The following is a 115,343-nucleotide window of genomic DNA, read 5'->3' as shown; positions in this document are numbered from 1 at the left end:
GCCACTGTCAAAGACGACAACTAGATCGCCTTCTTCAGCTATATCACCTTCTGGTAGTAACCATTGCACTTGAACATTCCAACTATCTGTTTTAGGTGAGTAAAACGTTTGATTGTCGCTGGCTTTAATTTGACCGGATAAAATCAAGGGAGTTTGACCTTCGGCTAAGGAGAAGCCGCTAACAGCAAGTATAGCGATTGATAATATTAGTTTTTGATACATAATCGGTCCTCAATGATATTACCGTCTTTCATGCGGATCATTCTGTCAGCATACGCAGCAATATCTTCTTCGTGAGTCACCATAACAATAGTTTGTCCTTGATTATGTAACTCACAGAGTAAATCCATAATTTCATAAGAGGTTTTAGAATCTAGGTTACCGGTCGGTTCATCTGCAAAAATCACTTCTGGACGATTTACTAGCGCCCGAGCAATAGCAACACGTTGACGTTGCCCACCAGACATTTCAAAGGGTTTATGGTGCCAACGCGAAGATAAACCTACTTTATCAAGCATTTCCATACCACGTTTTTTGGCGTCTTCTTGATCGGCATTACTGTAACGTAGTGGTAAAATAACATTATCAAGGGCAGTTAAACGAGGTAGTAAATGAAAGGTTTGAAAGATAAAACCTATTTTACGATTGCGGATCTTAGAAAGGCTTTCGTCATCAATATTTTTTATTGACTCACCAGATAATAAGTATTCACCAGAAGTCGGTGTATCGAGACAACCTAAGATACTCATTAAGGTTGATTTTCCTGAACCCGAAGTGCCCATTATCGCAACGAATTCATTGTTTTCAATGGTTAAAGAAACATTATTTAAGGCTATGACTTGAGTTTCACCTTCACCATAAATTCGACTGATGTTATCGATTTTGATCACTTATTACGCTCCATAAAAATTAATCCCTGTTGATGCCATTACTTTTATCTAACAAATAAAGGTAAAATAGCCCGCGTAACAATATATAGCTTTAAATTTTAATCACATACTGCTGAACTGTAATAATTTGTTTCAATTAAGACTGCATTTACAGCCTCAAATATTGGAAAATAATGTCAATTAAAGAACACTTCAACAAACCAGAGAATTTATTGCTCGCCATGGCATTTATTATGCCGCTAATATTTAGCGTTTGGATGGTTTTACTCAATAATTTTGTTATCGAAAAAGCCAGTTTTACCGGTAAAGAAATTGGCATTTTACAAAGTCTCCGTGAAATACCTGGATTTCTAGCCTTTACCGTTATTTATGTACTACTGTTTATTAAAGAACAAAAATTAGCCATTATTTCATTAGCCGTTACCGCTATTGGGGTAATAATGACCGGATTTTTTCCTTCTGTTTTAGGTTTGTATCTGACCACTGTTATCATGTCTATTGGCTTTCATTATTTTGAAACCGTGAACCAATCGTTAACCATGCAATGGATTGATAAAGATAAAACAGCCCATTTTTTAGGGCGTCTATTATCGGTAAAATCAGCGGCATCACTACTCGCTTTTAGCAGTATTTGGTTGATGATGGAAAAGTTCTCGTGGTCTTATCAAAGTACTTATGCCTTATTTGGTGCACTCGGCCTAGTACTCACTATTTGTTTGGCACTTTCTTTTAAAGAGTTTCCCGTTAAGGTCGAACAAGAAAAAAGCCTGATACTACGTAAACGTTATTGGTTGTTCTACGCTTTGACTTTCTTTAGTGGTGCGCGCCGCCAAATATTTACCGTATTCGCGGGTTTTTTAATGGTAGAAAAATTTGGTTATAGCGTTGCTGATATCAGTGCATTATTCTTAATAAACTATGTTTTTAATTGGTTATTCGCAGCAAAAATAGGCAAATTGATTGGCATTATTGGTGAACGTCGGGTGCTTAAATTTGAATATATCGGTTTAATTACTATCTTTATTGCCTATGGCTTTGTCGAAAACTCGACGATCGCAGCAAGCTTATATGTGATAGATCATTTATTTTTTGCTTTAGCTATTGCGATTAAAACCTACTTTCAAAAAATAGCCAAGCCTGAAGATTTAGCATCAAGTGCTGGCGTTAGTTTTTCAATTAATCATATTGCCGCTGTGGTTATTCCGGCGTTGCTTGGTTTAGTGTGGATTTATAACCCGTCATGGGTCTTTTATATTGGTGCTGGCTTTGCTTGTTGTTCTTTGATTTTATCGCACTTTATTCCATGCCAACCAAGGGAAGGCGTCGAGTTTAGATACCAAGAAACATCTTAACTATATTAGCCGATAAAAAAGCCGAGACATTATATCTCGGCTTTAATTTATTCAAGCTAGCAACAATCAGTATTTATTACTTATTGTTACGTAAGAAGGTTAAAAACTCATCAGCAGGCATAGGTTTAGCATAAAAGAAACCTTGTACTTCGTCACACCCTTGAGCGATTAAATGCGCTTGTTGTTCTTCCTCTTCGATACCTTCAGCAATAACTTTTAAGTTCATTTGCTTACCGAGGTTAATAATCGTATCTGCAATCAATGACTGCCCTGGCTCTGCAATACCCGTAATAAATGAACGGTCGACCTTTAAACGGTCAAGCGGTAGTTGTTGTAAATAGCTCATTGATGAATAGCCCGTACCAAAGTCATCAAGCGCAATGCTGATACCTTCAGCTTTCAACTTAACTAATGCATCAATAACAACTTGTGGTTCATCCATTAAAATATTTTCAGTGATCTCTAATTCGAGCTTACTTGGTTTAACATCATGATTAATCGTCGCTTGAATGATACTGTCAACGAAGTTATCACGTTTAAATTGTGGGATAGAAACATTAACAGAGATACCAACATGATCGAATTTCTGTTGCTCTAATACCTTTATTTGTTTACAGGCTTGGTTAATAACCCAATCACCAATTTCTACAATCAACCCTGAATATTCTGCTAGAGGAATAAACACAGCCGGTGAAATAAATTTTCCTTCGGCGGTTCGCCAGCGTAATAATGCTTCAGCGCCAATAACCTTGCCGGTAATTAAGCTAAGCTGAGGCTGATACCAAAGCTCTAAACGATTATCTGCAAAATCAGTACGTAATTGCCTGATCATACCTAAACGCCAAAGTGTTTCATCTTCCATTTCTTTTTTGTAATAAACAAAATTTTCGTGATTACTTTTCTTGGCTAAATTCAAGGCGATATTTATTTGATTAAGAACCTTTACCCCTTGCGAACCGGCACTACTTTTTGAGCACAGCCCAAAACATGCAGTGACAGGTAATAGTTGTTCTCCCGCGGTAAACGAACGATGAAATAATGACATTAATTTATCAGGGTTTACACTTTCAGCCGGACCAATAACACCAAAAACATCGGCACCCATTCGAGCAAACTGACAATGTTTTCCTAATTCTTTCATGCGCTCTGTAACAGCGAGCAACAGCTTATTACCTAAATCTTGTCCTAAGCCATCATTAATATCACTAAAGTGATTTATATCTATTAAAGCGGCAACAAGATTGGGTTCTTCTGATTGACTAAACTTGTCGAGTAAATTAACAAACTCTAAACGATTTGGCAGCTCAGTCAGCCAATCACGATAGGCAGCATTACGTAGTTTTTGAAAAAGGTGGACATTTTCATAACCGATGGCGACATTGGCTAAAAACACTTCGATTAACTGTATTTGAATATCAGTTAACTCTTGCTCAACTTCAAGATAAATAACCGCGCGATAACCACCGCTTGCTAAATACAATACCGCAAAGTCACTACCATAATTATTTTGTTTTTGAGTGAAACAGCTACTCATGCGATCTTGTGCTGAATCTCTGTCGAAGCAGGAAATTTTTTGATTAATCAGTTCGGCGTCATGACCGATTTGACCTAAGATATGTAAGCTTAAATCGTCAGAACCCTCAATAATACCTTGCCCACGCGCACAAAAAACACTGCAATGACTCTTACTCAACTTAATTAATTGCGACAACACACCTTCTGCATATTCATGAATACTGTGCAGTTCAAGTAAGTCAGCAGTAGCACTAATTATTTTTTCGAGGCCCAAGCGGTTTTGATTAACCGAATGAATTTGTTGATATGAACGAATAGCGGCGTAAACGGTAGTCACTAACTTGCGACGAGTTAACTCTGTTTTGGTTTTATAGTCATTGATATCATAATCTTTGATAACACTTTCTTCAGGAGCATAGCCTGGTTGACCGGTTCTCAAAACAATACGTATATCTTGACGAGATAAAGTTTCTCGAATATGTTTTACAACATTTAAGCCCGCATCATCCGTTTCCATAACAACATCGAGTAATACCAAAACGATGTCCTCGTGCTCTTCAATAAGCAGACATGCGTCACGCCCAGAGTAAGCATGTATATACTCTAGATTTTTACCTAAGACGACGAGATCTGAGAGTGCTAACTGAGTAACAGAGTGAATTTCGGGATCGTCATCAACAATCAGAACCTTCCACGTTTCAGCACTGCCATCATTTAGAATTTCATCTTCATCACTATCATCAATAAATAAAAAGTCGTCATTATTATTTTCAGAAGCCTGCATATCGTCCTCATTTAACCAGAAAAATACTACTGATTAAGGTTTTTTTTTCACATCAAATTTTATTATGAATCATATTTCCAATAAACTACATAATAAGAGTCAGTTAAATAATATTCAACCTAGAATTACAATTATATTCATAATTTCAATTGCTTCCTTAATTTATGTTAAGTTTAGATGAATAAAGAGAATATTGCTGATTTTAATTTTCCAGCGTATGCTTAGAAAAAATAGTAATGAAAATAATATATTAGTTACGGTAATTTTTATGAAAGACATCAACGAACCCTCAACTGCACCGCTGGTTATTGCTGAGGAACCGGTTAACACTGAAGTAATAAAAACAACAGAATCTACGGCTAAAAATAGCGGCAATAAAAAAAATGCCGGTGTTTCTTCCCAAATGCAACTGCTTGCCTTGGCTAAAAACTTTGTACTTGATGGTGGCTTAATTTCTTCAGAAAAACAGATGCCATTAGAAGAAAGAACCCAAAAAAGAGCACGGATTGCCGCATTACGAAAACAAGAGAATCTTGAAGCTATTATAAAAAAGTCAGTAAATTACTGCTCTGCTACCGAGTTTACCCATAAAGCAGATGCTGATTGGTTTAGTACCTTTACCGAACTCGCCGAAGATGTCAGTAATACCACCATGCAAAATCTGTGGGCAAAAATACTAGCAGGGGAAATATCACAACCCGGTTCATTTTCCACTAAAACCCTCAAGGTTTTTCGTGCCATGAGTATCACGGAAGCGAAATTGTTAGCAAAGGCCTGTAGTTTAGCGGTGACAGAACAAACAAAAAGAAATATACGTATTATTTCAGGAGCCTATCAGACACCTGGCTTACTAAACTTTTTTAATAAAAATAGAGAACAGAATATACCCTTCAACCAATTTTCATTGAGCTATGCTGATTTATTAATTCTAGCCGATAATCATCTGGTCTTTATTCAAGAGACAGAATCTAGCCCTATGAACAAGTCAGAGTCGTTCCATTTTAACTTTAACGGTAAGCCATTAACGCTTACCGCAAAAAAATCATCTTGTGTACTGAAGTTTTATAAATTTACGCCAATAGGCAGCGAGCTAGCACGTCTGATCAGCGATAATATTGATGATGTTTATTTACAGCATTTAAAAAGTGCATTAAGCGAAAATTTTTCAATTATAGAGGGATAAGGATAAGAATTGGTGGTTTGAGAGCCACCAATGTAGATACTGATACAAGCCCCTCTGACTGCTACAGCCCCGTCATCCTGCTATAAGCAACGTCATATAACTGCCAACCCCGTCATCCTGCTGCCTACCCCGTCATCCTGCTACCACCCCCGTCATCCTGAACTTGTTTCAGGATCTGTACTTCCTCCCCAAATACAGATACTGAAACAAGTTCAGCATGACGACAAGAGTTCACATCAAGCCCTGTCACTATCGACCAGATCGTGTCACTAAACTTCAAGATCCCAATACAGATACTGAAACAAGTTCAGCATGATGACAAGAGTTCACATCAAGCCCTGTCACTATCGACCAGATCGTGCCACTAAACTTCAAGATCTCAATAAAGATACAAGCCTATTCATACTGCTACCAGCAACGTTATCCTGCTATAACCCATCATTCTGCTGTAACCCTTCATTCTGCTATAAGCCCGTCATCCTCAACTTGTTTCAGGTTCTGTACTTACCCCAAAAAAATACAGATACTGAAACAAGTTCAGCATGACGACAAGAGTGGGCATCAAGCCCTATCACTATCGACCTGATCGTGTCACTAAACTTCAAGATCTCAATAAAGATACAAGCCTATTCATACTGCTACCAGCAACGCCATCCTGCTATAAGCACCGTCATCCTGCTATAACCCCCGTCATCCTGAACTTGTTTCAGGATCTGTACTTACCCCCAAAAAAATACAGATACTGAAACAAGTTCAGCATGACGACAAGAGTGGGCATCAAGCCTTACCACTATCGACCTGATCGCGTTACTAAACTTCAAGATCCCAATACAGATACTGAAACAAGTTCAGCATGACGACAAGAGTTCACATCAAGCCCTGTCACTATCGACCTGATCGCATTACTAAACTTCAAGATCCCAATACAGATACTGAAATGCAGTTTTTTTCCCGACAAAAAGTACCCAACATAAAAAAGGACAAGCATCTAAGATGTTTGTCCTTAATAGTAAACGTTAAGTTGGGCGTTATTTAAATACCGTCACCGTCAGTATGTAGACCACATTCTCTGGCCATGCCAGAAAAGCGGGTATCACTTTCATTCATACCTAACGTTAATGGCCGTGTACTGTGTGTGTCGCCAACCGATACATAGCCTTGGTCCCATAGAGGATGATAGGGCAAGTTATGCTTAGTTAAGTATTCATGTACATCCTTATTACTCCAATCAATAATAGGATGTACTTTAAAACGACCGCGTAAAATACTGACTACAGACAAGCCTTCACGATGCTCTGATTGCTGACGACGCACGCCAGAAAACCATGTTGCTGCATTGAGCTCATGTAAACCACGTTCTAGCGGCTCAACTTTATTACGGCGATTATAAGCTTTGAGTGATGTTTCATCTTTTGCCCATTCTTCGCCATATTTTGCTTGTTGCCATGCCGCACTTTCTGTCGCGCTATAAACGTGTAAATTCAATTTCAAACGTTCGTTGAGCTGTTCAATAAACTGATAAGTTTCAGGAAACAAGTGCCCAGTGTCGGTAACAATCACCGGGATATTCGCATCGACTTGCGTCAACATATGCAACATAACCGCAGATTGAATGCCAAAGCTAGAAGACAAAACGAACTGTGATGGTAAATTTTCCATCGACCATTCAACTCGTTCAGTCGCGGTTTGCTGCTCTAATAGCTCGTTCCACTGGTTAAGCCAAGGCTTAGGTAAAGACGCAGGAAAACGGTTATTAATCGGTGCTTTTGCCGCAGCGATGTCAGCACTATTAATAATAGGTTTAGTCATGAAAATCTCGCTTACTATTTTTCACTTCTGCGATAATGCCGGTACGAATAGTAAAATCACCAAACGCTTCATTGCTGTTTCTTTCCGATGACCAGCGAGCCACTAGCATATCCATTTCATCAAGAATATCTTGTTCGCTTAAGTTTTCTTTATACATTTTAGGTACTCGCGTTCCTGCCAAGTTGCCGCCTAAATGCATATTGTATTTACCTGGACCTTTACCAACTAAACCAATTTCTGCCAACATCGCACGACCACAGCCATTTGGACAACCAGTCACACGTAAAATAATACTTTCATCACTCATATCATGTTTGGCTAAAATGCCTTCTACGTCGGTAACAAAACCCGGTAAATAGCGTTCTGCTTCAGCCATAGCTAATGGACAGGTAGGAAATGCTACACAAGCCATAGAATCTTTACGTTGCTTTGAAACCGTGTCGTTCATTAAGCCATATTCACGGGCAATTTTTTCAATTTGTGCTTTATCTTCAGTTACTACACCCGCGACAATTAAGTTTTGGTTCGCGGTCATACGAAAATCACCTTTGTGTATTTTCGCTAATTCAGCAACACCTGACTTAAGGGGTTTACCTGGGCTATCTAATAAACGGCCATTTTCAATAAATAAGGCTAAATGGTGCTTACCGTCAAAACCTTCAACCCAACCAATACGATCGCCACGTTCAGTGAACTCGTATGGACGAGAGGTTTCAAAAGTAATACCGGCACGTTTCTCAACTTCCGATTTAAAGGTTTCTACACCCACTCGGTCAAGTGTGTACTTAGTTTTAGCATTTTTACGATTAACTCGGTTTCCCCAGTCGCGTTGTGTTGTTACAACAGCGGTCGCAACATCTAAGGTATGTGCTAAAGACACATAGCCAAAATCGTCAGCCTTGCGAGGATACGTTGACTTATCGCCATGAGTCATCGCTAAACCACCACCAACAAGTACGTTAAAACCAACTAATTTTCCATCTTTAGCAATAGCGATAAAGTTGAGATCATTAGCGTGAACGTCAATATCATTTTGTGGCGGAATAACAACAGTCGTTTTAAATTTTCGTGGTAAGTAGTTGCTGCCTAAAATAGGCTCTTGTGTCTCTTTACCTTCAGGGCCTTCAAGCTTTTCGCCATCTAGCCAGATCTCTGCATAAGCACGTGTTTTAGGCAGTAAATGTTCACTAATTTTAATAGCCCATTCATAAGCTTCTTGATGAAGTTCTGACTCAATAGGGTTAGAAGTACACAGAACATTACGGTTAACATCGCCAGCAGTCGCAATTGAGTCGATACCAATACTATTTAATGTTTGGTGCATTAATTTAATATTGGGCTTTAACACACCATGAAATTGAAATGTTTGACGTGTTGTTAAGCGAATACTGCCATATGAAGTGCTCTCTTGAGCAAATTTGTCAATAGCCAACCACTGCTCTGGTTTAATGATACCGCCAGGCATACGAGCTCGTAACATAACATTATGCAAAGGTTCTAATTTTTGTTTACTACGCTCAGTTCTAATATCACGGTCATCTTGCTGATACATACCATGAGTTCTGATAATATGATAATTATCTGCAGTGAAACCACCGGTGACTTGGTCTTTTAAGTCATCAACAATTGTCCCTCGTAAAAAATTACTATCTGCTTTTAAGCGTTCGTTATCAGCCTGTTTACCTTCTACAATTAACGGTCCTGGACCTGTTAATACGATTTCTTTATTTGTTGTAGTCATTAGTAAACATCCTTTTGGAAACGCTTGGCGTTACGCAATTCTTTTAAATAATCTTGTGCTTGTTCTGTACTCAACTTGCCATGCTCAGCAATAATATCCACCAAGGCAAGCTCAACATCTTTTGCCATACGGCTCATGTCACCACAAATATATAAATGTGCGCCACGTTCTAACCAAGCAAAAATCTCACTGGCTTTTTCACGTAAACGGTCTTGCACATATATTTTTGCCGCTTGATCACGAGAAAAGGCTAAATCAAGGTGCGTTAACAAGCCTGATTTTAAATAGCCTTGCCATTCCACTTGGTATAAAAAATCTTGAGTGAAGGTTTGATCACCAAAAAACAGCCAGTTATCACCACTTGCTTCGCTTGCTTCACGTTCTTGCATAAAGGCTCTAAAAGGAGCAATACCAGTACCTGGGCCAATCATGATCACAGGCGTATCGCCATTTTCAGGTAAGCGAAAGTTATCGTTGTGTTCAATGAAAACCTTAACTGTGCCGCCTTCTGCTAAGCGTTTACCTAAAAAGCTTGAGGCACCGCCACTTCTTAACTGATCATTTTCGCTGTATTCAACTAAGCCCACCGTTAAGTGTACTTCTTCTTCAACCTCAGCTTGGCTCGAGGCTATAGAATATAAACGTGGAGTAATCTTTCTAAGCGCATCAACAAAGTCTTGTGCTGTTACTTTCGCCGGAGCTGCTTTAACTACATCAATAATTTGATGGTTACCCGCATATTCACGCGCAGCATTTTTATCTTCACTCAAGGTAAGCAAAGCTTTATCTTGTGATTTATCCGCCCAAAAGCTAATGAAATTAGGCACTGTTTGAGTAATTTCTAATGTTGAAATTAATGCTTGTTCCAGTGATAAACGTTCACCGCCAACATCAATATTTTCATTACCTGACAAACCAAGTATTGCAATAAGTTCGGCGACTAACTCAGTGTCATTTTCAAACCACACACCTAAAGCGTCACCGGCTTGATAGGTGATACCTGAATCGGCTAAATCGATTTCAATATGACGAACATCTTTTGCTGAATCACGACCGGTGATCTTTTGGCTTAAACTTAACTCAGCAGCATAAGGCGCCTGTTTTGTATATTCGCTAGACGCGCCAAGTGTTGGCATTACCACAACATTATGGCTATCAATCTCATTACCCAACAAGGCTTTTACATCTTTAACAATAGTCTCTGACCATGCTTTTACTTCAGCTTCGTAATCAACGTCACAGTCAACGCGTGCGGTAATCTGTTTTGCACCAAGCTTACTTAAGTAATCATCAAAGTCTTTGCCCGTTTGACAAAAGAACTCATAGCTAGTGTCGCCCAAGGCTAAAACGCTATAGCGTAAATCATCGAGCTTTGGCGCTTTTTTCGAGCCTAAGTATTCATGTAAAGCAATCGCATCATCGGGTGCTTCACCTTCGCCATTAGTACTGGCGACAATTAATAGGTGAGTCAGATTTTTAATGCTTTTTGGCTTAAAGTCACTCATGCTTTTTAAGTCGACGGTAAGACCTTCTGCTTGTGCTTGTGCGGCTAACGCTTTAGCAACACCTTTAGCATTTCCGGTTTGAGAACCAAATAAAATGGTTAATACAGGCGCAGGAGCTGCAACAGCTGAAGCTGTAGGGCTAACGCTTAACGATGCTCCTTCAGATTTAGCCGCTAAGTAACCACTTGCCCATGCAAGCTGCAACTGAGAGTAACTGCCAATAGCGTTTTGTAATGATGAAAGTTGGTCAGCATCTAGCATAGTTTTTTGTAAGTTCTGTTGGTTTGGCAACATAATGTCAATTCGCCCATTTAAATTTAGTAAAATAATAATAGACTGACTTTGCATATAATAAAAAGAATAGAAAAGGCTTTTTTATTCCAAAATAGAATAAGTCAGTTCTTTGAACCTTTACCCACACTCTTATCTAAATTTTAAGACATTCTTTTTCTTGAAATTTAGATAAGGGGCGACCACACTTAATTCAAGCTAAAAGAATAGATAAAATGATGGAAAAAGTAGACGCAATAATTATTGGCGCTGGTGTCGTGGGTTTAGCCATTGCGGCAAGACTTAGCAATAAGCTCAATAACGTGCTCATTATTGATAAAAATGCTGGCTTTGGTGAAGAAACCAGTAGTCGTAATAGTGAAGTTATTCATGCCGGCATTTATTATCCTCAGCACAGTTTAAAAGCTAAGCTATGCGTGCAAGGAAAAGAGAAGCTTTATCAATATTGTAAAGATCGAGGCATTCCTCATCAACGCCTAGGAAAATTACTGGTTGCCCACGGCGAGGAAGAAGAGCAATGTTTAGCCAAAACCATAAAACAAGCAGCACTTAATGATGTTAATGATCTCGTCTGGTTAACGGCAGACGAGCTTAAGAAGTCAAATCCAGCATTACATGCCACCGCTGCCTTACTTTCCCCTTCAACAGGTATTATTGATAGTCATCGTTATATGCAGGCTTTACTGGCAGAAATTGAGCATAATAATGGTCAGTTTGTTGGAAAAACCACCTTTATAAAGGCAGATAAAAATAATGATGGCTTTGTTGTTACTTTAAATAGTCAAGATGAAATAATGCAGCTGCATTGTGATTATTTAATTAATTCAGGGGGATTACAAAGTACTAAAGTTGCCGAAAATATTAGTGATTTAAAAAAGTCACATATTCCAACGCTTTATTATTGTCGAGGCCATTATTTTTCATACCAAGGGAGAAGTCCTTTTACACAACTCATTTATCCCTTACCCGAAGCGCATGGTTTAGGTATTCACGCCTCATTAGATATTGGCGGACAATTAAAATTTGGTCCCGACACACAGTACATAGATGATATTGATTATGAAGTCTCTCCGCTTCTAAAAGCTAAATTTGTTGCCGCGATTCAACGCTATTACCCTTCATTAGATAGCGAAAGATTACAGCCTGCTTATTCGGGTATTCGTCCGAAATTAGAAGGTCCGAATGATGGTTTTAAAGATTTTGTCATTCAAAGTGAAAAAGTGCATGGCTTGAAAGGATTAGTGAATCTGTTTGGTATTGACTCACCCGGCTTAACTTCTAGTTTAGCTATAGCTGAATATGTCGACGAAAGACTAGCCATATAATGCTTATATATTTGAAAGTGAGTAAGGTATTTATGGCGAGTGAAAAATGAGTGTTTATATTTTGAGTTTCTAAAATGAATTAAAAAGCCAATTGCTTACACAATTGGCTCCTTTAACACTAAAGTAATAATATTACTGAGTGATTTCTTCTGGTTCAGCTGATTTTTGAATGTCTAATAATTCAATTTCAAACTGTAATACTGAGTTACCAGGAATACGTGGCGGGTTGCCATTTTTTCCGTAAGCTAAATCAGATGGAATAGTAAAAGTGTACTTTGAGCCCACTGACATTAACTGTACGCCTTCTGTCCAACCGCTAATAACACGATTTAAAGGGAATACTGCTGGTTCATTGCGTTCATATGAACTATCAAAAGTTTCACCGTTTAAGAAAGTACCTTTATAGTGAACCGTTACTGTATCAGTAGCGCTAGGTTTATCACCTTCACCTTCAGTTACAACAAGGTATTGAATACCTGATTCAGTAACTTGTACACCTTCTTTCTTAGCATTTTCTTCTAAAAATTTCATGCCTTCAGCAATTGCCGCTTCAGATTCAGCGTCTGCTGCTGCTAGTTGCTTTGCTTTCATTTGTTCATCAAGGCTCATTAATAGTGCTTGGATCTCTTCTTTCTCAATGATTGATTTGCCAGCAAGACTGTCCATGAAACCACGAGTAATTAATGCTTGGTCAAGTGGAACACCCAACTTCTCATGTTGATCAAGATTCTTCTGCATGTACATGCCAATTGAAGCACCTAAACTGTAAGCTTGTTTTTGCATTTCAGTTTCTAAAACAGGCGCTGTTTCGGTTGGTTTTACACTTTCTTGACAGCCAAACACTGACACAAGTGCAATAGCTAACATAGTTGGCTTAAATAATTTCATTTTTTCTCCGTTAACGTAACCTAGTACTCAGTTGGAGGAAGTCCCCCTAAGCCATTGATTAAATATTATGTATTGTTAGACAATGCGGCTTATACTAACGATAAATTAACTAAGAAAAAAGTATTAATATTGTGATTAAGTGTAATAACAAGCTAACACTGCTTTTCATCTGTCTATTTTCCTTATTGAACAGTGCTTGCCAGCCTGCAGAGGACAAGCCTGTACAGCGTTGGCAGCATGCTACAGATGGTGCTTATGCAGCTAATATTTCTAATGATGGCAAATACAGTGTTGTCTCTTCTATTTATCATGGCTTAAGTTTATGGGACATAGAAGAGAATGCATTAAAATACAGCTGGTCACAACAGCAAGATAGTAGCGATAATTTAGTGCTGTTAGCCGATATATCCAATAATAATAGCCATGCATTGACCGCAAATCGAGAAGCGTTTTCGTTGTGGAATATAGCAACAGGGCAATCAGAAGGTTATTGGAAAGTACGCGAGTCAACGATTCGTGATATTGCCTTGTCCAATAATGGTGACTTTATTTTACTCGGTAAAAGTAATGGCACCGTTGTTCACATTACTATGAGCAATGGCCGTCGCTTAGAGTTCTTAGGTCATACAGAAAAAATTAATGCTGTTGATATGCTCCCCAATGGCCGTATCGCTATTTCAGGAGGCAATGATTACGTCGCTTATGTATGGGATACAGAAAGTGGGCAGGTTATTTACCGATTTAATCATCCCAGTCGCGTTACTATGGTGGCTCTAGACCCTAAAGGTCGGTTTGCTTTTACTGCAGACAGTAAAAAATCTTCAAACATATGGGATTTAAAAACAGGTAAACGCATTAGCCAACTTCAATACTATAACCGTCACGAAATATTTAGCTCAGTAAGGTTTTCTGATGATGGTACTCAACTATTAACAGGAGCCCCAACTCGAAAAGTTAGCCTATGGAGCATACTAACCGGAGAGCGGCTTGACAGCTGGCGAGTTACGCCAAAAGAAAGTATACGTGCTGCAGGCGCGGTAGTGTATAGTGTCGCCTTTCGAGGAAAGAACCAAATAATCACCGAAAGTTCATCAGGATACGCTGAGCTTTGGCAAAGAAAGTCGCGTTAGGTACCCCAAATTATGACAACAGAAATACAAAAAAAAATAATCGAATTACAAGAAAATGTTGAAGCGCTGCAATCTCGTAATGCCTTTCAAGACGATGTTATTGAACAGTTGAATAATGAACTTGCTGTTCATCAATTAGAAATTTCAGACATTAGGGCACAGCTAAAGTTAATCGCAAGTCGTGTTCAAGATAATAATCCGGGTCAAAATCAGTCGCAAGATATCGAACCGCCACCACCACATTATTAACTCTTAACCTGAGCTTTCATTCAAATAAATACCAAGCTGAAATATTTCAGCTTGGTAAAGTAACGATTTATTCTTGCTTAAAAATACCAATCACTTGCTCTTGCGGGCGGATTTCTTTAACGACATGCTCTTCTGGCTGTGACATTTGATGCCCACAGCTAACACAAGTAACTTTTTCAACATTATTTTCTTTTGTTAATCCCATGGTGTCCATAGCATTACATTTCGGGCAAATAGCGCCAGCAATAAATCTTTTTTTCATGTGTTTCAATCCAAATAAAATCGAGTTGTATTATTTTACCTTGAATCTTGTCGATAGGAAAAGGACAATAGCGGCCTGAATTAAAATGAGTAATAATACACAATGATCATAGCCACCGATTTAAGCTTAGATAGAGGCGCTAAAAACCTCATAAAATCATCAAGCTTTACTATTCATCCTAATCACAAAGTCGGCTTAGTTGGCGCTAATGGCTGTGGAAAATCTTCTTTATTTGCGGCCTTATTAGGTGAGTTACAGCCCGACAGGGGCGATGTAAATATGCCTTCAGGCTGGGATGTCGCGACAGTAAAACAAGAAACTCCCGCCCTCGAACAATCAGCCTTAGATTATGTGATGGACGGAGATAAAGAGTTTCGTCAACTTGAGCAACAACTTGAGAAAGCTCGATTAAATGATGATGGCAACCAAGAAGCGTTAATTCTCAACCATATTGACGCCATAAATGGCTACAGTTTACCCGCCCGTGCCAGCGAGTTATTGCATGGTTTAGGTTTTTTACAAGAACAACTAGGTGATGCCGTAAAGGATTTTTCTGGTGGTTGGCGCATGCGTCTTAACTTGGCTCAAGCGTTAATTAGCCGCGCAGATTTACTTTTACTCGATGAACCCACTAACCATCTAGATTTAGATGCGGTAATTTGGTTACAGCGTTGGTTAAAACGCTTTACCGGTACTTTAGTGCTTATTTCACATGATCGTGATTTTCTCGATGACGTTATTGAACAAATTCTTCATATTGAACATCAACAAGCAAAATTATATTCGGGTAATTATAGCGCCTTTGAGCGTCAGCGCGCGGAACATTTAGCACAACAAGATGCTCAATTTCAAAAACAGCAAAAAGAAGTTGCTCACTTAACCTCATTCGTCGATCGCTTTAGAGCAAAAGCCAGTAAAGCAAAACAAGCACAGAGTCGTTTAAAGCGTTTACAAAAATTACCTGACTTAGCACCCGCACATGTTGATAGCCAATTTACCTTCAGTTTCAAAACACCGGAAACATTGCCTTATCCATTATTAGCGTTAAAAGAGACAACCTGTGGCTATAATCCAGAAACCATTATTTTACGTGATGTCGGTCTCACGCTGGTACCCGGTAGTAGAATCGGTCTTTTAGGACGAAATGGTGCGGGTAAGTCGACATTAATAAAGTCATTAGCCGGCGATATTGCCTTAATTAAAGGCGAGCGTTATTGCGCCCAAGACTTAACTGTTGGTTACTTCTCTCAACATCAGCTTGAACAATTACATATGCCAAGTAGTGCGATTGATCATATTGTTCGTGCTAAACCTGAGACTACAGAGCTACAAGCGCGCAATTTTTTAGGTAGCTTTGGTTTTACTGGCGACCAAGCACTTTCTCCGGTAAGTACCATGTCAGGTGGAGAAAAAGCACGTCTGGTATTGGCGTTAATTGTTAATGAAAAGCCACAATTACTTCTCCTCGATGAGCCCACTAACCATCTTGATTTAGAAATGCGTCAAGCACTTGTCTTTGCTTTACAAGACTTTGAAGGGGCTATTATTTTGATTGCCCATGATCGCTTTTTATTAGAGTCGTGTGTTGATGAGTTTTTCTTAGTTGCCAATGGTCAAGTTAGCGAGTTCTCTGGTGATATTGATGACTATCAACAATGGCTTAACGAAGACAAAAAACAAACACTGAAAAATACTAAACCCGCAAAGTCTCTTGAGGTTGTTGATAAAAAACAATTACGCAAAGACCAAGCTGAATTACGTAAAAAAGCATCTCCACTGCGTAAACAAGCCGATAAATACGAGAAGAAAGTGCAACTGCTGCAAACTGAATTAGCTGAAGTTGAAGGAGTATTAGCCGAAAGTGAGATATATCAAAGCGAACATAAAGCACGCTTAGCCGTACTCATTAAGCAACAAGCTAAGCTCAAAGCAGATGTTGAAGAAAATGAAATGTATTGGCTCGAATTAGAAGAACAAATTGAAGAAATTATGTTGCAAGCTTCACTGTAAAAATTAATCATTAAATTATATTACTTGCTACACTTAATAATCATACGATTAAAATAATGAGAACGTTATGAAAAAAACAATATTCGCCCTTTTTTGTCTATCTATAGTAAGCAGTGTTTCGAGCTTTGCTTATCAAGGTGATCTTGACCAAGGCATTTATGAATTAAACCGTGGCGCTTTTAAAGCGGCTATAAATGAATTTGAACCCTTAGTTGCTCAGGAGTATTCTCCTGCGCAGTATCAAATGGCGCTTATTTATTTAAATGGTTACGGCGTTACAAAAGATCCCAAAAAAGCGTTGGAATTAATGTCCTTAGCCGCTTCACAAAATCACCCCGACGCACTATTTAGTTTGTCACTGATGTATTCTGACGGAGTCATCGTTAAAAAAGATTTAAAAACCGCTTTTGCACTGATGGAAAGAGCAGCGATAAGAGACTCCGTTGCCGCACAATTTAATCTTGGTGTTATGTATTTCAATGGCACGGGTACATATAAAGACTATCCAAAAGCCGCACGTTGGTATGAAACTGCGGCAAAGCAAAACTACGCCCTAGCCCAGTTTAATTTAGCACTGATGTATTTTGAAGGATTGGGTGTTGAGAAAAGTGTAGAGATGTCTTTTATATGGAATATTATTTCCGCAAGTAATGGTTATCAAAATGCAGGAAAAAGTCGCGATATGGACTCCTTAAAACTCAGCAATGTAGAAATAGCTCAAGCAAGGGAAAAGGCTGACCGACTTTATCAACAAATTATCGAACAAGAAGCATTAAAAGCTAAACAATAAAACCTTAGCTCTAAAAAATAAAACAATAATCTAAGGGATAAATTTAAGGTTCATTGATCTATATCACAACCATAAAGTAACCCACGATTTAAAATGGCTATAACATTACGTTATAGCCATTTTTGTTATAACTCAATTATTTTTATGGAGTCTATTATGAACTTTTTCGATATGATTATTAATGATCCCGTTGTACTTTATTCTTTTGGCGGATTAGCAATTCTTTTAGGTATTGGTGCTTTCTATGTTTATTATTTTCTTAAAAACATCAATGAAAATAATTAGGTAAAAACCTGTAGAAGTTGATTAAAGTTGCAACCTTCTTAATTAAGGTGGAAACCGTAAAATAAAGTCAGCAACTGCAATTATTACGTTTAAGCACCGAAAATATCTTTCAAAAAATTTAATTAAACGTTGAAGTAGTTAATTTCTACAATATAACCCTAAGGGTAATAGCTGCCAAAGAGGGGTCTTTAGCAACCTAAAATTTTGCAGGCGTATATTTTTACTGTTTGATACGAATATAGACATTAAAGATTTAACCTCAGGTATCGCTCATCTAAAAAAGCAGTCATTAAGATTGTTGTACTCCTCCTTAAAATACGGTGTTCACCGTTAAATTATAAATTGTTACTTATAACACTTTTTATACTAAAACAGTTGACCCTACTACCGTGGTAAGCTTTAACCTCAACTTAGTTCTACAATTCAATTAAGATGAGAAGCTTATGAATACAACTACACAATTCAAAATTGACGGTATGACCTGTGCTTCATGTGTCGGTCGTGTTGAAAAGGCCTTACACAAAGTGGTTGGCGTGACAGATGTTACCGTTAACCTAGCTACAGATACGGCTACTATTCAAGGCACTGCCAGTCATAGTGAATTAATTACCGCTGTTATTGAGGCTGGTTATCAAGTACCCGTGAAGGTAAAGCAATTTGGTATTGGAAAGATGAGTTGCTCCTCTTGTGTGACGCGGGTCGAACAGGCATTGTTAAAAGTAACCGGTGTGGCCGATGCATCGGTCAATTTAGCCACCGAGCACGTACAAGTAAAAACTTTATCCTTTGTAACAGATGAACAACTAGCCCAAGCCGTGACACAAGCCGGTTACCTTTTTATCCCGTTGAACAATGACAGCGTGATAGAAAAGCCCAGCCAACATCAGCCTTTTTATACTAAAGCATGGTGGCCCGTATTGGGAGCAGGCCTACTTACCTTGCCACTGGTGTTACCCATGTTAGGCATGTTGTTTTCCCAACAGTGGATGTTACCGCCAGTTTTGCAATGGCTATTAGCTACGCCAGTACAGTTCTATTTTGGCGCTCGCTTTTATCGTGCAGGCTGGGGAGCATTAAAAGCTGGCATGGGCAACATGGATCTTCTTGTCTCCATAGGTACCAGTGCAGCCTACGGACTATCTTTGTATTTGTGGTGGAGCTTTAATAGCGCTCATGGCATGCCGCACTTGTATTTTGAAAGTAGTAGCGCAGTAATCACCTTGGTTCTGCTGGGTAAATATTTAGAACACAAAGCAAAACGCCGAACAACTGATGCACTTAGAGCATTGGAAAATTTGAAACCTGTTGAGGCAACAGTGCAGCGCTTAGGTAAATGGCAAAAAGTGGCCGCTTCATCAGTAAAATCCGGTGAAAAAGTTAAAGTAATACCGGGCGAAAGCATCCCTGTTGACGGTGAAATTTTGCAGGGCCAGAGTCATCTGGATGAGGCGTTAATTAGTGGTGAATCAATTCCGTTAAGTAAAAAAGAAGGTGACGTTGTCACGGGTGGCTCACTTAATTTGGACGGTATTTTGGAGATCCGTGCCACGAATGTTGGTAGCGAATCTACTTTATCTAAAATCATTGAATTAGTAGAGCAAGCCCAAGGTGCAAAAGCTCCCGTACAAGCAATAGTAGATAAAGTCAGTAGTATCTTCATTCCTGTGGTGTTATTGGTCGCACTTACCACCTTATTGGTGTTGGGTTTAGTATTTGATGACTGGACCAATGGCATTCTCAATGCGGTAGCCGTTTTAGTGATTGCCTGTCCATGTGCACTTGGTTTAGCAACTCCAGCAGCCATAATGGCAGGTACAGGAACCGCTGCCAGATTAGGCGTATTGGTTAAAGATGCAGTGGCGTTAGAGCAAGCAAAAGAAATAAATTTAGTGGTATTTGATAAAACAGGCACCTTGACCCAAGGCAAACCTGTTGTAAATGAGATGAGGGTCATCAGTGGTAGTGAAGAAACCGTATTGCAGCTGGCCTATTCCTTACAAATAAATAGTGAGCACCCACTAGGCAAAGCTGTGGTTGAAAAAGCATTAGCCAGCGAAACACAACCAATACCTGTCGCGGAATTTCAAGTTGTCGCGGGTTATGGTGTCAAAGGCAACATTGGTGACAATTTAGTCTTGATGGGCAGTAGTCATTGGATGCAAGAGTTAGGGGTAACACTGCCAACCGAACAAATAAAAATACCAGGTGCCTCTGTTTCTTGGTTGGCTAGTCAGCAGCAAGATAAGATCACATTACTTGGGCTGTTTTGTTTTAGTGATAAATTGAAGTCTGATGCGCTGCAGGCTGTGAAGTTATTGCAACAACAAGGTATAAAGGTAGCTATGCTTACTGGTGACAATCAAGCGAGTGCAACATCGGTAGCGACAGAATTACAGTTAGACGATTTTAAAGCTGAGGTGTTGCCTGCAGATAAAGCAAAATATATTCTGCAATATCAAGAGCAAGGTTATCAGGTTGCTATGGTTGGTGATGGCATTAATGATGCGCCAGCGCTAGCCCAAGCAGATTTAGGTATGGCAATGGCGTCTGGTACTGATGTTGCCGTTAGCGCAGCTTCTTTCACGTTAATGCGCAGTAAACCAAGCCTAGTACCCACGGCATTGATCATTGCAAGGCTAACTTATCGTAAAATACAGCAAAACCTGTTTTGGGCATTTATCTTTAATGCTGTGGGAATTCCACTAGCAGCCTTTGGTTATCTTGACCCTATTATTGCCGGAGCTGCGATGGCATTTAGTAGCTTATTTGTCGTCAGTAACGCATTGTTATTGCAACGTTGGACTCTTAAGGAGAAATAACATGGCGAAACTTGTCACCATAGGTAAAGCCTCTAACTTAACAGGGGTGTCGGCCAAAATGATCCGATACTATGAAGAAATTGGCGTATTAAAAAAAACGAGTCGCACAGATGCAGGTTATCGACTTTATAACCAAGCACACATACAACAATTGGGATTCATCCGTCGTTCGAGAAACTTAGGTTTTTCCATGATTGAGATTCAGTCACTGCTCAAGTTCTGGCTCGATACTGATAGAGAAAGTCGACACGTGAAGCAACTAGCGCTGAGTCATTTGCAGGAGATAAATGAAAAAATATTGGAGCTAGAGCAAATGAGAACAATATTACAAAAACTAGCTGATCAATGTGATGGTGACGATAACCCTGACTGCCCTATTTTAGAAGGTTTAGCTCAACTTTCATCTGAATAACGAAGGATAATTGTTTTTTGTTATACTAACAGCACTTGTCTATGTTGATTGTCATGCATTATCTGCACAATTAATCTTAAATACTGAGGTGTGCTTATTAACTTATCTATTAATCAATCTTCCTCTACGCTCAATGTAATTGAGCGTCAAAACAAATCACGTGAAGAAAATGATGAAAAGGTATACTCATTAATCAACGAATATAAGACAACAAGTTTATGATGGCGTTTAGCCTTGTAAGCTTTTTTTTAGCCTAAAAATATCTATTTATTTTCAATTCACATACAATAATAAAACTGATAAACCACAACAGACCACTATAACTTTAAATGTTTACTCAAAGTCAATTCACTCCAGCTTGGTGGCTACACAATCCTCATTGCCAAACTATTATTGCAAAATTTTTAAGATCTAGAAAACAGCTAGAAACTTGCAATGAAACAGTGGAGTTACCTGATGGCGACTTTATTGATTTAGCATGGACCGATAAACCTAAACCTAATGAAACTCGTCCTTTAGTGGTTGTTCTTCATGGTTTAGAAGGTTCAGTTAACAGTCATTATGCTAAAGGAATGTTATCGGCTATTAAAGATAAACAGTGGATCGGAGTGCTAATGCATTTTAGGGGCTGTAGTGGACGAGTCAATAGAAAAGCACGTTCGTATCATAGTGGCGATACTGATGATATTAGTTATTTAACGCAATTTTTAAAGAAAAAATATCCACAGCTTCCAATGACAATTATTGGCTTTTCTTTAGGGGGTAATGTACTAGCGCGTTATTTAGCAAAAGAACCTAATAATCCTTATCAAGCCGCTGCAATCATTTGTGCCCCTTTACATTTGGCCAGTTGTAGCAAGCGGATTAACAAAGGCTTTTCGCGTATATATCAGAAATATCTAGTGGGCATGCTCAAAGACAGTATTAAGGATAAAATGGACAGTAATCTACTCTCTGCTCCGCTATCGCAAAGACTGGCCCATAAGCTCGATGAAATTAAGACCATTTGGCAATTCGATCAACTGGTGACAGCCCCTATTAACGGTTTTGAGAGCGCTGAAGATTATTATCATCAGGCGAGTGGACGTTTTATTTTGGATAAAATTAAACAACCCTGCTTAATTATTCATTCAAATGACGACCCTTTCTTATGTGATGAAAATACCCGTGATATTAGCAGTATTCCCAGTAACATATGTTTTGAGGTCAGTAAAAAAGGGGGGCATGTTGGCTTTATCAATGGTAATAATCCCTTAAGACCAAAGTTTTGGCTAGAACATCGTGTTCCAAATTTTTTAGAGAGCTACCTATGATAATCCCCTACAAAGATCTACAACCCGATACGTTAACAGGTATTATTCGAGAGTTTGTTTTACGTGAAGGTACCGAATATGGTGCGGACGATGTGTCTTTGTCCGAAAAAGTGGCGCAAGTAAAAATACAACTTGCTGATGGTAGTGCGTTTTTAGTTTATTCAGAGCTTCATGATACGGTAAATATTTTACCCATTGATCAGTTTGAACAACAACAAAACGAACAAGAACAAACGCAATAGTTATTTTATAACAACGAACACCCTATGGATGTTCGTTTCTCATTTGCTATTGAGTGAAAGCTAATACAAAACTTACCGGCACGGCATAAGCAATGCTTGGTAGATTTGCTAATGATTTTAATTTATTAATGCCTGCCACTAAAGCAAAGTCTTCGGCCTTAATGATAGCCGGCTTTAAGGTGCTCACTAACATATGATTTGCTGATAGCTTAGCCACCATAACATTCAATGTAAGTTCTTGCTGGTGACCATGTAAATTCAGGCTACCCGTAAGTGACATTTTCTGACTTGAACCGATAGTTATCGCATCAATATCTACACGATTAAGTTGCGCACTAAAGCTCGCTTGTGCAAAAGTTGCTGTTTCAAAGAGAAACTCCGCCATTCTTTGATCACGTATCGCAATATTGGTGTCAACACTGCTTAGGTCAATGGTCACATTTGCCAGGCCGCTATTGTTGATAACACCCGTAAATTCTTTAAAGCTATGACTTTCAGCCACAGTGCCTTTTTTAATCGACACAAAAGTTAACGATGAATTTTTAGAGTCCAACTGCCAAGCACTATAGGCTGGTGCCGTAAGCAGGAGTGAAAGGCTTAAAATAAAAGTAGATATAATACGCATAATAGGTCCTTTGAAAATAAAATAAAAATTAAGAGCGTCGCGCTCGATGAGGGGTCACAATACTTTGCCACGGAATATTACTCGCACCTAAAGTCATAAAGTCAGGATTCATTAATCCTTCCCGTTGATTATAAGTTAACGGTAAAAACTCACTATCAATTATTGAGCCTCCCGCTTGTTCGATAATACAATGACTCGCTCCTGTATCCCACTCACCTGTAGGACCAATACGTAAGTAACAATCTGCACCACCTTCAGCAATTAGACAGTTTTTCAGTGAGCAACTGCCTAATGCCACATATTCAAAAGCAAAGTTTTCGTTGTTAAGGTATTGCCCCATTAGGCTGAGCTCTTGTCGGCGGCTTACCGCCACTTTGATTTTTCGTTTGCCATCATATTTAGCGACATGAATTTGCTGGCTACCGGTATGGCTTTCTTTAAAAGCGCCAAGCTTATTTTGTCCATAGTAGGTAAGTTGGTGATCTGGTGCGTGAATAACACCAATACTTGGCCAGCCATTTTCCACCAAAGCGACATTAACAGCAAAATCGCCACTGCCTTTAATAAACTCACCTGTCCCATCAATAGGGTCGAGTAGCCAATATCGTGACCAATTTTTTCTTTGATTAAGCGCTAATGCACCAACTTCTTCAGAAATAATAGGAATGCCAGGTGCCAAGCGTGACAGCTCTTGCATCAATACATCGTTAGCCGCATAGTCAGCACTAGTAACGGGGCTATTATCTTCTTTAATTTCTGACGTGTAATTGCCCGACTTGTAATGCTTAGTAACTTCTAGGCCTGCTTTTTTTGCACTTTCTATCGCGATGGCGAGTAACGTTTCATTGTTCATTAATCTTCACTTACTTTTTCTTTTGAGTGTTATTTTAAAATATTCTTAACTAAATCTTTTACCAGCATTAGAGCAGCTATGCTTCTTGCTTCATTAAAGTCAGGTTGGGCAAGTAATGATTGATAGTCGGCAAGTTTCCATGAGACAACTTCTAGCTCTTCAGGTTCATCACCGGGGAGTTTTTCTGCATATAAACTTTCAGCAAGAAATATTTCCATTGAGGCAGAGAAAAAAGCCGGTGCTGTTGCGACTCGATGCACATGGGTGAATTTATTCGCCCCATAGCCGACTTCTTCTTTTAACTCACGATTAGCAGCATGCTCTGCACTTTCGCCTTCATCAATAAGTCCTTTCGGGAAGCCAAGCTCATATGTATGGGTGCCAGCACAATACTCGCGTACTAATAAAAACGTTTCATCGTCTAACATAGGTACAATTAATACAGCGCCTCGACCGTAGCCTTGCATGCGTTCATATTCTCGCTCTACGCCGTTACTGAAGGTGAGATCTACTTGTTCTATAGCAAACAAGCGACTCTTGGCAACTTGCTTACGTTGAGTGACTTTGGGAAGTGTTAAACTATTGCTCATGGTAGCTAAACCTAAGAGTAAAATATTAATAATATAGTTTTAGAATAGCACGTTAACTTTAGATATAATTAATAATTAATCGCTCTTAGGAAAAATAATATGCTTAATTGGTCAAAAATTTCTACCGTACTTTTAGATATGGATGGAACGATTTTAGATTTACATTTTGACAACCATTTCTGGCTCCATCATTTACCACTACGTTACAGTGAGCATGCAAAGATTTCACTTGAGCAAGCAAAAGAAAACTTAGCAAGCCACTATGAAAGAGTTGCTGGGACCATTGACTGGTACTGTTTAGACTACTGGGCTGAACAAACCCAATTACCGATTCAAGCATTAAAACGTGAAGTACAACACTTAATTAACTTACGCGATGATGCTCATGATTTTATGGTGGCACTACGAGAGAGTGGACGAGAAATAATACTGGTTACTAATGCTCACCCAGATAGCTTGTTGCTTAAGATTGAACGCACGCAACTCGATAAATATTTTGATGTTTTATATTCTACGCATGAATTTGGTGTTACCAAAGAATCACAATTATTATGGCAACGTCTTCAAGAGAAACAAGGTTTTAGCCTAGAGAATACTTTGTTTGTTGATGATAGTATCAATATTTTAGCATCGGCTCAACGCTATGGTTTTGAACATTTATTAGCGGTTGAAAACCCAGATAGTCAGAAAACGCCACATATTGTTAACGATTACCCATCTACATCAGACTTTAGAACATTAATTGATGAAATAAAGAAATATCCCATTAAGTAATGGCTATTATTCATCCTGACGTAAAGCCAGGATGAAATAGGTTTAGCCTAAGTAACGATTAATCACCGTATTAAATGGCTTAAAAATTCAATCGATAGCGCCCTTGGTTATCAGCTTTGCCAATAAAGGACAGCAGTGGCTTTAATTTTTCAGGGAAGTTCGCACCTGGCTTTAAATAACCATTTCCAGAAGCTCTATTGGTATTATGCAGATAAGCGGTAAACGTGAGTCCAAGATCGTTTTCAGGGGCAATGATAAACGCAAGCGCCCCTTTTTCACAAGCCAACTCAGCAGATAACGTACCTAAATTTGCTTTTTCTGATAATGCGGTGATAGCTGCCTTGTTCCATTTTATTAAGCCCTTCATTTGCTGACATACAGGCTTGCCGAGTATAAATTCATCAACACTGAGTTCAATAAGGTTGTGGGCTTGCATCGGGATAGCTAGATTAAGCTTTTCCGTAATTTGTTGTGCAGCTACTGTGATATCAAGATTAGTAATTTTTATCTGCTTAAGCAATTGGCTTGCTGTCAACCTACCTTCTGGTCCACTGACTAAGGCACCGCCAAAAGTTAACTTAATTGTCGGGTCAAGCATCAATAATGAGAGGAAACTTAACTCACTACTGACATTGTTAATGTCGACATTATCAATGCGGACTTGTTTTGCATAACTTTGCCACACTGTGCCAGAAAGTTGAGATACTTGGCTGTTTTTTGGTAAATTAATAAAGCTAACCACCCAAGCTGCAGGCATAGTTGCAATTAAAAAAATCAAATATAAACTAAAGAACATTGCTCCGTAAGCAAACCACTTTTTCATTAACCTTTTCCTAATTGTAAGCGACGAACTCTAACAACACCGTTGCGATCGGCTTTACTTAAATCAATACTTTTCACTAATAAACCTTCATTATTGGCTAAAAATTCAAGCCAACTAAGTAACTGTGTAAAGGGGACTTCATCAATCCATACTTGTAAGTCTTCACCTTGAGGTTGCAAGCGAGCTATCGAAATATTATTACGACCGGCACTGCTGTTAACAATACTAGAAAGGCTGGCATTGCTGGCTGATGATGCCACTCTTTTTTGTGACTGTTGATAGCGCAGGGTATTTTCTTGCACCCAGGTATAAAGCGCTTGTTGGCGCATGATTTTTTGTTGAGTTTTATCAGTATTAGTAACCAATGGTTGCCACACTGCGCTGTAAAATAAAAACAGCACTACAACAAAGCTCATCATAGCAACGAGTCGTTGCTCAGAGCTTTTTAATTGTTGCCACCACGTTTTCATTATCGCCCCTTACTTGTGTTTGTTGATTGCTGATTATCATCATTACTGGTTATGCTGAATGAGCCAGAAATTTGATCACCTTGATTATTTTGCGCGCCCATAGATACCGTCAGATTACTCTCTTCAAGAGCGATTTTTAACTTATCAAAATACTGATAATCACTGGCAATTGCCTGCATACGAATCTCGTTGCGCTTACCATCAAACTTCAACGTTTGGGGTTTTATTTCAGGCACTAAAGCTAACGCTGGTTGCACTTGAGTTAAGATAGCTAAAAAGCCACTTTCTCCACTAGCCCCTCCTACTTCTTTGAGTTTCTGCTTAAGTTGGGAGCGAATAGTTGAGACTCGGACTCGCTTAGTTTTTGGAAAAACCTTTTTATAGGTACTAATGATTTGCTGTTCAATTTCAGCCTGTTGACTATGAAGCTGTATTAATTCGGCACCTTTAATACCGACATTAAGCAATAAAGCGAACATGGCAATACCTGCGGCCAAAAACCAACTTTTTAGCACGGGTGAGCGCTGTTCTTTAACTTTGAAGTCACCCTGTAGTAAATTGAACTTACCCGCTTTTTCATGATTATATGTAGCGGCTAATAACGCCAAAGGCAGCTCTTCTGGCATCGCATTGATGGTCAGTTTAGCGATGGTTTCAGGTAATATTGAATAAGCATTTAATGAGAAACTGTTGGGTACGTCATTATTGCTATCATTGTCCGCTACTGATTTTTGCTCACTGCTAATTTTCTCTACTGTTTGAGTACCACTAAGTGACTGACTAATTAACGGCCAAGTGTTGCTGTCTATGGTGATCCCTTGCCATTGTCCTTGGCGTATCAGTATTTGCTCACCTAAGACAATTGCACTACCAACATTGACTTCATTAGTCAGTGGCATTGCAAGTACATCTGGGATGATTTTTTTACAGGTAATATCTGCACTTTTTAACCACCCTTGCCATAATGCCAACTGAGCAGATTCGATAATTGCAACAAAGCAATTGTGCGCACTACCGACAATTTTGATATCACTATAAGCGAAAAATAACTCTTCAACATCTTGTGCTAATTCATCTTCAAGCATATACGGCACAGCTAAGCGCATCGCTTTTGAAGATTTACTGGGTACCGTTAAACTTTTCAAACTGATATCACTGGCTGGCACAAACGTAATGACTTCACGTTGTTTGGCTTTCTCAGCTAATTGCTCTAACGCATTGGCATTGGGGAGTTCACCACTGGCAATGATGCCTTCTTGATCGTCACTAAATATTACCCAGTGCACTACGTCTTTTGCGTTAGTACCTAATCGGATATATAACTTTTCGGTCATTACTCTCGTCCTATGGTACGACTCACTACGGAGATATTATTATTGCTTTCAACTTTCATTAAAGTGCTCAACGCGAAGTAGCTGTCATTAAAACTAGCGATACTTTTTAGTTTAAAATAATGGCTAACAACATCGAACTGCTCTTTTTGATCATTGGTTATTTTTGTATGTTTTGATATATCGGCTAAATTAAAAAACTCATCTCGTGTTTTAAAACCAGCACCCTCTCGGCTAGCCAAGGCATTTTCTGCATCCGCTAAAGGAATACCTAAAAAAGCCTCCAACAATTCAGGTTGGTCGCTTCTTATGGTGTTTATATTCATTTTATGAAGATTATTATTAGGTATTACGCAAGCATACTCTTTTAATTTATTAATAACCGGCACAGTAAAGTGTTCAATTAAGCGTAGTTCGGTAATACTGGCCAAATAATAATTAGCGGGTAAATAAGGAAACTCTTTTGCAGAGTAATCATTATCTTCAGCACCACCAGCACTGGCTATAGCGCTGTTTTGATCAAGCCAGTCAACCAATGCATCGGTCATGTATTCAGCATCAAACTGACTAACACCTTCAACATTAAGCGACATAATTAATTTTTGGAAAGCGTCTTCTATTGGGCGCCTTTGAGTGCCCGTAGGAGTAGCATTATCATCAGGCCTTAAAGCATTTAAATTAAAACAGGCTTGCATATCAAAAATTTCGCCGGTAATTTGTCCAAAGTCAACAGGATAACTTGTTTCGCCTTGAGCCCAAATTTGTTCTAAATGCGTTACGTCTTTTTCATCTTTAAAAACATTGATTAATATTCTTTTTGCAAACGCTTCTGCGCCCATCGCATACCAATAAGCCTGCTGATTTAGCGTAACATTATTAGTACGTTGCATCTGCAACTGCAAGCGCGCAGTCATCTGTGTGGCTAATACGGCGGCTAACGCGACGATAAGCAAAACAGTAATTAACGCCACACCGGTCACTTTTTTAGCGGTCGACTTACTCATATCAGTACGGCACTGAGAGTTCTTCATTAGACCTCCCATAACGAACAGCACAATACGTAGGCTTTAAATTTAGACATCATCACCCGCCACTAAAAATTCTCGTCTTATAAGCCCATAATCTTTAGTTATTAGCTCAACAGCAATCGCTCGAGGTAAACTTTTATTTATAATTTGTTTTTGCCATTTTTTGTCATAAAAAAACTCAAAATTTAGCGCTTCAATCTCGGTGATTAACTTTCTTCTTTTAGGCTCTTGCCCTTGGATAGCGTCAACAAAATTAAAATGAAGTCGCTCAAAGGTTCCCTCATTTAATTGATAAGCGACTGATTGCATATTGCTACGCGGTAATAGTAGACCTGGATTTGTCCATCCGTTGCGAACAAAAGCTAAGGTACTTTCGCCATTTGAAAAACTATTGCTGTCAGTATATAAAAAATCTTGCTGGGGAGCTTCGCCATTTAATCGAATACTGCGTTTAGCAATTTGCAGTAAATCACGCTCGATAAGTAAAAAGCCTCGCTGTAATTCATTAACGCGTTCGGTACGAATTTTAGATGACTCATTACCTTTTAATACCGTATTAAAAATAGTGAAACTACTCATGCTGATCATTGAAAAAATAGCGATAGCTATTAAAACTTCTAACAAGGTAAAGCCATTATTCGTTGGCTTATTCAAGCAAATCTTCACTACGGCTGGCTCTTTGAGATATAGGTAACCATACTAGTGATCGCTAACTTTTCATCTTCTTTATTACGAATTTCAATCGTTATAGCACGCATATTCTTATTTTCTGTTTTAAGCACTTTTTGTAGCCAAAACCATTCTTGGCCAGCCATTTCTACGGTGCCTTTTTTATTGTTTTTTGGTGGCCATGTTGGGTCTAATGTCATCGCAACTAATTGATTTGAGGCCACCCAATTGGCTAATACTTTATTTTCTAAATGACTTAAATTCTTAAAGTTATTGTCTGCTGCACTTAACAACGCAATACCCGCGATTGAAAAAATAGCCATCGCTAACATGACTTCAATTAAAGTGAAGCCTAATGAAGCCGTTTTAATGACCCGTTTCACCTTATTCATCATCAAAGAGTGGCCCTTCAACGGTTATCGGTGTGGTGTATAAGCCGGTCGCCTTAAAATAAAGCTTTGCTTCAGTGTAATTATTTTTAACGAATTGAAAACGCAGACTAAACGGTGTTATTTCACCGCCTGAGAGTATGTAAATTTGGGGAATAAGTATTTTTTTTTCTATATTATTACCGTCATCATCTTTAGCTACGTCTTCATCTAAGTCGTTCTCTTTATTAGCCGCTTGCAACTCATTAAATACTTCAGTATCAAATAATTGTGGTTCTTCAATTGGCAAGTCATCAAGTTGTAAAATCAACTCAACACCTTCAGGTAATTTATAGCGACTGAATAATTCATTATCAGAGATATCCGACCACGTTATACCGTCGTACCCTAAAAACTGATAACCTTTTTTGCCAATAACTAAGCCTAATTCAATATTATTTAGCATGCCATATTCAGCAGCAATATTAAAAACGCCAGCAAAACGTTTACTCGAGAGTTCAAGTGTTTCTTCGGCTTTATCACCTGAAGCACTAAACTGAACGACCGAAACCATTAAACCCACCAGCACAATAACCAACATCACTTCAATTAAAGTGAAACCGTTAACTACTGTGCTGTTTTTGGAATAATGCTTCATATTAAGAGTTCACCAAAACTACTGGTAGTCGCCAAGGTTCCAGTTGCCAATATCGTCTTCTGTACCAGGTTCACCGTCGGGTCCCATGGTAAAAATATCAATATCACCATTTTCGCCTGGATTTAATAGTTGATAGGCGTTGCCCCAAGGATCGTCAGGTAAACGTTTAACATACCCCCCGTTTGGAAAACGACGCGGTAAAGGTTCAACGTCAGTTTCTTCAACTAAAGCTTCTAAGCCTTGTTCAGTCGTTGGGTAGTTATAGTTATCCATTTTGTACATACTTAACGACGTTTCTAATGCATTAATATCTTGTACTGATTTTTGAAGTTTTGCGGTATCCATATTGCCCATCAAGTTTTGAACAACAACACTGCCTAACAAACCTAAAATAACAATAACAACCATCACTTCCAATAAAGTAAAGCCACGTTGTTTATTTTTCACTTTCATTGGTTGAATTTTTTTGTGCACATTAACCTCCTACTAAGGTATTTAACTGAAGAATTGGCTGTAAAATAGCCATAACTATAAAAAGAACGATACCTGCCATAGCGATCATCAAGGCGGGCTCAAAAGCTTTTAGCGATATATTCATCAACGCTTCAAACTCCCTGTCTTGGTTGTCTGCTGATCGACCAAGCATATGTTCTAACTTGCCACTTTTTTCACCACTAGCAATCATATGAAGCATCATCGGTGGAAATAATTTCGTTTGCTCTAAAGAAACTCGTAAACTCGCGCCTTCGCGCACTTTATCGGCCGACTCTTTAACGCATTGCTTAATGTATAAATTTTCTAAAACTTCACCTGATATTTTCATGCTTTCCAGCAAAGGAACAGCACTGGCGGTTAAGATACTTAAGGTACGAGCAAACCGAGCGGTATTAATACCACGAATAATTTTGCCCAGCCCTGGAAAACTAATCACCTTGCGATGAAAAGCAAACTTGAAGCTGGCCTTTTTCATTAAATGATTAAAGCCACCAATCAGTAATGCAATCAAAATAAGGATATACAAACCATTATCTCTTAAAAAATCACTGGTACTAATTAAAAACTGAGTCGTTGCAGGTAAGTTTGCGCCCATGTGATCAAACTGGCCAACAATTTTAGGGACTACCGCCGTTAACAGTATTGCGATAACGCCTATGGCTACGACCGTCATAATAACGGGATAAATAAGCGCTTGAATGATTTGTGAACGTAAGTGTTCCCGTTGCTCGGTGTAATCGGCTAAGCGGTTTAAAACCGTATCTAAGAAACCGGATTTTTCACCTGCTGCAACCATTGCTCGGTATAAGTGACTAAATACATGCGGAAACTCGGCCATACTCTCCGCTAAACCATAACCTTCGGTTACTTTTGTTCGCACCGCCATGATCATACTTTTCATGCTGTTTTTTTCACATTGTTCGCCAACGGCAAGCAAAGATTCTTCAATCGGTAAACCCGACTCGACTAATGTTGCCAACTGACGTGTGATTAAAGCAAGTTCAGCAACAGATACTTTTGTTCGTCCACCAAACCGTGATTTATTCGCGGCTTGCTTAGTTTTTTGTAAGCTTGGCGTTACTTCAGTAGGCATTAAGCCTTTGTCACGTAATAAGCCACGCGCTTGTCTGGGTGTATCACCTTCGATAACACCCTTTACCGTTTTACCACGGCTATTTACTGCTTGATAATCAAAAGCTGCCATAATAAAACTCTAGTTAATCTTCTTTGGTAACACGCAAAACTTCTTCGAGTGTCGTTTGTCCGGTCAACACTTTATCAAAGCCGTCACGGCGTATGCTTGGCGTATTTTGGCGAATAAACTTTTCAATAGCCTGCTCACCTTTACCATTATGAATAAGCTCGCGTACTTTATCGTCGACAACAATAAGTTCATGAATACCCATACGGCCTTTGTAGCCCTTTTGGCTACATTCACTACAACCAACTGCGCGATAAATATGCTGGGTGTTGTCTTGAGGTAACTCAAGTAATTTTAGCTCTGGGCCATCAGGTAAATGGCTTTCTTTACAATGCGGGCACAATGTTCTCACAAGTCGTTGTGCTAAGACCCCCAAGAGACTTGATGAGAGTAGAAACGACTCTACGCCCATATCTTCCATACGAGTAATGGCACCAGCGGCACTGTTAGTATGCAATGTCGACATCACTAAGTGACCGGTTAAACTCGCTTGCACGCCAATTTGAGCGGTTTCTAAATCGCGTATTTCACCAACCATAACAACATCGGGGTCTTGGCGAAGTATCGCCCGTAACCCGCGAGCAAAGGTCATATCAACTTTGGTATTAACTTGTGTTTGTCCAATACCTTCAATGGCGTACTCGATGGGATCTTCAACCGTTAAAACGTTACGCTCTTTCGAATCAATTTGGCTCAGTCCCGCATAAAGCGTGGTACTTTTACCCGATCCCGTAGGACCCGTAACTAAAATAATGCCATGGGGTTTTTCGATGAGTTTTGAAAACTTTATTCGGTTGGCAAGTGTCATGCCTAAATCTTCTAAATCGAGACGAACCGAGTTCTTATCAAGTAAACGTAGTACCACACGCTCACCATGGCCCGTTGGCATTGTTGAAACACGTACATCAACAGCACGACCGGCAATGCGCAAAGAAATACGACCATCTTGTGGTATGCGTTTTTCAGCAATGTCGAGTTTTGCCATAACCTTGATACGAGAAACTAATAATGAAGCAAGTTTACGATTTGGCTTTAATACTTCACGTAAAACGCCATCAACACGAAAACGAATTTGTAGCGCTAATTCAAAAGTTTCAATATGAATATCAGAAGCATTTTCTTTTATTGCTTCACTCAACATCGCATTGATCAATTTGATGATTGGCGCATCATCTTCATTTTCTAGCAGATCTTCTGTTTCTGTCATCTCGTCAGCGAGAGAATACAAGTCAACTTCGTTGCCAATATCTTCCATCATCTGTTGAGCTTCTGAAGAGTCTCGTTGGTATGAAATAGTTAATAACTGTTCAAATTCATCTAACGAATGAAATTCAATAGCAAAGGGGCTTTTTAAGACCCGACGCACTTCTAATACTGCCGCACTTTTAACATTGGCTAAGCAATGTAAGGTGTATTGGTCGTTACTTTTACTAATGAGTACATGATGACGTTTGGCAAAATTAAAAGGCAAACGGCTGATCTGCACTTTTACTTCTTCTACCTCTTGACCATTACCTGCAACATTTAAAGTCACTACGCTGTCGATGTCTTCTCTCTTTTCAATATCAGCCATATTATTGGTCTTTTTGGTCTGAAGTTGATGAGTCATCACCCTCGCTTTTAACGACAGGCGGTAATAAGCTAGAGTCTTTAGACTGACTTTCTTTCATGTATTCATCGAATGAAGGAGGTAAGGTCAGTTGGTCATTCCATTCAGGTAACAATGGCATTTTTTCATCGCTCATTAATGACAAACCTTCTTCTTGCTTACGTATTTCAGTCGCACGAATATAGTTATACTTTTCTTTACTAATTTCATTCATCAACTTGCCATCACGAATAATCGTTGGGCGAATAAATACCATTAAATTACGTTTACGCGTTGAGGTTGTTGTTGATTTAAATAAGTGCCCAATAAAAGGTATGTCACCTAATAAAGGTACTTTTTGTTCACTTTCTTGAACGTCTTCATCAATCAAGCCACCCAGTACCACGGTTGCGCCAGAATCGGCCATCACTACCGTTTTAATTTCGCGTTTGTTGATAGAAATATCTACCCCTGTAGCACCACTCACCGAAGAGACTTCTTGCTCTATGGTTAACTGCACACCACTGCCTTCATTCACTTGTGGGGTAACGGTTAGTTTTATACCAACTTCTTGGCGTTCAACGGTTTGAAATGGATTACCGTTATTGCTACCGGCAGTAGAGCCAGTAAGAATAGGAATTTCTTGTCCAACTAAAAAGTGCGCTTCTTCATTATCGAGTGTAGTGATACTTGGCGTAGCAAGGATATTAGAATTAGTGTCATTACTCACCGCTTGTATGATTGCGCCCCAGCCATTTTTCATAATACCAAACATACCACCGCTTACAGAGCCAAGTAAGGTTGCGGCTAATGAATAGTCACCTTTAATATCATCTTGATCAGGGTTAACCGTTGTGGCACCACTTTCAGAAGTAACCGTAGAACCTTTAGTTCCTGGTGTTGATTGAGCTGCCTCAGCAGCCGCTGCTACAGCACTTATAGGCGCAGGACCGTTATTGAACTGGGTAAAACCACCATCTTCGCTGAACCATTGCACGCCTAAACTAATACCGTCACTTTCAAAAACTTCGACGATTATCGCTTCAACAAGCACTTGCGCACGACGAACATCTAATTTGCGGATGACTTCCTCAAGTGAACGTAGCATGTCTTGCTGAGCGGTAATAACCAAGGTATTGGTGTCTTCATGAGCGTCAATGCTGACATTACGTTTTTTACTGCTTTGTTTACTCGTTTGTGCGCCAGCGTTTTCGGCTTCAATTGATTTACTGACCCCTTCAAGTACTTTGACTAAGTCTTCAGCTTTTGAATATTTCAAATAATAAACACGGGTATTACCGTTGGTTTCTAATTCACTGTCTAAACGGGAAATTAACTTAGCGACACGCGAACGGGCTTGAGATTCGCCGCTAACAATTACACTATTGGTGCGCTCATCAGCAACTATTTTAGGGATAAGGAAGGTTGGCGTACCAGATTTTCCTTGATCAGATTTATGCATGGCTTCAACAATACGCACCATTTCTGCCGCCGATGCATATTGCAGTTTAATAATTTGTACATCTTGATCGCCAGCTTTGTCGACACGCTCAATAATATTGACTAAACGATTAACAACCGCAGCAGTGCCCGTTAGCATGATGACATTAGCGGGATCATAATTGACCACATTACCGCCACCGGCTTGATCTGAAAGTTGACGAAGTAAAGGGGTTAATTCACGTACTGTGACATTTTTAACTTCAACAACTCGAGTCACCATTTCATCACCCACACCAGGGTTTTCGTTACCAACAACCGGTATTGATGAAGTTTTAGCGTCTTTATTACGAATAACTTTTACAACATTATTATCCATTTCAACAGCAGAGAAACCATACACTTCAAGCACATTTAAGAACACTTGATAATATTGTTTTTCGGTAAGTTGATCTTGGGTACGTAATGTCACTTTACCTCGAACGTTAGGGTCAACGATCATGGTTTTTTTCAGGTTTTTACCGACTATATTGATGAATTCGTCAATTTCAGTACCTTTAAAGTTTGGCGAGTACTTAGCCGCATGTATATCAGCACTAAATAATAAAGTATTCATCATCACAACAGTTAAACCTGTTGCTAACAATCCTTTATACCAAGGGGCGCGAAGAGTCTTGCGCAAGGAAAAATTTTTCATAACTTAATTCTCAATTTTGGTCAGTAAAGGTATTAACCACCGATACTAAATAATATTTCGTTCAATTCACCATTACGATCGATTAATAGTGATACTTCTTTATCTTGTTTTAATGCAGCAAGTGCTTGTGCGGCTTCGCTTGGCACCGTTAAATCATAACCATTCATTTGAATCGCGATATCACCAGATTTCAGCCCTGAATTTTGAAAAAAATCTGCGTTTTTACCCGGCAACAATCTGTAACCTACTATTTTGCCACTTTTACGTTTTGGCGATATTTTTAAATAATCGGTAATTTTACTTGGGTCGGTATTAATTTCGTCTTTAAATGACTCTGCACTTTTACTCAACATCTTATTTGTTCTTTGATCAATGACATTAGGTGATGTTAGTCGACTATTTAATTCTCGAGTTTTAGCCGGAGATATTGCCGATTTATTTACCACGTTTTGTTGTATTTTTTCATTGTAATCAAATCCATCAAGCATCAATGTTTCAAGTTTTCCGGCATGCTTTAAAAGCACTCGATCACGAAAGACACTATCGAGCACGGCACGTGTTCCGGTAATGGTTTCACCAGGACTATAGGTGTCTTGCTTACCAGCGTTTTCAATGACCGCCGCAGACGTAGTTTTGTCATCACTTGCTACTGCCCCTGATAGCGTTAAACGTAACTGTGTTTGAGGTGCACTTTCCACTTCAACCGTTTCAATTGTATCTATACTGTCTGTATATAAGCCAAATAAGTTCAATGTTTTTAAATTTGTTAAACTGATATCAGCTTTTTCAGTGTTCTGTATTGCTACTTTTACGCTAACATTTGAAGATGCATGATATTGGCCACTTGGCGCAACAAGCCAAGTGATTTGTGCAAAAACATACGCGATGTAAGCTAACAAAAATACACTGATCACCTTAGCTATTTTTTGCTGAGGTAATTGTGAAGAGAAGTCGACTACACTAGAAAAATTTGAAGGTAATTGCATGGTTATCTTTATAGAAATTTAAATTAATTTTCATTATTATACCGTGATAGTACTTGAGCTAGACATTATCAACAAGGGTAAGATGATGATTAAAATATTTATTAACAATTTAGTGCTGTTATGTGCAAACTAATATTGCCAGTTCAGCGATACACTTAGTTAAAAGACTAGACATTATAAGCAATTATGATATTTTCGCCGCGACATATATTTATAGGAAGATGGTAAGTAGATGAAACATAATTCACCTCTCACTGAAAACACTTCAACCCGTCTCGATAAGTGGTTATGGGCTGCTCGTTTTTACAAAACACGTGCCATTGCCAAACAAATGATTGATGGTGGTAAAGTGTTCTATAATGGTCAACGAACAAAGTCGGGTAAAGTCGTTGCTTTAGGAGACAAAGTTGTCTTACGCCAGAGTTATGAAGAACGAGAAATTATTGTTGTGGCGCTGGCAGATAAACGTCGAGATGCGAGTTTTGCGCAAACTCTTTACCAAGAAACACCCAACAGTATTACCACTCGTGAAAAAAATGCCTTAGCACGTAAACAAGGCATTTTACTTAGCCCCGCTAGTGATACTAAACCCGATAAGAAACAACGTCGACAATTAATACAATTTAAAGAAAGGATCTAACTGTGACTGTTAAAACTGATGTTTTAAATCGCTACTTATTTGATGGTAAGCATGCTCGCGGAGAGCTTGTACAACTGACTAAAGCTTATCAAGAAATTATCGCTTTGCATGAATACCCTCCCGGCGTGCAAGCCTTGTTAGGTGAATTAGTTGCCGCCACTTGCTTGCTTACAGCTACTTTAAAGTTTGAGGGCGAAATTACCGTTCAATTACAGGGCGATGGCCCCATTAGCTATATGTCAGTTAATGGTGACGATAAACAAAATATGCGTGGCATAGCTCGTTTAGCTGAGCCAACTGCTGGTATAGGCTTAAAAGAACTAATAGGTAAAGGTACGATGGTTATTACTATACGTCCTGAAAAAGGCGAACCTTACCAAGGAGTTGTTGCACTAGATAAAGATAATTTAGCTGATTGTTTAGCACATTACTTTGAAGTTTCTGAACAAATACCCACAAAAATTTGGTTATTTAATAATGCTGATAATACTCAAGTTGCTGGTAGCTTAATACAACTGCTCCCTGATAGTGATAGCAAGGAAACTCAGCTTAGTGATTTCGAACACTTGTGCCAACTAACCAATACAATAAAAGCAGATGAGATTTTTTCACTAGACGCTGAAGACTTATTGTATCGTTTGTATCATCAAGAAGAGGTTCGTTTATTTGAACCTCAATCGGTTAATTATCAATGCAGTTGTTCTGAGGAAAAATGTTTAACGGCTATTTCTCAGGTTTCACCAAGCGAATTGATAAGCATTATAGAAGAGCAAGGTTGCGTATCGATGACTTGTGAATATTGTTTAACAACATATAAGTTTGATGAACCAAAACTTGCACACTTTATTCATGAGCCCAAGCACTAGTTTACCCTCAGACTTAACGTCTTAATTCTACCTGTTCGCCTTTTAGCGCTCTTCTGCTAATGGGCGACCCACTTTACCACTGTAATCTATTTCTATTTCTACCCGCTCAAACTGTTTTGCTGCTACAAGTGATTTATAATAACTTAAGAGATCGACACCCTCTTCTGGCGTTAATCGATAGGTACTTTTAGCTATTTTATTAATATTTGCGGTATTGTCATAGCTTGTTAGGCTGGCTAAGTTGTTAACGATAACCACAAAAGTGCCCTTTACCGTGCCCGTTTCTGACATTAATAAATTAACAACTTTAGCGCCATTAGTCAGCTTATCTGCTTGTAATTCAAATTTCTGTTCGTTGAGCATTAAGTATTTATTTTCTGAATTTGTCAGTTTTTTAAAAACGTTGTTATTTTTTAAACTTCCATTACGTTCACTTAAACCGCTACTAGTGGCCCGTGCAAGTGTTTCATTAGTTGTAGCAACTGATGTGTTTGGCTTTAAAGAAGCAGCTTCTTTATCGCTGGTTTTTTTTTCTAGTGGCTGTACGACTTCTCTTTTATCTGAACAAGCCATTAAAAAAGTTACACTAAGGGCGATGACACTAAGGTTACGCATATTTACTTCCTTTTTTATTTCCAGTCATAATTAAGTGATAAACGTTTAGTTATAAAAAAAGCTGATTGAATGACCAATCAGCTTTATTTTTACTTGTTGTTACTACTTACTTTTTACGGCGACGTAATAACGCTAAAGGTAATAGCAAGAAGGCTAATAAGCCAGTTGAACCACCGCTAGAATCTTTCCTAGCTGGAACCATACTAGGCATATCATTAACCACTACAGAGAAACTCTGTGTAGCATCGACAGTACCATCATTAACACTTGCTACAAATGTTAGTGTTTCACTACCAGATTCAATACTAGGAGAAGTGAAAGATATAGCTGCTGTGTTTGAGCCCGCTAATGTCACTGTTGGACCAGAGGTTTGTTCCCAGCTGTATGTTAATGCATCACCATTAGGATCTGTAGCTTCAACACTCATGCTAACAGAGATACCTTCTCTAACAATGCGCTCTACATCAGTAACGGCTGTTACAATCGGTGCACGGTTATCACAAGCAACACTATCACCTGCAACTACATCACTGAAAATCGAGCTATTTACATTGTCAAATTGAACACCATCAATCAACCAACCTAAGTTATTTGCTGTAAAGTCACTTACTGCGCGGAAACGGAATTTAACTTCATTACCATTAAGTGCTTCACCAAAAGATACGCCTTCATAACCAGCTGCGAAGTCAGTAAAGCTCAGACGTTCAGATAATGCTGTGCCAGCTTCAGTGAAAATCGGATTCTCGTTGTAACCACCACCTAAGAAAGTACCACCCATCTCAGTAACATCAGCCCAGTCACCACCGTTAACACTTACTTCAACAACACCGCCATCCCAATTAGCTTCGAAGTCATAGTAATGGAACCAGTTAATAACAAAATCACCATCGAAACCAACGCTAAATGCTCTTGTTTCATAAGCGACATCTGATTCAAAACCATTATTATTGATAAATAAATACTGTTGTCCTAGAACGCCACCAAGAGCACCGGCAAATCTTGTATCTAAATATCCAGTACCGGCAGCAGCTTCACCACCACCTATAACATTTTCCATAAAGTCGTGCTGTGATGATAATGTTTCCATATCATCAAAAGTAGAAGAACCTACTGGTGCGCGATCTTTAAAGTCATAATTAACCTTTGTAGTAAACGAATAATCGTTAACAACATCGGCAGTAAGTCCAGGGAAAGTAACTTTGAATTCAACGTCTTCTGCCATACTTGCATCATTCAACGTAAATTCAATAGGTGAACTTGTTGCTGAACCAGTTACACCAAGACTATCAAAAGTTACCACACCTTCATTTGCAAATGTTACATCTTGATCACCTACGACTTCAATTTGTGCGGTAATATTTTCATAAGTCTCACTACCACGGTTTTGAATAGTAAAGCTAACTGTTGCAGTTTCACCTTTATCAAGCACGCTATCTTTAGAACAGTAACCTGAAGTAAGTCCTTCATAGTTAGTATTTAACATATGAGAATTTGCAGAGAATGAACTTAATGTTGTTGCATAAGACTCTACTGCGCCTGCATGGTCAGTAGCGAATCGGCTTGGCGACTTAGCTCCTAATCCCATACCACGTTTTGCAAATGCTGCAAGCATAAGGTTGTAATCTTCTACGTCGTTTGCATATGCTGCTGACAATATAGCATCTCGACCTTCAGTGAATGTAGGCGCCATTGGCATCATCTTATAACCAGCTACTACATAATCTTTAATTAGGTTCTTAGCTTCATCAAAAGTATGACGCTCGTCATTAACCATGCTAATAAAAGATTCCCAAATCATATTAGAAAATATAGAACCTGGAGAATGCACTAGATCAGGGTAAAGGGCTATATCGCCAAATGTAGATGGATTAATTGTTGTGTCTGTTGAGTAAGGGTACGGGCGGATACCATCCACAAAGCTAGAAACATACGTTATAGCAGCGTAACCGCCATCGTATTCTTCATTGCCTAAAACTAGGTTATCACTTGCGTCTGTTGTAAGCATCAATGCATGAAAATCACCAAAACCTTCACCCATAGAGCGTGCTTGTTGGCTACTTAATCCTGAACTATTACCCACTAAACGGTTACTGATATAGTGACCCCATTCGTGAGCAACAATTGCGTTATCCCATGTACTATCTTTGAATACGCGCGACAGGTCATTTCTGAACATATCAACAGATACTTTTTCATCAGCATCTAGTAATGCGTAGATTGCAGTACCATCATTTTGTGAAATCATAAAGCTTGGGATGGTAATACTTGGATCATTGCCACCCATACCGCCTACATCATCACCATCTTTGTTATTTGCTATAAGCACAGCAATTGCGCCTGCATCTTGAGCATTTAAAACTTTGTCTACAAAGGCACAAGCACCACGATCTATTACAGCAATTTTACCGGTAAGGTCAGCACCATTAACAGCCGCTTCACAACCGTCATTAATTGGAGCAGTTGCATCTTCTAGACGAACCAAATCACCTGATAAATCAAAAGTTTCTGGACCAAATCCAGCAAAACCGAGATTAGCTAAAAGGCCTATATCACTATGCGTAGTTGCAGTAACACCATAGTCAGTGCCATTTACCGCTTGTGTTGTTTCCCAAAGATACATCTGCATGCGTGGTGAACCACCATCTGCAGGTGTAGACATGTTTGCATTGTTAAAACCAGAGTGATCTTGAACCTCTACGTTTAATGCATCTCCTTCTTCACCACCTCGACCGTAGTTTAAAGTCTGAGCATTACCAGCAAGCTCATCAAAGCCATGGTCATAATAGTCATCATGTAAATAGTTATTTACATAGAATAAGTTAACAATCGCCGCTTTACGGTTTCCAACTGAATATTCTGCTTTAGAAACATCATATTTATAATCAAAGGTATTATTACTGGTCACTTCTGCCATGTAATCACCGTTGCTAAAACCTTGAGGTGCAATAGCATCGACATATGCGGTAACATTGTTACCCATGGTCATAGTTGCATCATCAGCTAACCAAGCATCACCAGTACTGATAGGTCCGTGACTCTTACTTATCAACGTTGCATCTAAGTATTCTTGTGTAAGAAACGCGCTACGATCGCTTCCTTCAGGAGCTGGCATAACTTCACCATGAGGGCTATCCCATGGCTTACCGTCAGCGTCGGCAAAAACGCGATAATTAAAATCAGCTGCATGGCTAGTTAAGTTATTCTTAAATAAAACCTCACCTGTTTTAGCTGCAACAACATAGCCATAATACTCTGATTCGCGACTGTCTATTTCGCCTGTTTCTACTTCAACGTAGTGAGCAGCAACAATTTTATTTTTATGTTCAAAAAATACTTTTTTAGCGCGTGGCTCACCAATTATTATTTTTTGAGAAGAAGTATTAGCGACAGAAAATCTTTCATACTTATCAGTTGATTTTTTGTTTGTTAATTTAATCGTAGCACTGTCGCCACCCATCGCCAAAAACACTGTTTTAACAGAACTAGCGGCATCAGCAAAAGCAGAGTCGACACTTTTTAACAATAGATTTGATGATTTAACAGCCTTGTCACTTGCTAAGTAACCCGATGAAGCGACTAAATTGAATTCGCGATCCATCATGATATTATATTCACGATTAAAAACTTCAATACCTGCAATTTCTTGCTTATATTTAGCGATTTTTGCGCCACGACCAATATCATGGATATTCGCTAATATAGGCATAGCTAGGCTTGGCTTTGACTCAGATAAACCAGTAAGTTGCTTCAAATAAAAATCTGCAGCAAAAGCATTCTGATGCTCTGCAGAAACTGCCATCATATTTGGAATAGAATTTTTTGCACTTGCCCACTGAAAAGTATTTGTACCTAATTGAGCATCAAACTGATTACTCATACCACTGATAGTAGCTACTTGGTTTGACACAACTGGAGCCGGTGCATTTAAAAAAGCACCTGTATCTGAAGCTATAGCTCCCATAGAAGCAGAAGCGATTGCAGCACCTACGAATGTTGCTATGATTGATTTATTAAAGTTCATACGATTCCCTAAGTATATTTTTATTATTAACCCATAAATTGGGTACTGAAGCATTTTATTATTAACCCACAACGTGGGCTCTACGTTAATTTATTACATTTATGTAACAATAAAGCAATCATTTAGCTTAAAAAACACAAACAAAAAGTAAAGCATACGTTACGTTAAAGTAATAAACGCTTATAAGGCAATCACTTGTTACAAAAACGTTAACCTAGTGCTTGATAATGAATAATAACGGATAAATACATATATTTATAATATCTCTAGCAAGTAACTGATTGGATAGTAGAAACTTATTTATACTAAATTTACCATAACGTCACTAAGCGGATTTAACAGATGAGTGGCATAAACTCTTTTTTTCGTAACAAAAAAGGCGCTAATTTTATAATTAGCGCCTTTACCTGTTAAAAAATTCAGCTTTGTGAAACAGATCCAATTAAAACCTTAAAAGTGGACAACAACACCTGCAAAAGCACCTTTAAATTCAATGTTTGTATACAAATCATCTAAATCTTCAAGTTCAAATTTAACCGCTTTATAGCCAAGTGTTAAATTTACATCAACCGCTAAGTTATCAATAAGCTCGTAGCTCAAACCGACTTGGTAGTCGTATATAGTATGATCGTCAATCGATAATAAATTACCATTGGCAAAAAGATTAAAACTCGTGCCGGGTAAGCCGACAATCGTTGAAACATAAAGCATAGGTACGATTTCTGTAACAGCTAATGTTCCTTCAACTGATGTACCACCAATTGCTGATGCAACCGTTATATCGCCATCAAAATCACGACCGGTTAAACCAATATCAAAAGAGAAAAGACCGTTATCAAAAATTTCATAATATAACGTATAGTCAATATAACTAACATCGAAGGTGCTACCGACAGCGGTGCCAGCGTCGAATGTTTTACCAGAAAAGTCAAAATCCTGCGACAAAACTGTTGCGCCATCAGTATCTAACGTTGTTGAGGCTATCATTAGATTGGGGATTAAAGGGATCGGATGTTCTAGAGCGATATAAAATGAACCTTGCTCTTTATCTTCTAAATTAAAATCAACTAAGCCAGTTTGTTCACCAAAAGTACCTGTTGCTTCATTACTCCATATTGAGCCACCAATATAAAGTCCGGCAATAGTATCAGCCATTGCTGATGTTGAAAGTAACCCGGTAACAAGTACTGCTAATGCTGTTTTTTTCATGTTGAACCCTTTATTATCCTTGACTTAATAAGTCATTTAAATCGATTAGTGCTGCGTTAGCACGAGAAATATAATTTGCCATTACTAAAGAATGATTAGCTAATAAACCAAAGCCATCACCATTAAGGATCATTGGACTCCATATAGATTCTTGGCTTGCTTCTAATTCTCGAATAATTTGCTGTACGCTTACTTTAGCATTTTTCTTCTCTAATACATCATTAAAATCAATTTCTACGGCGCGTAAAAAGTGAAGTAACGCCCAGCACGCACCACGTGCTTCATAAAATTCATTATCAATTTTCCACCAGCTGGTTTTTAAGACAACGCTTGACTGTGCAGACGTTGATTGCTGCGCAACGCTATCGCCAGCTAAGTCGGTATTTAACTGTTCACGGCCAACACTTGCACTTAATCGTTGAGAGTAGCTGCCTAAACGTTTATTCACTTCTTGGATCCAGTCACGTAAATTATCTGAGCGAGCATAAAATTGCGCTGTTTGACTGTTAACATCACCTAACGCTTTGCGATAGGCATACAATTCGTTAATTGCTTTATTGTATTCACTTTCTGCACTTGGCATCGCCCAACTTTTGTGATCGATATTGTATTGAGGCTGAGCAACTTTTAAGTGCTTATTTTCTACCGATTGTGACTGAGAGCGGCTAAATTCCTGACGCATAACAAGCGCCATATCACGCGACATTTCAAGCGCACCAAGCTCCCAAGCTGGGATATTGTCTAAAAATACTGAGGGTGGCAAAGCATCATTTGACAGATAACCGCCAGGTTTATTTAATAATGTCTCGGTTACTCTAATAAGTGCCGTTGTTGTGGTGTAACCGACAACAGGTTTTATACCAGCTGCCGTTGCATCTTTCGTTGCTTCAGCTCTAATATCAAGCTGTTCAGGTTCAAAGCTCCAATAAACGCCGAGAAAATAGCCTGAGAGGATGATAGCAAAAAAAATGGTGACAAAAGTTTTGCCTGAAAAATTAGTCGTCATGTTGAGCTCCTAATGGTGTTGTTTTTTAGCTGGGTTTTCTTGTTTAATACTTCGCACCGGAATGGTTACGACAAGATCCTTTTGCTGCTTAAAGTGCAATGTTAATGAAAGTTCCTCTTCAGGTAACAAGGCTTTTTTAACGTTAAATATCATTAAGTGATAGCCCATAGGCTGCAATACCACTTTATTATTCCCTTCGATTGTCAATTGTTCAACTTGACGCATCTTCATCATACCATCACTCATGGTGTGTTGATGAATTTCAATTCTATCGGAAAACAAGCCACTGACTCCTGTTAAAATTAGCGCCTCATCATTTTTATTTTCAATCGACATATAAGCTGAAGTTATACTGGTTCCAGGTATGCTAGCTCTCACATAAGGCCCGTCAATAATAATATTACTATCGTGTTCAACAGCAAAAACATCGCTATTGATACTGAGTAACGTAAAAGATAATACAATGGCTATAAAACATATTTTATTCATTTCTCGCTATACTTCCTTTTTTAGACAGATTATTTTTATTGCCTTAACATTGTAACTAAGCTGGAGCAAAATGGATAACTTAATTATTAGCCAAGAAAACAATCATGTTTTCACCGTGACTCTTAACCGTAAACATAAAAAAAATGCACTTAATCAAAGTATGTATATCGACTTATGTGCTGCTCTAAAATATGCGAGCGAAAATTCAACTATCCACTGTGTGCTTATTCAAGGCGATGAAAACTGTTTTTGTGCAGGTAATGATTTGGATGACTTTTTACAATGCTCACAAGATGATGAATTAGTAGCATTAGATTTTGTACAAGCACTGACAATATTTGATAAACCTCTTATTGCCGCAGTTGCTGGCCCGGCAATAGGTATTGGCACTACCTTGTTGTTACATTGCGACATGGTCATAGCGGCAAACAATAGTAAATTTAAATTACCCTTTACTCAGTTAGGTCTATCACCTGAAGCTGGCTCTAGCCTGTTGTTACCCCTGCGTATTGGTCATAACAAAGCGTTTGAACTTTTAGTACTTGGCAAGCAATTTACTGCCGAACAAGCACTAGATTACGGTCTTATTAATCAAATATGCATACCGGAAGATTTACTAAAAATAGCTAGCGATATTGCTAATACTATTGCTAAATTACCTCATGATTCTGTAATGACCAGTAGAAAATTGATGAAACAACATGCTCAATTGACTATACAACAGGTCATTGATAACGAAGCTAAAGAATTTAAACGTTTAGTAAAAACGCAGCAATGTAAAAATATTTTAGCGCAATTTTTTTAAAAAAATAAATCTTAAAGATGAAATAGTCAGCCAAAATTTGCGGGGGTTTCATCTTTAGGCGATTTGTTTTTTGTCCCCTGCCATTAACCAAATAACAACAGCAATAAAAATAACGGGCCAAAATATACCAATCATCACAAAGGCCGCCGCACCAAAAATCATCATACCGATAAAAATTAATGAACCAAACACACTCATAACAATTGCAAATGCCACCATGACAAGAATAACCATAATAATTGCTGAAACACTAATCGCTTTTAAAGGATCAATGAGTTCATCACCAACATGAAGGTCGACATTAAACATTTCTATAAAACTTATTCCTAATGCATAGGTTAAAAATAAGGTTGCAAAAATTGCTAATGTTAATGATTTAAAAAATGACATAATTACTCCTGCTTACTTAGTTTTACGCACAGCTATCGGTAAATATTATTTACTCGCTATCGCTTTAAGTTAATACTGCCCATTAATGCTTGGTGGGTAATAGTATCGCCGCGACCACATAAGCAACACCGCTAGCTAACGGAAATATAAGCAAAGCACCAATAGCGGCAATACGAACAGCTATTCTTGGTAAGTCATAATATTTTGCGATGCCCGCACAAACGCCTGATAATTTTTTATGGGCAACATCTTTTGTTAAAGTTTTTTTCACTGAATACTCACGTTGATAGCTCATCATTTATTCCTTAATTCTAACCGCTGTTTTGTAAAAAAAGTTAATAGTCCTGCGCCAACAAAAAAAGTTAATACGGGAGCAAGACACATGATCATTATGAAATAGCCACTATGATGTATCATGTAATGCCCCCTAGTTTTTTGTCGCTTAGCCATTAACAACTTGCTTTTTTAAATCGGCTAATTCTTGTTCAATAGATTCATCTGTTTCTAAATCACGAAACTGGCTGGCGAGATCTTTATTCTCGGTAAAGTCATAAGACTCTAATTCAGCTTCTACTCGGTCAATTTTTTGTTGGTAGCGTTCAAATTTATTAATCGCTTCATCTATGTTGTAGACAATCGCTCTTTCACGCACTTTTAAACGTACTTCAACTGACTCTTGGCGTAATGCAAAAGCGTCTTGCTTACGTTTAGCTTCTTGAAGTTTTTCTTGTAAACGTTGACCGTCTTCTTGTACTGCACTCAAAAAAATCTCTAGCTGCGCTAAGTCATCATGGAATTCACTGACTTGTACTGAACATTTTTGCTTTTCATGTAGCGCAGACTTCGCAAGATCATCACGCCCTTTATTAATGGCTAATGCGGCTTTTTCTTGCCAATTATTAATACTAGCTTCTAGTGATGCTATTTTACGCATTAAGGTTTTCTTTTCTGCTATATTTTTTGCTGCAGTAGAGCGTACTTCAACCAAGGTTTCTTCCATTTCCTGAATGATCAATTTAACCATTTTCTCAGGATCTTCAGCTTTATCTAACATATTGTTTAAGTTAGCGTTAATAATATCGGTAAAACGTGAAAACATGCCCATAATCCATTCTCCTGCGCAAATGCGCTGCTATTAGTATTTTAATTTAATGACTCATTAAGTATTAACCAAAATGTTAATGCTTAACTTGCTACTGTGTTTTCTATTACAAGTGACATGCCAACTCAGCAAAACAAATTAAACTACTGTTTATTAAGGGATTTTATAAAGACATCGATTACAGAAAGAAAGGGGACATAATATGTCAGACGAAAATATAGTCAAATTCACAAATTAATTAGTTAATTTGACTATACACATAACATGGTGGGATTTTATTAAAATGAGCGTTGAATTATTGAGTAACCACTACCGGAAAATAATCACCTGCGCCCCACTCACTCCATGAGCCGTCATAAACTTTTACGTGCTTATAACCGCACATTTCGGCGGTTAACGCTAAAACACAGGCGGTTACCCCAGAGCCACAGCTCATCACCATTGGTTTATTTTCGCTATTAATAGCGTTAAATTTTTCTTTTAAAATATTTTTGGCGAGCAAGCAGCCATCATGCGATAAATCACTAAAGGGTAAATTCACAGAAGAGGGAATATGACCGCTACGAATACCTTCGCGTGGCTCAGCAACTTTGCCCTCAAAGCGTTCTTTAGCCCTAGCATCAACAATAAGGCGTTCTTGAGAGTTAAGGTTACGTTCTATATTTTGGCTGCTATAAAAGTATTTTTTACAAAATGTAGCGATAAAGTTACCACTGCTAGTAACGGAAGATGTCGCTGATGAAACACGATACCCTGATGCCAACCAAGCGGGTAATCCGCCATCAAGTACAGCAACATTTTCATGTCCCATTGCTCTAAACATATACCAAGCACGCGCTGCAGAAAATAAGCCTTGGTCATCGTAAACAACAATTTGACTGTCTGTCATTACCCCTAACGCACGCGCTTGCTGCTGAAAATGTTCAGCACTTGGCATAGTGTGGGGAAGTGGATTTGATAAATCAGAAAAGTTTTTATTTAAATCGAATCGCTTGGCATAAGGCAACGTAAAGTCTGGCCATTGTTTTTCTGGCGAGCGCATATTACCAACGGGTGGGATACTCGCATCAAGCAGTATTATATTTGATAATGGTTTTGCAGAGTCTCCGGTTAAATGGAGTGTAGAAAAAAGCAAATCATGCAGCTGACGGCACGATATTATTTGCTGAAAAGTCGAAGGCATAGTTAGCGTCATTCATTTTTGAATAAGGCTTAAAAAATAACGAATAAATCGATAGTTGTACAGTCGAAAAAACAATATAAATTGGCAGGGTACAACAAATTCCCTGCGTTTAGCTTGCGGCTTGTTTTTCGGCTGATGATTGTTCACGGTTATTTTCTACTAGGCTTACCACTAAAGACGCTGCCAATAAAAATACAGCAGGTAACATCAATAACGTAAAAATTAGCTCTAAGCTCGGCATAATCAATTCCTTACTCATCCGCTGCTTTAGCGGTATTCTTTTGTTGAGTACCCTTTTTGTTACTAAGCTTAGCCACTAAAATTTGGGAGTATTTGTTGTTGGCTAAAGCTGACATCGTGATATCTGGCTGAACTTTATCTTTTACGTTACTCGTTAATTTTGTATTAAGTTGTTCAATGCCTGTTTTAACCATCAGATTAGCGATAGTTTTGATGTCTGTAGTGTTGTCTGCAAAACTGTTAAAAGATAATAAAGCGGTAGTTAATGTGGTGATCAATAACGTTTTCATGTTGTTCTCCAAGTTTTATAATAGTTAAGTCGTAATATCTATTACAAAGGTTGTGCCAGAGATCAAAAAAAAATTAAGTAATTGAATTTTATAGGATTAATTAATCTATACTTTTATCATAAAAATAAAGCTTACGACTAAATCAAAGAAAAGTGGTCAAAAAAGCCAATTATTAATAATTATAGCGATAACATTATCTTTATCGCTAAACGGCAAGATAAATAGTATTCCGATTTAGGGATACAATTTCCCAAAATCGGTACACAAAACAGAAAATTACTCGCCTGCAGGAAGGGTCACTTGTGCGAACGCATCAAAAAGAACTTGGCTGGTAACTTCATTACCACTGCATTGCTCACTTAAATAACGACGAAACTGCCTAGCACCCGCTAAACCATTGCAGAGTCCAAGCATATGGCGAACAACATGCCAAGCACGCCCGCCGTTAGCAATATGAATATCAATATAGCGCGCCATCTCTGCAACGATTTGCTCACGAGAAAGAATATCCGTATTTGTTTGATAAATCGCGTTGTCTGCTTCAACTAACATATAAGGGTTTTGATAAATTTCACGGCCTATCATCACACCATCAATATGAGCTAAATGCTCATTCGCCTCATCATAGCTTTTAATACCGCCATTAATTGAAATTTGTAACTGTGGAAAGTCTTTTTTGATTTGATAAACACGACCATAATCAAGCGGGGGAACTTCCCTATTTTGCTTAGGGCTTAAACCGCTTAACCAAGCTTTACGTGCGTGAATAATAAAATGTTTACAGTCAGCTTGAGAGACCACATCAACAAAATTATGTAAAAACTCATAACTGTCATGGTCATCAATACCGATACGCGATTTAACGGTAACCGGAATATTGGCTGCCGCTTGCATCTCATTGACACAGTCAGCGACCAAAGAAGGTTCAGCCATTAAACAAGCACCAAAGCGACCATTTTGCACACGATCAGATGGACAGCCAACATTAATGTTAATTTCATCATAACCATACTGTTTAGCCATTTTCGCACACTCTGTCATGGCTTTAACATCACTTCCCCCCAGTTGCAGTACAACAGGATGCTCTTCTTTGTTAAAGGATAAATAATCACCTTTACCAAATATAATTGCGCCAGTAGTCACCATTTCGGTGTATAGCACGGTGTGCTTTGACATAACACGATAGAAGTAACGGCAATGGCGATCAGTCCAATCGAGCATGGGTGCAACGGAAAGTTTATGTGAAATCATAAAGTTATAAAAAACCTTTAAGCTTAAAGCGAATGTAGCTGTTGGAAACAACAACAGAAAATTTCGCTGATTATAAAGGCTTTAGCGATGTTAAACAAAAGAAATAATGCCAAGTGACTGCACTGAAAGCCTCGATAGCTTTCAGCTATTTTTATGGTATAAAGATGAGTAAATTTTAAATAACATCACTTAATAATTTGGCGAATTAACGCCTAGTCAATTTGAACCTAAATCGGGGCTAAGTTATAGCAAGTATCTTGTATAAATAGCCGAATAGATTGACAAGAAAAAGTTAATCTAGGTCGTCAGGATCTGACTCAAGTTCTTCGTCTGTTTCAACTTTAGTTCGACCAAATAAGGTGTGGAATTGCTTGGGTGTTAAAATTATGTTTTGATATTTTAACCAAGCCTTCTCGATGGTATTGCTTACAGCAGCATTACCACGACAAACTTCAACAAAATGTTGCTCTTCTTCGGTAACAGGCAGACGACTTCCTAAAGAAAGTGCCATTAATGCAACGCCATATTTTTCTAATGCCTCGGCCTCGGCCAAGTTAAAGTCACCGGAACGCTTTATGCCGCGCGGATAATTTCTATCATCGTAAAAATTTCTATTTACCTTAAAACTTTCTGCTGATATTGCTAAATTAGCCATTTTATAAACTCTACTAAAATATAAATACACTGATAATCGCATTTTTAACTCAATATCGATTAATTGGCAATTATTTTTTAACGTTAATTAGAATATTTTACTTAATGTATATTATTTACCATTATATACACTATTTTTGACTTTTTTTTAGGCTAAAAATACAAAACTAGCATGAGGTTATATTTTGTAAATCCAGTGTAGTCCTTGAATGACCGTCGTAGGAAAAGCGGTTTGATGATTGGCTTCTGGGATAATAACAATTTTTGCTTTTACATGAGTTTGCTGCCAATTAAGTATTTTTTCATAAAAATCTTCAGCATCTTTGACCATGTCATGGCTGCTGTCTAATGCTTTTGATTCACGTTCGCCAATAGCAATAAAAATATTAGCATTAATGGTTAACTGCCGCTTTCGATGCGCCTCTTCTAATGTAAAAACAACCTTATTATCAAACCAATAAGAAGGACTACCCAGTATGTAATGATTAAATAATGTCGGTTTAGTTAATAATATATATGTACCAAATAATCCGCCAAGTGAGTTACCGACAAAGGTTCTATCTTGTCGATCCGTTCGATAATTTTTATCGATATAATTGATAACACTAGCTTCGATAAACGCCATATGCTGTTGAGCACCACCTGTTGTTTGTTGCCAGGATTTATTTATTGACGGGGTATAGTCTCGCACTCTGCTAGCATCTCGCTTCGACCCTTTAGCATATGAAATGCCAACGATAATAGCTTCTTTCATTTTTTGTGCATTCATTGGATAACGGGTTGCCCCAGAAACAATCTGAAAAGTATACCAAGCATCGGTTAAGTAAATAACGGGATAAGTTTTATCATCATTTTTAGCATAAGATTTAGGTAACTTTATAAATAATGGGTAAACACGTTGACTGTCGGGATCTTTAATTTCAACGACTTTACTTCTTGGTATTTGAAAAGGCGTAGTGGTAAAAGCCATTGATAGCTGGCTGGTCAATATTAATAGCAGCGTTAAACTATATATTACTAGTTTCAAGTGAACTCTCTTTCTTTACTCAATGACAAGTCGTTATGTTTACATAACCATAACGAGTTATTTGTAAAACCTTAAGGATAAGTAAAGCAATACTCCTGCGAATAAATCACCGGTGTATTACTTTTAGTTTGCAATTGTTATTGGCATAATATTTATTTAAGTAACGGTTTCATAATCGCTAATTTACCATCAATTGGTGTGCTGATTTCCAGACCTAAAATGTCTGCTATTCTTATTGGCATAATATTTATTTAAGTAACGGTTTCATAATCGCTAATTTACCATTAATTGGTGTGGTGATTTCTAGGCCTAAAATGTCTGCTATTCTTATTGGCATAATATTTATTTAAGTAACGGCTTCATAATCGCTAATTTACCATCAATTGGGGTGGTGATTTCTAGGCCTAAAATGTCTGCAATTGTTATTGGCATAATATTTATTTAAGTAACGGTTTCATAATCGCTAATTTACCATTAATTGGTGTGGTGATTTCTAGGCCTAGAATGTCTGCTATTCTTATTGGCATAATATTTATTTAAGTAACGGCTTCATAATCGCTAATTTACCATCAATTGGGGTGGTGATTTCTAGGCCTAAAATGTCTGCAATTAATGGCATAATATTTATGTTTTCAGCTGTACCTAACTGATATGCTTTTTTAAATGCGGGCCCTTGTGCATAGAATATTCCGTCCATGTCTGTAGTGTCAAACTGACTCCAACCATGATTTCCTTTACTGGTTTTTCCGGTAAAACCTATCGACCAATCGTTATCGGTTAAACAAGCTATATCACCGATACGACTGGATTTTGAGGCGTTAAATTTTGCTGGAATATCTTGGTATTGATAACATTTATAATGTTTAGCTTGTTGATTTAATTGTGCAACAGTTTGAGCTAATGTGCGGGTAGACTTACCCTCATCGTATATAAGTGTAATAGGGTTGGTTGCCAAAACTTTATATTCATCATTTAACCAATTAGGTAAATATTCATAATTCTTAGCAGGATAATCAGCCATACCATGATCAGAGACAATAATAATATTTACTTCAAAATCTAACGTTCGTACTTTTTCAACCATTTCACGAATGGTGCTATCTACACGGTTAATAGCGGCAATAAGCTCAGGTGAATCTTGACCAAAACCATGCCCTGCACTGTCTATATCATGAAAATAAGTGGTTATTAATTGCGGCCGTTCGCTTGAAGGAAGCTGATACCAATTTAATACACCATCTATGCGTTCTTGATGTGAGGCGTTGTGATCATATTTTTTAAAATGAGACGGATAAATACCCGCAATAGCGGCTTCGGAGCTTGGCCAAAAATAGTTAGCGGTACGCATATTTTGTTCTTCCGCAATAATCCACAAGGGTTTACGTAAATAAAAGTCGGGATTGGTCACCGCTTCCGAGTCTCTTATGCTGTAGGTTTTATTTAAATCGCGAGCATAGAAACGGTTAGACACTATGCCATGATTCTCAGGGTATGACCCCGTAACAATACTCAAATGGTTAGGAAAGGTTTTTGTCGGGAAAGTAGGACGTAATGATGTTAAATGAGCAGACTCTTTAGCAAATTGAGACAAGAATGTAGGCTGATATTTATCAACATAATCCCACCTAAAACCATCCAGTGAAATTAACAACACATAAGGTTTAGGATTAGGATTGGATGCTATACCTAGTGAATTTTTTGATTCTGATGTGCATGCATTTAAGGCAAATAACATGCCTATTATAAATAATTTATTCACGGTAATTTCTCATCAATAATTAGTGTTTAAGGGCTTTCTAGCATTGTTTTTTTACTAACATAAAATCGTTATTGCTTTATCTTAAGACGAGTATTTATTGACTCAACGCGGGGCGTAAATAAGACAATCGCTTCAATTAAACATCAGCATAATAATTATATATTTTGTGCTGATGCCTTTTTATAATTGAGCGCTAAGTAAAATTAGTAGAGCTTTACTCGGTAAATACTATCCATTGATTGAAGGACTACAGATAATCTATCATCATTATCAACAAACCAATAGCTTGCCGCAGGAATCGACGGAAGTGCTATAAGCTCAACAAAAGTTGAGGCGTCATAAACCGCAAGATTAGTAACTATAATATTATGCGCTTCATTATGATATCGGATATGTTCATTTTTCTTAGGAAAATAAGTTTCTTCGCCCGTAAAGGTATGCAGTACTTCAGAAGTGTCATTTATCTTAATAACAGTGTTTCTAGCAAGCAGTGTTTCATTGACGCCATCAATGAAAATAGCCCGTTCTTGGTTACCAGAGTAATTGTAAGTATCGCGACTATCCGCCAGTGGAGTCGCAACAGCTTCAATCGCAAAAGGATCTAATGTTAATGAGAACAATTCATAACCACTGCTATCTGTATCCGACACATATAATAATTTATTGTCGTTTAATGGAAATTGAACAATGTTATTGACGTTAGCTAAAGCGGTGTTGGTAAGCGAAAAGTCTGTCGTTGACAAGTTAAATTGCTCAAGTGAATCATCATTTACAAATATAAGTTGATTAGCCGCGCACTTTTTAAGGCTATGAGCAGAGCCCGTTTGCTGATACGACTCAATAAGCCTTAGCGTTTGGTGGTCATATGAAAATATTTGGTAACTGTAATCGTCATAGTTTAGACCCGTTAAAAATATACGTTCTTGATCAGCCGAGAAACAAATATGGTCAAAAATAATATTGGTTTCATTAGAAGCCTTAATTAAGTGACCTGTTTCAAGATCAAAGACTTTTATTACGGTATTAAAATCATTTATTGCAATAAGATGGTTGAACACAGATGAGTATCGAACCTGCTCTACGGTATGATCTAATGTAACTGCCTCACCGACAATGCCAACGATTTGTTTAACTGAGTGTCCGCCTGAACTTTGTTCAACATATTTTTCACTGGTTTTCAGTTTATAGTTTCCGTCGTAATAAATATTATAAAAACCTTTAGATTCATTGGTATCGAAAGAAAGGGTAATGTTGTTTTCAGTCGCTAAAATAATAGGTCGGTAAAAAGAATTAGAGACCGAAAGAGTTGAAACTTGTATCGGAGTATTTGAATAACTACTATCAATGGATACTTTTTTATTAAATTTTATGATTACTTTTTCAACGGGATCATTTTCAATCGTCTCTTTAGTAATTGAAATAGCTTTAAACGGTGTTAACTCTTGGATAAAAGCTAGTGCTTGGGCATTATCATATAAATTAAATAAGGCGGATGAAGTCCATGCTACTGTTTCTGCTTCACCTATAAGTTCTTGGTTAAGGTGCAATTGCATATATTTATTTGTGATAAATGTTAGCAATATTTCTTCATTTTGAGCGTTGGTCAGTCTAAAGATTCCAGCAGGTGATTGTGATGCGTAACCTTTACCTGAATATGGCGAGGTAACGGTAGAGGTTAAAGTGGTCTCAAAGGCAAATAGTTCACTCGTTATTGTACTGGTAATATCGACTTGGTAATGCGGATATTTATTACTACCTGGCGCGTTAATATGTTGATTAATTGTCGTTTGCTTTAGAGAGTCAGTAACAACCATTAAATCATCAGTTTTAACTTTAAAGTCGATTGCTTTTATATCAAGTTTTCTGTTTTTACTTTGATAATTTAAAACGAGATCTCCGTCTAAATCTTCAGTACTTGCGCTCCACGTTTGGTTGCTTGTTAGCAAAAGCTCAAACATTAACTCTAATGAAAGTGAAGGCTCTTCTATCGTAGAAATAATAAAGCGCGTAGAGGAAAACTTTGCACTTAGGTCCTTAATAAGGAAACTATCCGAGTAAGGATTCTTGCTGTCATCAAGTTGAATATACTGCTGGGTAATATTCACTAAGGCAGTCACTGTTGTGGTTGAACTTTCTCTATCAATAATATCGGTTTGGTAACTACAGTTTGTAAAAACTAATTGGTAGCTATTTTCTGTATCGTCAATAATTTTTTCAACGGTACCTGTGCTATTACAGTCTCTAATTAAGATGTTTTCAGGTGCATGATGAAACCAAATAATTTCCTGTTCGATGATGTCTGCTGCATTAATACTCGCTTCGGTTAACACCGTACTCCAGATGGCAATATCACCGGCATTATCTTCTGTAAAAATCGCGTCGACAACAGGTGGGGTTGGAACAGTAGGCTGCGGTGTCGTTATTTTTTCTGAACGTTCACCACTGCCTCCACCACAAGAAGCTAAAAGAGCCATTGATATTAAGCTCACAAAAAGAGAAGCAGTATAATTCATTCAAAAACATCCATTTGTTATAATTTATCCTAAATAGGCGAGACATTTATACCTAAAGATCAATATATTTACAATTGAAACGTCTATTCTTTATTGCGGTAAATCAATAACTAAATTGAATTTTTCAGAGCTTTTCCATAGGTTAAGTAATACAGTAAATTCTGCTATTTCATGGACAGATGCGGTTGAGCTGAGGATTTTTTCAGAGAGGGTATTCATTCGATCAAATTCATTGACATTCATCATTAACATTCCTTGTTATATGTCAATGAATTATGACTTAAATAATGAAAAAGGTATAGCTTTTAGTGAGTTAGTTTATGAATCTTTGATGACAAACGTTACTGAGAATACTGCTTAATTAATGATTATTTTCCCAAAGTCTCTTCTCGGGCCTTCCTGAGCAAGTGCAGGTGCCCGACGCACACTCTTTAGTAAAATATAAAGATTAACTCTATAGCGCTAAAGCCAACAAATATTTATTGAGGAGAACGTTTAAATAATTTCACTGAAATGACTTAATTTCATATCACTTTTTCAGTTTTCGTTTGAGCTCTTTCATTGTCAACATTGCTTGTGGAGACTGCAGTAATACTGCGTTTAAGTCGGCAACGGCACTTAAGCCATTAGCCACAATAGTATCGGTATTTACATTTAAACTGCGTTTTGTCGCTTTTACGGCATAATTAGGTAATAAAGCAATGCGGTTGGCTAAACTGAAAGCAGCTTTCATTAAACGCTTACGTGTTAAATAGGTATCATTAATCATGCCCCATTTTTTTGCCTGACGTCCTGAGAAAATAGCCGAAGTGTATGCTAATTCTCGTAATCGGCCATCGGGTAAATTAAAATGCAAGCGTTGCAATGTTCCCATATCTGCAGGTATACCTAATTGCGTTTCCAAAATGCTAAAGTAAGACCGCATCGACGCTAAACGAATATCGCATGCCGAAATTAAATCAACAGCCCCCCCGATACATACACCATGGACCGCTGCGATTGTTGGAATAGAACAATCAACAATCGCTGAAAATGCTTGTTGCATATTAATGATTTCAGCCCTCAAGTGCGCTGTTTTATCATTTTGGCAATCTTGTGTTGACGCCATAACGTCTAATAAAAAGTTGATATCGGCGCCCGATGAAAATTGTTTCCCCTTGCCACTCAATACCACGACATGAATATCGTTTTGGTTATTTATCCAACGATAAGCGTCACCAATTTCAAACCACATTTTTTTATTCATCGCGTTCGCCTTATTCGGGCGTGCAAGTTGTAAATGTAAGACATTATTTTGGAGCGTTAAATCTAAATATTCAAATTCAGGCATGTTCAGTCCATAGTAAAAAATTTATTCTTATTGATTAAAGATGACACGTAGGTATCGAAGAGGGCAAGATAAAATTGCTAAACCAGTAAAGTGAATTTATCTTGGTACTTAGCTGTTAGCCAGCTATCAAATATTACATTACATTTTCGTAAACGTTGAGAGTACCAACAACACGCTTTTAATTTAAAGGGTTAAGTAATTAACCTTTCAAGCATATTACATCATCAAAATCTCTGTGTTAAACTTCTAAAAAATAACCCAATCATGCAAGTACCTAACTCATAATGAATGCAGAAGAATTATTAATACAAGCAAAAGAGTCTTGCAAGAAGCGTGGTGCACGATTTACTTTGGCTCGCGAACAAGTATTTAAACTATTAACCGGACATAGCGGTGCTATTGGTGCTTATGATTTGCTTGACGAATTAAAGCTAATTGACCCAGCAGCAAAACCAGCAACCATCTATCGTGCTTTAGATTTCCTTGGTAAGCAGGGCTTTGTTCATAAGATTGAGTCTATAAATGCTTTTGTGATGTGCCATCATTTCAGTGAATGTAATCATCCCGTGCAATTACTTATTTGTGACCGTTGTGGACATGTTGAAGAAATTCAATCGTCTAATTTAGACTTAGCTTTACGCTCGATGGCAGATGCAACCGGCTTTACCATTAGCCATCAAATTGTTGAAGCGCATGGTGCTTGTCAAAGCTGTAGTAAATAGCGTTATTATTCAGGAGTAATAATAACTTTAACACCCCCATTAAACTCATATTTAGAGGTATTGGTCGCATAAGAAGTACCCTCCCCCTTAACTCAGTGAACTTATTTATGCTATAAGTACACGGTTAAACATGCCCATATTATAAAATATTCAGGAAGCCTATGAAATATTCAATCAAGTCAGCGTTAATTTGCTTATTTGTTGTTGCCAGTGGTAGCGCAATAGCGAAAAACACCATTAGTAGCGATAAATTTCGTCAATTAGAAGAATCTTTACCAACACCCAACACTTACAGAACTGCATCAGGCGCACCAGGTCACCAGTATTGGCAACAACAAGTTGATTATAAAATTAATATTCAACTTGATGATAAAACGCAAACCTTAACGGGTAGCGAAACAATGAGTTATACCAATAATTCACCTGACACTTTACGCTACTTGTGGATACAGCTAGATCAAAACCGCTTAAAACGTGACTCTGATAATCGCTTAACAGCTACAGCTCCTAGTAAAAAAATAACTTATAGCGGATTGCGTGGCGCTATCGAGTCAACTGAATTTGATGGTGGTAATACGATTACTGCAGTTACAGCATCAAACGGTAGTGCTCTTGACTATGTGATTAACGGCACAATGATGCGCGTTATCTTACCTAAGGCATTAAAATCCGGCGATGATGTTGAATTAAATATTAAGTGGAACTATAAGCTTCATGAACAAAAAGTGTTAGGTGGCCGTTCGGGTTACGAATACTTTAAAGAAGACGATAACTATTTGTATGAACTTGCTGGCTGGTTTCCTCGCGCAGCAGCATACTATGACGTTATGGGCTGGCAAAATAAGCAGTTTTTAGGTAACGGCGAATTCACTTTAGAATTTGGTGATTACGACGTTAAAATCACCGTTCCTGCTGATCATATTGTTGCCGCTACCGGTGAGTTACAAAATGAAAGCAAGGTCTTAACAAAAACACAGCGTAAACGCTTAGAACAAGCTAAAAACGCAAAGAAACCTGTGCTTATCGTTACCGTTGATGAAGCACTTGAAAACGAAAAATCTCGCTCAACAAAAACGAAAACCTGGCATTTTAAAGCTAAAAATGTTCGTGATTTTGCTTTCGCATCAAGCCGTAAATTTATTTGGGACGCTCAAGGTTATAAAGAAGGCGGTACCGATACCATGGCGATGTCTTTTTACCCTAATGAAGGTAATCCATTATGGGAAAAGTACTCAACTGAAGCTATTATCCATACCATGCAACAGTATAATAAATACACCTTTGCTTACCCATACCCAGTATCAATTTCAGTCAATGGACCCGTTGGTGGCATGGAATATCCGATGATCACTTTTAATGGTCCTCGCCCAACACTTGACAAAGAAACAGGTGAAAAAACCTACTCTCGTGGTACTAAATACGGCTTAGTTGGAGTAATTATTCACGAAGTGGGTCATAACTACTTTCCAATGATCGTTAACTCTGATGAACGTCAATGGACTTGGATGGATGAAGGTTTAAACACTTTCCTACAGTTTTTAGCACAACAAGCATGGGAAGAAGGTTATCCTTCACGCCGTGGTCATGCTGCTGACATTACTAATTACATGAAAAGTACCAACCAGGTACCTATTATGACCAACTCTGAATCAATTCTTCAGTTTGGTAATAATGCCTATGGTAAGCCAGCAACAGCATTAAATATTTTACGTGAAACCGTTATGGGCCGCGAATTATTTGATTTTGCCTTTAAGGAATATGCACAACGTTGGATGTTTAAACGCCCAACACCTTCAGACTTTTTCCGCACCATGGAAGATGCATCAGCCGTTGATTTAGATTGGTTCTGGCGTGGTTGGTTCTACACAACAGATCATGTTGATATCGCTTTAGGTAATATTCATTTATATCGTCCTGATAGCCAAAACCCTGATACAGAAGCCGCTTGGAATCGTGCCTTAGAGAGTGAAAAGCCAACATTTATTAGTGACCTTCGTGATAAAGGCCAATGGCTTAGAACAACTGACAAGCCTGAATTGTTAGATTTTTACAATGAGCATGATAAATTTACGGCAACCAATAAAGCACGTAATACCTATAACAGCGCAAATAAAAAGTTAGAACAATGGCAAAAAGATCTCCTTGTTGATGAAAGAAATTTCTACATCGTTGATTTTGAAAACAAGGGTGGCTTGGTCATGCCTATTATTGTGCAATTAACTTTTGCAGATAAAACAACAGAACAAGTACATATTCCTGCAGAAATCTGGCGTAAAAACAGTAAAAATGTTTCTAAATTATTTATTACTGATAAAGAGATTACCGCTATCGCTATTGATCCAAACTGGGAAACAGCCGATGTAGATGTTAACAATAACTACTGGCCAGCACGCCCTATTAAATCAAGCTTTGAATTATACAAACGTAAGAAAAAAGACATGATGCGTGACTATAATGTTAAATTAAAGTCAGCTGATGACGAAAAAGAAGACAAGGAAGAAGAAGATAAATAATGTCAAAAATCTCATTATTTAAAAGCTTTATTTTTTGTTTATTGTGTGGCGTTGCGCTTTCAAGCGCAGCCCACCGATACTTCTTTGGATTAACTGATTTATCAGTTAATCCAAGAACCCATAACATAGAAGTTATTCATCAATTTACGGCTCACGATATTGATAATGCTATTGCTGAGCAACTGCAAATACGCTTTTCAGCTGAGCATCCTGAATACGAAAAGTTCATTCAAAACTATGTTGAAGCACATTTCCAACTTATTGATGTTCAAGATAATAAAAAACAGCCAATCAAGCTCAATTGGATAGGTTTAGAAGTCGCTAAAGGTAATGTTTATATTTACCAAGAAGCTAATTTTGAAAACTTTTTATCCGGATTAGTGGTAAAAAATGATTTACTCATCGATACTTACCCTAAGCAAGTAAATACTGTAAATTATAAAGACGAAACAATTATTGGCAGCTTAACTTTTTCGAAATCAGTTAAAATTGCGATAATAAAAAACAATAACTAGTAGGAACGATTTACATTTGCTAAATTAACATGCAAAATAAAATGACTAGTATAACTAAGCCCTTGGGAAACATTCATGAATGTAGAGTTTATTAACCCTTTTTTATCTTCAATGCTCAATGTAATGTCTACTATGGCACAAATGGAATTAGTACCTGAAAAACCTCGTTTGAAAAAAAATGAAGTTGCTATGGGCGATGTTTCTGGTTTAATTGGTATGGTGAGCGCTCAAACAAAAGGCTCACTATCAATTACTTTTGAAGGAAAGTTAGCACTGGCCACCATGAAAAAAATGGTTGGCGAAGGTCCTGACGAAATCAATGAAGAAATCACCGATTTAGTCGGTGAAATTACTAATATGGTCACCGGTGGCGCTAAGCGTATGCTGAGCGAAAAAGGCTTTGAATTTGACATGGCAACGCCTATGGTTGTTTCTGGTCAAAACCATACGATTCACCACAAAGCCGATGGCCCTATCATTATTATTCCGTTAAATTCTGAATTTGGTAAAGCTTTTATTGAGTTCAGTTTCGATAAATAGTGAATTAAGTAATTTGTAGTCATAGACCAAAACCTCGTTTAGCAATAAACGAGGTTTTTTATTTTTTACGCTATATTTAGTTTATTGACTCAATAACAACTGACAATTAATGACATTATAATAAATAGTGGCGGTTGAGTGCGCTGTAAATGCATTTTTGGCGACTTTACCAAGAAGATGAATAGTTTACTTAGTATTTAAAAAAGACCTTTACTGCGCTGACAAGGTGATTTGTACACGGCGAGTAATATTACATAAGAGCTCATAGGGAATGGTAGTTGCACATAGCGCTATTTCGGCAACAGATAATTGCTCTCCCCACAAAGTCACAACATCGCCAACCTGTTCTTGTGCATTTATCCCTAAATCAACAGTGATCATATCCATTGATACTCTCCCTACCAAAGGAACCCTTCGTCCATTGACCAAAACAGGTGTGCCATTTTTAGCATGCCGAGGGTAACCATCACCGTAACCAATGGCAACAACACCAATAATAGTATTTTGCTCACTTGTCCAAGCATTACCGTAACCGACTGATTCGCCAGCGGCTAATTCACGTACGGCGATCAAACTTGACTTCAGCGTCATTACTGGCAGAACATCCAAGGTTATACCTTTATTGCGCAAAGCACTCTCTGGCGTACAAGTTGATAAATTTGCTGCGCTAGTTTCAAAGGGTAAAGGAGAAATCCCGTATAATAATAACCCGGGGCGAAGCCATTGGTAATGGCTTGCTGGCCATGCACAAATACCGGCAGAGTTTGCCAATGTTCGTTCTTCGTTACAGCCTGACGTTACTTTTTCAAAGAGTGATATTTGTTGGCGAGTCGCCTGATTGCTTTTATCATCAGCACAACCTAAGTGACTCATTAGCACAATATTTTTTTGCACGTTTACTGAGTCCGTTAATTGCTGATAAAAATGGCTAAACTCCTCTGGATTTATGCCTAAACGGTGCATACCGGTATCGATTTTTAGCCAAACCTTTAACGGAGAAGGAAGTGTTGCCGATAAAAGAGCATCAAGTTGTTGATGGTTATGAATAACCGTTTGTAAATTATTGACCGCAAGTATCGCTAAGTCTTTTGCATTAAAAAAACCTTCGAGCAAGACAATCGGTTGAGTAATACCTGAAGACCGTAATGCCAGCGCTTCATCAATTCTTGCCACGGCAATAGCATCAGCGGTGATCGATGAATGACCGTGTTCATTTATTTTAGCTTGCTCAGAAAACAATGCGTGCGCAATGCGTTCAAGGCCATGGCCATAGGCATTAGCTTTTAAAACGGCTAGCACCTTTGCTGTCGGTGCAAGTGATTTTATCTGCGCTAAGTTGTGCTTGAGCGCAGATAAATTAATAATTGCCGTTGCGGTCGTTAATGCCATTAATCTTCATCTAATACATGCGGGCCGGCATAATTATCAAAACGAGAAAACTGTCCTTGGAAAGTCAACGGAACACGACCAATAGGGCCGTTACGTTGTTTACCAATAATAATTTCTGCCATACCTTTAAACTCTGAATCATCGTGATAAACCTCATCACGATAGATAAACATGATCAAATCGGCATCTTGCTCAATAGAGCCTGATTCACGAAGATCCGAGTTAATCGGCCGTTTATCTGAACGTTGCTCCAAACTACGGTTTAGCTGAGACAGTGCCACAACCGGCACTTGTAATTCTTTAGCTAATGCTTTTAATGACCGTGATATTTCGGCAATCTCTAAGGTGCGGTTATCAGCAAATTGTGGCGCGCGCATCAACTGTAAGTAATCGATCATGATCATACTTATACCACCGTGATCACGGGCAATGCGGCGCGCACGAGAGCGAACATCGGTTGGCGTTAAACCAGCGGCATCATCAATAAACATCTTACCTTTATCAATAAGTAACCCCATGGTTGATGATAAACGCGCCCAATCTTCGTCACCTAATTGCCCCGTACGAATTTTGGTTTGGTCAATACGGCCTAATGAGGCTAGCATTCTCATCATCAGTTGTTCTGCAGGCATTTCTAAACTAAAAATCAATGCGGGTTTATCTTCAGTCATCGCCGCGTTTTCTGCGATGTTCATCGCAAAGGTAGTTTTACCCATTGATGGACGTGCAGCAACGATAATAAGATCTGACTTTTGAAAACCAGCGGTCATCTTATCTAAATCAGAAAAGCCACTAGAAACACCGGTAACACCATTATTTGGCGATGAACAAAGTTGTTCAATACGATCGACTGTTTTTTCTAGTACTGAGGTAATGTTTTCTGGCCCTTCGGACTTGTTAGCCCGTTGTTCCGCGATAGCAAATATTTTAGTTTCAGCAAAATCGAGAAGCTCTGCACTAGCACGGCCTTGAGGATCATAACCCGCTTCAGCAATTTCATTTGCCACACTGATCATTTCACGAGTAACCGCACGTTCACGAACGATGTCGGCATAAGCGGTGATATTGGCCGCACTGGGTGTATTCCTCATCATTTCGGCAAGGTAAGCAAAGCCACCAGCATCTTCAAGTCGTTGCTCGTTTTCTAAAGCTTCAGATAAGGTAATTAAATCAACAGGGTTGCCTAGTTCAATTAACGCAGCTATGGTTTCAAAAGTAATACGATGTGAACGACTATAAAAATCCTGAGCGACAACACGTTCGCCAACACGATCCCACGTCTCGTTATCGAGCAATAAACCGCCCAATACAGATTGCTCTGCCTCAAGCGAATGAGGTGGAACTTTTAAAGCATTCATTTGACTATCTTGAGAATACTTTTTATCTTTGAAAAATTTATTTGGCTTGCGCTCTGCCATTTATATACCCTAAAACTCTATCGCAAATGCGAGATTAAAACTTTTGGTAGGTTAGCAGAATTTACTTTGAAACAGAATATAAATACGAGCCAGAAAGCGCCCTAACTCGTTCTATTTTCAATGCCAGAGTCATAAAAATTAATTGCTGACGCTAATATTGCCATTTACCGTATTTACACGTACGTTCGCGTTGGCACTACCGGTTTCAAAGTCTAATTTTGAGCTTGGTCCATACTTAGCTTTATTTGATTTTTGCGTGGTAATTTTATTAGTGATCTGACCACCAGCACTGGCTGATAAACGGAAGCTTGCTTGAACATTTTTCTGTAGCTTTAATGCTAAACCGCCACTAACACTCGACATCTTAACGACACCACCATCATTTAACGATAACGTTGCTGACAGATCGCCACTGACATTTGCAACGGTAAGTTCGTCAATCTCATTTAATCCTATGTTAATATCGCCACTGACATTTTCGATCGTCACTTCTTTTGCTGTTGATTGCGCGTCAATTTCACCACTGACCACGCGCAAACTTAAACGTCCACGTGACTGACGATCTTTAATATTACCGCTAACACTCGACAAACTCACTTTCCCTGATAATTTGCTACTGTTAATATCACCACTAACTGAAATTAATTCAATGCGTTCACTCAAATTTACCGCTTTGATGTTACCACTTACTGTTTTTGCTTCGGCGCTGGCATGCAAGTTCTCAAAATTAATATCACTGGCAATCCCCTCAAAACTGACACGAATGTTTTTAGGCATATGAATCGTTAATACTGAGCCTTTAGCATTGTTACCCCAGAAGTTGTTGTTATGATTTTCAAGCTCAACCTTAATTTTTACACGCGATCCTTGTTGCTTAAAGAGTAAACCTTCGGCGTCGTCTTCCAATTCTCCCTTTATCGAAATAGTGTTTTTATCCCAACCAATAACCGTAATATTACCGCGTAAATTTTCAATATTTACACTACTGACATCACTGACCAGTAATGACTTGTCTATCTGCTCACCCGCAAAGCTTGAACAAGCGGCTGAAAATAGCATCATCGGAATAACTTTTTGTAAAACTCTCATAACTACCTCTTTATAGTGTTATCTTTAAATACTCTGCCATTTAGGGCTGTATAGTTGGCTTAATAGATCTAATTCTTGTTTTTGGGTCCAACGTAATAAATTAAGTAAATCATTATTACTTGGGTCTTCATTTAGAGCCTTTTCAATCGTAGCTTGGGCTGAGCTTAGGTTTATTAACTCTTGTTGAATTTCTTTTGGCAGGGCCGATATTTTAGGCTGGCCAAAGCTAATCAACATCGATTGCTTGGTGTGCATAAAATTTTCTTGCATTGCAGTTACTAAGGTCAGGGGTGAGTTATTGTGTTGCGCTAAATCCAGCGGCTGTTCTGAAAATTGAGGCGAAAAAGAAAACCAAGTAGCCAATACTGCGAGCACTAAAGATGCCGCCCATGCTGTAGGCATAAACACTTTTTTCACCGGTGATACAAAGACAGGTTTGTCTTGTGTTTTAACTTCAATCGCCCGTTCAATACCAGCCCATAAATCACGTTGTGGTGTCATTTCATCAGGTAATTTTGCCAGTGCTTTTTGTAAAGCTTGCTCTGATAATAATTTATTCATATCTCGATCCACTCCATTAACAAATTTCTAGCTCTATGGTATTGCGCTTTACTAGTACCTACTGCCATGTCGAGCATATTTGCAATTTCTTCATGGCGGTAACCTTCAACCGCGAACAACACAAAAACTAAGCGAGCTCTTTCAGGTAAACGAGCGATATGTTTATCTAATTCGGTTAGACCCGCACTATCTGGCATTTCTACGGCAATATCTGCCATGGTTTGATCTTCGATACTAAAGATACGTTGCAACCAGTTTTTATGTTTGCGTAAGTGTCCAAGTACAATATTGTTGGTGACACTGTGTAACCAAGTAGAAAATTTACTTTCACCACGAAAATTAGCTATCTTTTGCCATAGTTGTACAAAAACCTCTTGGCAAACATCCTCTGCACTATCTTTATCTGCAAGCATGCGCCAGCAAATAGCATAAACTTTACGATGATACTGCTGATAAAGTTGATAAAAAGCCTGCTGATCACCCTGCTGTGCTCGACTAATAATCGCACGTTCTTTTGCAAGGTTTTCAGCAATAGTGGTCGGCGGTTCAGCACAGTTTTTAATGTAAATAACTTTCGGGTTATCCAAAGGTTAACTCTCAATAATGGTGTCGTTATAAAGTAAGATACAGTATTTATGAAAAGGGTTTAAAGAAAAGCGAAAAATATTATATTTTTTGAGAACGTAGCAAAGCTGAATGGTATTTCAATGGATTTTTAGGCATAAAAAAAGCGTCTTACGACGCTTTTTTTTACATTTTGATTTTAGCGCAAAATTACTTGCTACTAAGTGCACCAAAACGTTTGTTGAATTTATCAACACGACCACCGGTCTCAGCAGCTTTTTGTTTGCCCGTGTAAAATGGGTGACAAGCTGAACATACGTCTAAGTGAATATCTTTTTTCGCTGTAGAACGAGTTACGATGATGTTACCGCAAGAACAAGTTGCCTTGAACTCAACATAATTAGGATGAATACCGTCTTTCATAGAAACCTCTGTATAAGGCCGTATCGCCACTTAGTCAGTCATTATTGCTGCTAAGCACCATACGAGTTAAAAATAATGGAGGCGAATTTTAAATCATCGACACATGCTTAGCAATAGCCTAATGACACTAATTGCTAAAAAATGAACAATTAATCCGTTAAGGTGATTAAAGTTAAACTTTCTATAAAATCGTACTTGGCATATTAACAACAAGTCGGCAGAATAAGCTTAATTATCGTCAAAAAAGTACTCGTTATGCAGGTTAGTTATATTCAAGTCGCTATTCCTGTACCTATGCGTCAGTTATTTACTTATATCGTGCCAAAAAGCATCAGTAGTGACGAGATTCAAATAGGCGCACGAGTGATCGTACCTTTTAGTCATAGAGAAGTTATTGGTATTATTATAAGTACCAGTGAAGTCTGCGATATTGACGACAAAAAACTTAAGCCGATTATTGGCTTAGTCAATGACAACTTTCGTTTTCCTCCCGCGCTGTTAAAGTTTTTACTGCGCTGTGCTGATTATTATCATCACCCGATTGGAGACGTACTACAACTGGCTCTTCCCGTGTTGCTTCGTCAAATTGAGCAACCTACTATTGATTTAGCGACCACTTGGCATTGTTTCTTGCTTGAGCAAGACAGTGAAGAAAAGCTGGTATTAGAAAAAATAGTTAAGCGAGCCCCAAAACAAGCCGAACTGTATAATGTCATTAAAACCCACCCAGGGCTAACTTGGGCAGAAATTAGAACATTAGGCTATACAAAAGCACAATTAAATACGCTTGAAAAGAAAAAGTTAATTGAAGAAAGGCAACAAAAAGCTGAAACCTTTGTCTATCACCAAGACGCTTTAGCTGAGAGTGAAAAGCTAACCTTAACCGTTGAACAAGCGGTTATTGTCTCAGCGGTGAAAGCGTCCTTTGAGCAGTTTTCTTGTCATTTAGTAGACGGTGTCACCGGTAGTGGTAAAACCGAAGTTTATTTACAAGCGATGGAAAAAACTCTCGCCGCCAATAAACAAGTACTGGTATTAGTGCCTGAAATTGGTCTAACACCACAAATGCTCAGTCGGTTTGAACAACGCTTTAATTTACCTATTTGTTTGCACCACTCAGGATTAAACGACAAAGAACGTTTACAAACTTGGCTGGCTGCACAACGGGGCACCGCCGCAATAATTATTGGCACGCGTTCAGCTGTTTTTGCGCCGCTACATCATTTAGGTTTAATTATTGTTGATGAAGAGCACGATGGCTCTTTTAAACAACAAGACAGTTTTCGTTATCACGCGCGCGACATTGCTATTTTACGCGCGGGTCAGTTAAATATTCCTATTGTACTCGGTAGTGCCACGCCTAGTTTAGAAACGCTACAAAATGCATTGTCGGGTAAATATCAATATCATCAATTAACTAAAAGACCCGGTCAAAGTACTCAAGCCAAAATCAGTCTTATTAATGTTGCCCAACAGCAAATGGAACATGGCTTATCAGGTACGTTAAAAAAGGCGATTGAAACAACACTTAAACGCGGTGAACAAGCCTTAATATTTTTAAATCGCCGTGGTTATGCGCCAGCGATTAATTGTCAAGAGTGTCACTGGGTAGCCGATTGTCAGCGTTGTAATAAACCTTATACTTTGCACCAAGGAAAAAAATTATTAATTTGTCACCACTGTAGTAGTCAAAAGCGTATCCCATACCAGTGTCCTAGTTGCGGAAGTGTTCGTATTAAACCTATGGGACAAGGTACAGAACAATTAGAAGAGCGCATCGGCGAACTTTTTGCTGACTATAGTACCGTAAGAATCGATCGCGACAGTACTCGTAAAAAAGGCGAATTGGCAAAATTATTACAAGAAGTCAGTGATAAAAAACATCAGTTACTGATTGGTACACAAATGTTGGCGAAGGGGCATCACTTCCCTGATGTAACACTGGTTGCAGTGTTAGACGTTGATGGTGCACTCTTTAGTTTTGACTTTCGTGCCGCCGAGCACATGGCACAATTATTAGTGCAAGTTGCTGGCCGTGCAGGTCGAGAAAGTAAGCCCGGAAAAGTATTAGTACAAACCAACTTCCCTGAACATCCATTACTGCAAGATTTAGTCAACAACGGTTACCCACACTTTGCTAAATATGCGTTAACTGAGCGCAAACAGGCCTTATTACCACCGTTTAGTTATCAAGCACTTTTTCGGGCAGAAGCTAACTATCCTTCTTATCCTGAAAAATTTCTCAGTGCATTAACCGAATTTACTTTTGATGGCTGCCAATTTGCCGGTCCGGTGCCAGCTGCGATGGAAAAAAAAGCAGGTAAATATCGCTATCATTTAATTGTACAAGCTAAATCACGCAAGCAACTTCATCTTGCTATTTATCAGCTGATTAACGCTATTTCTCAGAATGAATGGCAGAAAAAAGTACGCTGGACAGTAGATGTTGATCCACTTGATTTAAGTTGGTAACTTTAAGTAATAAGCCTTCTGTTACAATTTTCTTTTTAAACTAGTGTCATTTCCTTACCAGTTGGTTAGAATTACCCGACGTTTACCGGTATATTATTATTTCATGGCTCATCAAGATTACGTTTCCCGCGCACAAAACAAAAAGAAAAGTCCCTATAAAGGCAAGGTAGCGCCTAAACCAACCTTCACCTTAAAATTTAAGCTTTTACTCTTTTTAGTCATGTTATTGATCGGTGGTTTTATTTATGGATTATGGTCAATAAAAGACAATAAACCGCAAATCTCTCCCGTGAAAATAGTAAAAGAAGCCCCACAAGCTGTAAAAGAAAAAGCATTACCCGCTCCACCAAAAGAGATATGGGCATATGTTGACAACCTAAAGAGTAAAGAAGTTGAAGTGGGTAAATATGAAGTTAAGGATAAAGGACCGTATAAGATGCAGTGCGCGTCGTTTAGAACGATGAGACAAGCCGAAGTATTAAAAGCCAATATTGCCTTTACTGGCTTAACGGCTCAAATAAGTGAATCTAAAGGTAAAAACGGAATTTATTACAAAGTGTTTTTAGGTCCTTATGAGCGTAAACGTGAAGCAGAAAAAGACAAACATAAGCTAAAAAGTAATAATGTTAATGGCTGCCAAATTTGGCTTTGGAAATAAAATCCAACGGATTAGTGAACAATAAGTTAGTCCGATTGACATAATAGACACATTTATCTAGCTCCCTCCTTGAAAAAGTCATAATTAGCCTTATCTATTCTTCATAGATATAAATAAATATTTGAGGTTAATTGTGACAACTATCGTATCCGTAAGACGTAATGGCAAAGTAGCAATTGGTGGTGATGGCCAAGTATCGCTTGGAAATACCGTAATGAAAGGTAATGCTCGCAAAGTTCGTCGTTTATATAACGGCAAGGTCCTTGCTGGTTTTGCTGGCGGCACTGCTGATGCTTTTACTTTATTTGAGCGCTTTGAAAGTAAACTTGAACAACACCAAGGCCATTTAACTAAAGCCGCTGTTGAGCTTGCTAAAGATTGGCGAAGTGACCGCGCCTTAAGAAAATTAGAGGCTTTACTTGCTGTTGCAGACGAAACAGCTTCATTAATCATCACCGGCAATGGCGATGTTATACAACCAGAGAATGACTTAATTGCTATCGGTAGTGGTGGTAACTTTGCACAGTCGGCAGCAACTGCACTGTTAGAGAATACCGAGCTTTCTGCGATTGAAATTGTTGAAAAGTCGTTAAAAATCGCTGGCGACATTTGTGTATTCACCAATCATCAACATACGATTGACGAGTTATAAAGCTCAACTTTCGTCTCGCTTAGTAAGTGTATCAAATAAGTAAAATGCTTAAGGAATTATCATGTCGAATATGACACCACGTGAAATAGTCAGTGAATTAGACAGCCACATTATTGGTCAAAGTGATGCCAAACGTGCTGTAGCCATCGCCTTAAGAAATCGCTGGCGCAGAATGCAGTTAAACGAAGAGTTACGCACCGAAGTTACCCCTAAAAACATTCTAATGATTGGTCCAACGGGGGTTGGTAAAACAGAAATAGCAAGGCGTCTAGCCAAACTTGCCAACGCTCCTTTTATTAAAGTTGAAGCAACTAAATTTACCGAAGTCGGTTATGTTGGTAAAGAAGTCGAAACGATCATTCGTGACTTGGCTGATATGGCAATAAAAATGACCAAAGAGCAAGAAATGGCTCGGGTAAAACATATCGCCGAAGAAGCCGCTGAAGAACGAATTTTAGATATCTTATTGCCACCACCACGAGACGGTTTTGGCGCTGATGGAGCTACGGATAATAGCAGTACTCGTCAAGCTTTTCGCAAAAAGTTTCGTGAAGGTCAACTTGATGATAAAGAAATAGAATTAGATTTAGCTGCCCCACAAATGGGGGTTGAAATAATGGCTCCTCCTGGTATGGAAGAGATGACTTCGCAGCTGCAAAATATGTTTCAGGGCATGTCTAATGAAAAAACCAGCAAGCGTAAATTAAAAATTAAAGATGCTTTTAAAGCGTTGCAAGAAGAAGAAGCCGCCAAAATTGTTAACAATGACGATATCAAAGAAAAGGCTATTTATGCAGTAGAGCAAAATGGCATCGTTTTTATCGATGAAATTGACAAGATTTGTAAGCGTGGTGATAGCTCAGGTCCTGATGTTTCTCGCGAAGGGGTACAAAGAGACTTACTCCCACTGATTGAGGGCTCAACAGTAAGCACTAAGCATGGCATGATTAAAACAGACCATATTTTATTTATTGCTTCAGGCGCATTCCAGATGGCAAAACCATCTGATTTGATCCCTGAATTGCAAGGTCGATTACCAATTCGTGTCGAGTTACAAGCGCTAACTACCCATGATTTTGTTAGAATTTTGACTGAACCAAACGCATCATTAACTGAACAGTATATTGCTTTGTTGGCAACAGAAGGTGTACATGTTTCTTTTAGTGAAGATGGTATTCAGGCAATCGCTAATGCCGCATGGCAAGTTAATGAAAGTACAGAAAACATTGGCGCAAGACGCTTACATACTATGATGGAACGTTTAATCGAAGACCTATCATTTAATGCTGATAAGCGTGCTGGGGAAGTCATTATAATTGATCAAAAATACGTAGATGACACTATTTCTGAATTAGTTAAAAATGAAGATTTAAGCCGTTTTATTCTATAGAAAGAAAAGAGTAGGAAGTTAACTTCCTACTCTTTTAGCCAATATAAGCGCAGGAATTAATGAAAATCATTCAGTTTACGCTTGATCGCAAGCAAAAAAAATTAACCCTTAATTTTGATAGTAACCTTCAACTTATTTTCTCCTTTGAATACCTAAGAGTATTTTCTCCCGTAGAAACGAAAGCTAAAAATGGCGTTAAAATACCAGAAGTGTTTCATAAAAAAGACGTGCTATTAACTGATATTGAACCGCTAGGTAAGCATGGCCACCGCTTAGTATTTGATGACAAGCACGGCGCTATTTTCACTGACCAAACATTCAAAAATCTCTTTGATAATTACGACATTAATTGGCAAAGCTATTGTTCAAGTTTAACCACAAGCCAAAATAGAGAAGCGTCGATTAGTTTTGTTGAAGTGAAATAAAATAGAATAAGTTAACACGAACATTCAAGATGGTTTTTATTTAGCGAATTTTGCCTAGTAATAACTAGACAGAGATAACGTTTTCTCTTGAAAACACCTGTTCGGTATCTTCAAGAGAAAAGTATATTTCTAAACTTTAAACTGACTCACTTCATTATTCAACACTGCCGCTTGCTGAGATAACTCTTCACTCATTTGTGCATTTTGATGAGATATTAGCCCGGCTTGTTCGGCGACGTCTCTTATTTCAACCACATGTTGATTAACTTCAGAAGCGACCGTACTTTGCTCTTGAATGGCTGATGCTATAGCTGTATTCATTTCCATGATGGTTGAAACATCATAGGTTATTTCTTCTAGCATTTTACCCGCTGAGCTTGCTTGGTCTGCGCTGTCTTGGCCTTGTGTTCGGCAAATAGCCATATGAGAAACAATTTCTTTGGTTCGTCCTTGTAATGAACTAATAATCGTTTCAATTTCTTGTGTCGAATCTTGAGTCCGACTGGCTAACGTTCTAACTTCATCAGCAACCACAGCAAAGCCACGCCCTTGTTCACCCGCCCTGGCAGCTTCGATAGCCGCATTTAACGCCAGTAAGTTTGTTTGCTCTGCTATGCCTCGAATAACATCTAATACTGAACCAATAGTATCGCTATCTTTAGCAAGTTCGTGCACTATATTTTCTGACTCTCTTAACTTTTCAGAAAGCTCATCAATTTTCGCAATAGTTTGCTCAACCCCTTCTTTACCACTAATCGCATTATTATTGGTTGCTTCAGCTTTACTCGCAGCGGCATTGGTATTATTAGCAATTTCATCAACGGTCGCAACCATTTGAGTCACCGCGGTAGCGACCATATCCGTTTGTTGAATTTGTGAGTCGACTCCGGCATTAGCAAGGTGAATATTTTTTGATAAACTATCTGTTGCTTCGTGCACAGTATCAACAGAAAGGTTAACGGCCGTAATTAAGTTTCTAAACTTACCCAGCATATTATTAAAAATAGTGGCCATTTCGCCGAGTTCATCATCACTGTGAGTAGATACGGTCAACGATAAATCCTGAGTATCGGCCACTTTTTTCATGGTCTCGTTTAGTTGATTTATGCTTAATAAAATACTTCTACTAACAAAAAAGGCAAAACTGATGGCAATAAGTAATATGCTAAAAAAGACACTGTAGGCAACCAAGTCAACAAATTTGGTGTGCTCAACAACCTCATTTTTACTCAGTAAAACAAGTTTATCTAAAATTTCATCCACTTGATGAACAGCGTTGCGCATATCACCTTTTAAACCTTCTTTAGCGGTGAAACCAAGCCGTTTTTGTCCGGCAACAAAGTCTGTAAATGCTTGTTCATAGAGAGAGATATTATCAATAGCTTGTGATTTAGCATCACTGGATAAATCGCTTACGTTTATGTCTTGAACAAAAGAACTGGCATTATTATTCCAACGGTCGACGTATTTCGCATCAAGACGTAACATAAAGTCTTTCTCATTGCGTCTAAGTTGTAGCATATTGCTCAGCAATTTATAGTCACTATTACCAATCGACTCTTCAACTACATGAACAGCAGATCTTAATGAGCCGTATAGACCGTCGGTTGAAGATAAACCAAGATCTTTTTGTGCATCAACTAAGTCTTTAAAGAACTGTTGATAATCATTTAGCACAGCGCGAAGCTTATTTAATTCAGGAAGGTCTTTGCCTATCGTTTCGTAAGCTTGCTCAAGTGAACCAATATTTCTTATAAGCTCAGCATAATTTTCACTAAACGCCTCAAAATACTTGATATCTTTTCTAGCTAAAAAATCCTTTTCATTACGACGCAACTGTAAAATTTCGGTTTCGATATTGCCAATTTCTCGAGCAATTTTTATATCAGTTTCCAAAGACGACATAGTAAAATTAAGTAAGCCCAACATAAAGACCATTGATAAAACCAAAATACCGGTGTTAGCAATAAGCTTGTGCTTGATTAGCATAAAGGAGATCCTAAAAATATTAATAGATTGATATTTTTAGTATAGGTAGAAAATTAAAATTTGAAACAAATTTATATGTTTTTTTATATGAAATAATAAGATGATAATTATCGGGCAAAGTATTTTTTCAATGCTTCTTCGGGTATAGGTTTACTGATGTAATATCCTTGAACAGCATCACAGCCAATGTTGCGTAATACCCTTAGTTGTTCTTCGGTTTCAACTCCCTCGGCTAAAACACGCTTACCTAAACCATGAGAAAGCTCAACCATAGATTTAACAATCGTTAAATCTGAATCATTACTTGCGACTTCTTCAATAAAACTTCGATCAATTTTAATTTTGTCGATCGGCAGTTTACGCAGGTATGCCAATGAGGAATACCCTGTACCAAAATCATCAATTGAAACTTTTATGCCCATATTTTGCAAAATAACAATGGTATTCATTGCTGTTGCGATTTCAGTCATCACAACATTTTCGGTAATTTCTAAATCTAAACATCTTGGTGTAATTTGATATTTAAAAAGTAAGGCTTGGATATTTTCAATCAATTTTGGATCTTGAAATTCAACGGCGGTAATATTAACCGCTATGGTCACTCGTCGATGATATTCTTTTTGCAAACGTGCAATAGTTTGGCATGCTCGTTCAAGCACATAACTGTCTAGCTCACTAAGCAGGTTAAGCGATTCAATATCAGGTAAAAAACTTGCGGGTTGTAATAAACCACGTTCTTGGTGTTGCCAGCGAACAAGCGCTTCGAAGCCTTCTATACGATTATTTAATAAGTTAAGCTGTGGTTGAAAATAGAGTACAAATTCATTGTTTTCAAAACCATCGCGAATTTCTTTTTCCATGGCAAGTAATCTTCGACCATGCGATTGCATTCCCGTTTTATATTTGACCGTCGCCACATTTTGACTTTCAGCTTGCGCTAAGGCTAAATTAGCTTTCTGCAATAAATCTTCAGCTAATAGCCCATCCCCAGGATATAAACAATAACCAACAGAGCATTGTAATAATACTTTATGTTGTTTGATGTGGTACGCCCGACTTATTAAGCCGTGTAAATGTTCTATTGCAGCCGCTTGTTGCTTTTCGTCAACACCATCAATAATAAAAGTAAAAGAATCACCACTTAATCGTCCAACCACCTGGGGTAAAAATATACTTTCATCAAGTCTACGCGCTATTTCACCCAAAATAGCATCCCCAACCTTAAGCCCGTATGTATCATTGACAAATTTAAAGCCTTTAATATCTAGTAAAAAAACCGCTAAATTTTGTTGATTACAGGCGGTTTTTTCGATGATTAAAGGCAGTTTTTCCATGACTTGTTGTCGGTTTAACGCCCCGGTTAATGAATCGTGCTTACCTAAATATTGAGCCTTATTCATCGCAGAGGTCGCAATACTTCGCTCTGCCCCTTGCATCCAAATAAGCATAGTAAATGCTAATAAAGTAAAGGCACCCAAATCAAAATAAATCAGTACTTCTGCTAATGGTCTAAACCAATACTCATTGATAAGTACAATAGAAAGAAAAGAAAATAAAACGTACCTGCCCCCCATAATAAGACTATAAATAATAAGAATATGTGCCGAAAAATATTTTTTTGGCAAGTTATATAGATAAAAAGCCGTTAGCAATAAACTGCAGCCCATCACAAATGCAGGTAAACTCTCTCGCAGGTAAAAGCGGTTATAAACCTCGTTAACCTCAAATCCATAGAGTAACGTTGCCGTTAGTGCGAACAAAGCACTGAGTATAAAGCTGCTATTGGTGATTTTTTTAGAAATATTTTTTTTTGAAACTGCGCTATATATTCCGAGTAAAAGTGCGCAGAGATGAAAATAAAAACTAACTTGAATAACTACTGTAAGAAGAACTTTCTCTAAGGCGATAACACTGAGGTCGGTAAGTTGGGTTTCAATGGCAAGGCAAAGTTGATGGGCACTTAAAGAAAATAGGCTCACCGTCCAGTAGCTAACATACTGTCGACCTATCCCCCGATAATACAGCAAAAAAAATGTAGCAAGTAAGCCAAAAACTACGGCTTCAACAGAAAATAATAGACCGTGATAAAAGTCTTTCTCACCTACCATGTTATATTCTCTATTAAGTTGCGGGCGACCATTAAATATTCTTTTGCTTAGCAATACAAGACAGTCGCTATTATTATTTGCTGATTATACGGTTATTTGCCATTGAATATATTTCACACAACGTTTGTACATCGAGCTATACTAACAGCCAATCGATTAAATTTTTTCACACTTTATGTTTACTGTTGCCGTGAGCAAAAATTTAGTAGCATAGGTATAAGCATTCAATCATAGCATTAAGGAAAAATCATGGAATACAACACCTCAGAGCTTTGTAATATTTATGCCGACCTAATTGATGTTGTTGATCCTATCTTTTGTAATTATGGCGGGCGCAGCTCTTTTGGTGGTCAAGTTGTTACCATTAAGTGCTTTGAAAATAATGGCTTAATAGCACAAATTGTAGCGACAGATGGACGAGGAAAAGTACTTGTTATTGATGGTGGTGGCTCAACACGTAGGGCACTGATTGATTTTAACATTGCTGAACAGGCCGCTAACAATGCTTGGGAAGGAATTGTTTGCTATGGAAGTGTCCGCGACGTAGATGCAATAGAAGAACTCGACTTAGGTATTCAAGGCTTAGTCTCTATTCCTGTCGGTGCTAGCGACCAAGATATTGGCGAAAGTGATTTAGCAATAAACTTTGCTGGGGTAACATTTCTCCCTGAAGACCACATTTATGCTGACAATACTGGTATTATTTTGTCACCAGAGCCGTTAGACATTGAATAAATCATCTAGACTTTATATTCAGTAAGTTACGCCCACTGACTTAAATTGGGCTCACTTAGCTGGCTCACTATGTGGATATTGTTCGAGCCAACGTCGCGTCCAAATTTCAATTTCATCAAAAACAACCCCACGACTTAAATATCTACCCTGAGCATATTCACCACCCATTGATATAAATGCTTGTTCAATATTACTGTTATTAATTGAGGTGCCAATAAGGGGGAGTTTCATTGCCCGGGTTAAATTGATTAGCGCATTAATAATGGCCTTATCGGAGCTACCACTCTCAATATTATTATCACTATTACCCAGCAAGCCACAATTAATTTTTACTTGATGGATACTCAGCTTTCGTAAGTATCGTAATGATTCATAGCTGCCTGAAAAATCCCCTATCGCGATCTTTATATTTAAAGATTTCAGCTGATCAATGATCGCTTTTGCTCTTTGGCTAGCAGATAAAATTAGCGCTTCTTTAAACTCGATAATTAAAGAATTTGTATTAATACTATATTCTTTAGCTTGCAAAACAATGTAGTCAATTAATGCCGGTTCAAGTAACTCTTTACTAGCAAAGGTAATGGTTACTGGCTTTTCAAAACCTACCTTTTGTAATTGAGCAATGGCCTTACATGCTTCAACAATCATCTGCTTTGTTAATAGATAGATATCGCCACTATGCTCGGCAATATCGACAAATTGGTTGAGTACACGCGGTGCTTTATCATCGCAATACCAATGCACCTCCATGTGAAAGCCTACTACTTTTTTATTTGCTAGACCTATTTGTGGTTGTAAATACCAATGTAATTTTTCATCGGCTATATCTTGTTTTAATTGTTCCATACGCTGTAATTGTTGTTCGGTATAGAGTGCACTATTGTGGTCAAAGTAACTGACAACTTGTTGAGTTTGTTCTGAAACGAGTAAGGCATCTTCAGCAAATGAAATAACCTCACTGACACTATGACTGTATTCACCCATATAAGCAGCACCAAAAGCCAATTCGAAATTGAGAGAAAAACTTTTAAAACTCATTGCACTGGGCACAGCAGCCATAAGCTCACGGCAAAGCTGATCAACTTTAGTATGGTCAGGATAGTTGTCAGTACTCAAATCTAGCACGACTAAAAAGTGTAACCCTTGTAGCCGAGCAATTTTTATCGGTGATTGTTCATCTGAAAAGTTAACTAATAAAATATTTTCAGCGACTTTTTTCTGTAAACAATACGCTAATTGTAATAATAAAATATCAGAATTATGGTGACCTAAAACGGTGTTAACCGCTTGAAAGTTTACCGGCTTAAAAACAATACTCACAAAGCGACTTTTAGGCTGCTGCTTTATAACATTGTCAAGTTTTTCCAAGGCTTGCTGATAACAGGGTAAATTTGTTGCTGGGTCTAACAAATATGCTGTTGATATTTTTTGACGAATATCATCGCTATTATTAAGTTCGACGTGAATGGCTTGCACTAAATACCAACAACCATTGACCAAAGCGGCTAGATAAGAAATAACGATTGCCGACACTAACCAAACAACACTGATAAAAGCATTTAACCACGCGAAAAGAATAACTACGAAACAAAGATGTATAAACCACTGTGCCGTTAATCTCACACTACTAGGCTCTTTAATTTTTTTTGATGAAAGCACCGTAACGCCAGCACATGCAAGCACCAGTAAACTTGCCGCCAGCCAGGCTAAATAACCATCAATATCGGGTAAAAACCATAAACTAAAAACAAAAGATACCGCTGTTGCGACAACAATAAAATTGATTAAATAATTTACTTTTTCTGCCGGTTGAGAATAAGTGCTTCGTAGCCAAAAAAATAACACCGAAGAAAAAATCATGGCTGATGAAAGTATCAATTCACTTTGATAGCTTTTTGGATAAGCCAAGGCATAAAGCATCAATAAAACACTCAGAGAAATCAGTAAGGGGTAACGAAGACGAATGTTTTTTAAGGGCTTAACTAAGGCGATAATTAATATAACAGGAAACATTAACCCCAAAACAAAGGCAATATTAAATTCAGTAAAAGAAAAAGAGGCGGCTTGTGCCGTACTCGAAAATAAAAACAAGCTTAACACTACCATCAAAAAACCAGTGAGTGATAAGCGCGTCGAGCGAAAGTGTTTCATATAAAGCCTTTTACCTAATGACAACAAACCTATACGATTGATGAGTTTAACTAGGAAATTAGATCAATTATTGCAATGCCAAACGGGGTTTATAGCTAAACACCATTAGACGAACCTGCGTATTGAAGTAGAACGGATATATATTAAGACTAAGCAATATAGTGAAGTTTGTATAGGGTGTTTTTAACTAGGCTTATCGCAGAAAAAATTATCGCCTGAATATAAGCCCATTTAATAAAATTAAATGGCTTTATTACCCGCTACAAATAATTCACTCAGTGGGTTTATGCCAAATTGATAACAAAGTTCCGCTGGTTGCTCTATATTCCACAAGGCAATATCTGCATCAAAGCCAAGCGCAAGCTGACCTTTATTAGCTAAACCGATTGCTTTAGCACCATAACAAGTAACACCAGCTAGTGCTTCTGCCGGTGTTAATCGAAAGAATGTGCATGCCATATTAAGCATCAGTTGAATATTATGAATGGGTGAGGAACCGGGGTTTGCATCGGTAGCAATCGCCATTGGCACTTGATACTTGCGTAATAATTCCATTGGCGGTAATTGTGTTTCACGAAGAAAATAAAAGGCTCCGGGTAACAGTACTGCAGTCATGTCTGCATCTTTCATGGCTTTAATACCGGTTTCATCTAAAAATTCGATATGATCAGATGAAAGCGCATTATATTTTGCCGCTAATGCGGTAGCGCCTAAATTTGATAATTGCTCAGCGTGAACTTTTATCGGTAGATGATGCTTTTGAGCCGCAGCAAAGACACGTTCTGTTTGTACTAAACTAAAACCAATACTTTCGCAAAAAACATCAACCGCATCGGCTAGTTTACCTTCGGCAATAATGGGTATCATTTCATCACAGACTAAGTCGACATATTCATCGGGATTATCTTTGTATTCAACAGGTAAAGCATGAGCGCCAAGGAAAGTCCGCTTAATAGTAACAGGCAGTTTTTCAGCTAACTGCCCTGCTACTTTAAGCATTTTAATTTCGTTCTCTGTATCAAGACCATAACCCGATTTAATTTCAATACTGGTCACACCTTGTTGATGTAATGCAGTTAACCTGGGTAAGGCACTGGCTAATAATTCACTTTCACTGGCTTTGCGTGTGGCAGATACTGTTGAGACTATGCCTCCGCCGGCATTAGCAATTTCTTGATAACTTTTCCCGAGTAAGCGCATTTCAAATTCATTGGCTCGGTTACCGCCATAAACGATATGAGTATGACAATCAACGAGTCCGGGCGTTAACCATTTGCCATTTCCATCAATAACCCGTACTGATTTTTCATCATATGGGGGTAAAGAAGTTTCAGCGCCTAACCAAGCAATTTTACTTCCACTTATTGCTAAAGCACCATTTTCAATCGCACCATAGCTGTTAGCGCCATCAGTCATAGTCGCTAGATTTACATTAATGAAGAGAGTGTGCCAAGCAGAAGAATTAATCGTCATAATAGATCCAAAAGGTGATTTTAACGCTAAACTTTTAACCAGCGTTTATATCAAAAGGTGGCGGCATTATAAGCGTAGTGTTTGATTGCTAATAACGCTACTTTACGCGATAGAGAATAGACAAGCAAGCTTGTATATACAACTATTGACATCAGCACTAATAAATGAGATTGTATATACAAGTTATAGCGTTAAGACGACAACAGTCTTATAAACAATAAACCTAGCGAATTAACATGACTAAAGTAAAAACAGCAAAATTTACCGTAATAAAGCAGCATATTTGCCAAAAAATTGAATCTGGCGAATGGCAACAACATGCAAAAGTCCCTTCTGAAAATGAACTCGCGGATCAATTTTCAGTAAGTCGTATGACAGCAAGACGTGCTTTACAAGAACTTACCGAGCAAGGACTATTGATTCGTTCGCAAGGCTCAGGCACTTTTGTTGCAACGTTTAAGTCACAGTCTTCGTTATTAGAAATTCGTAATATCGCTGATGAAATTCAAGAGCGAGGTCATCGACATCACGCTAAACAGCTGATCTTAAAAGCGGTTGCTGTTAACGAAGAAATCGCTATTTTACTTAACTTAAAAACTAATTCAATTAATAGCGTGTCAGTTTTTTATTCTGAAGTACTGCATTTTGAAAATGATCAACCGATTCAACTCGAACAACGTTTTGTTAATAGCGACTTAGTAAAAAATTATTTACAGCAAGACTTCACGCAAATAACGCCTCACGAATATTTATCAAGTGAAGCACCATTAACAGAAGCAACACACGAAATAGAAGCTGTATTAGCAGAAGCCTATATTTGCCAATTACTTCATATAGAAGAATCAATGCCTTGTTTACAAGTGAAACGTCGTACTTGGTCAAGTAAAGGGGTGGTCAGTTTAGCGACCTTAACCTCTCCGGGTAATAAGTATCGTTTAGGCAGTCACTTAAAATTCTAAAGAAATAATCATCCTTTTTACAACCCATAGTTAGGAAAATATCATGACTATCGAAAATACCTCAATAGACCCAAGATTAGATACAAGCCGAGTTATCAGAGCCGATCGTGGTAATAAAATTACCGCAAAAAGTTGGTTAACCGAAGCGGCTAAACGCATGTTAATGAATAACCTTGACCCTGAAGTTGCTGAACACCCGCAATCATTAGTGGTCTACGGCGGGATCGGCCGTGCCGCACGCAACTGGGCTTGCTATGACAAAATTATTGAAGTATTAAATCGTTTAGAAGATGACGAAACCTTAATGGTGCAATCAGGCAAGCCGGTTGGTGTATTTAAAACCCACTCAAATGCGCCACGTGTTTTAATTGCTAACTCAAACCTAGTGCCAAACTGGGGTAATTGGGAACACTTCAACGAGCTCGATAAAAAAGGCTTGATGATGTATGGCCAAATGACTGCGGGCTCGTGGATTTACATTGGTTCACAAGGTATTGTGCAAGGTACTTATGAAACCTTTGTCGCGATGGCTAAGCAACACTTTGGCGGAAGCGCTAAAGGTAAGTGGGTACTTACTGGTGGGTTAGGCGGTATGGGCGGTGCACAACCTCTCGCAGCAACTATGGCTGGTTTCTCAGCATTAGTGGTTGAATGTGATGAAACCCGAATCGACTTTCGTATCAAAACTCGTTATGTAGACAAAAAAGCAAAAACGCTAGATGAAGCTTTAGTCATGATCAACGAAGCATGTGCTAGAGGTGAAGCGATATCTGTTGGTTTATTAGGTAACGCCGCTGACGTTTTTCCTGAATTAGTAAAGCGTGGTATCACACCCGATGTAACCACAGATCAAACATCAGCACATGATCCATTAAATGGCTACCTTCCACAAGGTTGGACCATGGAATACGCAGCAGAGATGCGCTTAAAAGACGAAGCTTTTGTAGTAAAAGCGGCGAAAAAATCAATGGCGATACAAGTACAAGCCATGCTCGACTTACAAGCGGCAGGTTCTGCAACAACAGATTATGGCAACAACATTCGTCAAATGGCTTTAGATGAAGGGGTTAAAAATGCTTTTGACTTCCCCGGTTTTGTACCTGCATATGTTCGTCCCTTATTTTGTGAGGGCATAGGTCCTTTCCGCTGGGTAGCATTGTCTGGCGATCCAGAAGATATCTATAAAACCGATGCAAAAGTTAAAGAATTGATCCCCAATAATCCTCATTTACACAATTGGTTGGATATGGCTCGTGAGCGTATCGACTTTCAAGGTCTACCAGCACGTATTTGTTGGGTTGGTTTAAAAGACCGTGCGCGTTTAGCGTTAGCCTTTAACGAAATGGTTAAAACTGGCGAATTATCTGCCCCCGTTGTTATCGGTCGAGATCACTTAGATTCAGGTTCAGTGGCTTCACCAAATCGAGAAACTGAAAGTATGTTAGATGGCTCAGATGCTGTTTCTGATTGGCCATTACTTAATGCCCTACTTTCAACGTCTGGTGGTGCTACTTGGGTAAGCATACATCACGGAGGTGGTGTTGGTATGGGCTTTAGCCAACATTCAGGTGTGGTTATTGTTGCTGACGGAACTGACGAAGCAGCACAGCGTATTGGCCGCGTTTTATGGAACGACCCTGCGACAGGTGTTATGCGTCATGCCGATGCGGGTTACGATATAGCCGTTGATTGTGCAATAGAGCAAGGCCTTGATTTACCTATGATTGAAGGCGCTAACGGTAAGTAACTTTTTCTTCGTGGCTGACGTAATGACTTAATGCAGCCACATTAAAGAAAACTCATTTAACGAATTAATTAGAATTAACGAGAAATACATGTCAGATATAAGCACATTAAACATTATTCCAGGGCAATTAACCCTAGCGCAATTACGCAACGTCGTTAAATACGAAGGTATTCAATATAGCCTTGACGAGAGTGCCTTTGATGCGATTCATCAAAGTGCTGAAGCGGTACAACAAGTTATCCGTGAAAACCGTGTCGTTTATGGTATTAATACCGGCTTTGGCTTATTAGCCAGCACACGCATAAAGACAGAAGAGCTAGAATTATTACAACGCTCTATCGTACTTTCTCACTCAGCGGGTTTTGGCGAATATATGGAAGATGCCACTGTACGCTTAATGATGGTATTAAAAATCAATTCATTGTCACGTGGCTTTTCAGGTATACGTTTAAAAGTCATCCAAGCCTTAATCACTCTGCTTAATGCTGAAGTCTATCCTTGTGTACCCAAAAAAGGTTCAGTTGGCGCATCCGGCGATTTAGCGCCACTTTCACATATGGTTTTACCTTTACTAGGTGAAGGTGAAATGTCGCATGACGGTGAAGTCATTACTGCCCTTGAAGGTTTAAAAATTGCAGGTCTTGAACCGGTAACACTTGCCGCAAAAGAAGGTTTAGCGCTACTTAACGGTACACAAGCATCTACGGCTTTTTCTTTGGAAGGTTTATTTCACGCTGAAGATTTATTTGCTGCTGCTGTGGTTATTGGCTCAATGTCTGTTGAAGCAGCTTTAGGTTCACGTGCCCCTTTTGACGATCGCGTTCACCAAGTACGTGGGCAAATAGGCCAAATAGATGCAGCAACCGCTTACCGTTATGTTTTAGATACAAACTCTGAAATTGGTGGCTCTCATGTTGATTGTGAAAAAGTACAAGACCCTTATTCATTACGTTGTCAGCCACAAGTGATGGGGGCATGTTTAACACAAATTCGTCAGGCTGCTGAAGTGCTTCATATCGAAGCCAATGGAGTAACGGATAATCCACTGGTTTTTGCAAATGAAGGTGATTTTATCTCGGCAGGTAATTTCCACGCTGAACCTGTCGCTATGGCTGCTGATAATTTAGCCCTCGCCATTGCCGAAATAGGTTCGTTGTCGGAACGTAGAATGGCACTATTGATTGATGCAAACTTAAGTAAACTCCCTCCATTTCTTGTAGATAACGGCGGTGTTAACTCAGGTTTTATGATAGCTCAGGTGACCTCAGCAGCTTTAGCATCAGAAAATAAATCGTTAGCTCACCCTGCTTCGGTTGACAGTTTACCAACATCGGCTAACCAAGAAGATCATGTATCGATGGCTTGCTTTGCTGGTCGTCGTTTAGCTGATATGGCAGAAAATACCAATGGTGTCTTGGCCGTAGAGTATTTAGCCGCCGCGCAAGGTTTAGACTTTAGAGCTCCTCTTAAAGGTGCTGAAAAAGTTGAATTAGCCAAAGCTATTTTACGTCAAGAAGTAAGCTTTTATGATAAAGATAGATACTTTGCACCCGATATTGCAGAAGCCTCAGATATTATTGCTGATGGTGAATTAAATCAATTAATACCCGCTGGTATACTACCAAGCTTCTAGTATTTAATAAAAATATTAAATAATAAAGCCCGTTAATGAAAGTTAACGGGCTTTATATGTTCAGGATGAACGGTATGCTGTGATCACATGGATGTAAAAAGTAAAGCAACGTATATTTCTGCTAGGTACGCGCATTCACCTTATTAATACTTTCCTGTATATCAATTTTTGAAACAATAATATCAGAGCCAGACTAACTTAAGGGAGTTACCTGATAACCTAGACTTAACTAGTAAATATAATTCAACAACAAACTTGACATAATATGTCATACTTGCTAACTTTATTTTTACAGAAGTGATCATAAATTTTACCTCTTCATAATAATATAACAACAGTATCTATATTTTTTTAACCTGTTAATCTATTAAAGCATTAATGACAAGGAGTTAGCGGTGGAGTACATACTTTTATTTGAAACGTGGATTGTTCTAGCCATATTATTTGCTTGCGCAGAAATTTTTGTTCCCGGTGGTATCCTCTTAAATTTAGGTATTGCCTCATTATTAGTCGCTATTGGTGTACAACAACAATTACTCGATACTTGGACTCTGACTTTAACGACTTGGTTTATTCTTGCTTCATTTCTACTATTTGTACTTTATTTTGTCACTGAGCGGTTTTTCAGTGGTGAATATACCGTTGAAAATATTTATGAAGAACTAGACATTTATGGTAAAGAAGTAACGGTTATAGAAAAAATTGGACCAGGGACTCATGCTGGTCGTGTAGAATTTCAAGGCACTACTTGGACCGCGCTGAGCGACGGTTCAGAGTTACCCAAAGGTAGTCACGCCACTATTGTTTGTAAAGAAAATATCTCTCTGGTTGTTGAACCGATAAAGTAACAACAACAAAACTATCATTCTAACTAAAAATATGGGAGCAACCTATGCTAGCCACACTCACCTTTGTCTTTCTTGGATTACTGTTTATCGTTGTCAAACTGGTCCTTATTGTGCCAATGAAAGAAGTTTGTATTATCGAACGTTTAGGTAAATTTCGCGCAATAATGCAACCTGGATTACATTTTCTTATTCCTTTTATTGACCGCGTCGCTTACCGTCATGAAACAAGAGAACAGGTCTTAGACATCCCTTCTCAAAGCTGTATATCTCGCGATAATATTCAAATTGAAGTCGACGGCTTAGTTTATATTCAAGTTATGGACGGTGCCAAAGCCAGCTATGGTATAGAAGATTACCGCCGGGCTTGTGTGAATTTAGCGCAAACCACTATGCGTAGTGAAATTGGCAAGTTAAAACTCGGACAAACGTTTTCAGAACGAGACACCCTTAACGAAACGATTGTCCGTGAAATAGACAAAGCATCAGATCCTTGGGGCATCAAAATGTTGCGTTACGAAGTTAGGAATATCACCCCTTCTGCTAATGTCATTCATACCCTTGAAAAACAGATGGAAGCCGAACGAAAAAAACGTGCTGAAATTACTTTAGCTGAAGCTGACAAAGAATCGACAATAAATTTATCAGAAGGTGAGCGCCAAGAAGCCATTAATATTTCAGAGGGTGATAAACAACGACAAATTAATGAAGCACATGGTTTTGCAAAAGAAATTGAAATACTAACGCAAGCCACCGCAGAGGGCATGAACATGATTGCCAAAGCGTCAATGACTCCGGGTGGCGACAAAGCGATAAAAATGCGTTTACTAGAGCAATTCATTAAACAAACTGGGTCTATTTTAAAAACTGCAGATGTCTCAATTATGCCCGCTGAAATGGCGAAATTAGAAGGCTTTTTCGAAGGCATGGACAAAGTAACGCAAACCGTTCAAGGAGCAAAATAATGATCCAGCAAACTATAAGTAATATGAGTGGCAGTAACCTTGATATCGTGGTGCTGGCTATCTGGGGCGCTATATTTCTCTTTCTAGCCTACAAATTCGTACAAGCTATTTGCTTAGTACCAACAAAGTCTGCCTATGTCGTTGAACGTTTAGGCAAGTACCGCTGTACCTTAGAAGCAGGCTTTCATCTTTTATTGCCATTTATTGACCGTGTGGCTTTTATTCAAGATTTAAAAGAAGAAACAATCGACGTACCACCACAAGAATGTTTTTCAAAAGACGAAGTAAATGTTGAAGTTGATGGCGTTATTTACATCGAAGTCATTGATTCATTAAAAGCAAGCTACGGTATCACTGACTATCGTTTTGCCGCGATGCAATTAGCACAAACCACCACGCGTTCTGTTATTGGTACCTTAGACTTGGACAGAACCTTCGAAGAGCGTGATGTTATCAGTGCTAAAGTGGTAGAAGTATTAGATAAAGCCGGCGAAAGTTGGGGAATACGTGTTCATCGCTATGAGATAAAAAATATAACGCCACCTGATACCGTTAAAAATGCCATGGAGTTAGAAGTTAATGCGGAACGTGAACGCCGGGCAATTCTAGCAAAAAGTTTAGGAGATAAGGCGAGTCGAATTAACCGTTCAGAAGGCTTAATGACTGAAATGATCAATATTTCAGAAGGTGAAAAACAACGTCGTATAAATTCTGCAGAAGGTAAAGCTGCACAAATAATTGCTATTGCGCAGGCAACGGGGGATTCAATCACTAAAATAGCGATTGCCATTGAGCAACCGGGTGGGCAACAAGCACTTGATTTACAATTAACCGAGCAGTACCTTCAGCAAATGCAAGGCTTAAGCCAGGCAAACAGAAAAGTTATTTTACCGGCAAACTTGCTTGATTTTAACCAGTGGTTAGCCGTATCAGGTATTAAATAACAGCTAAGCTTAAAAATAGTAGAATAAATAAAGCACGTAGTTGACTCGCTTTTTAACTACGTGCTTTGATAGATGAATGGCATTATGTTACTCACTTGAAAATAAAAAAAAGCCAATGAGTAACACCATAACCACTGAGCCCACCACAAAAACATTATTACCCATCGTGAGTTTTTTTTCCGCTAAACCTATTCGTATCTTAGTGATGGCAATATAAATAATGGCCGCAATTAAAGCAGTAATAAAATGAGTCAGTAAGGTGTTCAGTTCGCTATTTTGTTGCCACAAAAACACAACGCCTCGTTTGTTAACAAAAAATAAATTTAATAACGAAATATGCAACCATAAAACAAAAAACAACTGGGTGGCTTTGTTGGTTAACCAAGCTTTAAGCATCTTATAACCCTGCAACCGATTTATATAACCAAACAATTAAATCATCATGAGTAAATTGATAAGTAAAACTATTACGCAGTTTTTCATCATTAATACGTTTACCAAAACGCATTGATGTTTCAAACGAGAACTCTGGCAGCGGCAAATTTAAAGCCTCAGCAGCCGCATGGTAATAATGTTGTTTAGACGTTTCCGTAGCGCTGACCGCGTTATAAATACCCCTAATGTTTTCATCTTTAATGATCTCCATTAAAACACCAACCGCATCGTCCTGATGGATTAGATTGATAAAGGCTTGTGGGTCAGAAAGTAATTTTCTTCCTTGCAAAAACCTACCGGGGTGGCGCTCAGGCCCAACTAATCCGGCCAAGCGCAATATAACTGTTTCGCCTGAAAAGGCCTCTGCTGCTTTTTCGGCGCGAATAAGAGTAGCCACTTTATCAGCATTCATATCTAGCACTGATTGTTCATCAACTAAACCTGACAAACCATTATAGACAGCAGTACTACTTAACAAGACAATTTTTTTTACACGCCCTAGTTCAGCCATTTCAATTAACTGGGCAACTTTTTCAGGGTAATCGCTTCGCCCTTGGCGGATCTGTGGTGTTATAGAAATAATAAGCGTATCGTGACCAAAAACACTTAACACTGTTGATTTAGGATCTTCAACAGGTAAAATCAAAAGCTCTGTATCTATTTGCTCTTTAGCTAGTCTTTGCTTTTTCTCTTCACTTTGTACCGTTACAGTGACGCGATATTCTTCTCTCAATAATTGCTTTGCTAAAGCGTGGCCAAGCCAACCACAACCTATAATCGCAACATTTTTTACCATCGTATTCCCTTAATTTATTAACGATTCTTTTGATGATATTCTTTAATTTTACTGACAACGTCTGTTGAAATAGTATTAGGAACTGGTATAGAAAGATTATACTGTAATATTTTCCAACCATCAGACGTCAACTTAAGCACACCAGATCCCCGACATTCGCCATAGTGACTATTGTCGAGTAACTCGTCAAAAAACGCCAATTGTTCGCTATTATTTACTGATGCAATAAGCGTAATATTTCTTTGACGAGATTTATAGCGCCAACCTTGTCCTTGACTGAAATAAGGAGTAACAAACTCAGTAAATTGTTTTTTTGTCCAGCGCTCTTGACCATCAGTGCCTAAAAATACGGCTTGTTCATCAAGTAAATCAAGATAAATTTTTTGGTCAGCATCGCCAGCAGCTTGATGAAAAGTATCTAGCACTTTATCTATGTCGCTGTTTGCAAATACACTGGCGTTAAAAAGACAGAGGCCTATAAGACAAACTATAATTTTTATCATGGTATCAAATCCTAAATTTGGCTCATTTTGGTAGAACAAAATATAAGCCATTAAAAGTTGCGGCTACCTTTTCTCCACTCATTACCTGAACTTCAACGCAGAGTTTTATTTTCTGCTTGGTCACTAAGTTATCAATATTGCCAGAGCTTAACGAACGTCCTGTTTTTGCAAAAGCTATTCCTGCTATTGGGCTATGATATCTAATCTTGGCATCAGCTAACACTATATTTCCCATAAGATTTTTCTGTTCCATTAACAAATAAACCCAGCCCCATCCCGTTAATGTTGCTAATGTGTAGATACTGCCCGCAAACATAGTATTGTGTAAATTTTTATTAAAAAGCTCATCACAAGTCGTGACTAAATTTTGTTGATCGTAATAACCAACCGTCACTTTCATCGCTTTGCTCATTGGTATAGTGCTATGCCAAGTATTTTGCAGTGCTGTTGATAGTTCATTATAATGAAAATCATCGCTTACCAGCGTTTTTTCCATATTGAAATGCTTAATTTTATTGAATAATAAGTGCGAAAAGCCAATGTTTTTATAAGATTGTTTTTCATAGAAGCTGATCGCTTGTTCTCGCGCTTTCAAAGAGAGCTTAGTGACACCTAAACGACTCGCAAACTGTTCAAGGGCGAGTATTAACTGCTGCCCTAACCCTTTGCCCTGAAAATCATCAGCAACCGCCATATAACGAATTTGCCCTGCTAACAAGCTACAAAAGTGAAGACGGGCAACAGCGATAATATTACCTTTATCATCAAAAATGGCTCGATGAATCGCTTGTTTTTCCAAGTCATCTTTTTCACTTCCTTGTTTTTGTTGTGATGGTTTACGTAATATTGTCCAGCGTAAGTGGTAGTATTGGTCAAATTCTTGCTGGCTTATGGGTGCTCGACACTCAAACATTGGTTATGCTTACCTATAACAATTAAAAAGATTCGTTCGTATACGCTATTATGAAATTAGTTAAAAATATCCAACAGGGTCAATTAAGTTACTACACGCAAAATGATGATTCCATTTCGGTGAGTGAAAACCAACACTATCGTTGGTTAGCTTTTGATAATGTCGTACAAAGCATGATGCTAAAGCGCAAGCCCTCACAGCTCACATTTCCTCATCAAATCAGCTTATTATCACCTTTACTTTTTTTTCGCCCTAAAAAAGTTGTGGAATTTGGCTTAGGTGGTGGTAATTTAGCACGATTTTTATTGCATTATTTACCTGATTTAACCTTACACACCATTGAATATTCACAAGAAGTTATTGAATGTTTCGAACGCTTTTTTAATCCACAAGCTACCAAGGTTAATTTGCATCATTGCTCGGCACTAGATTGGCTTCATCACCATAAAAAAATGAAACCTGATTGGTTTATTTGTGACATTTACCATAAAAATCAATCTATTAACGACTCATTGATTTTAACCAAAAATATCTTAAAAAAAGTGGACGAGCAAGCTGTTTTATCACTTAACTTGCCAAGCCCATCAAACGAAGAAATTAATTATTTTCTCGCCGAGTTAAAAGTACTCGCTCCAACTAAACAGCTAGTGTACTTTCATATTCCTCATTACTTAAATGTTATTATTCATTTACTGCCCTACGATATGTTAAGTCAAGCTGAAGAGAGCTTACTTGCTAACACCGTGCTACCCGCGAGAACATTTAAACGCTGGCGTAAATATTGGCGACATGGCATGCAATAGTTTATTGCGCTTAGCAAGTGAGTGTAAAGGTAACGGGACCATCATTCACTAGTGCTACTTTCATATCAGCACCAAACTCGCCCGTAGGCACGGCAAAACCATGACCACGCAATTGTAAACAGAAATAATTATATAGTGGGATGCTGACTTCTGGTTTAGCTGCAGAAGTAAAGCTTGGACGCATACCTGAACGCGTATCGGCGGCTAGTGTAAATTGTGAAACAACTAAAATTTCTCCGTCAATATCGCTAACATTTAGGTTCATTTTTCCTACTTCGTCTTCAAAGATACGATAACCTGCAATCCGTTGCGCTAATCGTTTCGCTTTAGTTTCGTTGTCGTCAGGCTCAATGGCAAGTAACACTAAAATCCCTCGATCAATTTTCCCTATTACTTGTTGATTAACCGTAACGCTTGCTTGTGAAACTCTTTGAATAACTGCGATCATTTTATTGCTCGGCTAGAAAATTTGCCATAGTATCGCTCGCTCGACAAAATGCATCAATAGTTTGTCGCTCAAAACCACTATGTCCTGCACAAGGCAAAATTTGTAATTGCGCGTTATCCCAAAATTTAGTCAGTGAAAAAGCATTATCAAGCTGACAAACCATGTCGTAACGGCCATGAAGAATAATCGCAGGGATCGCGGTTAGTTTATCAATATTTTCTAAAATGTAATTCTCATTGATAAAACAATCTTGAGTAAAGTAATGACTTGATACCTTTGCCATGCATAGAGCTTGATGGGCGTCATCAACATGCGCCAGACCTATATGGTGATGCTCAAGGGTTGATAACCTTAATTCCCATAATGTCCAAGCTTTACTGGCCGAGATCACCGCAACCTCATTACTTGAATTGAGTACTTGGTGGTAACCTGACAGTGGAGAATGTTGTAGCTCGGCTGGTAAGTGTTCAACAAATTCTTGATAGTACTCTGGGAAAAAGTTTTTTGCCCCCTTCTGACTGTAAAGCCATTGGTATTCAGATCGAGTCCCGAGGAATACACCACGTAAGATAAAAGCTAAGATTTTATCTGAATGAGCGATACCATAGGTTAGTGCTAAAGTTGTTCCCCATGAGCCACCACAAATTAACCACTGTTCAATATTTAGGTGTTGACGAATAACTTCGATATCGTCAATTAAATGAACGGTGGTATTATCTAGTACGGACGGAGAGGGCTTTGAGCGCCCACAACCTCGCTGATCAAATAAAATAATACGATACAGTTCAGGATCAAAATAACGCCGATGGTTCTCGCTTGAACCGCTACCAGGACCACCATGAAGGTATAACACAGGTATTCCTGTTGGGTTACCCGACTGCTCAAGATATATTTGATGCTGCCCCCCAACAGGTAACAACTCTTCAGAATATGTTGCTATTTTAGGATATAAAGACCGTGACATGTATTTACTCTGTTTATTGAGACCATAAATAATATTATGGCGCAAAATATTAAAAACTGTCAGTTTCAAACAAGCCTTTATAAATTAACTTATCTGATGCTTATCTAAGTGTTCTCTTTGGTGATCTTCTGGTTTAAAATTTTCTAAGCTGACCGTAAACAATGCACCGAAAAGCACGACTAGCCAAGATAAATACACCCATAAAAAAAGAATCGGAATACCCGCTAGAGCACCGTAAATAGCTTCATAAGAAGGGAGTTGCGTGATATAAAAAGCAAAGCCTTTTTTTGCAACTTCAAATAAAAGTGCCGCTAATGTTGCACCAAACAAGGCATGTTTAAGCGGTACCACTTTATTAGGCACCACCATATATAAAATAAGGAATGCGCCAATCGAAGCAAAAATAGGCAAAGCTCTTAACGCTATATTGGTAAGGCCGAAAACGTCATAATTCCCTATCGATATCAAAGAAACAATATATGAAGTTGCCGCTATACTACTACCCATTAAGACAGGTCCAAGAGTCAGTACCATCCAGTACATAGAAAAAGCGGTAACAATGCGTCTTTTGGTTGTGACCCGCCAAATTTTATTTAAGCTGGTGTCAATGGCAGAAATTAGCAATAGGGCAAATAAGAATAAAAAACTAATGGCGATAGCTGACATCTCTGAAGCATTCGTGACAAAACCGGTAATATGTTCTTTAACCACATCACCCGCAGCAGGCATAAAATTTTGATAAACAAAATTTTCAATAATTTCTTTAATATCAGTAAAGATAGGAAAAGCGGTCATAACTGACAACATGACTACAATCAAAGGCACCAGCGACATCAGGGTTACATAAGATAAGTAACCGGCAGTAATGTGTATTTGCTCTTTTAATATTCTATTGATAAAAAACAAACAAAAGTGCCAAATAGTCTGACTTTGCTGGTTGTTTTTAATGCTTTTAATCCAGTTCATTACAAATTAGTTATTATCTTATGGTGTACAATATATTATGATAATTGCTAAGCAAGTGATAGTGATAATAATCGTAATAAAATTTAACGTAGGAGTAATGATGTCTAATCAAGGTTCAGGTGGTAATGTTTTAGCGGCAATATGTAGTTTTTTTATTGCAGGTTTAGGTCAATTAGTTCAAGGGAGGATCCTCGCAGCAATCCTGTTTTTCCTGTTAACCTGGGTTAACTACACATTAGCAGCGACAGGAATCTTATTCTTTATGGCGGTTCCTGGTCTTATTTTTCATCTGTGGGCAGTCATCGATGCTGCTCGCTATAAAGGTAGGAACTAATGAATAAGATTACAATTAAGGTCTCGTTATTTTTTCTTTTACTGTCAATAGTCGGCTGTCAATCTGCTTACTATTCGGCCATGGAAAAAGTAGGTAAACATAAACGTGATATATTGATCGATCGTGTTGAAACTGCTACTGAGTCACAAGAGGAAGCAAAAGAAGAATTTAAAAATGCCTTAGAACAGTTCTCTGCATTAGTAAATTTTGATGGTGGTGAACTGCAACAACAATATGAAATAAGTAATGATCACTATCATACGAGTAAAGTTGCTGCTGAGGATGTAACTGCTCGTATTAATTCAATTGAAGCTGTCGCTGAAGCTTTGTTTAATGAATGGAATAGTGAATTAGAACAATTTACTAATCAATCATTAAAACGTCAAAGTCAATCGCGTTATAACGAAACACAAAATCGTTATACTTCAGTGATTGAATCAATGCGTAATGCGGAGAAGAGAATGCAACCTATTCTTGATGCGCTTAAAGATAATATGCTTTATTTAAAACATAATCTTAATGCGCGAGCTATCGGTGAGCTTAAAACAGAATATAAATTAATTGAACAAGATGTTGAACGCTTAATTAACGAAATGAACAATTCAATTAACAAATCACAAACATTCATAAAATCACTTAAGAACCCTTAGTACAAAAGGAGCACTTTTATGAGTGTCTGCTTAGTACTGGTGAGTGATAATAGATGGTAGCTTGTTTATGTTAAATGAGCCGCCATCAACTTAATGACAGAGACTTACTCTTTATTGGTAGGGTTTTATGTTGCTGAGATTATAAGTTATAACGTGTCATTACTTGATCTAGCGTGTGAAAAGGGGGGATTAGCAAAAACATCACTTCGATCTTGGTTTTGGTTAATAGCAGTAAGTAAGCTTGACAGCTCTCTTATTTGACTCGGACCCGCTCGGCCTTCTTCAAAAAGTTGACTTAATCGTTGTAACACTTTGAGTTGCTCTGGAGACATTTCGAAATTCCCTTTCTTAATAATATTCTTTAAAGATACCGCTTGGTCGTTATGAAGCCGTGGCATGTTGGTGGTAAATAGCGACTTGTACCGGCAAAACTATTTCCCTGCCATCATCGATGTACTCTTGATAAAGGACTTTTAACTCTCTGCGTTCGATAACGTTAGCTTTATCAGCAACAGCTTTTTCAAATAGATCATTTAAACGAGTTAATTTTCTCTGCTCCATAATAAGTTTGCTCCCTGCACCGTTACTTTCAAAGTTCACATGCAACTAATCGTATCACTAAAACTAATATTCACCAGTGAGGTGTAATGATTAGCGTCAACTCAACATTTAGACATAACTGACTCACTTAATTAATTTTCATTAAAAAACAATAGATTAAAACACAGTCATCCACTTTATTAACCGTGTATTGTGTTACTTCCTATATATTTTTAAGACATGTCTTACGCAATATTACGTTTAGGCTTACTCAAATTTACTGACAAAAAAACCAGCCGAAGCTGGTTTTTATCAATCGTCTAGATAAGAGGCTTATTTAGGACGAGTATCACGCTTACGTTCATTTTCTTTTAAAAGCTTTTTACGAATACGAATGCTCAGTGGTGTAACTTCAACTAGCTCATCGTTATCAATAAACTCAAGCGCTTGTTCAAGTGACATAACGATAGGCGGTGTTAACGTTTGTGCTTCATCAGTACCTGATGAACGAACGTTAGTTAACTGCTTACCTTTAAGAGCGTTTACTGTTAAATCGTTGTCGCGGCTATGAATACCAATAACTTGACCTTCATAAATATCAACACCGTGTCCGATCAACATACGACCACGTGATTGTAAGTTGAATATTGCATTCGTTAATGCTTTACCTGTTGCATTACCGATCATTACACCATTTTTACGCTGGCCAATATCGCCACCTTTATGAGGTCCGTATTCAAAAAATGTATGATAAATTAAGCCAGAACCTGACGTTAATGTCATGAATTCAGTTTGGAAACCGATCAAACCACGACTTGGCATGATGAAGTCCATACGAATACGACCCGTTCCATCAGGTGCCATATCTGTTAATTCAGCTTTACGAACACCCATTCTTTCCATGATAGGTCCTTGATGCTGCTCTTCAACATCAATAGTCACGTTTTCATAAGGTTCTTGTATTTGACCATCAATTTCACGAATAATAACTTCAGGACGTGATACCGCTAACTCAAAACCTTCGCGACGCATGTTTTCGATTAAAATGCCTAAGTGAAGCTCACCACGACCTGATACTTTAAATTTATCAGCATCAGGAAGTTGCTCAACACGTAAAGCAACGTTGTGAATTAATTCTTTGTCTAAACGGTCTTTGATGTTACGTGAAGTAACATACTTACCTTCTTTACCACAAAATGGTGAAGTGTTTACTTGGAAAGTCATATTGATAGTAGGTTCATCAACAGATAATGCTGGTAAGCCTTCAACTTCTGTAGGACAACAAACCGTATCTGATATTTTTAACTCGCCTAAACCAGTAATAGCAATAATATCGCCAGCAAAACCTTCTTCGATATCAAGTCTTTCTAGACCTAAGTAACCAAATACTTTACCAACTTTAGCGTTATGGATCTTGCCAGTTGCTAATTTAATCGTTACTTGTTGGTTTGGTTTAACAGAACCACGAGTAATACGGCCAACGCCAATTACACCTAAGTAAGAGCTGTAATCAAGTTGAGATATTTGCATTTGGAATGGACCATCTGGATCCGCTGTTGGTGCAGGCACTTCTTTAAGAATAGTATCAAATAAAGGAGTCATGTCTGTGCCGGTTACGCCTTCTTCAAGCGAAGCCCAACCATTGATTGCTGAAGCGTAAACAACTTTAAAGTCAAGCTGTTCATCTGTAGCGCCAAGGTTGTCAAACAATTCAAAAACTTGGTCCATAACCCAATCAGGACGAGAACCAGGCTTATCAACTTTATTAATAACAAGGATTGGCTTTAAACCTTGAGCAAACGCTTTTTTCGTTACGAAACGCGTTTGTGGCATAGGGCCTTCTTGTGCATCAACAATAAGTAAAACCGAATCTACCATTGACATAACACGCTCAACTTCACCACCGAAATCAGCATGGCCAGGAGTATCTACGATGTTTACACGGTAACCGTTCCAGTTAATAGCCGTATTTTTAGCTAAGATTGTGATACCACGTTCTTTTTCGATATCATTCGAATCCATCGTGCGCTCTTCAAGACCGCCGCGGGCATCAAGGGTACCTGATTGTTCTAATAATTTATCAACCAAAGTTGTTTTACCATGATCAACGTGGGCTATGATGGCAACATTACGTAATTTATCTAACACGGGTTTTACTCACTTCTTGCAAGACTTTTTCATCAAAAGAATATAGGGCTATAATTGGGCGCGAATTATACAGCAACGAAGTCAACAAAGACAGCAACAAATATTTCAGCTCCTATTAAATTCTCCATACACGAATCGTAATGCCCTGTTATACTCTTAAGCACCAACAACCAGCAGGCGCACCAATTTAGCGCAGCTCACGCACAGTAGTGGTGCAAGCAGGCTTTAGTAAATAAGTTAACACCTTATATATAAAGGCTTTATCTATTGGCATGAATTTCGCTTTATGCCCATCATGCGAAATGCAAACGTATTTTATTTTAATGACACTGGAGACTTTACATGTCACAAGCCGTATTAGATTTAATCAAAGACAACGATGTTAAATTTGTAGACCTACGTTTTACTGATTCAAAAGGTAAAGAGCAACACGTTTCAATTCCTTATCACCAAGTAAATGAAGACTTTTTTGAAGACGGTAAAATGTTTGATGGTTCTTCTATTGAAGGTTGGAAAGGTATTAATGAATCTGACATGGTAATGATGCCTGATGCTGATTCAGCGGTATTAGATCCTTTTACAGATGCAGTAACATTAAATATTCGTTGTGATATTTTAGAACCAAGTACAATGCAAGGTTACAGCCGTGATCCTCGTTCAGTTGCTAAACGCGCTGAAGAGTACTTACGTAGCACAGGTATCGCTGATACTGTATTAATTGGTCCTGAGCCAGAATTCTTCTTATTTGATGATGTACGCTTTAGTACTGATATGAGTGGTTCTTTCTATAAAATTGATGATAAAGAAGCCGCTTGGAATTCAGGTACTGAATACGAAGAAGGCAATATGGGTCACCGTCCAGGCGTTAAAGGCGGTTACTTCCCAACATCTCCTGTAGATTCATCACAAGATATTCGTTCAGCCATGTGTTTAGTTATGGAAGAAATGGGCTTAGTTGTTGAAGCGCATCACCATGAAGTAGCAACGGCTGGTCAAAACGAAATTGCATGTCGCTTCAATACCTTAGTTAAAAAAGCTGATGAAGTTCAAATATACAAGTATGTTGTTCATAACGTTGCTCACGCTTACGGTAAAACAGCGACTTTTATGCCTAAGCCATTAGTTGGCGACAACGGCTCTGGTATGCATGTTCATCAATCACTTGCTAAAGACGGTGTTAACTTATTCGCTGGTGATAAATACGGCGGCTTATCTGAAATGGCGCTTTATTATATTGGCGGTATTATTAAGCATGCTAAAGCATTGAATGCTTTTACTAACCCAGCTACTAACTCTTACAAACGTTTAGTTCCACATTTTGAAGCGCCAGTAATGCTTGCATATTCTGCACGTAACCGCTCTGCATCAATTCGTATACCGATTGTTCCATCACCAAAAGCAATGCGTATTGAAGCTCGCTTCCCTGATCCAGCAGCAAACCCATATTTAGCTTTTACTGCTTTATTAATGGCTGGTCTTGATGGTATTAAAAACAAAATTCATCCTGGTGATGCGATGGATAAAGATTTATACGATTTACCAGCAGAAGAAGCTGCAGCTATTCCACAAGTAGCAACATCACTTGAAGATGCTTTACAAAGCTTAGAAGCCGATTATGAGTTCTTAATCGCTGGTGGTGTTATGGATAAAGATATGATTGATGCATACATTGCTATTAAACGTGCTGAATCACAACGTGTAAACATGACAACTCATCCACTAGAGTTTGAATTATATTACAGCGTATAATCTCGACTATATGATTAAATGAAAAAAAAGCTCACTTCGGTGAGCTTTTTTGTGGCAAATAGACGATTAATTATATAAGTTTAAGGTAAGTATCTTAAGTTGAGCTAAATTTTTGCGTTATTCTTTATTGTTATTAACTTTAATTATCACATTACTTAGTTGTAATACCTTTGCGACGGCAACCAAAATTTATGTTTGGAGAAGTGATGATGGTATCTTAGTTTTTTCTGACAGCCCTCAAACTGGTGCGGAAGAAGTTGAAATAAGAGAACCCAATACTGCCTCTTCTGTTGATACCTCAATGCTAGATTTAACACCAAAAATTATCAAAGATGATTACCAAGTTGAAATCAACCAACCTAAACAAAATGCCACGGTTAGAGACAACACTGGCTCTGTTTACATAGCAGGTAGTATCAAACCTATCTTTAAACAAGGCTTAGCTATTCAACTTTTTTTAGATGGTAAACCCCATCAACCTCCGCAATCTCACTCAATGTTTGTGCTACGAAATATAGATCGCGGCGAACATATCATAAAAATGCAATTACTTAATGAAAAAGGCAAGATAATTGCATCGTCAAAACCTATAACCTTTTATATGCATAGAGCATCGGTTAATAACGCAAATTAAGTAGCATTTGCTGCAACTTGCACCAAATGTAACTACATTACTATTTTGTCGCACTACATCAGTGCAAAAGGTTTTTATGTCTAGCAACAGCAGTAGAGATCAACAATTAAAATTTAGCTACCAACAAAAGCTGCCAAATCAGATGGTTACAGCACTTGTAGTGCTAGATAATAAATTAACGATTAAATATGTTAACCCTGCAGCAGAAGCGCTATTAGTTAAGAGTTTTAACAAGCTGTGCAACTTACCAATAACAACAGTCTTCTACAATTCTCCGATTAAAAAGGAACGTTTAGAGCAGCTGCTGACTTCAGGCCAAGAATTTAGTGACAGTGATGTCACCATTGAATTTTTTGATCACAGCCGTATTACCGTGGAAATAACAGCCTCGTCTGTTGAATTCAGCAAACAGCCACATATTATCTTAGAATTCAAACAGATTGATCAGCAAAAACAAATGAGTATCGAAGCATTTCAACACCAGCAATGGGAGTCGTCTCGAGATTTGATACGCGGGCTTGCTCATGAAATTAAGAATCCATTGGGCGGTCTTCGTGGCGCTGCACAATTATTAAGTAAAGAATTGACGCAAGAGCAACAAGAATATACTGAAATGATTATTGAACAAGCCGACCGTTTAACTAATTTGGTTGATAAGCTTTTAGGCCCTAATCAATTACCTCAGATGGCAGAACAAAATATTCATATTGTCTTAGAAAAAGTTTTTAAGCTGATTAATTTTAACAACCCTAAAAATATTAAATTTATTAGAGACTATGACCCCTCTATTCCTGAAATAAGTTTTGATCAAGATAAGCTTCAACAAGCTGTTTTGAATATTGTTAACAACGCCGTTCAAATTATTGATGAGGGTTGTAACATAACCCTAAAAACAAGAGCCGCTAGTAATAAAACCATTAATGGAAGACGGGTAAAGCTCTGTGTTCAAATCAGTGTTATTGATAATGGCCCTGGTATTCCAAAAAAGATTCAAGACACTCTATTTTACCCTATGGTATCTGCACGCGATAACGGTACAGGTTTAGGCTTGTCTATTTCACAAACCTTAGTGCAACAGCACAAGGGTAAATTATCTTGCTATAGCCGACCGGGTCATACTGAGTTTTTAATTTTACTGCCTTTACAAGAAGAGAATAATAATGAATGTTGAGCAAGTTTGGATTGTAGATGATGACAGTTCTATTCGCTGGGTGTTAGAAAAAGCCTTATCAGGAGCAAATATATCTGTAGCCTCTTTTGAGAAACCTGAAGACTTACTCATCGCCCTAGAGCATCAACAACCAGAAATAATAATTTCTGATATAAAGATGCCAAATATTGATGGTATGACTTTACTTAGCCGTGTTAGTGAGAATTTCCCTAACCTACCGGTGATCATAATGACTGCACATTCTGATCTCGATAGTGCTGTAAATGCCTATCAAGGTGGGGCATTTGAATACTTACCTAAACCTTTTGATACTGACGAAGCTATCTCTCTAACAAAACGGGCGCTAACACATGCTCGAGAACAAAGTGCTAAACGTAAGCATTCTATAGTAGCACCTGATCCTGTTGGGATAATTGGTGCGGCTCCAGCTATGCAAGAAGTTTTCAGGGCAATTGGACGACTATCACGTTCGAGTATCAGTGTACTCATTAATGGCGAGTCTGGTACAGGTAAAGAGCTTGTTGCACATGCGCTTCACACGCATAGTCCACGATCGAATGCTCCCTTTATTCCCTTAAATATGGCTGCAATACCAAAAGATTTAATTGAATCAGAGTTATTTGGCCATGAGAAAGGTGCGTTTACTGGCGCGAATGCCGTAAGACAGGGTCGCTTTGAACAAGCGCATAAAGGAACCTTGTTTCTTGATGAAATTGGCGATATGCCTTTAGATATTCAAACACGTTTGTTACGTGTGCTCGCCGATGGACAATTTTATCGCGTTGGTGGTCATTCACCGATTAAAGTTGACGTAAGGATCATTGCGGCTACACATCAGAACCTAGAAGTTCAAGTCAGTAATGGTGATTTTCGTGAAGATCTATTTCACCGTTTAAATGTCATTAGAATACAGTTACCCAGTTTACGTGAACGCAAGGAAGATATTGAACAGCTTATTAATCATTTTTTACATTTAGCAGCAAAAGAATTAGAGGTTGAACAAAAAACCCTGCATAAAGCCACTCTTAGTTATTTACAGCAATGTGCGTGGCCAGGAAATGTTCGTCAGCTTGAAAATATTTGTCGTTACTTAACGGTAATGGCAAGTGGTAAAGAAATTATATTAGATGATTTACCGAGCGAACTTGCTGAGAACACATCATTAACAAACCCTACTGCAGAAGCTTCATCATGGCCAGTTGCGTTGCAAGAGTGGGTTGATGAGCAATTAGCCAAAGGGAATAACAATATTATTGATACCGCTTTGCCTGAATTTGAGAAAATACTATTAGAACGTGCGCTTCATTATACACAAGGCAGAAAGCAAGAGGCTGCTAAAAAATTAGGTTGGGGAAGAAATACCCTAACAAGAAAGTTAAAAGAGCTTAATATGTAAAGACATATGTGAAGGTAGCTGTTTAGCTACTTTCACATGTATCACTGATACACTGTTTACAACTGTTACATAATTTCAAGTTAATGATGTGGGCAGCTACAATCAAACTTGCGCCAATCACAATAAAGAATGGCTGAATATCTTCTGAAAAATCATGCTTTATCCAGTAAATACCAACGCCTAAAAAAAGTAAGTAGAAAGGGTAATATTTTCTATGGTATTTTTTAAAACCGGAAAACAAGGCTAAAGTACCTAGTGCAGCGGTCATTAATAAAAATACATGTTCCCATGCATGGTCAGCTAAAAAGCTTAATCCTAGTAAAGGCAGTGCCGGTAACAATACCGGTAATAAGATACAATGAAGCGCACAAAGTGATGTTGCGGTTATTCCAATACGATCAAGCACTTTATACTCCCCTTACAATTAGATAATAATTACTGTTAAAAGTGGATAATATCACAATTGATATAGTATCACAAAACTTTTAAGCGCGTTCTATCGGAAAAGAAATTACATCCTCAATAGCACTTTTTTCTAGCGCGATCATCATTAAGCGGTCGATACCTAAAGCTACTCCTGCACATTGTGGTAGCCCTGATTGTAGAGCTTTAATAAAGTTCTCATCTATATTTTTAGTAACAAGTCCTAGTTGTTGACGTTTACTGTTATCTTGTTCAAATCTTGTTATTTGAATATCAGCATCTGTTAATTCATTAAAGCCATTTGCTAACTCAACGCTCTTAAAATAGCATTCAAATCTTTGGGCGACACGGTTATCTTCAACACATTCTTTAGCTAAAGAAGCTTGCGCAATTGGAAAATTATAGACAAAGCATGGTCGAGATAAGCCAATATTCTTTTCTATAATTTCTGAAAAGATAAACTGTAGTAATAAGTCACAATCATCTGATTCATACAACCAATCTGCGGCTTTACCCTGTAACTCGATAACCTCATATAATTGATTAAAAGTTGCTGTTAAAGGATCTATACTGACGAATTTAATGAATAAATTTTGATAGGATATTTTTTCAGATTTTGGCGTTTTTACGACTGTAGATAATAGTTCATCAACTTCAGCCATTAAATCGTGTTGATCAAAACCTATACGGTACCATTCTAATAGGGTGAACTCAGGATTGTGATAACGGCCTGAATCTTCATGACGAAATGCTTTACAGATTTGGAAAATACAGCCATAACCTGAAGCAAGTAGTCGTTTCATATGAAACTCAGGTGAAGTTTGTAAATATAGTTGTTGAGATTGATTTATATCGCTGTTATCTAAATAGTTGTATTGGGTGCTAAAGGCATCAAGGTAAGGGTCTGTTACTGTTCCCATAGAGAGTGATGGTGTTTCAACTTCGATAACATTTTTATTTTTAAAAAAATCTCTGATCTCATTAATAACACTTCCTCTAGACTTAGCTACTTCCCACTTCATTTACGTACACTACTTAGAATAAAAAATATAATTCTATAGAGTATATACGAAAAGCTAATCATCTGAGAAGTAGACAGATAACTATAAGAAATATCTAAAGCGCTATATTGAAAAAGAGGGGAATAACTTTTCAACGCTATCGTATAATTGTTAGCGATGTACGTTCAATGAGTAAGTTACTTGGTGAGTCTCAATACTTAAAAAACTCACAAATAGCCTATAAAATGGTCGTATATTCTGATTGTACTTAAAATATTCACTGGTGGTTTAAGCGAGTTTGGCCTAATACCTGACCGTCAAGCAGATAGATCTTACGTTTTGCCATTTCAGCATAATCTATGTCATGAGTAACAACACAAAGTGTAGTCCCTTGATTATTTAAAGCCTCTAGTATTGCCATAACGTGGTCACTACTTTTAGAATCCAGATTCCCCGTCGGCTCGTCCACTAATAAAATAGCAGGGTCAACGACTAGGGCGCGAGCAATAGCAACACACTGCTGTTGGCCGCCAGAAAGTTGGGTGGGCCTACGCCTGGCCAGTGGGGCTATACCAACTACATCCAAGCAGTAATCAACTTTTTTATTTATATCTTCTTCACTAATAGGTTGCTTTGCATAACGTAATGGCAGGGCTATATTGTCGTATACGCTTAATTCATCTATCAGGTTAAATTGCTGGAAGATAAAGCCAATTTTCTTATTCCTGATTGCAGCAGTTTGTTCTAAAGTGAGGTTGCTGACATCAACACCTTCGAAAAAAAGCTTACCTGTAGTAGCAAAATCTAGCAGCCCCATAATAGATAGTAAAGTCGATTTCCCACAACCTGAAGGGCCAGAAATTGAAATATACTCACCTTGTTGGATTTCAAGGTCTATGCCTTGCAGTGCATGGGTTAGCATGTCATCGTTGCTAAACACCTTGTCTAATTTTTGCACTTTAATTATGGGTATTGTCATTGAAACGCTTAGTCTCCCTGTAATTTCGAAATAAAGAGATAGTCATAGGTGTCTATAAATCATAGTTTAAGCTAAAAATGTGCTTTTGTATTTACCAGCTTATTCTATAATTTAAGGTAAACGAATTAAGTTTACCTAAATGACTAACAATAAAAAAGGTGGGCCATGCCCACCTTTATTTTATAAAATCGCGTCACGTCCACGTGTATTATTAATTCATAGAGTTACGCTAAAATTTTAATTTTAAACATGACATTATTCAAAGTCATGAACTTAATCACTACCACGCAAACTAAATATCGCTGGCTTGTTAATGTATTGCCTTAAAGGCCAGTAACAGGCGAATAAAGTAACCATTATAATCAAGACTAAACTAGCCACTACCATAGGTAATGCTTGCCAAGTAATAAATGGTTGAATGTATTCACTCATTCCAATGTAAGCGATAGCAAACAATACGACACTACCGACAAAACCAATCAATACAGCTTTCGTATTATCGATAATTATCATTGAAAGCAAGTGTTTACGTGTTGCACCTATGGCCATGCGGGCGCCAAGCTCAAAGCGTCTAAGTTGAGTGCCGTAGCTCAAAATTCCATATAAACCTATGCCTGCCAGTAAAAATACCAAACTCGCTAAAACTGCAGTAGTAACGGCTGTAGTAATTTCAGCAAACAATCTTTGAGTTAGAATGTCATCAGCAGATTTATAACTAAAAACAGAATATCTAGAATCAACCGAGGACAATAATTTACCGAGTTGTTCACGACTAACAGTCTGACCAGGTTTAACCTTAAGCATAAAACTTTGGTTGCCTAGGTTATTGGGTATATAAGCTCTTGGAACTCCTATATCAGCATTGTCGCTTCCTATAGGTGTATCGTTAGGAATAGAAATGTCTTTTACAATACCCACGATTTTAAATGGCTCAGGGCGACCTGTCGATATTTGCAAACCAATGACATCACTATCAGCTTTCAACTGCTTAGCAAAGGCTTGGTTAACAATCATAATATTATTGCCATCTTTACGGTCTATTTCAGTAAAGTTGTCACCCTGTAATATCTGCTGCTCAATCATATTAAAATAAGTATGATCAATCCCATTAAAATAAGGAGTATACCTTTCATTATTACTAACATTGGTTAGTGCTCTAACATTAAAGCCATCAAGTGGTGATCGTGTCTGACTAATCGATTCTACTTGAGGAAGTGCTTCAAGTTTATCCATTATTTCAGCCATGATTGGAATCGCTTCTTCCTCAGTTGGAAATTCTGTCGATGAAAAGTTTAAAATTAAAGTAGAAATGTTATTTGTTGTAAAACCAATGGGTGCATTAATGGTTTTAACCGCATCTTTAAGTAAGCTAATATTAGCAAATACTAACACTGTTGCTAATGCTACCTGACTGGCAATTAACACCTGACGAATTTTTTTAGATACCTGTAAACCACTGCCCTTACCACTGCTTTGCAATGTGGTATTTAGTGCGCGGTAATTAATCATGCTGGTACTTAATTTTGCGAAAAACAATGCAAATACAACGGTAATTAACACTGCACTGCCAAAGGTTATCGGGTTAATAGATAACTCGCTAACCCTAGGTAATATAGCACCCAAATATTGTTGCATTACACTAAATCCGACTTTAGCAAGCACCAAGGCAATGATTATAGACATAAACATCAACAAACTTGTTTCAGCAAGCATGCCTTTAAATAAATGTTTTTTAGTCGCCCCAATCGCCGCTTGAATAGCCATTTGTCGTTGCTTTTCGGCCGTACGTGCCATAAACAGATTTGTGATGTTAAGACAAGCGATCAAAACTAAACCAATCACACCCGCTAACAGCTTTATCGCAATAGATTCACTATCACCGAGAATAATTTCTTTAACTGGGGTTACAATCATAACAATTGACCAACCCTTGAAAAAACCTATCTCAGCAACACCTTCTTGCCAACGATCACTTACTAAGGGAGTTAACAGTTGTTCTGCTTGGCTTTTACTCACATCATTTTTTAATTGACCAATAAACTTAAGACCACCGTTTATATTGCCAAAGCTTTGTCTCTGACCATTACCTGTCTGATTATAGTCCCATGGCATCCAAACTTGTGTTTCTCGTCCAATTCCGTTCAGTTCAGGTTCAACAAAATTTTCAGATAAAACGCCAACAATTCGGTAACTGATACCACTAAGGTTAATTTTTTGATTAAGAATATCAGCACTACTTTTATACTCTTTCTTCCAAGTATTATAGCTAAGCATTGCAACAGGATTATTAGTATCCATTGCTTCACTTGCTTCAAACATTCGACCCATTGCCATTGGAGATGCTAAGATCTGGTGCAATTCAGGTGTTACATATGCTGTATTAACAAGCGGTTGACTGCTGTGAGAAATAATAACATCTTGCCCATAAATCATGATGGCAGCTTGTTCAAATGCTTCTTTACTCTTGTATAAGTGCACTAATCCAGGATAGGTATAAGCAACACCTTTGGTTTCTTTTTCAGCGCCAATAAGTTTATGTTGAGCGACAAAAAGTCTGTCTTGCTCTGGGTAAGGTAATGGCTCAACTAATAACAAATAGTTTAATGTTACAGCACATAGCAAAGCGCCTAAAGTAATACCCATGGTCATTAATACGGTTAATACAAAGCCAGGTTTCTTTTTCAGACTGGCCCAAGCTTGTTTATGTCGAAAAATTAATTTCCTCATACTGCCACCTTTAATGCTTCATCTTTGACAATTTGCCCATCAAGCAATCTAAGTTGAATATTAGCCATGTCAGCGTAACGCGCATCATGTGTAACCATACAAATAGTCGTGCCGTTTTTATTGAGTTCAGCTAATACTGCCATTACAGTGTCACCACTTTGTGAATCAAGGTTACCTGTTGGCTCATCAACGAGTAATATTGCAGGATCGGCAACCAATGCACGAGCAATAGCAATACGCTGTTGCTGTCCACCCGACAACTGGTTAGGTTTATGGTCAGCTCTATGGCTCATTTCTACCATTTTTAAACAGGCTTCAACTCTTGCTTTAATAAATTCGTCTGTTGGAAGTTCTTTTTTATATTGTAAGGGTAACGCCACGTTATCAAACACAGAGAGTTCATCAATGAGATTAAATGATTGAAAAACAAAACCTATTTTTTCATTACGAATAGCAGCAGCTTCATCAAGAGTGAGTGAGCTGACGTCGAGCCCTTCTATTGTATAAGAACCTGAACTAGACATATCTAATAAACCCAATAGAGAAAGTAGCGTAGACTTACCACACCCTGACGGGCCTGCAATAGAAACATATTCTCCTGCACGAATAACAATATCAACGTCTTTTAATGCATGGGTTTCAACATCATCAGTTTCAAATACTTTACTAATACTCTTCATTTCAATTTTTATTTCAGACATATTCATTTTCCTTAAATGTGTGGGAATTTTTTAAATTATTTGTAATTAACGTTATTGACTAAATAGCATTTAAAAGCTGTCTATAGTCAGCTCTGAATTTTTCACAAGCGACAAATCAGACACAATAAAAATGTCATTAACTTTGCCTCCTTTAATTATTTGGATGTAACGACCGGCTTCTTTACCGAATTCTACTTTGGTTCTTATTGCTGCGTTATTTGAATCATCAAGTAGGAATAAACTTGAATTTGAATTAGCTAGACCGTTGACCGGACGTTCCATATAGGTAATGTTAGCTAAGGTCTCTGTAATGATAACGGCATCAACACTTAGTTGCGGGCGAGCACTCGCTGGCAGTTGGTCAGGTAACGCTATTTCAACTTCAACGGTATTGTCTACTACGACGGGATCAATGCGTGAAACGGTGCCTACAATTTTGTCTCGACGTGTATCAACAATAGCCTTTTGACCAATAAATATTTGTTGCGCTTTACTTTGAGGCACTCTAACTAAAGCAATAAGATTTTCGACGCTTCCTATAAGAGCAATTTCTTGTCCCGCTGCGAGGCTTTGACCCAACTCAACTGATAGGCGTTGTAATACACCATCAAAACCCGCTTTAACGGTAAGGCGTTCGAGTCGGTTTTGCGCGATATCTAACTGCCCTTGTTGTTGCATTATTTGTTCGTTCTGTATATTTATAGCTTCTTGATTAACTAATTTTAGAGCCGTAGTACGTTGTTTATGGATTTTGATACGCTTATTAAGCTGCGCTTCTTGAACAAAGCTTTCTTTATAATCAAGTACTGAAACTATGCCCGATTTAACCAAACCAGACTGTGCTTCTAGTTTAACTTTCGCTGTTTCGTAACGCGCCTCCAATTCTGCAAAATTGCCACTTTCGTTAAGAATCTCACGTTTTTGATTTAACTTTAGTTGTCGTAAGTTTGCTTTTTGTTGAGATAGCTCTCTAACTGCACTATCTACCTGTTGTTGTAATTCAGGATTAGCCAGTTGAATAATAATACTATCCGCTGTTACTAGAGCGCCAGGTTTAAGAACAATTTCCTGAACTGTGGCACTTGTTAGTGAAGTAATGAGTACCTGTTTATCACTGCGTAGTGCACCATATCCTTCGATTTCCACCTGTAAATCACCATGTTTTACTGTGCCAAAAAGCATGTCGTCACGCTTAACCGAAGTACCGCCAGTTTGAGTACTCACATACCAAGTCAGGGCAGCGAGCAAAAAAATCGCAACACCACTGTACACTGGCATTGATTTGAGTTTGCTTTGCTTGGTTTTTACTTTTTTCACATCCATTTAGGAGACACCTTGAATAAATATTTTCTAATAATTAATACTTATAGCGAAATTTGTGCCAATAAATATTAAGTAGTAATATCAATAAGATATATTTGTTTTTACATTATTTTATTATAAAGTAGACCGCTATCGAACTAAACGAACCGAATATGAACCAGGTATAGTGAAAGGTAAAAAAATTACACCCTCAGTAAAATATAAAACAATTGAAAAATTAATAAGAAGTGACGTACAGATTCAGTGATTAAAATAACTGATAAATATTTGTAGTAGAGTTAGTAGATGTAATTAAATTTTAAGATGCAATTGAAGGCAATGGGAGGGATATTGAAACAGTAACACCGGACGCATTAGTGTTGTTTATAAGTTCAATGGTGCCCTTGTGATGTTCTATAATATTTCGGCAAAAACTCAATCCTATACCCTGACCATTTTGCTTAGTTGAATACAATGGAACAAAAAGGTTATCTAAATTAGCAAATCCGTGACCGTTATCAACGACTTCAATTAATGATGTGTTTCCTTTTTCCCTAAAGACCAGTTTTATTTTCTCTCCAGGTTCAGAAGCCTCGTCGGCATTTTTAATCACATTTAACAAAACCTGTTCAATAAAAGCAGGATCAGCCCAAAAATTTTCTGTTTTTATTTCAATTTCAAAATCAATATCTTTAAGTAGTCTCTGAATACGTTGAGCGATATTAGTGACCGAAATCATTTGGCAATTTAAATGAAATGGTTTGGTGATAGAAGCATATCTACTGACAAATTCTTCCAAGTGCTGGCATCGTTCGGTGATAACATCTAGGGCTTTTTTTTCTCTTTCACCCTCTGCTTTTAAACTTAATCCTTGTGCTAATGCAGATACTGGCGTTAATGAATTACGAATTTCATGTCCGAGTACTCGAATAAGCTGTTGCCAAGCACTAAGCTGGCTTTGCCTCAATGCGGATTCAATATTAACAAAAACCATTAAATGATGAGTTTTACCTTGATCAATAAACTCGCTGTGGCGTATTTGCCATTTATTGTCACGTGGTTTTTCTTTGAAACGCCAATTATTATCTACATATTCAAGACCTAATAACCCTGGAGAGGAATTTCTAAAAATCTGCCACGGTTGGGGGAATAATTCATTAAAGGCTGTATTGGCATAAGTAAGTTGAGGTCGTTCATCAAAGACCATAATAGGGCTGTCAAGTTGTTCGATAAGTCGATAAACAAGGAAAATATGTTGATCGTAGCGTGACTTGAGTAATTGTAAATGAGAACTCAAATTTTTGAGATCTTGATGAAACTCTATGACCTTACCTTTAGTGAAAGCAGGTTTCGAATACTGACAATAATCATTATTACGAACAGCGTCAAGATGCATACTTGCACGTTTAAAAGCAATAATGGTTCTACTATATATGTAAGAGAATAATAAGAAAAAAACTGCAGCAACTCCAGTACTGGTTAAAACAATATTTAACGCTGTCCAATCCTGAATTATTCCAATAACCATCCACAAGCTTACTATAATAAAACTCGTGGTAATAAAACAAACTTGTAAAAGCTGCTCTAAGGATTTAAAGATAAATAATTTCATAAGATCGGACTCGTATTTTAAGACGGTATAACATTTCGATTTTAACTTTAATGCTACTACTGAATGTTTATACCGTGTTTTTCTAGTCGGCGGTACATAGATGATTTAGTTAACCCAAGCATTATCGATGCTTTAGGCACATTATTATGATTTTGTTCGAGTGCTTGTTCGATTAAAGTTTTTTCAGCCTGCTCTAGTGTCATCATAGGCAACCTATTGTTCTGTTTGATCATAGAAAGATGTAGATCTTCTGGTTCCAAGTTATCCCCCTGAGCTAACAAAACCGCACGCTCCATTAAATGACTCATTTCTCGGACATTACCAGGCCAATGATATGCTTCCAACGCTTTTATTGCTGAAAGTGAGAGGTTTAATTCTTCACGTTTATACTTTTTACCATGTTGAGTCATAAAGTGCTTTGCAAGAGGAGCTATATCTTGAAACCTTTCTTGCAACGATGGCACTCTCAACTCAATAGTATTAAGACGAAAATAGAGATCTTCACGAAAATCTCCATCTCTTATTAATTTGGAGATATCACCATTTGTAGCGCAAATAACTCTACTATCAGCAATCTGTGTTTGGCTAGAACCTAATACTTCATATTCCCCAGATTCCAATACTCTAAGTAATTTAGCTTGTTGCGAGTGGGGGATATTAGCAATCTCATCTAAAAAAAGAGTACCGTGTTTGGCAAGTTCAAAACGACCAATACGATTTTCTTTAGCATCTGTAAATGCGCCTTTTTTGTGTCCGAAAATTTCACTTTCAAATAAAGATTCTGAAATAGCGCCCATATTTACCGAAATAAATGCATCCAAAGCACGATTAGATTGTTGATGAATACGTTTAGCTAAATGACTTTTACCGGTACCGTTGTCACCCGTTAGTAAAATACTGGCATCAGTTGCAGCAACAGAATCTATTTGGTGTAACAATTTCTCCATTGATTCAGACCGCCACGTAAAATCTTGTTCCGTAACAGACTCTAACTGCTGTTTAAGCTTTTGATTCTGAACTTGCAGACCAGACATTTTTAGCTGTTGGCGAATAATTTGGATTAATCGTTGATTATTCCATGGCTTTTCAACAAAGTCACAAGCTCCAAGTCTCATAGCACTTACAGCAAGGTCAACATTAGACCAACCAGTCATGGCTATTACAGGGATAACAAAATCTGATTTACTTAACCAAGTTAAGAAACGTAAACCTTCCTCGCCAGAGGTAGTATCAAGTGAAAAATTCATGTCCAGTAAAATTAGATCGACACTGTTGTCAGCTAATATTGCTTGGGCATAGTGGTGATTTTCTGCTTCAAGTATCGAAAAACCTTGGTCTTCTAGAATAAAGGCTGCACTTAAACGGATTTCAGGGCTGTCATCGACAACCAGTATTTGAGGCTTAGACATCACTATTTATAATAACTCACTGACAATATGAATTAATATAATAAGTTGCCAACCATTATTGAACAAGACAAATATTGTTACTTTAAGTTAATCATATTTTACTTGGCTTATAAGAGAAAAATTCATACTTGGCGAATAATAAAACTTAAATAAATTAGTCGAAATCACCTACTAAGAAAATTTATAAAGTGCTAATAGTTATGGTTAGACCCCCAGATTGAGCAGCGAAATTGATGTATAAATATACTTATGTCTGTTTCCTCTGGAAATCGTGAGCATAATATTGGTAATAATTGATATTAAAATTAGGACCATTTTATGGCAGAAGTCTGTATTAGCAGAGTTTAATTTATCCAAAGGTGACAGCTTTAATAAAGCCGAAATATTGTGGCATAGTTAAATGTAATTGGTTGGCTTAGGTAAATGCAATTAGGCGGCAAGAATGCTAAAGATTGCCCCTTCTAATGAGAAGTGGTGAATGTCAGACTCTGACATGGGCATGTCGAACATAAGTCACACTACTGTTGTGGCTACTCCTCTACGGTATAAATACTGTGTTTTCAAACGTCAGAAAGCAAAAAACCCGTTACGTTAGTAACGGGTTTTTCTTAATTAGAAGCCAAGCAATGTCCTTCTCTCACATGGGCCTGTCGAACATGAGTCACACTACCGTTGACGCTACTGCTCTACAGTTATAAATACTGTATTTTTAAACGCCAGAAAGCAAAAAAACCGTTACGTTAGTAACGGGTTTTTGACGTGTAGGGATATACTAATGTCGCGTTGCCAAGGATGGCAAAGAGCGACTTAATTAGAAGCCTAGCAATGTCCTACTCTCATATGGGCATGTCGAACATGAGTCACACTACCGTTGACGCTACTGCTCTACGGTATAAATGCTGTCTTTTTAAACGTCAGAAAGCAAAAAACCCGTTACGTTAGTAACGGGTTTTTCTTAATTAGAAGCCTAGCAATGTCCTACTCTCACATGGGAACTCCCACACTACCATCGGCGCTACTGCGTTTCACTTCTGAGTTCGGAATGGGATCAGGTGGTGCCACAGTGCTATTGTCGCTA

Annotated in this window: 108 protein-coding genes and 1 rRNA gene (1 of these 109 running past the window's edge); 39 read left to right on the top strand and 70 right to left on the bottom strand. The window is 38.1% G+C overall.

What is annotated here, in order from left to right; genetic code table 11:
• Both H4J70_RS02205 and H4J70_RS02200 read right to left on the bottom strand, forming a co-directional pair.
• Positions 1–222, bottom strand: the 5' portion of a protein-coding gene (locus H4J70_RS02205) for an HlyD family secretion protein (RefSeq protein ID WP_182250563.1). It extends 750 nt beyond the left edge of the window; only the first 222 of its 972 coding nucleotides appear in the window; it begins with the start codon at positions 220–222; the stop codon falls past the left edge of the window.
• Positions 207–890: an ABC transporter ATP-binding protein gene (locus H4J70_RS02200; protein ID WP_182214687.1), complete on the bottom strand. Its 684-nt coding sequence runs from the start codon at positions 888–890 to the stop codon at positions 207–209. Before H4J70_RS02200 ends, H4J70_RS02205 begins: the two co-directional genes overlap by 16 nt.
• 170 nt (positions 891–1,060) lie before the next feature.
• Here H4J70_RS02200 and H4J70_RS02195 point away from each other — a divergent pair, with 170 nt between their 5' ends.
• On the top strand, positions 1,061–2,242 hold the full coding sequence (locus H4J70_RS02195) for an MFS transporter (RefSeq protein ID WP_404842479.1): 1,182 nt from the start codon (positions 1,061–1,063) through the stop codon (positions 2,240–2,242).
• A gap of 76 nt (positions 2,243–2,318) precedes the next feature.
• On the opposite strand, the gene H4J70_RS02190 is transcribed toward H4J70_RS02195, so the two are convergent.
• The gene (locus tag H4J70_RS02190; RefSeq protein WP_182214690.1) at positions 2,319–4,541 is read right to left on the bottom strand and encodes an EAL domain-containing protein; all 2,223 of its coding nucleotides are present in this window, start codon (positions 4,539–4,541) and stop codon (positions 2,319–2,321) included.
• A gap of 268 nt (positions 4,542–4,809) precedes the next feature.
• On the opposite strand from H4J70_RS02190, the gene H4J70_RS02185 reads away from it, so the two are divergent.
• Positions 4,810–5,724 carry a TIGR03899 family protein gene (locus tag H4J70_RS02185; RefSeq protein ID WP_182214692.1) on the top strand — a complete coding sequence of 305 codons (915 nt, stop codon included), beginning with the start codon at positions 4,810–4,812 and terminating at the stop codon, positions 5,722–5,724.
• Between the two features lie 1,032 nt (positions 5,725–6,756).
• On the opposite strand, the gene H4J70_RS02180 is transcribed toward H4J70_RS02185, so the two are convergent.
• Genes H4J70_RS02180 through H4J70_RS02170 form a run of 3 tightly spaced genes read right to left on the bottom strand, consistent with a single transcriptional unit; the run spans position 6,757 to position 11,073 of the window.
• The gene (locus tag H4J70_RS02180; RefSeq protein ID WP_157470904.1) at positions 6,757–7,533 is read right to left on the bottom strand and encodes a phosphoadenylyl-sulfate reductase; all 777 of its coding nucleotides are present in this window, start codon (positions 7,531–7,533) and stop codon (positions 6,757–6,759) included.
• A complete protein-coding gene (gene cysI, locus H4J70_RS02175) occupies positions 7,526–9,274 on the bottom strand; it encodes an assimilatory sulfite reductase (NADPH) hemoprotein subunit (protein ID WP_220470354.1) in 1,749 nt (582 codons plus the stop codon). The genes H4J70_RS02180 and cysI overlap by 8 nt, the downstream gene beginning before the upstream one ends.
• Positions 9,274–11,073, bottom strand: coding sequence for an assimilatory sulfite reductase (NADPH) flavoprotein subunit (locus tag H4J70_RS02170; protein WP_182244190.1), 1,800 nt, complete (start codon positions 11,071–11,073; stop codon positions 9,274–9,276). Before H4J70_RS02170 ends, cysI begins: the two co-directional genes overlap by 1 nt.
• A 212-nt stretch (positions 11,074–11,285) precedes the next feature.
• Here H4J70_RS02170 and H4J70_RS02165 point away from each other — a divergent pair, with 212 nt between their 5' ends.
• On the top strand, positions 11,286–12,395 hold the full coding sequence (locus H4J70_RS02165; RefSeq protein WP_310733586.1) for an NAD(P)/FAD-dependent oxidoreductase: 1,110 nt from the start codon (positions 11,286–11,288) through the stop codon (positions 12,393–12,395).
• A 132-nt stretch (positions 12,396–12,527) separates the two neighbouring features.
• Here H4J70_RS02165 and fkpA read toward each other — a convergent pair whose 3' ends face one another.
• Entirely contained in the window at positions 12,528–13,283 is a 756-nt protein-coding gene (fkpA, locus tag H4J70_RS02160; protein WP_070374931.1) for an FKBP-type peptidyl-prolyl cis-trans isomerase, read from the bottom strand.
• 131 nt (positions 13,284–13,414) lie between these two features.
• On the opposite strand from fkpA, the gene H4J70_RS02155 reads away from it, so the two are divergent.
• Positions 13,415–14,413, top strand: coding sequence for a hypothetical protein (locus tag H4J70_RS02155; RefSeq protein WP_310733505.1), 999 nt, complete (start codon positions 13,415–13,417; stop codon positions 14,411–14,413).
• A gap of 12 nt (positions 14,414–14,425) precedes the next feature.
• The gene (locus tag H4J70_RS02150; RefSeq protein WP_070374932.1) at positions 14,426–14,662 is read left to right on the top strand and encodes a SlyX family protein; all 237 of its coding nucleotides are present in this window, start codon (positions 14,426–14,428) and stop codon (positions 14,660–14,662) included.
• A 67-nt stretch (positions 14,663–14,729) separates the two neighbouring features.
• Here H4J70_RS02150 and H4J70_RS02145 read toward each other — a convergent pair whose 3' ends face one another.
• Positions 14,730–14,924 carry a YheV family putative zinc ribbon protein gene (locus H4J70_RS02145; RefSeq protein WP_070374933.1) on the bottom strand — a complete coding sequence of 65 codons (195 nt, stop codon included), beginning with the start codon at positions 14,922–14,924 and terminating at the stop codon, positions 14,730–14,732.
• A gap of 102 nt (positions 14,925–15,026) precedes the next feature.
• Here H4J70_RS02145 and H4J70_RS02140 point away from each other — a divergent pair, with 102 nt between their 5' ends.
• From H4J70_RS02140 to H4J70_RS02115, 7 genes are all read left to right on the top strand, one after another.
• Positions 15,027–16,934 (top strand): ATP-binding cassette domain-containing protein, encoded by a 1,908-nt coding sequence (locus tag H4J70_RS02140; RefSeq protein ID WP_182214697.1) that lies wholly within the window; start codon positions 15,027–15,029, stop codon positions 16,932–16,934.
• Between the two features lie 67 nt (positions 16,935–17,001).
• Complete coding sequence (locus H4J70_RS02135) at positions 17,002–17,724, top strand: tetratricopeptide repeat protein (RefSeq protein ID WP_182214699.1); 723 nt, start codon at positions 17,002–17,004, stop codon at positions 17,722–17,724.
• Positions 17,725–17,880: 156 nt separating this feature from the next.
• Complete coding sequence (locus tag H4J70_RS20540) at positions 17,881–18,009, top strand: DUF3149 domain-containing protein (RefSeq protein ID WP_157470907.1); 129 nt, start codon at positions 17,881–17,883, stop codon at positions 18,007–18,009.
• Positions 18,010–18,452: 443 nt separating this feature from the next.
• A complete protein-coding gene (locus H4J70_RS02130; protein ID WP_182250561.1) occupies positions 18,453–20,828 on the top strand; it encodes a heavy metal translocating P-type ATPase in 2,376 nt (791 codons plus the stop codon).
• 1 nt (position 20,829) lies between these two features.
• Positions 20,830–21,240, top strand: a complete 411-nt coding sequence (gene cueR / locus H4J70_RS02125) for a Cu(I)-responsive transcriptional regulator (protein ID WP_182250560.1) — start codon at positions 20,830–20,832, stop codon at positions 21,238–21,240.
• 329 nt (positions 21,241–21,569) lie between these two features.
• Positions 21,570–22,553 carry a hydrolase gene (locus H4J70_RS02120; protein ID WP_182229919.1) on the top strand — a complete coding sequence of 328 codons (984 nt, stop codon included), beginning with the start codon at positions 21,570–21,572 and terminating at the stop codon, positions 22,551–22,553.
• Positions 22,550–22,795, top strand: coding sequence for a YheU family protein (locus tag H4J70_RS02115; RefSeq protein ID WP_182214706.1), 246 nt, complete (start codon positions 22,550–22,552; stop codon positions 22,793–22,795). The genes H4J70_RS02120 and H4J70_RS02115 overlap by 4 nt, the downstream gene beginning before the upstream one ends.
• Positions 22,796–22,841: 46 nt before the next feature.
• Here H4J70_RS02115 and H4J70_RS02110 read toward each other — a convergent pair whose 3' ends face one another.
• Genes H4J70_RS02110 through nudE form a run of 3 tightly spaced genes read right to left on the bottom strand, consistent with a single transcriptional unit; the run spans position 22,842 to position 24,863 of the window.
• Complete coding sequence (locus tag H4J70_RS02110) at positions 22,842–23,420, bottom strand: YceI family protein (protein WP_182214708.1); 579 nt, start codon at positions 23,418–23,420, stop codon at positions 22,842–22,844.
• 28 nt (positions 23,421–23,448) lie between these two features.
• Complete coding sequence (gene cysQ / locus H4J70_RS02105; protein ID WP_182214710.1) at positions 23,449–24,273, bottom strand: 3'(2'),5'-bisphosphate nucleotidase CysQ; 825 nt, start codon at positions 24,271–24,273, stop codon at positions 23,449–23,451.
• A 29-nt stretch (positions 24,274–24,302) separates the two neighbouring features.
• Positions 24,303–24,863 carry an ADP compounds hydrolase NudE gene (nudE, locus tag H4J70_RS02100; protein ID WP_182214712.1) on the bottom strand — a complete coding sequence of 187 codons (561 nt, stop codon included), beginning with the start codon at positions 24,861–24,863 and terminating at the stop codon, positions 24,303–24,305.
• A gap of 99 nt (positions 24,864–24,962) precedes the next feature.
• Between nudE and yrfG the strand changes: the two genes are divergently transcribed.
• Positions 24,963–25,637 (top strand): GMP/IMP nucleotidase, encoded by a 675-nt coding sequence (gene yrfG / locus H4J70_RS02095; RefSeq protein ID WP_182214714.1) that lies wholly within the window; start codon positions 24,963–24,965, stop codon positions 25,635–25,637.
• A gap of 79 nt (positions 25,638–25,716) precedes the next feature.
• On the opposite strand, the gene H4J70_RS02090 is transcribed toward yrfG, so the two are convergent.
• From H4J70_RS02090 to gspC, 12 genes are all read right to left on the bottom strand, one after another.
• Positions 25,717–26,460 (bottom strand): type II secretion system protein N, encoded by a 744-nt coding sequence (locus H4J70_RS02090; protein WP_182221219.1) that lies wholly within the window; start codon positions 26,458–26,460, stop codon positions 25,717–25,719.
• Complete coding sequence (gspM, locus tag H4J70_RS02085; protein WP_070374943.1) at positions 26,460–26,930, bottom strand: type II secretion system protein GspM; 471 nt, start codon at positions 26,928–26,930, stop codon at positions 26,460–26,462. Before gspM ends, H4J70_RS02090 begins: the two co-directional genes overlap by 1 nt.
• Entirely contained in the window at positions 26,930–28,264 is a 1,335-nt protein-coding gene (gene gspL / locus H4J70_RS02080; protein ID WP_182250559.1) for a type II secretion system protein GspL, read from the bottom strand. Before gspL ends, gspM begins: the two co-directional genes overlap by 1 nt.
• Positions 28,264–29,292 carry a type II secretion system minor pseudopilin GspK gene (gene gspK / locus H4J70_RS02075; RefSeq protein WP_259364606.1) on the bottom strand — a complete coding sequence of 343 codons (1,029 nt, stop codon included), beginning with the start codon at positions 29,290–29,292 and terminating at the stop codon, positions 28,264–28,266. The genes gspL and gspK overlap by 1 nt, the downstream gene beginning before the upstream one ends.
• 42 nt (positions 29,293–29,334) lie before the next feature.
• Complete coding sequence (gspJ, locus tag H4J70_RS02070) at positions 29,335–29,943, bottom strand: type II secretion system minor pseudopilin GspJ (RefSeq protein ID WP_220465911.1); 609 nt, start codon at positions 29,941–29,943, stop codon at positions 29,335–29,337.
• 11 nt (positions 29,944–29,954) lie between these two features.
• Positions 29,955–30,353 (bottom strand): type II secretion system minor pseudopilin GspI, encoded by a 399-nt coding sequence (gspI, locus tag H4J70_RS02065; protein ID WP_083277946.1) that lies wholly within the window; start codon positions 30,351–30,353, stop codon positions 29,955–29,957.
• The gene (gspH, locus tag H4J70_RS02060; RefSeq protein WP_182221222.1) at positions 30,343–30,984 is read right to left on the bottom strand and encodes a type II secretion system minor pseudopilin GspH; all 642 of its coding nucleotides are present in this window, start codon (positions 30,982–30,984) and stop codon (positions 30,343–30,345) included. The genes gspI and gspH overlap by 11 nt, the downstream gene beginning before the upstream one ends.
• Positions 30,985–31,002: 18 nt before the next feature.
• Positions 31,003–31,437: a type II secretion system major pseudopilin GspG gene (gene gspG / locus H4J70_RS02055; RefSeq protein WP_182214818.1), complete on the bottom strand. Its 435-nt coding sequence runs from the start codon at positions 31,435–31,437 to the stop codon at positions 31,003–31,005.
• A gap of 22 nt (positions 31,438–31,459) precedes the next feature.
• Positions 31,460–32,683 (bottom strand): type II secretion system inner membrane protein GspF, encoded by a 1,224-nt coding sequence (gene gspF / locus H4J70_RS02050; protein ID WP_182214719.1) that lies wholly within the window; start codon positions 32,681–32,683, stop codon positions 31,460–31,462.
• A 13-nt stretch (positions 32,684–32,696) separates the two neighbouring features.
• Entirely contained in the window at positions 32,697–34,253 is a 1,557-nt protein-coding gene (gene gspE / locus H4J70_RS02045; RefSeq protein ID WP_182230060.1) for a type II secretion system ATPase GspE, read from the bottom strand.
• Position 34,254: 1 nt separating this feature from the next.
• Positions 34,255–36,327 carry a type II secretion system secretin GspD gene (gspD, locus tag H4J70_RS02040; RefSeq protein ID WP_259367711.1) on the bottom strand — a complete coding sequence of 691 codons (2,073 nt, stop codon included), beginning with the start codon at positions 36,325–36,327 and terminating at the stop codon, positions 34,255–34,257.
• Positions 36,328–36,437: 110 nt separating this feature from the next.
• Positions 36,438–37,391 (bottom strand): type II secretion system protein GspC, encoded by a 954-nt coding sequence (gene gspC, locus H4J70_RS02035; RefSeq protein ID WP_182214722.1) that lies wholly within the window; start codon positions 37,389–37,391, stop codon positions 36,438–36,440.
• A 232-nt stretch (positions 37,392–37,623) separates the two neighbouring features.
• Here gspC and hslR point away from each other — a divergent pair, with 232 nt between their 5' ends.
• Both hslR and hslO read left to right on the top strand, forming a co-directional pair.
• Positions 37,624–38,031, top strand: coding sequence for a ribosome-associated heat shock protein Hsp15 (gene hslR, locus H4J70_RS02030; protein ID WP_182250558.1), 408 nt, complete (start codon positions 37,624–37,626; stop codon positions 38,029–38,031).
• Between the two features lie 2 nt (positions 38,032–38,033).
• Positions 38,034–38,897 (top strand): Hsp33 family molecular chaperone HslO, encoded by an 864-nt coding sequence (gene hslO, locus H4J70_RS02025; RefSeq protein ID WP_182176457.1) that lies wholly within the window; start codon positions 38,034–38,036, stop codon positions 38,895–38,897.
• A 42-nt stretch (positions 38,898–38,939) separates the two neighbouring features.
• Here hslO and H4J70_RS02020 read toward each other — a convergent pair whose 3' ends face one another.
• The 5 genes from H4J70_RS02020 to H4J70_RS02000 all read right to left on the bottom strand — a co-directional run bounded on the left by H4J70_RS02020 (position 38,940) and on the right by H4J70_RS02000 (position 46,237).
• Positions 38,940–39,512 carry a hypothetical protein gene (locus H4J70_RS02020; RefSeq protein ID WP_182244749.1) on the bottom strand — a complete coding sequence of 191 codons (573 nt, stop codon included), beginning with the start codon at positions 39,510–39,512 and terminating at the stop codon, positions 38,940–38,942.
• 106 nt (positions 39,513–39,618) lie between these two features.
• Positions 39,619–43,533: a rhombosortase-dependent M36 family metallopeptidase gene (locus tag H4J70_RS02015; RefSeq protein WP_182244747.1), complete on the bottom strand. Its 3,915-nt coding sequence runs from the start codon at positions 43,531–43,533 to the stop codon at positions 39,619–39,621.
• A gap of 450 nt (positions 43,534–43,983) precedes the next feature.
• Positions 43,984–44,742 (bottom strand): TIGR04219 family outer membrane beta-barrel protein, encoded by a 759-nt coding sequence (locus H4J70_RS02010; protein WP_182221225.1) that lies wholly within the window; start codon positions 44,740–44,742, stop codon positions 43,984–43,986.
• Positions 44,743–44,755: 13 nt separating this feature from the next.
• Entirely contained in the window at positions 44,756–45,748 is a 993-nt protein-coding gene (locus H4J70_RS02005) for a DUF2333 family protein (RefSeq protein ID WP_182214728.1), read from the bottom strand.
• Positions 45,749–45,757: 9 nt separating this feature from the next.
• The gene (locus H4J70_RS02000) at positions 45,758–46,237 is read right to left on the bottom strand and encodes a copper chaperone PCu(A)C (RefSeq protein WP_182214730.1); all 480 of its coding nucleotides are present in this window, start codon (positions 46,235–46,237) and stop codon (positions 45,758–45,760) included.
• A 70-nt stretch (positions 46,238–46,307) separates the two neighbouring features.
• On the opposite strand from H4J70_RS02000, the gene H4J70_RS01995 reads away from it, so the two are divergent.
• Positions 46,308–47,042, top strand: coding sequence for an enoyl-CoA hydratase/isomerase family protein (locus H4J70_RS01995; protein ID WP_182250557.1), 735 nt, complete (start codon positions 46,308–46,310; stop codon positions 47,040–47,042).
• A gap of 54 nt (positions 47,043–47,096) precedes the next feature.
• Here the strand turns inward: H4J70_RS01995 and H4J70_RS01990 are convergent, their stop codons facing one another.
• The 13 genes from H4J70_RS01990 to H4J70_RS01935 form a co-directional block, all read right to left on the bottom strand.
• Complete coding sequence (locus H4J70_RS01990; RefSeq protein ID WP_070374956.1) at positions 47,097–47,432, bottom strand: hypothetical protein; 336 nt, start codon at positions 47,430–47,432, stop codon at positions 47,097–47,099.
• A gap of 82 nt (positions 47,433–47,514) precedes the next feature.
• The gene (locus H4J70_RS01985) at positions 47,515–47,727 is read right to left on the bottom strand and encodes a PspC domain-containing protein (RefSeq protein ID WP_182176464.1); all 213 of its coding nucleotides are present in this window, start codon (positions 47,725–47,727) and stop codon (positions 47,515–47,517) included.
• A gap of 147 nt (positions 47,728–47,874) precedes the next feature.
• Entirely contained in the window at positions 47,875–48,537 is a 663-nt protein-coding gene (pspA, locus tag H4J70_RS01980; RefSeq protein ID WP_182214735.1) for a phage shock protein PspA, read from the bottom strand.
• A 292-nt stretch (positions 48,538–48,829) separates the two neighbouring features.
• Positions 48,830–49,669, bottom strand: a complete 840-nt coding sequence (locus tag H4J70_RS01975) for a sulfurtransferase (protein ID WP_259367981.1) — start codon at positions 49,667–49,669, stop codon at positions 48,830–48,832.
• 157 nt (positions 49,670–49,826) lie between these two features.
• Positions 49,827–49,958: a hypothetical protein gene (locus H4J70_RS20535; protein ID WP_259364605.1), complete on the bottom strand. Its 132-nt coding sequence runs from the start codon at positions 49,956–49,958 to the stop codon at positions 49,827–49,829.
• Positions 49,959–49,968: 10 nt separating this feature from the next.
• A complete protein-coding gene (locus tag H4J70_RS01970) occupies positions 49,969–50,247 on the bottom strand; it encodes a hypothetical protein (protein WP_070374959.1) in 279 nt (92 codons plus the stop codon).
• A 276-nt stretch (positions 50,248–50,523) separates the two neighbouring features.
• On the bottom strand, positions 50,524–51,498 hold the full coding sequence (gene dusA, locus H4J70_RS01965) for a tRNA dihydrouridine(20/20a) synthase DusA (protein ID WP_182250555.1): 975 nt from the start codon (positions 51,496–51,498) through the stop codon (positions 50,524–50,526).
• A 292-nt stretch (positions 51,499–51,790) separates the two neighbouring features.
• Positions 51,791–52,153, bottom strand: a complete 363-nt coding sequence (gene maoP / locus H4J70_RS01960) for a DUF413 domain-containing protein (RefSeq protein ID WP_182214741.1) — start codon at positions 52,151–52,153, stop codon at positions 51,791–51,793.
• Between the two features lie 177 nt (positions 52,154–52,330).
• Positions 52,331–53,179, bottom strand: a complete 849-nt coding sequence (locus H4J70_RS01955; RefSeq protein ID WP_259364604.1) for an alpha/beta hydrolase — start codon at positions 53,177–53,179, stop codon at positions 52,331–52,333.
• Positions 53,180–53,711: 532 nt separating this feature from the next.
• Positions 53,712–54,938, bottom strand: a complete 1,227-nt coding sequence (locus H4J70_RS01950; RefSeq protein ID WP_182250554.1) for an ectonucleotide pyrophosphatase/phosphodiesterase — start codon at positions 54,936–54,938, stop codon at positions 53,712–53,714.
• Between the two features lie 203 nt (positions 54,939–55,141).
• Positions 55,142–57,451: a hypothetical protein gene (locus H4J70_RS01945; protein ID WP_182250553.1), complete on the bottom strand. Its 2,310-nt coding sequence runs from the start codon at positions 57,449–57,451 to the stop codon at positions 55,142–55,144.
• Between the two features lie 90 nt (positions 57,452–57,541).
• Positions 57,542–57,697, bottom strand: a complete 156-nt coding sequence (locus H4J70_RS01940) for a hypothetical protein (RefSeq protein ID WP_182214746.1) — start codon at positions 57,695–57,697, stop codon at positions 57,542–57,544.
• A 283-nt stretch (positions 57,698–57,980) separates the two neighbouring features.
• Positions 57,981–58,781: an enoyl-CoA hydratase-related protein gene (locus H4J70_RS01935; protein ID WP_182250552.1), complete on the bottom strand. Its 801-nt coding sequence runs from the start codon at positions 58,779–58,781 to the stop codon at positions 57,981–57,983.
• A 284-nt stretch (positions 58,782–59,065) separates the two neighbouring features.
• Here H4J70_RS01935 and zur point away from each other — a divergent pair, with 284 nt between their 5' ends.
• The 4 genes from zur (at position 59,066) to H4J70_RS01915 (ending at position 63,071) form a co-directional block, all read left to right on the top strand.
• On the top strand, positions 59,066–59,503 hold the full coding sequence (zur, locus tag H4J70_RS01930) for a zinc uptake transcriptional repressor Zur (RefSeq protein ID WP_070374992.1): 438 nt from the start codon (positions 59,066–59,068) through the stop codon (positions 59,501–59,503).
• A 161-nt stretch (positions 59,504–59,664) separates the two neighbouring features.
• On the top strand, positions 59,665–62,016 hold the full coding sequence (locus tag H4J70_RS01925; RefSeq protein WP_070374993.1) for a M1 family metallopeptidase: 2,352 nt from the start codon (positions 59,665–59,667) through the stop codon (positions 62,014–62,016).
• Entirely contained in the window at positions 62,016–62,531 is a 516-nt protein-coding gene (locus tag H4J70_RS01920) for a DUF6702 family protein (protein ID WP_182250551.1), read from the top strand. Before H4J70_RS01925 ends, H4J70_RS01920 begins: the two co-directional genes overlap by 1 nt.
• Positions 62,532–62,606: 75 nt before the next feature.
• Entirely contained in the window at positions 62,607–63,071 is a 465-nt protein-coding gene (locus tag H4J70_RS01915) for a chemotaxis protein CheX (protein WP_070374995.1), read from the top strand.
• 210 nt (positions 63,072–63,281) lie between these two features.
• Here H4J70_RS01915 and alr read toward each other — a convergent pair whose 3' ends face one another.
• The 6 genes from alr to rpmE all read right to left on the bottom strand — a co-directional run bounded on the left by alr (position 63,282) and on the right by rpmE (position 68,515).
• The gene (gene alr, locus H4J70_RS01910) at positions 63,282–64,460 is read right to left on the bottom strand and encodes an alanine racemase (RefSeq protein WP_182250550.1); all 1,179 of its coding nucleotides are present in this window, start codon (positions 64,458–64,460) and stop codon (positions 63,282–63,284) included.
• The gene (gene dnaB, locus H4J70_RS01905; RefSeq protein WP_070374997.1) at positions 64,460–65,878 is read right to left on the bottom strand and encodes a replicative DNA helicase; all 1,419 of its coding nucleotides are present in this window, start codon (positions 65,876–65,878) and stop codon (positions 64,460–64,462) included. The genes alr and dnaB overlap by 1 nt, the downstream gene beginning before the upstream one ends.
• A gap of 138 nt (positions 65,879–66,016) precedes the next feature.
• Positions 66,017–66,967, bottom strand: a complete 951-nt coding sequence (locus tag H4J70_RS01900) for a DUF4097 family beta strand repeat-containing protein (protein WP_182222526.1) — start codon at positions 66,965–66,967, stop codon at positions 66,017–66,019.
• A 24-nt stretch (positions 66,968–66,991) separates the two neighbouring features.
• Positions 66,992–67,528: a hypothetical protein gene (locus H4J70_RS01895; RefSeq protein ID WP_182222525.1), complete on the bottom strand. Its 537-nt coding sequence runs from the start codon at positions 67,526–67,528 to the stop codon at positions 66,992–66,994.
• Positions 67,525–68,061, bottom strand: a complete 537-nt coding sequence (locus H4J70_RS01890; protein WP_182222548.1) for an RNA polymerase sigma factor — start codon at positions 68,059–68,061, stop codon at positions 67,525–67,527. Before H4J70_RS01890 ends, H4J70_RS01895 begins: the two co-directional genes overlap by 4 nt.
• Positions 68,062–68,302: 241 nt before the next feature.
• On the bottom strand, positions 68,303–68,515 hold the full coding sequence (gene rpmE, locus H4J70_RS01885; protein ID WP_070374999.1) for a 50S ribosomal protein L31: 213 nt from the start codon (positions 68,513–68,515) through the stop codon (positions 68,303–68,305).
• A 255-nt stretch (positions 68,516–68,770) separates the two neighbouring features.
• Between rpmE and priA the strand changes: the two genes are divergently transcribed.
• From priA to H4J70_RS01860, 5 genes are all read left to right on the top strand, one after another.
• The gene (gene priA, locus H4J70_RS01880; protein WP_182229895.1) at positions 68,771–70,987 is read left to right on the top strand and encodes a primosomal protein N'; all 2,217 of its coding nucleotides are present in this window, start codon (positions 68,771–68,773) and stop codon (positions 70,985–70,987) included.
• 103 nt (positions 70,988–71,090) lie between these two features.
• The gene (locus tag H4J70_RS01875; RefSeq protein ID WP_182229894.1) at positions 71,091–71,645 is read left to right on the top strand and encodes an SPOR domain-containing protein; all 555 of its coding nucleotides are present in this window, start codon (positions 71,091–71,093) and stop codon (positions 71,643–71,645) included.
• Between the two features lie 133 nt (positions 71,646–71,778).
• Positions 71,779–72,297: an ATP-dependent protease subunit HslV gene (gene hslV / locus H4J70_RS01870; RefSeq protein ID WP_070375002.1), complete on the top strand. Its 519-nt coding sequence runs from the start codon at positions 71,779–71,781 to the stop codon at positions 72,295–72,297.
• A 61-nt stretch (positions 72,298–72,358) separates the two neighbouring features.
• Positions 72,359–73,687, top strand: a complete 1,329-nt coding sequence (gene hslU, locus H4J70_RS01865) for an HslU--HslV peptidase ATPase subunit (RefSeq protein WP_070375003.1) — start codon at positions 72,359–72,361, stop codon at positions 73,685–73,687.
• Positions 73,688–73,746: 59 nt separating this feature from the next.
• Positions 73,747–74,112 (top strand): gamma-butyrobetaine hydroxylase-like domain-containing protein, encoded by a 366-nt coding sequence (locus tag H4J70_RS01860; RefSeq protein ID WP_182250549.1) that lies wholly within the window; start codon positions 73,747–73,749, stop codon positions 74,110–74,112.
• A gap of 129 nt (positions 74,113–74,241) precedes the next feature.
• Here H4J70_RS01860 and H4J70_RS01855 read toward each other — a convergent pair whose 3' ends face one another.
• Positions 74,242–76,101, bottom strand: coding sequence for a methyl-accepting chemotaxis protein (locus tag H4J70_RS01855; RefSeq protein ID WP_182222522.1), 1,860 nt, complete (start codon positions 76,099–76,101; stop codon positions 74,242–74,244).
• A 107-nt stretch (positions 76,102–76,208) separates the two neighbouring features.
• A complete protein-coding gene (locus H4J70_RS01850) occupies positions 76,209–78,209 on the bottom strand; it encodes a bifunctional diguanylate cyclase/phosphodiesterase (protein ID WP_182250548.1) in 2,001 nt (666 codons plus the stop codon).
• A 249-nt stretch (positions 78,210–78,458) separates the two neighbouring features.
• On the opposite strand from H4J70_RS01850, the gene rraA reads away from it, so the two are divergent.
• On the top strand, positions 78,459–78,944 hold the full coding sequence (rraA, locus tag H4J70_RS01845) for a ribonuclease E activity regulator RraA (protein ID WP_070375007.1): 486 nt from the start codon (positions 78,459–78,461) through the stop codon (positions 78,942–78,944).
• Positions 78,945–78,995: 51 nt separating this feature from the next.
• Here the strand turns inward: rraA and H4J70_RS01840 are convergent, their stop codons facing one another.
• Together H4J70_RS01840 and hutI are read right to left on the bottom strand one after the other, a co-directional pair.
• Positions 78,996–81,095 carry an EAL domain-containing protein gene (locus H4J70_RS01840; protein WP_182250547.1) on the bottom strand — a complete coding sequence of 700 codons (2,100 nt, stop codon included), beginning with the start codon at positions 81,093–81,095 and terminating at the stop codon, positions 78,996–78,998.
• A gap of 240 nt (positions 81,096–81,335) precedes the next feature.
• The gene (gene hutI, locus H4J70_RS01835; protein WP_182250546.1) at positions 81,336–82,568 is read right to left on the bottom strand and encodes an imidazolonepropionase; all 1,233 of its coding nucleotides are present in this window, start codon (positions 82,566–82,568) and stop codon (positions 81,336–81,338) included.
• Positions 82,569–82,804: 236 nt separating this feature from the next.
• Here hutI and hutC point away from each other — a divergent pair, with 236 nt between their 5' ends.
• From hutC to H4J70_RS01805, 6 genes are all read left to right on the top strand, one after another.
• Entirely contained in the window at positions 82,805–83,527 is a 723-nt protein-coding gene (gene hutC, locus H4J70_RS01830; protein ID WP_182250545.1) for a histidine utilization repressor, read from the top strand.
• A 64-nt stretch (positions 83,528–83,591) separates the two neighbouring features.
• Complete coding sequence (gene hutU, locus H4J70_RS01825; RefSeq protein WP_310740293.1) at positions 83,592–85,274, top strand: urocanate hydratase; 1,683 nt, start codon at positions 83,592–83,594, stop codon at positions 85,272–85,274.
• Positions 85,275–85,362: 88 nt separating this feature from the next.
• Complete coding sequence (gene hutH, locus H4J70_RS01820) at positions 85,363–86,907, top strand: histidine ammonia-lyase (RefSeq protein WP_182214769.1); 1,545 nt, start codon at positions 85,363–85,365, stop codon at positions 86,905–86,907.
• Between the two features lie 395 nt (positions 86,908–87,302).
• A complete protein-coding gene (locus tag H4J70_RS01815) occupies positions 87,303–87,755 on the top strand; it encodes an NfeD family protein (RefSeq protein WP_182214770.1) in 453 nt (150 codons plus the stop codon).
• A 44-nt stretch (positions 87,756–87,799) separates the two neighbouring features.
• Entirely contained in the window at positions 87,800–88,717 is a 918-nt protein-coding gene (locus H4J70_RS01810; protein WP_070375014.1) for a slipin family protein, read from the top strand.
• Positions 88,717–89,661, top strand: coding sequence for an SPFH domain-containing protein (locus tag H4J70_RS01805; RefSeq protein ID WP_259366409.1), 945 nt, complete (start codon positions 88,717–88,719; stop codon positions 89,659–89,661). Before H4J70_RS01810 ends, H4J70_RS01805 begins: the two co-directional genes overlap by 1 nt.
• Before the next feature lie 87 nt (positions 89,662–89,748).
• Here H4J70_RS01805 and H4J70_RS01800 read toward each other — a convergent pair whose 3' ends face one another.
• Genes H4J70_RS01800 through H4J70_RS01785 form a run of 4 tightly spaced genes read right to left on the bottom strand, consistent with a single transcriptional unit; the run spans position 89,749 to position 92,308 of the window.
• Complete coding sequence (locus H4J70_RS01800; protein ID WP_182214772.1) at positions 89,749–90,057, bottom strand: hypothetical protein; 309 nt, start codon at positions 90,055–90,057, stop codon at positions 89,749–89,751.
• Between the two features lies 1 nt (position 90,058).
• Positions 90,059–90,892 carry an SDR family oxidoreductase gene (locus H4J70_RS01795; protein WP_182250543.1) on the bottom strand — a complete coding sequence of 278 codons (834 nt, stop codon included), beginning with the start codon at positions 90,890–90,892 and terminating at the stop codon, positions 90,059–90,061.
• Between the two features lie 17 nt (positions 90,893–90,909).
• Complete coding sequence (locus tag H4J70_RS01790) at positions 90,910–91,395, bottom strand: nuclear transport factor 2 family protein (RefSeq protein ID WP_182222516.1); 486 nt, start codon at positions 91,393–91,395, stop codon at positions 90,910–90,912.
• Between the two features lie 22 nt (positions 91,396–91,417).
• On the bottom strand, positions 91,418–92,308 hold the full coding sequence (locus H4J70_RS01785) for a bifunctional GNAT family N-acetyltransferase/hotdog fold thioesterase (protein ID WP_182250542.1): 891 nt from the start codon (positions 92,306–92,308) through the stop codon (positions 91,418–91,420).
• Between the two features lie 50 nt (positions 92,309–92,358).
• Between H4J70_RS01785 and H4J70_RS01780 the strand changes: the two genes are divergently transcribed.
• Positions 92,359–93,111 (top strand): spermidine synthase, encoded by a 753-nt coding sequence (locus H4J70_RS01780; protein WP_182214779.1) that lies wholly within the window; start codon positions 92,359–92,361, stop codon positions 93,109–93,111.
• A 10-nt stretch (positions 93,112–93,121) separates the two neighbouring features.
• On the opposite strand, the gene dtd is transcribed toward H4J70_RS01780, so the two are convergent.
• From dtd to H4J70_RS01765, 3 genes are all read right to left on the bottom strand, one after another.
• Positions 93,122–93,559: a D-aminoacyl-tRNA deacylase gene (gene dtd, locus H4J70_RS01775; RefSeq protein ID WP_182176497.1), complete on the bottom strand. Its 438-nt coding sequence runs from the start codon at positions 93,557–93,559 to the stop codon at positions 93,122–93,124.
• 1 nt (position 93,560) lies between these two features.
• Positions 93,561–94,523, bottom strand: a complete 963-nt coding sequence (gene pip, locus H4J70_RS01770; RefSeq protein WP_182222512.1) for a prolyl aminopeptidase — start codon at positions 94,521–94,523, stop codon at positions 93,561–93,563.
• An 84-nt stretch (positions 94,524–94,607) separates the two neighbouring features.
• Entirely contained in the window at positions 94,608–95,489 is an 882-nt protein-coding gene (locus H4J70_RS01765) for a virulence factor BrkB family protein (RefSeq protein WP_182214782.1), read from the bottom strand.
• A gap of 100 nt (positions 95,490–95,589) precedes the next feature.
• On the opposite strand from H4J70_RS01765, the gene H4J70_RS01760 reads away from it, so the two are divergent.
• Together H4J70_RS01760 and H4J70_RS01755 are read left to right on the top strand one after the other, a co-directional pair.
• Entirely contained in the window at positions 95,590–95,823 is a 234-nt protein-coding gene (locus tag H4J70_RS01760; RefSeq protein ID WP_070377078.1) for a hypothetical protein, read from the top strand.
• Positions 95,823–96,473: a DUF2959 domain-containing protein gene (locus H4J70_RS01755; protein ID WP_070375023.1), complete on the top strand. Its 651-nt coding sequence runs from the start codon at positions 95,823–95,825 to the stop codon at positions 96,471–96,473. The genes H4J70_RS01760 and H4J70_RS01755 overlap by 1 nt, the downstream gene beginning before the upstream one ends.
• 146 nt (positions 96,474–96,619) lie before the next feature.
• Here H4J70_RS01755 and H4J70_RS01750 read toward each other — a convergent pair whose 3' ends face one another.
• The 3 genes from H4J70_RS01750 to typA all read right to left on the bottom strand — a co-directional run bounded on the left by H4J70_RS01750 (position 96,620) and on the right by typA (position 99,161).
• Positions 96,620–96,805, bottom strand: coding sequence for a hypothetical protein (locus H4J70_RS01750; RefSeq protein WP_070375024.1), 186 nt, complete (start codon positions 96,803–96,805; stop codon positions 96,620–96,622).
• A gap of 49 nt (positions 96,806–96,854) precedes the next feature.
• Positions 96,855–97,034, bottom strand: coding sequence for a hypothetical protein (locus H4J70_RS01745; protein ID WP_182214783.1), 180 nt, complete (start codon positions 97,032–97,034; stop codon positions 96,855–96,857).
• A 312-nt stretch (positions 97,035–97,346) separates the two neighbouring features.
• On the bottom strand, positions 97,347–99,161 hold the full coding sequence (gene typA, locus H4J70_RS01740) for a translational GTPase TypA (RefSeq protein ID WP_070375026.1): 1,815 nt from the start codon (positions 99,159–99,161) through the stop codon (positions 97,347–97,349).
• Between the two features lie 342 nt (positions 99,162–99,503).
• Here typA and glnA point away from each other — a divergent pair, with 342 nt between their 5' ends.
• The 4 genes from glnA (at position 99,504) to glnG (ending at position 104,111) form a co-directional block, all read left to right on the top strand.
• Positions 99,504–100,910, top strand: a complete 1,407-nt coding sequence (gene glnA, locus H4J70_RS01735) for a glutamate--ammonia ligase (protein WP_070375027.1) — start codon at positions 99,504–99,506, stop codon at positions 100,908–100,910.
• Between the two features lie 112 nt (positions 100,911–101,022).
• The gene (locus H4J70_RS01730) at positions 101,023–101,544 is read left to right on the top strand and encodes a DUF4124 domain-containing protein (protein ID WP_182214785.1); all 522 of its coding nucleotides are present in this window, start codon (positions 101,023–101,025) and stop codon (positions 101,542–101,544) included.
• Positions 101,545–101,620: 76 nt separating this feature from the next.
• Entirely contained in the window at positions 101,621–102,715 is a 1,095-nt protein-coding gene (glnL, locus tag H4J70_RS01725) for a nitrogen regulation protein NR(II) (protein ID WP_182214787.1), read from the top strand.
• The gene (glnG, locus tag H4J70_RS01720; RefSeq protein WP_182214788.1) at positions 102,705–104,111 is read left to right on the top strand and encodes a nitrogen regulation protein NR(I); all 1,407 of its coding nucleotides are present in this window, start codon (positions 102,705–102,707) and stop codon (positions 104,109–104,111) included. The genes glnL and glnG overlap by 11 nt, the downstream gene beginning before the upstream one ends.
• Positions 104,112–104,133: 22 nt before the next feature.
• Here glnG and H4J70_RS01715 read toward each other — a convergent pair whose 3' ends face one another.
• The 9 genes from H4J70_RS01715 to rrf all read right to left on the bottom strand — a co-directional run.
• Positions 104,134–104,517, bottom strand: coding sequence for a MerC domain-containing protein (locus H4J70_RS01715; RefSeq protein ID WP_182214790.1), 384 nt, complete (start codon positions 104,515–104,517; stop codon positions 104,134–104,136).
• 79 nt (positions 104,518–104,596) lie between these two features.
• On the bottom strand, positions 104,597–105,556 hold the full coding sequence (epmA, locus tag H4J70_RS01710; protein WP_182214791.1) for an elongation factor P--(R)-beta-lysine ligase: 960 nt from the start codon (positions 105,554–105,556) through the stop codon (positions 104,597–104,599).
• Between the two features lie 256 nt (positions 105,557–105,812).
• Positions 105,813–106,514 carry an ABC transporter ATP-binding protein gene (locus H4J70_RS01705; RefSeq protein WP_182250541.1) on the bottom strand — a complete coding sequence of 234 codons (702 nt, stop codon included), beginning with the start codon at positions 106,512–106,514 and terminating at the stop codon, positions 105,813–105,815.
• Between the two features lie 273 nt (positions 106,515–106,787).
• The gene (locus tag H4J70_RS01700) at positions 106,788–109,241 is read right to left on the bottom strand and encodes an ABC transporter permease (protein ID WP_182250540.1); all 2,454 of its coding nucleotides are present in this window, start codon (positions 109,239–109,241) and stop codon (positions 106,788–106,790) included.
• The gene (locus H4J70_RS01695; protein WP_182214797.1) at positions 109,238–109,942 is read right to left on the bottom strand and encodes an ABC transporter ATP-binding protein; all 705 of its coding nucleotides are present in this window, start codon (positions 109,940–109,942) and stop codon (positions 109,238–109,240) included. The genes H4J70_RS01700 and H4J70_RS01695 overlap by 4 nt, the downstream gene beginning before the upstream one ends.
• Before the next feature lie 69 nt (positions 109,943–110,011).
• Positions 110,012–111,265, bottom strand: a complete 1,254-nt coding sequence (locus H4J70_RS01690) for an HlyD family secretion protein (RefSeq protein WP_182222504.1) — start codon at positions 111,263–111,265, stop codon at positions 110,012–110,014.
• 298 nt (positions 111,266–111,563) lie between these two features.
• Entirely contained in the window at positions 111,564–112,856 is a 1,293-nt protein-coding gene (locus tag H4J70_RS01685; RefSeq protein ID WP_182245020.1) for a PAS domain-containing sensor histidine kinase, read from the bottom strand.
• Between the two features lie 56 nt (positions 112,857–112,912).
• A complete protein-coding gene (locus tag H4J70_RS01680) occupies positions 112,913–114,265 on the bottom strand; it encodes a sigma-54 dependent transcriptional regulator (RefSeq protein WP_182250539.1) in 1,353 nt (450 codons plus the stop codon).
• A 965-nt stretch (positions 114,266–115,230) separates the two neighbouring features.
• A 5S ribosomal RNA gene (gene rrf / locus H4J70_RS01675) occupies positions 115,231–115,343 on the bottom strand; the annotation flags it as partial.

The organism is Colwellia sp. BRX8-9 (genome assembly GCF_014077245.1).
Classification (GTDB): Bacteria; Pseudomonadota; Gammaproteobacteria; order Enterobacterales; family Alteromonadaceae; genus Colwellia_A.
Note: the sequence above shows the minus strand (reverse complement) of the source record. Positions and strands in the feature narration are given on the sequence as shown.

Excerpts from the sequence above, each read along its gene's own strand:
- H4J70_RS02190 (WP_182214690.1), bottom strand. The coding sequence starts at position 4,541 with ATGCAGGCTTCTGAAAATAATAATGACGACTTTTTATTTATTGATGAT.
- H4J70_RS02185 (WP_182214692.1), top strand. The coding sequence starts at position 4,810 with ATGAAAGACATCAACGAACCCTCAACTGCACCGCTGGTTATTGCTGAG.
- H4J70_RS02180 (WP_157470904.1), bottom strand. The coding sequence starts at position 7,533 with ATGACTAAACCTATTATTAATAGTGCTGACATCGCTGCGGCAAAAGCA.
- cysI (WP_220470354.1), bottom strand. The coding sequence starts at position 9,274 with ATGACTACAACAAATAAAGAAATCGTATTAACAGGTCCAGGACCGTTA.
- H4J70_RS02170 (WP_182244190.1), bottom strand. The coding sequence starts at position 11,073 with ATGTTGCCAAACCAACAGAACTTACAAAAAACTATGCTAGATGCTGAC.
- H4J70_RS02165 (WP_310733586.1), top strand. The coding sequence starts at position 11,286 with ATGATGGAAAAAGTAGACGCAATAATTATTGGCGCTGGTGTCGTGGGT.
- fkpA (WP_070374931.1), bottom strand. The coding sequence starts at position 13,283 with ATGAAATTATTTAAGCCAACTATGTTAGCTATTGCACTTGTGTCAGTG.
- H4J70_RS02150 (WP_070374932.1), top strand. The coding sequence starts at position 14,426 with ATGACAACAGAAATACAAAAAAAAATAATCGAATTACAAGAAAATGTT.
- H4J70_RS02145 (WP_070374933.1), bottom strand. The coding sequence starts at position 14,924 with ATGAAAAAAAGATTTATTGCTGGCGCTATTTGCCCGAAATGTAATGCT.
- H4J70_RS02140 (WP_182214697.1), top strand. The coding sequence starts at position 15,027 with ATGATCATAGCCACCGATTTAAGCTTAGATAGAGGCGCTAAAAACCTC.
- H4J70_RS02135 (WP_182214699.1), top strand. The coding sequence starts at position 17,002 with ATGAAAAAAACAATATTCGCCCTTTTTTGTCTATCTATAGTAAGCAGT.
- H4J70_RS20540 (WP_157470907.1), top strand. The coding sequence starts at position 17,881 with ATGAACTTTTTCGATATGATTATTAATGATCCCGTTGTACTTTATTCT.
- H4J70_RS02130 (WP_182250561.1), top strand. The coding sequence starts at position 18,453 with ATGAATACAACTACACAATTCAAAATTGACGGTATGACCTGTGCTTCA.
- cueR (WP_182250560.1), top strand. The coding sequence starts at position 20,830 with ATGGCGAAACTTGTCACCATAGGTAAAGCCTCTAACTTAACAGGGGTG.
- H4J70_RS02120 (WP_182229919.1), top strand. The coding sequence starts at position 21,570 with ATGTTTACTCAAAGTCAATTCACTCCAGCTTGGTGGCTACACAATCCT.
- H4J70_RS02115 (WP_182214706.1), top strand. The coding sequence starts at position 22,550 with ATGATAATCCCCTACAAAGATCTACAACCCGATACGTTAACAGGTATT.
- H4J70_RS02110 (WP_182214708.1), bottom strand. The coding sequence starts at position 23,420 with ATGCGTATTATATCTACTTTTATTTTAAGCCTTTCACTCCTGCTTACG.
- cysQ (WP_182214710.1), bottom strand. The coding sequence starts at position 24,273 with ATGAACAATGAAACGTTACTCGCCATCGCGATAGAAAGTGCAAAAAAA.
- nudE (WP_182214712.1), bottom strand. The coding sequence starts at position 24,863 with ATGAGCAATAGTTTAACACTTCCCAAAGTCACTCAACGTAAGCAAGTT.
- yrfG (WP_182214714.1), top strand. The coding sequence starts at position 24,963 with ATGCTTAATTGGTCAAAAATTTCTACCGTACTTTTAGATATGGATGGA.
- H4J70_RS02090 (WP_182221219.1), bottom strand. The coding sequence starts at position 26,460 with ATGAAAAAGTGGTTTGCTTACGGAGCAATGTTCTTTAGTTTATATTTG.
- gspM (WP_070374943.1), bottom strand. The coding sequence starts at position 26,930 with ATGAAAACGTGGTGGCAACAATTAAAAAGCTCTGAGCAACGACTCGTT.
- gspL (WP_182250559.1), bottom strand. The coding sequence starts at position 28,264 with ATGACCGAAAAGTTATATATCCGATTAGGTACTAACGCAAAAGACGTA.
- gspK (WP_259364606.1), bottom strand. The coding sequence starts at position 29,292 with ATGAAGAACTCTCAGTGCCGTACTGATATGAGTAAGTCGACCGCTAAA.
- gspI (WP_083277946.1), bottom strand. The coding sequence starts at position 30,353 with ATGATGAATAAGGTGAAACGGGTCATTAAAACGGCTTCATTAGGCTTC.
- gspH (WP_182221222.1), bottom strand. The coding sequence starts at position 30,984 with ATGAAGCATTATTCCAAAAACAGCACAGTAGTTAACGGTTTCACTTTA.
- gspG (WP_182214818.1), bottom strand. The coding sequence starts at position 31,437 with ATGAAAGTGAAAAATAAACAACGTGGCTTTACTTTATTGGAAGTGATG.
- gspF (WP_182214719.1), bottom strand. The coding sequence starts at position 32,683 with ATGGCAGCTTTTGATTATCAAGCAGTAAATAGCCGTGGTAAAACGGTA.
- gspE (WP_182230060.1), bottom strand. The coding sequence starts at position 34,253 with ATGGCTGATATTGAAAAGAGAGAAGACATCGACAGCGTAGTGACTTTA.
- gspD (WP_259367711.1), bottom strand. The coding sequence starts at position 36,327 with ATGATGAATACTTTATTATTTAGTGCTGATATACATGCGGCTAAGTAC.
- gspC (WP_182214722.1), bottom strand. The coding sequence starts at position 37,391 with ATGCAATTACCTTCAAATTTTTCTAGTGTAGTCGACTTCTCTTCACAA.
- hslR (WP_182250558.1), top strand. The coding sequence starts at position 37,624 with ATGAAACATAATTCACCTCTCACTGAAAACACTTCAACCCGTCTCGAT.
- H4J70_RS02020 (WP_182244749.1), bottom strand. The coding sequence starts at position 39,512 with ATGCGTAACCTTAGTGTCATCGCCCTTAGTGTAACTTTTTTAATGGCT.
- H4J70_RS02015 (WP_182244747.1), bottom strand. The coding sequence starts at position 43,533 with ATGAACTTTAATAAATCAATCATAGCAACATTCGTAGGTGCTGCAATC.
- H4J70_RS02010 (WP_182221225.1), bottom strand. The coding sequence starts at position 44,742 with ATGAAAAAAACAGCATTAGCAGTACTTGTTACCGGGTTACTTTCAACA.
- H4J70_RS02005 (WP_182214728.1), bottom strand. The coding sequence starts at position 45,748 with ATGACGACTAATTTTTCAGGCAAAACTTTTGTCACCATTTTTTTTGCT.
- H4J70_RS02000 (WP_182214730.1), bottom strand. The coding sequence starts at position 46,237 with ATGAATAAAATATGTTTTATAGCCATTGTATTATCTTTTACGTTACTC.
- H4J70_RS01995 (WP_182250557.1), top strand. The coding sequence starts at position 46,308 with ATGGATAACTTAATTATTAGCCAAGAAAACAATCATGTTTTCACCGTG.
- H4J70_RS01990 (WP_070374956.1), bottom strand. The coding sequence starts at position 47,432 with ATGTCATTTTTTAAATCATTAACATTAGCAATTTTTGCAACCTTATTT.
- H4J70_RS01985 (WP_182176464.1), bottom strand. The coding sequence starts at position 47,727 with ATGAGCTATCAACGTGAGTATTCAGTGAAAAAAACTTTAACAAAAGAT.
- pspA (WP_182214735.1), bottom strand. The coding sequence starts at position 48,537 with ATGGGCATGTTTTCACGTTTTACCGATATTATTAACGCTAACTTAAAC.
- H4J70_RS20535 (WP_259364605.1), bottom strand. The coding sequence starts at position 49,958 with ATGCCGAGCTTAGAGCTAATTTTTACGTTATTGATGTTACCTGCTGTA.
- H4J70_RS01970 (WP_070374959.1), bottom strand. The coding sequence starts at position 50,247 with ATGAAAACGTTATTGATCACCACATTAACTACCGCTTTATTATCTTTT.
- dusA (WP_182250555.1), bottom strand. The coding sequence starts at position 51,498 with ATGATTTCACATAAACTTTCCGTTGCACCCATGCTCGATTGGACTGAT.
- maoP (WP_182214741.1), bottom strand. The coding sequence starts at position 52,153 with ATGGCTAATTTAGCAATATCAGCAGAAAGTTTTAAGGTAAATAGAAAT.
- H4J70_RS01945 (WP_182250553.1), bottom strand. The coding sequence starts at position 57,451 with ATGAATTATACTGCTTCTCTTTTTGTGAGCTTAATATCAATGGCTCTT.
- H4J70_RS01940 (WP_182214746.1), bottom strand. The coding sequence starts at position 57,697 with ATGATGAATGTCAATGAATTTGATCGAATGAATACCCTCTCTGAAAAA.
- H4J70_RS01935 (WP_182250552.1), bottom strand. The coding sequence starts at position 58,781 with ATGCCTGAATTTGAATATTTAGATTTAACGCTCCAAAATAATGTCTTA.
- zur (WP_070374992.1), top strand. The coding sequence starts at position 59,066 with ATGAATGCAGAAGAATTATTAATACAAGCAAAAGAGTCTTGCAAGAAG.
- H4J70_RS01925 (WP_070374993.1), top strand. The coding sequence starts at position 59,665 with ATGAAATATTCAATCAAGTCAGCGTTAATTTGCTTATTTGTTGTTGCC.
- H4J70_RS01920 (WP_182250551.1), top strand. The coding sequence starts at position 62,016 with ATGTCAAAAATCTCATTATTTAAAAGCTTTATTTTTTGTTTATTGTGT.
- H4J70_RS01915 (WP_070374995.1), top strand. The coding sequence starts at position 62,607 with ATGAATGTAGAGTTTATTAACCCTTTTTTATCTTCAATGCTCAATGTA.
- alr (WP_182250550.1), bottom strand. The coding sequence starts at position 64,460 with ATGGCATTAACGACCGCAACGGCAATTATTAATTTATCTGCGCTCAAG.
- dnaB (WP_070374997.1), bottom strand. The coding sequence starts at position 65,878 with ATGGCAGAGCGCAAGCCAAATAAATTTTTCAAAGATAAAAAGTATTCT.
- H4J70_RS01900 (WP_182222526.1), bottom strand. The coding sequence starts at position 66,967 with ATGAGAGTTTTACAAAAAGTTATTCCGATGATGCTATTTTCAGCCGCT.
- H4J70_RS01895 (WP_182222525.1), bottom strand. The coding sequence starts at position 67,528 with ATGAATAAATTATTATCAGAGCAAGCTTTACAAAAAGCACTGGCAAAA.
- rpmE (WP_070374999.1), bottom strand. The coding sequence starts at position 68,515 with ATGAAAGACGGTATTCATCCTAATTATGTTGAGTTCAAGGCAACTTGT.
- priA (WP_182229895.1), top strand. The coding sequence starts at position 68,771 with ATGCAGGTTAGTTATATTCAAGTCGCTATTCCTGTACCTATGCGTCAG.
- H4J70_RS01875 (WP_182229894.1), top strand. The coding sequence starts at position 71,091 with ATGGCTCATCAAGATTACGTTTCCCGCGCACAAAACAAAAAGAAAAGT.
- hslU (WP_070375003.1), top strand. The coding sequence starts at position 72,359 with ATGTCGAATATGACACCACGTGAAATAGTCAGTGAATTAGACAGCCAC.
- H4J70_RS01860 (WP_182250549.1), top strand. The coding sequence starts at position 73,747 with ATGAAAATCATTCAGTTTACGCTTGATCGCAAGCAAAAAAAATTAACC.
- H4J70_RS01855 (WP_182222522.1), bottom strand. The coding sequence starts at position 76,101 with ATGCTAATCAAGCACAAGCTTATTGCTAACACCGGTATTTTGGTTTTA.
- H4J70_RS01850 (WP_182250548.1), bottom strand. The coding sequence starts at position 78,209 with ATGGTAGGTGAGAAAGACTTTTATCACGGTCTATTATTTTCTGTTGAA.
- rraA (WP_070375007.1), top strand. The coding sequence starts at position 78,459 with ATGGAATACAACACCTCAGAGCTTTGTAATATTTATGCCGACCTAATT.
- H4J70_RS01840 (WP_182250547.1), bottom strand. The coding sequence starts at position 81,095 with ATGAAACACTTTCGCTCGACGCGCTTATCACTCACTGGTTTTTTGATG.
- hutI (WP_182250546.1), bottom strand. The coding sequence starts at position 82,568 with ATGACGATTAATTCTTCTGCTTGGCACACTCTCTTCATTAATGTAAAT.
- hutC (WP_182250545.1), top strand. The coding sequence starts at position 82,805 with ATGACTAAAGTAAAAACAGCAAAATTTACCGTAATAAAGCAGCATATT.
- hutH (WP_182214769.1), top strand. The coding sequence starts at position 85,363 with ATGTCAGATATAAGCACATTAAACATTATTCCAGGGCAATTAACCCTA.
- H4J70_RS01810 (WP_070375014.1), top strand. The coding sequence starts at position 87,800 with ATGCTAGCCACACTCACCTTTGTCTTTCTTGGATTACTGTTTATCGTT.
- H4J70_RS01805 (WP_259366409.1), top strand. The coding sequence starts at position 88,717 with ATGATCCAGCAAACTATAAGTAATATGAGTGGCAGTAACCTTGATATC.
- H4J70_RS01800 (WP_182214772.1), bottom strand. The coding sequence starts at position 90,057 with ATGCTTAAAGCTTGGTTAACCAACAAAGCCACCCAGTTGTTTTTTGTT.
- H4J70_RS01795 (WP_182250543.1), bottom strand. The coding sequence starts at position 90,892 with ATGGTAAAAAATGTTGCGATTATAGGTTGTGGTTGGCTTGGCCACGCT.
- H4J70_RS01790 (WP_182222516.1), bottom strand. The coding sequence starts at position 91,395 with ATGATAAAAATTATAGTTTGTCTTATAGGCCTCTGTCTTTTTAACGCC.
- H4J70_RS01785 (WP_182250542.1), bottom strand. The coding sequence starts at position 92,308 with ATGTTTGAGTGTCGAGCACCCATAAGCCAGCAAGAATTTGACCAATAC.
- H4J70_RS01780 (WP_182214779.1), top strand. The coding sequence starts at position 92,359 with ATGAAATTAGTTAAAAATATCCAACAGGGTCAATTAAGTTACTACACG.
- dtd (WP_182176497.1), bottom strand. The coding sequence starts at position 93,559 with ATGATCGCAGTTATTCAAAGAGTTTCACAAGCAAGCGTTACGGTTAAT.
- pip (WP_182222512.1), bottom strand. The coding sequence starts at position 94,523 with ATGTCACGGTCTTTATATCCTAAAATAGCAACATATTCTGAAGAGTTG.
- H4J70_RS01765 (WP_182214782.1), bottom strand. The coding sequence starts at position 95,489 with ATGAACTGGATTAAAAGCATTAAAAACAACCAGCAAAGTCAGACTATT.
- H4J70_RS01760 (WP_070377078.1), top strand. The coding sequence starts at position 95,590 with ATGTCTAATCAAGGTTCAGGTGGTAATGTTTTAGCGGCAATATGTAGT.
- H4J70_RS01755 (WP_070375023.1), top strand. The coding sequence starts at position 95,823 with ATGAATAAGATTACAATTAAGGTCTCGTTATTTTTTCTTTTACTGTCA.
- H4J70_RS01750 (WP_070375024.1), bottom strand. The coding sequence starts at position 96,805 with ATGTCTCCAGAGCAACTCAAAGTGTTACAACGATTAAGTCAACTTTTT.
- H4J70_RS01745 (WP_182214783.1), bottom strand. The coding sequence starts at position 97,034 with ATGGAGCAGAGAAAATTAACTCGTTTAAATGATCTATTTGAAAAAGCT.
- glnA (WP_070375027.1), top strand. The coding sequence starts at position 99,504 with ATGTCACAAGCCGTATTAGATTTAATCAAAGACAACGATGTTAAATTT.
- glnL (WP_182214787.1), top strand. The coding sequence starts at position 101,621 with ATGTCTAGCAACAGCAGTAGAGATCAACAATTAAAATTTAGCTACCAA.
- glnG (WP_182214788.1), top strand. The coding sequence starts at position 102,705 with ATGAATGTTGAGCAAGTTTGGATTGTAGATGATGACAGTTCTATTCGC.
- epmA (WP_182214791.1), bottom strand. The coding sequence starts at position 105,556 with ATGAAGTGGGAAGTAGCTAAGTCTAGAGGAAGTGTTATTAATGAGATC.
- H4J70_RS01705 (WP_182250541.1), bottom strand. The coding sequence starts at position 106,514 with ATGACAATACCCATAATTAAAGTGCAAAAATTAGACAAGGTGTTTAGC.
- H4J70_RS01700 (WP_182250540.1), bottom strand. The coding sequence starts at position 109,241 with ATGAGGAAATTAATTTTTCGACATAAACAAGCTTGGGCCAGTCTGAAA.
- H4J70_RS01695 (WP_182214797.1), bottom strand. The coding sequence starts at position 109,942 with ATGTCTGAAATAAAAATTGAAATGAAGAGTATTAGTAAAGTATTTGAA.
- H4J70_RS01690 (WP_182222504.1), bottom strand. The coding sequence starts at position 111,265 with ATGGATGTGAAAAAAGTAAAAACCAAGCAAAGCAAACTCAAATCAATG.
- H4J70_RS01685 (WP_182245020.1), bottom strand. The coding sequence starts at position 112,856 with ATGAAATTATTTATCTTTAAATCCTTAGAGCAGCTTTTACAAGTTTGT.
- H4J70_RS01680 (WP_182250539.1), bottom strand. The coding sequence starts at position 114,265 with ATGTCTAAGCCTCAAATACTGGTTGTCGATGACAGCCCTGAAATCCGT.